Annotated in this window: 99 protein-coding genes and 9 pseudogenes (2 of these 108 running past the window's edge); 37 read left to right on the forward strand and 71 right to left on the reverse strand. The window is 41.5% G+C overall.

Going from position 1 to position 115,343, the window contains the following annotated elements; all coding sequences use genetic code 11:
- Positions 1 to 1,023: the 5' portion of a bifunctional metallophosphatase/5'-nucleotidase gene (locus BN1546_RS03325; RefSeq protein ID WP_090735951.1), read on the reverse strand. It extends 432 nt beyond the left edge of the window; 1,023 of the gene's 1,455 nt are visible here — the first part of the coding sequence; it begins with the start codon at positions 1,021 to 1,023; its stop codon lies off the left edge, out of view.
- A gap of 270 nt (positions 1,024 to 1,293) precedes the next feature.
- On the opposite strand from BN1546_RS03325, the gene BN1546_RS03330 reads away from it, so the two are divergent.
- Positions 1,294 to 2,358, forward strand: coding sequence for an HD-GYP domain-containing protein (locus BN1546_RS03330; protein ID WP_013370307.1), 1,065 nt, complete (start codon positions 1,294 to 1,296; stop codon positions 2,356 to 2,358).
- 169 nt (positions 2,359 to 2,527) lie between these two features.
- On the opposite strand, the gene BN1546_RS03335 is transcribed toward BN1546_RS03330, so the two are convergent.
- The gene (locus BN1546_RS03335) at positions 2,528 to 3,382 is read right to left on the reverse strand and encodes a manganese catalase family protein (protein WP_013370306.1); all 855 of its coding nucleotides are present in this window, start codon (positions 3,380 to 3,382) and stop codon (positions 2,528 to 2,530) included.
- Positions 3,383 to 3,607: 225 nt separating this feature from the next.
- On the opposite strand from BN1546_RS03335, the gene BN1546_RS03340 reads away from it, so the two are divergent.
- A complete protein-coding gene (locus BN1546_RS03340) occupies positions 3,608 to 4,447 on the forward strand; it encodes a manganese catalase (protein ID WP_013370305.1) in 840 nt (279 codons plus the stop codon).
- Between the two features lie 225 nt (positions 4,448 to 4,672).
- On the opposite strand, the gene BN1546_RS03345 is transcribed toward BN1546_RS03340, so the two are convergent.
- The 3 genes from BN1546_RS03345 to BN1546_RS03365 form a co-directional block, all read right to left on the reverse strand.
- The gene (locus BN1546_RS03345; protein WP_090735955.1) at positions 4,673 to 5,035 is read right to left on the reverse strand and encodes a YmaF family protein; all 363 of its coding nucleotides are present in this window, start codon (positions 5,033 to 5,035) and stop codon (positions 4,673 to 4,675) included.
- Positions 5,036 to 6,269: 1,234 nt separating this feature from the next.
- Entirely contained in the window at positions 6,270 to 6,830 is a 561-nt protein-coding gene (locus tag BN1546_RS03360; protein ID WP_255305260.1) for a hypothetical protein, read from the reverse strand.
- 784 nt (positions 6,831 to 7,614) lie between these two features.
- Positions 7,615 to 9,030: a helix-turn-helix domain-containing protein gene (locus tag BN1546_RS03365; protein ID WP_058829316.1), complete on the reverse strand. Its 1,416-nt coding sequence runs from the start codon at positions 9,028 to 9,030 to the stop codon at positions 7,615 to 7,617.
- 225 nt (positions 9,031 to 9,255) lie between these two features.
- Here BN1546_RS03365 and BN1546_RS27690 point away from each other — a divergent pair, with 225 nt between their 5' ends.
- Positions 9,256 to 10,071 (forward strand): hypothetical protein, encoded by an 816-nt coding sequence (locus BN1546_RS27690; RefSeq protein WP_253806466.1) that lies wholly within the window; start codon positions 9,256 to 9,258, stop codon positions 10,069 to 10,071.
- A gap of 103 nt (positions 10,072 to 10,174) precedes the next feature.
- Complete coding sequence (locus BN1546_RS27695; RefSeq protein WP_255305261.1) at positions 10,175 to 11,266, forward strand: hypothetical protein; 1,092 nt, start codon at positions 10,175 to 10,177, stop codon at positions 11,264 to 11,266.
- Between the two features lie 1,043 nt (positions 11,267 to 12,309).
- Here BN1546_RS27695 and BN1546_RS03380 read toward each other — a convergent pair.
- The 3 genes from BN1546_RS03380 to BN1546_RS27700 form a co-directional block, all read right to left on the reverse strand.
- On the reverse strand, positions 12,310 to 12,516 hold the full coding sequence (locus tag BN1546_RS03380; RefSeq protein WP_090735960.1) for a hypothetical protein: 207 nt from the start codon (positions 12,514 to 12,516) through the stop codon (positions 12,310 to 12,312).
- 441 nt (positions 12,517 to 12,957) lie between these two features.
- Complete coding sequence (locus BN1546_RS03385) at positions 12,958 to 14,166, reverse strand: MFS transporter (RefSeq protein ID WP_090735963.1); 1,209 nt, start codon at positions 14,164 to 14,166, stop codon at positions 12,958 to 12,960.
- Between the two features lie 216 nt (positions 14,167 to 14,382).
- Positions 14,383 to 15,093 carry a phage antirepressor KilAC domain-containing protein gene (locus BN1546_RS27700; protein WP_253806464.1) on the reverse strand — a complete coding sequence of 237 codons (711 nt, stop codon included), beginning with the start codon at positions 15,091 to 15,093 and terminating at the stop codon, positions 14,383 to 14,385.
- A gap of 231 nt (positions 15,094 to 15,324) precedes the next feature.
- On the opposite strand from BN1546_RS27700, the gene BN1546_RS03395 reads away from it, so the two are divergent.
- Both BN1546_RS03395 and BN1546_RS03405 read left to right on the forward strand, forming a co-directional pair.
- On the forward strand, positions 15,325 to 15,930 hold the full coding sequence (locus BN1546_RS03395; RefSeq protein ID WP_058829313.1) for a CPBP family intramembrane glutamic endopeptidase: 606 nt from the start codon (positions 15,325 to 15,327) through the stop codon (positions 15,928 to 15,930).
- A gap of 602 nt (positions 15,931 to 16,532) precedes the next feature.
- Positions 16,533 to 16,760, forward strand: a pseudogene (locus BN1546_RS03405) (tyrosine-type recombinase/integrase); the annotation flags it as partial.
- Positions 16,761 to 16,799: 39 nt separating this feature from the next.
- Here the strand turns inward: BN1546_RS03405 and sufB are convergent.
- The 6 genes from sufB to BN1546_RS03435 all read right to left on the reverse strand — a co-directional run bounded on the left by sufB (position 16,800) and on the right by BN1546_RS03435 (position 22,826).
- On the reverse strand, positions 16,800 to 18,197 hold the full coding sequence (sufB, locus tag BN1546_RS03410; protein ID WP_016819590.1) for a Fe-S cluster assembly protein SufB: 1,398 nt from the start codon (positions 18,195 to 18,197) through the stop codon (positions 16,800 to 16,802).
- Positions 18,198 to 18,227: 30 nt separating this feature from the next.
- Entirely contained in the window at positions 18,228 to 18,650 is a 423-nt protein-coding gene (sufU, locus tag BN1546_RS03415; protein WP_013370293.1) for a Fe-S cluster assembly sulfur transfer protein SufU, read from the reverse strand.
- The gene (locus BN1546_RS03420; RefSeq protein ID WP_040101735.1) at positions 18,640 to 19,863 is read right to left on the reverse strand and encodes a cysteine desulfurase; all 1,224 of its coding nucleotides are present in this window, start codon (positions 19,861 to 19,863) and stop codon (positions 18,640 to 18,642) included. The genes sufU and BN1546_RS03420 overlap by 11 nt, the downstream gene beginning before the upstream one ends.
- A complete protein-coding gene (gene sufD, locus BN1546_RS03425) occupies positions 19,860 to 21,164 on the reverse strand; it encodes a Fe-S cluster assembly protein SufD (RefSeq protein ID WP_013370291.1) in 1,305 nt (434 codons plus the stop codon). Before sufD ends, BN1546_RS03420 begins: the two co-directional genes overlap by 4 nt.
- Positions 21,165 to 21,187: 23 nt before the next feature.
- Positions 21,188 to 21,970, reverse strand: a complete 783-nt coding sequence (gene sufC, locus BN1546_RS03430; protein WP_013370290.1) for a Fe-S cluster assembly ATPase SufC — start codon at positions 21,968 to 21,970, stop codon at positions 21,188 to 21,190.
- A 385-nt stretch (positions 21,971 to 22,355) separates the two neighbouring features.
- Entirely contained in the window at positions 22,356 to 22,826 is a 471-nt protein-coding gene (locus BN1546_RS03435; protein WP_013309551.1) for a Dps family protein, read from the reverse strand.
- Positions 22,827 to 23,134: 308 nt separating this feature from the next.
- Between BN1546_RS03435 and mtnK the strand changes: the two genes are divergently transcribed.
- Complete coding sequence (gene mtnK, locus BN1546_RS03440; protein WP_090735966.1) at positions 23,135 to 24,367, forward strand: S-methyl-5-thioribose kinase; 1,233 nt, start codon at positions 23,135 to 23,137, stop codon at positions 24,365 to 24,367.
- Positions 24,364 to 25,473 (forward strand): S-methyl-5-thioribose-1-phosphate isomerase, encoded by a 1,110-nt coding sequence (mtnA, locus tag BN1546_RS03445; RefSeq protein WP_090735969.1) that lies wholly within the window; start codon positions 24,364 to 24,366, stop codon positions 25,471 to 25,473. The genes mtnK and mtnA overlap by 4 nt, the downstream gene beginning before the upstream one ends.
- Positions 25,474 to 25,614: 141 nt before the next feature.
- On the opposite strand, the gene BN1546_RS03450 is transcribed toward mtnA, so the two are convergent.
- The 7 genes and pseudogenes from BN1546_RS03450 to BN1546_RS27705 form a co-directional block, all read right to left on the reverse strand.
- The gene (locus BN1546_RS03450; RefSeq protein ID WP_017425931.1) at positions 25,615 to 25,917 is read right to left on the reverse strand and encodes a YunC family protein; all 303 of its coding nucleotides are present in this window, start codon (positions 25,915 to 25,917) and stop codon (positions 25,615 to 25,617) included.
- 667 nt (positions 25,918 to 26,584) lie between these two features.
- On the reverse strand, positions 26,585 to 26,824 hold the full coding sequence (locus BN1546_RS03460) for a DUF3850 domain-containing protein (RefSeq protein WP_058829309.1): 240 nt from the start codon (positions 26,822 to 26,824) through the stop codon (positions 26,585 to 26,587).
- 16 nt (positions 26,825 to 26,840) lie between these two features.
- Entirely contained in the window at positions 26,841 to 27,212 is a 372-nt protein-coding gene (locus tag BN1546_RS03465) for a hypothetical protein (RefSeq protein WP_058829308.1), read from the reverse strand.
- A 475-nt stretch (positions 27,213 to 27,687) separates the two neighbouring features.
- Complete coding sequence (locus tag BN1546_RS03470) at positions 27,688 to 28,098, reverse strand: hypothetical protein (RefSeq protein WP_141651581.1); 411 nt, start codon at positions 28,096 to 28,098, stop codon at positions 27,688 to 27,690.
- Positions 28,099 to 28,374: 276 nt separating this feature from the next.
- A pseudogene (locus BN1546_RS27210) lies at positions 28,375 to 28,494 on the reverse strand (DUF1805 domain-containing protein); the annotation flags it as partial.
- A 196-nt stretch (positions 28,495 to 28,690) separates the two neighbouring features.
- Positions 28,691 to 29,238 (reverse strand): annotated as a pseudogene (locus tag BN1546_RS03480) (RNA 2'-phosphotransferase).
- Between the two features lie 305 nt (positions 29,239 to 29,543).
- A pseudogene (locus BN1546_RS27705) lies at positions 29,544 to 29,785 on the reverse strand (hypothetical protein).
- A 373-nt stretch (positions 29,786 to 30,158) separates the two neighbouring features.
- On the opposite strand from BN1546_RS27705, the gene BN1546_RS03495 reads away from it, so the two are divergent.
- From BN1546_RS03495 to BN1546_RS03505, 3 genes are all read left to right on the forward strand, one after another.
- Positions 30,159 to 31,631 (forward strand): amidase family protein, encoded by a 1,473-nt coding sequence (locus BN1546_RS03495; protein WP_058829305.1) that lies wholly within the window; start codon positions 30,159 to 30,161, stop codon positions 31,629 to 31,631.
- 1,038 nt (positions 31,632 to 32,669) lie between these two features.
- Positions 32,670 to 33,806, forward strand: a complete 1,137-nt coding sequence (locus BN1546_RS03500; RefSeq protein WP_255305262.1) for an amidase domain-containing protein — start codon at positions 32,670 to 32,672, stop codon at positions 33,804 to 33,806.
- A complete protein-coding gene (locus tag BN1546_RS03505) occupies positions 33,799 to 34,182 on the forward strand; it encodes a hypothetical protein (RefSeq protein WP_058829304.1) in 384 nt (127 codons plus the stop codon). The genes BN1546_RS03500 and BN1546_RS03505 overlap by 8 nt, the downstream gene beginning before the upstream one ends.
- 303 nt (positions 34,183 to 34,485) lie before the next feature.
- On the opposite strand, the pseudogene BN1546_RS27215 reads toward BN1546_RS03505, so the two are convergent.
- From BN1546_RS27215 to BN1546_RS03545, 7 genes and pseudogenes are all read right to left on the reverse strand, one after another.
- Positions 34,486 to 34,605 (reverse strand): annotated as a pseudogene (locus tag BN1546_RS27215) (DUF1805 domain-containing protein); the annotation flags it as partial.
- Between the two features lie 330 nt (positions 34,606 to 34,935).
- Complete coding sequence (locus BN1546_RS03510; RefSeq protein WP_058829303.1) at positions 34,936 to 35,715, reverse strand: RNA ligase family protein; 780 nt, start codon at positions 35,713 to 35,715, stop codon at positions 34,936 to 34,938.
- A gap of 50 nt (positions 35,716 to 35,765) precedes the next feature.
- On the reverse strand, positions 35,766 to 36,299 hold the full coding sequence (locus BN1546_RS03515) for a 3'-5' exonuclease (RefSeq protein ID WP_058829302.1): 534 nt from the start codon (positions 36,297 to 36,299) through the stop codon (positions 35,766 to 35,768).
- Positions 36,300 to 36,365: 66 nt separating this feature from the next.
- The gene (locus BN1546_RS03520) at positions 36,366 to 36,677 is read right to left on the reverse strand and encodes a hypothetical protein (RefSeq protein ID WP_013370248.1); all 312 of its coding nucleotides are present in this window, start codon (positions 36,675 to 36,677) and stop codon (positions 36,366 to 36,368) included.
- 82 nt (positions 36,678 to 36,759) lie between these two features.
- Positions 36,760 to 38,811 carry a YfaP family protein gene (locus BN1546_RS03525; RefSeq protein WP_058829301.1) on the reverse strand — a complete coding sequence of 684 codons (2,052 nt, stop codon included), beginning with the start codon at positions 38,809 to 38,811 and terminating at the stop codon, positions 36,760 to 36,762.
- A 1,954-nt stretch (positions 38,812 to 40,765) separates the two neighbouring features.
- Positions 40,766 to 41,047, reverse strand: a complete 282-nt coding sequence (locus BN1546_RS03540) for a hypothetical protein (RefSeq protein WP_253806490.1) — start codon at positions 41,045 to 41,047, stop codon at positions 40,766 to 40,768.
- 26 nt (positions 41,048 to 41,073) lie between these two features.
- A pseudogene (locus BN1546_RS03545) lies at positions 41,074 to 42,333 on the reverse strand (WXG100 family type VII secretion target).
- Positions 42,334 to 42,931: 598 nt separating this feature from the next.
- Here BN1546_RS03545 and BN1546_RS03550 point away from each other — a divergent pair.
- Positions 42,932 to 43,291 (forward strand): hypothetical protein, encoded by a 360-nt coding sequence (locus BN1546_RS03550; RefSeq protein WP_090735973.1) that lies wholly within the window; start codon positions 42,932 to 42,934, stop codon positions 43,289 to 43,291.
- Between the two features lie 361 nt (positions 43,292 to 43,652).
- Here the strand turns inward: BN1546_RS03550 and BN1546_RS03560 are convergent, their stop codons facing one another.
- Together BN1546_RS03560 and BN1546_RS03565 are read right to left on the reverse strand one after the other, a co-directional pair.
- Complete coding sequence (locus BN1546_RS03560) at positions 43,653 to 44,291, reverse strand: restriction endonuclease (protein WP_013370214.1); 639 nt, start codon at positions 44,289 to 44,291, stop codon at positions 43,653 to 43,655.
- A gap of 158 nt (positions 44,292 to 44,449) precedes the next feature.
- The gene (locus BN1546_RS03565; RefSeq protein ID WP_090735978.1) at positions 44,450 to 44,995 is read right to left on the reverse strand and encodes a hypothetical protein; all 546 of its coding nucleotides are present in this window, start codon (positions 44,993 to 44,995) and stop codon (positions 44,450 to 44,452) included.
- Between the two features lie 128 nt (positions 44,996 to 45,123).
- Here BN1546_RS03565 and BN1546_RS03570 point away from each other — a divergent pair, with 128 nt between their 5' ends.
- Positions 45,124 to 45,447: a DUF3139 domain-containing protein gene (locus BN1546_RS03570; protein WP_090735981.1), complete on the forward strand. Its 324-nt coding sequence runs from the start codon at positions 45,124 to 45,126 to the stop codon at positions 45,445 to 45,447.
- A 54-nt stretch (positions 45,448 to 45,501) separates the two neighbouring features.
- On the opposite strand, the gene BN1546_RS03575 is transcribed toward BN1546_RS03570, so the two are convergent.
- From BN1546_RS03575 to BN1546_RS03585, 3 genes are all read right to left on the reverse strand, one after another.
- Positions 45,502 to 45,831, reverse strand: coding sequence for a hypothetical protein (locus BN1546_RS03575; protein WP_090735984.1), 330 nt, complete (start codon positions 45,829 to 45,831; stop codon positions 45,502 to 45,504).
- Between the two features lie 239 nt (positions 45,832 to 46,070).
- Complete coding sequence (locus BN1546_RS03580; RefSeq protein WP_090735986.1) at positions 46,071 to 46,313, reverse strand: DUF1871 family protein; 243 nt, start codon at positions 46,311 to 46,313, stop codon at positions 46,071 to 46,073.
- A 217-nt stretch (positions 46,314 to 46,530) separates the two neighbouring features.
- The gene (locus tag BN1546_RS03585; RefSeq protein ID WP_090735989.1) at positions 46,531 to 47,004 is read right to left on the reverse strand and encodes a copper amine oxidase N-terminal domain-containing protein; all 474 of its coding nucleotides are present in this window, start codon (positions 47,002 to 47,004) and stop codon (positions 46,531 to 46,533) included.
- Between the two features lie 218 nt (positions 47,005 to 47,222).
- Here BN1546_RS03585 and BN1546_RS03590 point away from each other — a divergent pair, with 218 nt between their 5' ends.
- Both BN1546_RS03590 and BN1546_RS03595 read left to right on the forward strand, forming a co-directional pair.
- Complete coding sequence (locus BN1546_RS03590; protein ID WP_090735991.1) at positions 47,223 to 49,499, forward strand: preprotein translocase subunit SecA; 2,277 nt, start codon at positions 47,223 to 47,225, stop codon at positions 49,497 to 49,499.
- A 669-nt stretch (positions 49,500 to 50,168) separates the two neighbouring features.
- Positions 50,169 to 51,413 carry a hypothetical protein gene (locus BN1546_RS03595; RefSeq protein ID WP_090735994.1) on the forward strand — a complete coding sequence of 415 codons (1,245 nt, stop codon included), beginning with the start codon at positions 50,169 to 50,171 and terminating at the stop codon, positions 51,411 to 51,413.
- Between the two features lie 144 nt (positions 51,414 to 51,557).
- On the opposite strand, the gene BN1546_RS03600 is transcribed toward BN1546_RS03595, so the two are convergent.
- The 5 genes and pseudogenes from BN1546_RS03600 to BN1546_RS03635 all read right to left on the reverse strand — a co-directional run bounded on the left by BN1546_RS03600 (position 51,558) and on the right by BN1546_RS03635 (position 55,180).
- The gene (locus tag BN1546_RS03600; protein WP_025676434.1) at positions 51,558 to 51,806 is read right to left on the reverse strand and encodes a CPCC family cysteine-rich protein; all 249 of its coding nucleotides are present in this window, start codon (positions 51,804 to 51,806) and stop codon (positions 51,558 to 51,560) included.
- Between the two features lie 1,040 nt (positions 51,807 to 52,846).
- Positions 52,847 to 52,966, reverse strand: a pseudogene (locus tag BN1546_RS27710) (DUF1805 domain-containing protein); the annotation flags it as partial.
- A gap of 195 nt (positions 52,967 to 53,161) precedes the next feature.
- Positions 53,162 to 53,638, reverse strand: a complete 477-nt coding sequence (locus tag BN1546_RS03620) for an RNA 2'-phosphotransferase (RefSeq protein WP_090736001.1) — start codon at positions 53,636 to 53,638, stop codon at positions 53,162 to 53,164.
- Between the two features lie 432 nt (positions 53,639 to 54,070).
- Positions 54,071 to 54,262 carry a hypothetical protein gene (locus BN1546_RS03630; protein WP_090736006.1) on the reverse strand — a complete coding sequence of 64 codons (192 nt, stop codon included), beginning with the start codon at positions 54,260 to 54,262 and terminating at the stop codon, positions 54,071 to 54,073.
- 138 nt (positions 54,263 to 54,400) lie between these two features.
- Positions 54,401 to 55,180 (reverse strand): hypothetical protein, encoded by a 780-nt coding sequence (locus BN1546_RS03635; RefSeq protein ID WP_255305263.1) that lies wholly within the window; start codon positions 55,178 to 55,180, stop codon positions 54,401 to 54,403.
- Between the two features lie 2,099 nt (positions 55,181 to 57,279).
- Between BN1546_RS03635 and BN1546_RS03650 the strand changes: the two genes are divergently transcribed.
- Positions 57,280 to 57,567: a hypothetical protein gene (locus BN1546_RS03650; RefSeq protein WP_090736012.1), complete on the forward strand. Its 288-nt coding sequence runs from the start codon at positions 57,280 to 57,282 to the stop codon at positions 57,565 to 57,567.
- 92 nt (positions 57,568 to 57,659) lie between these two features.
- On the opposite strand, the gene BN1546_RS03655 is transcribed toward BN1546_RS03650, so the two are convergent.
- The 10 genes and pseudogenes from BN1546_RS03655 to BN1546_RS03700 all read right to left on the reverse strand — a co-directional run bounded on the left by BN1546_RS03655 (position 57,660) and on the right by BN1546_RS03700 (position 68,416).
- Positions 57,660 to 58,064: a hypothetical protein gene (locus BN1546_RS03655; RefSeq protein ID WP_090736015.1), complete on the reverse strand. Its 405-nt coding sequence runs from the start codon at positions 58,062 to 58,064 to the stop codon at positions 57,660 to 57,662.
- A gap of 160 nt (positions 58,065 to 58,224) precedes the next feature.
- Entirely contained in the window at positions 58,225 to 59,595 is a 1,371-nt protein-coding gene (locus BN1546_RS03660) for a helix-turn-helix domain-containing protein (protein ID WP_090736018.1), read from the reverse strand.
- 449 nt (positions 59,596 to 60,044) lie between these two features.
- A complete protein-coding gene (locus BN1546_RS03665) occupies positions 60,045 to 61,376 on the reverse strand; it encodes a helix-turn-helix domain-containing protein (RefSeq protein ID WP_090739123.1) in 1,332 nt (443 codons plus the stop codon).
- Positions 61,377 to 61,599: 223 nt separating this feature from the next.
- Positions 61,600 to 62,055 carry a GNAT family N-acetyltransferase gene (locus tag BN1546_RS03670; RefSeq protein ID WP_025676429.1) on the reverse strand — a complete coding sequence of 152 codons (456 nt, stop codon included), beginning with the start codon at positions 62,053 to 62,055 and terminating at the stop codon, positions 61,600 to 61,602.
- Between the two features lie 96 nt (positions 62,056 to 62,151).
- On the reverse strand, positions 62,152 to 62,826 hold the full coding sequence (locus BN1546_RS03675; RefSeq protein ID WP_090736020.1) for a VOC family protein: 675 nt from the start codon (positions 62,824 to 62,826) through the stop codon (positions 62,152 to 62,154).
- Positions 62,827 to 62,914: 88 nt separating this feature from the next.
- Positions 62,915 to 63,439, reverse strand: a complete 525-nt coding sequence (locus tag BN1546_RS03680; protein WP_058829290.1) for a hypothetical protein — start codon at positions 63,437 to 63,439, stop codon at positions 62,915 to 62,917.
- A gap of 234 nt (positions 63,440 to 63,673) precedes the next feature.
- Positions 63,674 to 64,848, reverse strand: a pseudogene (locus tag BN1546_RS03685) (MFS transporter).
- 76 nt (positions 64,849 to 64,924) lie between these two features.
- A complete protein-coding gene (locus tag BN1546_RS03690; RefSeq protein ID WP_014599587.1) occupies positions 64,925 to 65,236 on the reverse strand; it encodes an ArsR/SmtB family transcription factor in 312 nt (103 codons plus the stop codon).
- A gap of 139 nt (positions 65,237 to 65,375) precedes the next feature.
- Complete coding sequence (locus tag BN1546_RS03695) at positions 65,376 to 67,424, reverse strand: iron ABC transporter permease (RefSeq protein WP_058829288.1); 2,049 nt, start codon at positions 67,422 to 67,424, stop codon at positions 65,376 to 65,378.
- Positions 67,421 to 68,416: an ABC transporter substrate-binding protein gene (locus BN1546_RS03700; RefSeq protein WP_013370192.1), complete on the reverse strand. Its 996-nt coding sequence runs from the start codon at positions 68,414 to 68,416 to the stop codon at positions 67,421 to 67,423. The genes BN1546_RS03695 and BN1546_RS03700 overlap by 4 nt, the downstream gene beginning before the upstream one ends.
- A gap of 172 nt (positions 68,417 to 68,588) precedes the next feature.
- Between BN1546_RS03700 and infC the strand changes: the two genes are divergently transcribed.
- The 3 genes from infC (at position 68,589) to BN1546_RS03715 (ending at position 71,019) form a co-directional block, all read left to right on the forward strand.
- Entirely contained in the window at positions 68,589 to 69,104 is a 516-nt protein-coding gene (gene infC, locus BN1546_RS03705) for a translation initiation factor IF-3 (protein WP_025676424.1), read from the forward strand.
- A gap of 156 nt (positions 69,105 to 69,260) precedes the next feature.
- Positions 69,261 to 70,031 (forward strand): ANT(4')-I family aminoglycoside nucleotidyltransferase, encoded by a 771-nt coding sequence (locus BN1546_RS03710; protein WP_058829285.1) that lies wholly within the window; start codon positions 69,261 to 69,263, stop codon positions 70,029 to 70,031.
- Between the two features lie 439 nt (positions 70,032 to 70,470).
- Positions 70,471 to 71,019 carry a hypothetical protein gene (locus BN1546_RS03715; protein WP_058829284.1) on the forward strand — a complete coding sequence of 183 codons (549 nt, stop codon included), beginning with the start codon at positions 70,471 to 70,473 and terminating at the stop codon, positions 71,017 to 71,019.
- Between the two features lie 105 nt (positions 71,020 to 71,124).
- Here the strand turns inward: BN1546_RS03715 and BN1546_RS03720 are convergent, their stop codons facing one another.
- Positions 71,125 to 71,508 (reverse strand): DUF423 domain-containing protein, encoded by a 384-nt coding sequence (locus BN1546_RS03720; protein ID WP_040101759.1) that lies wholly within the window; start codon positions 71,506 to 71,508, stop codon positions 71,125 to 71,127.
- 218 nt (positions 71,509 to 71,726) lie between these two features.
- On the opposite strand from BN1546_RS03720, the gene BN1546_RS03725 reads away from it, so the two are divergent.
- From BN1546_RS03725 to BN1546_RS03735, 3 genes are all read left to right on the forward strand, one after another.
- Positions 71,727 to 72,200 carry a hypothetical protein gene (locus tag BN1546_RS03725; protein WP_025676418.1) on the forward strand — a complete coding sequence of 158 codons (474 nt, stop codon included), beginning with the start codon at positions 71,727 to 71,729 and terminating at the stop codon, positions 72,198 to 72,200.
- A 33-nt stretch (positions 72,201 to 72,233) separates the two neighbouring features.
- On the forward strand, positions 72,234 to 73,085 hold the full coding sequence (locus BN1546_RS03730) for a DegV family protein (protein WP_090736023.1): 852 nt from the start codon (positions 72,234 to 72,236) through the stop codon (positions 73,083 to 73,085).
- A gap of 155 nt (positions 73,086 to 73,240) precedes the next feature.
- On the forward strand, positions 73,241 to 74,866 hold the full coding sequence (locus BN1546_RS03735; RefSeq protein ID WP_090736025.1) for an S-layer homology domain-containing protein: 1,626 nt from the start codon (positions 73,241 to 73,243) through the stop codon (positions 74,864 to 74,866).
- Between the two features lie 70 nt (positions 74,867 to 74,936).
- Here the strand turns inward: BN1546_RS03735 and BN1546_RS03740 are convergent, their stop codons facing one another.
- A complete protein-coding gene (locus BN1546_RS03740; protein WP_090736029.1) occupies positions 74,937 to 76,526 on the reverse strand; it encodes an amidohydrolase in 1,590 nt (529 codons plus the stop codon).
- Positions 76,527 to 76,573: 47 nt separating this feature from the next.
- On the reverse strand, positions 76,574 to 77,272 hold the full coding sequence (locus tag BN1546_RS03745; protein ID WP_040101762.1) for a 4'-phosphopantetheinyl transferase family protein: 699 nt from the start codon (positions 77,270 to 77,272) through the stop codon (positions 76,574 to 76,576).
- Between the two features lie 226 nt (positions 77,273 to 77,498).
- Here BN1546_RS03745 and BN1546_RS03750 point away from each other — a divergent pair, with 226 nt between their 5' ends.
- The gene (locus BN1546_RS03750; protein ID WP_090736032.1) at positions 77,499 to 78,965 is read left to right on the forward strand and encodes an RICIN domain-containing protein; all 1,467 of its coding nucleotides are present in this window, start codon (positions 77,499 to 77,501) and stop codon (positions 78,963 to 78,965) included.
- 108 nt (positions 78,966 to 79,073) lie between these two features.
- On the opposite strand, the gene BN1546_RS03755 is transcribed toward BN1546_RS03750, so the two are convergent.
- The gene (locus BN1546_RS03755; protein WP_014599583.1) at positions 79,074 to 79,589 is read right to left on the reverse strand and encodes an acyl-CoA thioesterase; all 516 of its coding nucleotides are present in this window, start codon (positions 79,587 to 79,589) and stop codon (positions 79,074 to 79,076) included.
- A gap of 99 nt (positions 79,590 to 79,688) precedes the next feature.
- On the reverse strand, positions 79,689 to 80,237 hold the full coding sequence (locus tag BN1546_RS03760; protein WP_040101764.1) for a helix-turn-helix domain-containing protein: 549 nt from the start codon (positions 80,235 to 80,237) through the stop codon (positions 79,689 to 79,691).
- Positions 80,238 to 80,516: 279 nt separating this feature from the next.
- Between BN1546_RS03760 and BN1546_RS03765 the strand changes: the two genes are divergently transcribed.
- From BN1546_RS03765 to BN1546_RS03775, 3 genes are all read left to right on the forward strand, one after another.
- On the forward strand, positions 80,517 to 81,755 hold the full coding sequence (locus BN1546_RS03765; protein WP_040101765.1) for an MFS transporter: 1,239 nt from the start codon (positions 80,517 to 80,519) through the stop codon (positions 81,753 to 81,755).
- Positions 81,756 to 82,100: 345 nt separating this feature from the next.
- Entirely contained in the window at positions 82,101 to 82,832 is a 732-nt protein-coding gene (locus tag BN1546_RS03770; protein ID WP_090736034.1) for an AzlC family ABC transporter permease, read from the forward strand.
- Positions 82,822 to 83,151, forward strand: coding sequence for an AzlD domain-containing protein (locus BN1546_RS03775; protein ID WP_025676409.1), 330 nt, complete (start codon positions 82,822 to 82,824; stop codon positions 83,149 to 83,151). The genes BN1546_RS03770 and BN1546_RS03775 overlap by 11 nt, the downstream gene beginning before the upstream one ends.
- A 38-nt stretch (positions 83,152 to 83,189) precedes the next feature.
- Here the strand turns inward: BN1546_RS03775 and BN1546_RS03780 are convergent, their stop codons facing one another.
- The 5 genes from BN1546_RS03780 to BN1546_RS03800 form a co-directional block, all read right to left on the reverse strand.
- Positions 83,190 to 84,971: an ABC transporter ATP-binding protein gene (locus BN1546_RS03780; protein ID WP_225683739.1), complete on the reverse strand. Its 1,782-nt coding sequence runs from the start codon at positions 84,969 to 84,971 to the stop codon at positions 83,190 to 83,192.
- Between the two features lie 106 nt (positions 84,972 to 85,077).
- Positions 85,078 to 88,332, reverse strand: a complete 3,255-nt coding sequence (locus BN1546_RS03785; RefSeq protein WP_090736037.1) for a lantibiotic dehydratase — start codon at positions 88,330 to 88,332, stop codon at positions 85,078 to 85,080.
- Positions 88,307 to 88,984, reverse strand: a complete 678-nt coding sequence (locus BN1546_RS03790) for a winged helix-turn-helix domain-containing protein (RefSeq protein ID WP_013370170.1) — start codon at positions 88,982 to 88,984, stop codon at positions 88,307 to 88,309. Before BN1546_RS03790 ends, BN1546_RS03785 begins: the two co-directional genes overlap by 26 nt.
- Positions 88,985 to 89,040: 56 nt before the next feature.
- Positions 89,041 to 90,303, reverse strand: coding sequence for a lanthionine synthetase C family protein (locus BN1546_RS03795; protein ID WP_013370169.1), 1,263 nt, complete (start codon positions 90,301 to 90,303; stop codon positions 89,041 to 89,043).
- A 77-nt stretch (positions 90,304 to 90,380) separates the two neighbouring features.
- Positions 90,381 to 90,533 (reverse strand): FDLD family class I lanthipeptide, encoded by a 153-nt coding sequence (locus tag BN1546_RS03800; protein WP_016820476.1) that lies wholly within the window; start codon positions 90,531 to 90,533, stop codon positions 90,381 to 90,383.
- A 197-nt stretch (positions 90,534 to 90,730) separates the two neighbouring features.
- On the opposite strand from BN1546_RS03800, the gene BN1546_RS03805 reads away from it, so the two are divergent.
- Entirely contained in the window at positions 90,731 to 92,092 is a 1,362-nt protein-coding gene (locus BN1546_RS03805) for a lanthionine synthetase C family protein (RefSeq protein ID WP_013370167.1), read from the forward strand.
- A gap of 170 nt (positions 92,093 to 92,262) precedes the next feature.
- On the opposite strand, the gene BN1546_RS03810 is transcribed toward BN1546_RS03805, so the two are convergent.
- The 6 genes from BN1546_RS03810 to BN1546_RS03835 form a co-directional block, all read right to left on the reverse strand.
- On the reverse strand, positions 92,263 to 92,415 hold the full coding sequence (locus BN1546_RS03810; RefSeq protein ID WP_025676407.1) for an FDLD family class I lanthipeptide: 153 nt from the start codon (positions 92,413 to 92,415) through the stop codon (positions 92,263 to 92,265).
- 198 nt (positions 92,416 to 92,613) lie between these two features.
- Positions 92,614 to 93,348, reverse strand: coding sequence for an ABC transporter permease (locus BN1546_RS03815; protein WP_090736039.1), 735 nt, complete (start codon positions 93,346 to 93,348; stop codon positions 92,614 to 92,616).
- Positions 93,349 to 93,362: 14 nt separating this feature from the next.
- Positions 93,363 to 94,070, reverse strand: coding sequence for an ABC transporter permease (locus BN1546_RS03820; protein ID WP_025676406.1), 708 nt, complete (start codon positions 94,068 to 94,070; stop codon positions 93,363 to 93,365).
- A complete protein-coding gene (locus BN1546_RS03825) occupies positions 94,067 to 94,990 on the reverse strand; it encodes an ABC transporter ATP-binding protein (protein WP_013370163.1) in 924 nt (307 codons plus the stop codon). The genes BN1546_RS03820 and BN1546_RS03825 overlap by 4 nt, the downstream gene beginning before the upstream one ends.
- Before the next feature lie 142 nt (positions 94,991 to 95,132).
- Positions 95,133 to 96,032, reverse strand: coding sequence for a sensor histidine kinase (locus BN1546_RS03830; RefSeq protein WP_228392891.1), 900 nt, complete (start codon positions 96,030 to 96,032; stop codon positions 95,133 to 95,135).
- A 167-nt stretch (positions 96,033 to 96,199) separates the two neighbouring features.
- Positions 96,200 to 96,919, reverse strand: coding sequence for a response regulator transcription factor (locus BN1546_RS03835; protein WP_014599581.1), 720 nt, complete (start codon positions 96,917 to 96,919; stop codon positions 96,200 to 96,202).
- A gap of 163 nt (positions 96,920 to 97,082) precedes the next feature.
- Here BN1546_RS03835 and yhbH point away from each other — a divergent pair, with 163 nt between their 5' ends.
- Together yhbH and BN1546_RS03845 are read left to right on the forward strand one after the other, a co-directional pair.
- Positions 97,083 to 98,249, forward strand: a complete 1,167-nt coding sequence (gene yhbH / locus BN1546_RS03840; RefSeq protein WP_013370159.1) for a sporulation protein YhbH — start codon at positions 97,083 to 97,085, stop codon at positions 98,247 to 98,249.
- Complete coding sequence (locus BN1546_RS03845; protein WP_025676405.1) at positions 98,246 to 99,688, forward strand: SpoVR family protein; 1,443 nt, start codon at positions 98,246 to 98,248, stop codon at positions 99,686 to 99,688. Before yhbH ends, BN1546_RS03845 begins: the two co-directional genes overlap by 4 nt.
- A gap of 67 nt (positions 99,689 to 99,755) precedes the next feature.
- Here BN1546_RS03845 and BN1546_RS03850 read toward each other — a convergent pair whose 3' ends face one another.
- The 4 genes and pseudogenes from BN1546_RS03850 to BN1546_RS27015 form a co-directional block, all read right to left on the reverse strand.
- On the reverse strand, positions 99,756 to 100,940 hold the full coding sequence (locus BN1546_RS03850; protein WP_058829272.1) for a hypothetical protein: 1,185 nt from the start codon (positions 100,938 to 100,940) through the stop codon (positions 99,756 to 99,758).
- Positions 100,941 to 101,064: 124 nt separating this feature from the next.
- Positions 101,065 to 102,648, reverse strand: coding sequence for a sensor histidine kinase (locus tag BN1546_RS03855; RefSeq protein ID WP_090736042.1), 1,584 nt, complete (start codon positions 102,646 to 102,648; stop codon positions 101,065 to 101,067).
- Positions 102,645 to 103,331, reverse strand: coding sequence for a response regulator transcription factor (locus tag BN1546_RS03860; RefSeq protein WP_013370155.1), 687 nt, complete (start codon positions 103,329 to 103,331; stop codon positions 102,645 to 102,647). The genes BN1546_RS03855 and BN1546_RS03860 overlap by 4 nt, the downstream gene beginning before the upstream one ends.
- A gap of 92 nt (positions 103,332 to 103,423) precedes the next feature.
- A pseudogene (locus BN1546_RS27015) lies at positions 103,424 to 103,552 on the reverse strand (protein aroM); the annotation flags it as partial.
- Between the two features lie 395 nt (positions 103,553 to 103,947).
- Between BN1546_RS27015 and BN1546_RS03870 the strand changes: the two are divergent.
- The 7 genes from BN1546_RS03870 (at position 103,948) to BN1546_RS03900 (ending at position 110,534) form a co-directional block, all read left to right on the forward strand.
- Positions 103,948 to 104,649 carry a response regulator transcription factor gene (locus BN1546_RS03870; RefSeq protein WP_013370153.1) on the forward strand — a complete coding sequence of 234 codons (702 nt, stop codon included), beginning with the start codon at positions 103,948 to 103,950 and terminating at the stop codon, positions 104,647 to 104,649.
- Positions 104,646 to 106,007: a sensor histidine kinase gene (locus tag BN1546_RS03875; RefSeq protein WP_090736044.1), complete on the forward strand. Its 1,362-nt coding sequence runs from the start codon at positions 104,646 to 104,648 to the stop codon at positions 106,005 to 106,007. Before BN1546_RS03870 ends, BN1546_RS03875 begins: the two co-directional genes overlap by 4 nt.
- A gap of 22 nt (positions 106,008 to 106,029) precedes the next feature.
- Positions 106,030 to 106,623 carry a PepSY domain-containing protein gene (locus BN1546_RS03880; RefSeq protein WP_090736047.1) on the forward strand — a complete coding sequence of 198 codons (594 nt, stop codon included), beginning with the start codon at positions 106,030 to 106,032 and terminating at the stop codon, positions 106,621 to 106,623.
- A 115-nt stretch (positions 106,624 to 106,738) separates the two neighbouring features.
- Positions 106,739 to 107,290, forward strand: coding sequence for a PepSY domain-containing protein (locus BN1546_RS03885; protein WP_090736050.1), 552 nt, complete (start codon positions 106,739 to 106,741; stop codon positions 107,288 to 107,290).
- Positions 107,291 to 107,498: 208 nt separating this feature from the next.
- Positions 107,499 to 108,509 (forward strand): aminoglycoside phosphotransferase family protein, encoded by a 1,011-nt coding sequence (locus BN1546_RS03890; RefSeq protein WP_090736052.1) that lies wholly within the window; start codon positions 107,499 to 107,501, stop codon positions 108,507 to 108,509.
- Positions 108,510 to 108,527: 18 nt separating this feature from the next.
- Entirely contained in the window at positions 108,528 to 109,424 is an 897-nt protein-coding gene (locus tag BN1546_RS03895; protein WP_040101772.1) for a phosphotransferase, read from the forward strand.
- Positions 109,425 to 109,667: 243 nt separating this feature from the next.
- Positions 109,668 to 110,534 (forward strand): arylamine N-acetyltransferase family protein, encoded by an 867-nt coding sequence (locus BN1546_RS03900; RefSeq protein WP_025676396.1) that lies wholly within the window; start codon positions 109,668 to 109,670, stop codon positions 110,532 to 110,534.
- A 197-nt stretch (positions 110,535 to 110,731) separates the two neighbouring features.
- Here BN1546_RS03900 and BN1546_RS03905 read toward each other — a convergent pair whose 3' ends face one another.
- Together BN1546_RS03905 and BN1546_RS03910 are read right to left on the reverse strand one after the other, a co-directional pair.
- On the reverse strand, positions 110,732 to 111,754 hold the full coding sequence (locus tag BN1546_RS03905) for a globin-coupled sensor protein (protein WP_090736055.1): 1,023 nt from the start codon (positions 111,752 to 111,754) through the stop codon (positions 110,732 to 110,734).
- Positions 111,755 to 112,003: 249 nt separating this feature from the next.
- Positions 112,004 to 113,899, reverse strand: a complete 1,896-nt coding sequence (locus tag BN1546_RS03910; protein ID WP_013370145.1) for a PrkA family serine protein kinase — start codon at positions 113,897 to 113,899, stop codon at positions 112,004 to 112,006.
- A gap of 282 nt (positions 113,900 to 114,181) precedes the next feature.
- Between BN1546_RS03910 and BN1546_RS03915 the strand changes: the two genes are divergently transcribed.
- The gene (locus BN1546_RS03915) at positions 114,182 to 115,015 is read left to right on the forward strand and encodes a DUF2161 domain-containing phosphodiesterase (RefSeq protein WP_090736057.1); all 834 of its coding nucleotides are present in this window, start codon (positions 114,182 to 114,184) and stop codon (positions 115,013 to 115,015) included.
- A 20-nt stretch (positions 115,016 to 115,035) separates the two neighbouring features.
- Here the strand turns inward: BN1546_RS03915 and BN1546_RS03920 are convergent, their stop codons facing one another.
- On the reverse strand, positions 115,036 to 115,343 hold the 3' portion of the coding sequence (locus BN1546_RS03920; RefSeq protein ID WP_013370142.1) for an aminotransferase-like domain-containing protein. It continues 946 nt past the right edge of the window; only the last 308 of its 1,254 coding nucleotides appear in the window; its start codon lies off the right edge, out of view; it ends in the stop codon at positions 115,036 to 115,038.

The raw sequence follows: 115,343 nt of genomic DNA on the forward strand, positions 1-115,343 counted from the left end.
TGGGCATAAGGAATGCAGTATTCCTTTGCTAATATCTCCTTGAGGCAATGGACCAAGCAGTTGACCTGCATTGACGAGGGCAATTTCGGTTCCTGTAAAATGGGACACCGATTGTGCCAGCAAATTCCCGAAAGGGGACTCCTCATTATAGGCGATCTCCAATTCCCGATCTGTTACTGCTACCGTGCTCTCCATGGCGCGTTCTGCTTGTCTGCGATGCAACACAATGGCCGATGCCACTTTTTCGTCTAGCAGCGTCTGATCCACAGGAACTACGCCGCCTGAGGTAACTCGAAACGGTTCAAGACTATGGTTACGGGTTAGTGTCACTTCACCGAGCAACGTTCCGAACTTCCCGGCCCCACATAGAACGGTGTTCCCGATCTGAAGCGGTTCCTCCAGCACATGGTGGGTGTGACCACCAAGGATAACGTCAATCTCAGGAAACTGGGACGCTAATTTCTCATCAGAGGGTAAACCCAGGTGAGACATCACGACCACCACATCCACCTGCTTTCTGAGTGACGCGATCTGCTTCCCCAGCACCTCAAACGGATCGAGCACATCCCAGCCCAACAATTGATAAAACTCTGTAAAAGGAGCCGTCACACCTAGTAAACCGATCTTGATTCCTGCTTTGTTTAGAATAACAGATTCCTTCATCCACAAAGGAATCCTCCCCGTAGCACGCTCTGTCAGATTGCCACATACAACTGGACAATGAATGCCCGCATATGCCTGTTCAATCATATCCGAGGTAAAAGTCAGTCCCTCATTATTACCGATCGTAATTGCATCGTATCCTGTCAGATTAATCACATCCACATTTGCCCCACCGAGCGTTCCTTCCGTTTCGGGGGCCATCCGATCCATGTGGTCTCCTATGTCCAGCACAAGAAGCGCATCCCCTGATGCAGCTTTTCGTTCATTAATCATCGCGGCTATCGAAGGCATACTGCCAAAATGACTATGGATATCATTGGTATGCAAAATGGTCAACGTTTGCCGAGTCGTCATCTCCATAACCGCCCTCCTCTATATTTTATATATCGACTTTGGAGCTTCTAATGTTTAAGCATACCATGTTATTTAGCAATATGGTACATATGAGGTGGACATAGATAGTGAAAATCATTGACATTGTCTTCTATATGTAACTCAGAGGAGACGGGTCCTTGGGACCTATTTTACAGCTTGGAATAATAGTAAATTAGTCGTTGTCATCCCATATAATTCTTGATATATTAAGTTTGTTTCGTATTTTCGACAAATTTACGACAAGGAGGTTAGCACATGAGAGTTCACGTTACCGATGCCAAGCCGGGAGATCGCCTCAAATCCGATACATACAATGGGCACGGTGTACCTGTCTTGATTCAGGGCACCGAGCTTCAGCATGACGATATTTCCAAGCTCATTATGCATGGTGTCGATTATATTGACATTGATGCTGGTTCTACGAGCATTCCGGTTGGCTTTGCCCCCGATGTTCCTGCTTCCCCCGAGTCCCTCAAACGAGCCGTTCCCCTTATGGAGCAAACGATCAGTGGCTTTGAAAGCATGTTCCTCGAAGCTTCCTCAACTGGAAAATTTGATGAACATCGAGTTGATGAGCTGTTCGCCCCTCTTGTTTCAGAGCTGGCTCGTCAAAAAGATGTCGTATCTCTGCTGTTAATTATGGAACGGGGAGATCACTATACCTATAACCATTCTCTCCAAGTAGGTATACTGTCATATTACATTGCCACTTGGCTTGGATATACAGAGGAAGAGGCATATGCCGCGGGCAAAGCTGGATATTTACACGATATAGGCAAGTCCATGATACCGGATGAAATTTTAAATAAACCGGATAAACTAACACCTGAAGAATTTCATGAGATGAAGAAACATTCTCTGTATGGCTATGATATTATTCGCAATTCAACCAGCGATGATATTTCAGCAATTGTCGCCTTGCAGCATCACGAACGCGAAGACGGAAGTGGATACCCCCACGGACTGTTCAAGGAAGAGATTCATCCTTTTGCCAGCATAACAGCTGTTGCCGACGTATACAGCGCGATGATTTCCAACCGTGTGTATCAGACAAAACAGGAGTTGCTCACCGTATTACGCGAGCTGCACAGTATGAGTTTTGGACATCTGAATCCAGAAACTACCCAAGTGTTCATCAGACATATGCTTCCGAATTTTATTAATAAGCAGGTTCTATTGACTACAGGCCAGACAGGAACTATTATTCTGAACAATCCTGTGGATTACTTCAGACCCTTAGTAAGAATTAACGATAATGAATATATAGATTTGTCAAAGGAACGCCATGTATACATTGACGAAATTTATCTGGAATCCTGATCTGCCACTGCCACCCGGCGTTACTTTGTTTGTACGGAATGTTTTACCGAAGCACAGGCTACACGAATAAAAAGAGACTGTCCTTTAATCCGTAGGTTTTTCCTACAAAGGACAGCCTCTTTTTGTATTACAAACATTAGCCCAATTACTCTGTATTGCTTGTTTAATCCTAGGAGTTAAGATCTTGTAGGCCTGGGCTATGTTCATTAGGCAATTCAGGCATATACGGAAGAGGAAAGCCTTCTGGAGGGTCAATGACACTCAAATCTCCACCGTTTCTGCTTGGCGTTTGCCCATTGAATATTTCTCCAATACGGGTAGAATCCAATCGAAAATTAAACTGTGCATTGTGAAAGCCCATTTCAACATACTTCCGACATTCTGGATACTTGTTAATATCGTAGTTTGGAACCGGGAACAATTTGCCCCAATCTACTCCAAGTGTCTCTAACGCTTTGGCAAACGCATTTTGATGAGCATTATCTCGTACAATCAAAAAAGCTAATGTTTCCCGGAATGTTTTGTTCGAGCTCATTTCGTAAATTCGGGATTTTTGCAGAACCCCTGTAGATTCGAGTACGAGATTATCAAGCAAATCACTAATCAGATTGCCGTGGGAATAGACATAACTGCCTAACCAAGGGTTACCACTTGCATCAACGGGTAAGGAACTTTGAGCTCCCATAATAAAATGATGAGGATTGGCATGTTTTATCGCTTCATCCAAAGGAGCATGATCAATTCCAGCATCGCCGGCTTGGTCTTCGCCTGAGCCAGTCAGAAGTTGATTTATGGTATGTTGGACCAGTTCAACATGACTAAGCTCCTCTAGGAAAACTCCTCGTATCAAATCCCTATACTGCACAGCATTACCACGAAAATTATTACTTTGAAAGAAAAACTGCATCATCGTACGCATTTCTCCAAATCGACCACCCAATACCTCCTGAATCACTTTTGCAGCAGCTGGGTCGGGTTTATCGGGCACTATTAAGTTAATCAAATCTTCTTTATAAAAATACAATACCAAAACCCCCTCAGAGCTTTTATTTTGAAGTAAAACATATGCTACCCATTTTTATCATTTTTATACAAGACAAAGAAACAGAAAGGTTATTATTATGCAGGCTCCTATCAGTCTAGTATTAGGGATATTTGTTGTTAAGCAGCTCCTCGTTTTGTTGCGCATTGAATGGGTTAATATAGCTTGGATTCACTAAACTGCTTTTAACCTATAGGAGGACTAATTATGTTTAGACATCAAAAAGAGTTGCAGTTCGAAGTGAAAGTAGAGCGACCTGACCCTCTATTTGCCCGACAGGTACAAGAAGTTTTGGGAGGCCAATTCGGAGAAATGACCGTGATGATGCAATATTTGTTTCAAGGGTTCAACTGTCGCGGTGATGAAAAATATAAAGATATGTTAATGGATATTGGAACAGAAGAAATAGGGCATGTGGAGATGCTGTGTGCTTTAATTAGTCAATTACTTGATGGGGCTAAACCAGAAGATCAGGAGCAAGCTGCCAAAGACCCTGTTACAGCTGCCATTATGGGGGGAATTAACCCGCAACACCTGCTCGTCAGTGGTCTGGGCGGATTACCTACTAATTCAAATGGAGTTCCATGGAACGGTTCTTACATTGTTGCGAGTGGTAATCTTTTGGCAGATATGCGGTCCAACCTGCATGCAGAGAGTCAAGGTCGATTGCAGGTAGCAAGACTATATCATATGACCCAAGATGAAAGCGTTAGGGCTACATTGCGGAAAATGCTAGCACGCGACCGCTATCATCAGTATCAATGGCTGGCGGCAATCCAAGAATTAGAAGAAAAAAATGGTGTTGTGGTACCGGCTTCCTTTCCTCCTGAAGCAGAGCAAGAATCTCAGCCTGAGGCATATGAGTTTTGGAACTTGTCTGAAGGCGAAGAATCTAGTGAAGGTCTGTGGGCAACAGGAAGTGCACCGGATGGAACCGGGAGCTATGTATACATCTCTAACCCCGTTGCCAAAGGCCAGATCTATAATGCCAAAATACCAGCAACCGAGTTACATCATGACTTAGACCATAAAACTTCAGATAAATAAACGTGTAACAGACGAGCCTTCCCAACATTAAAGATTGCTTATTGGTGACACTAACCATAAAATGAAACAAAATATATACTTAAAGTGCACATAAGACGGCTTATCATAAGGCACATCAAATCACAGCTGATCTAAACAAGAAGTATAGAATCAATGTAAGACCAAAAAGCTCTGCCGACCAATTATGGTTAGCAGAGCTTTTTGATTTAGTCAAACTACCGTTCATTAAACAAGAGGTGCCTCAATCAAAGTTGCGAAATTAAACTGGTGTACATGACCATCATTTAATGTAGTTTGGCCCGTAACAAAATGTACGTGTTTTCCATTTCCGACTGGAATAGCTGGTCCTGTTCTAATCCTTCTCAGATTGTGAAAATGGTTTACAAAATCAGTTTTCGTAAGATCAATTTCGTGGACATGACTTCTTCCAACTCGAATCGCTTGCCCAGTAACACCTGCAAAACGGTGATTATGTCGGTCTGCACCTTCTTCAGCCAGTTTGGTACTACCTTCAAATTCATGTACATGCCTCTGTGTCTGTTTAGTAGAGATTGTTTTCTTCTTTACTACAGGTTTATTCTTCTGCATCTGTTGGTTGCCTCCTTGTTTATGTCGCTCACAACATCCTATTAAGCAAACATACATAAGTGCCAGGCAACTATCTGCGGTCACAGAAAAAATAAAAGAAGACGAACTTAAAAAGTTCGCCTTCTACACTACCGCTCAATTGGGGGGGATTAATGTTATACGCACATCTAAATTAACAATTTTTCTTTAAACTTAATAGCTTTCGGTATCATGCGTGGTATCACATTTTACTGAAAGCTTAATTTTTTTCTACTATTATATATAGTGTTTTTTTGACAATTAACATTCATCATTTCTTTTCCCATCCAGTACCTCCTTTAAAACAAATATTAGACAGGCGCTCCATCCAGAACCAAAGTAGCTCGTTGACCTTTAGTCATTTCTATTATGTATTTAGCAAATTACTTTCCAAATTCACAGGAGCGGTTAAAACAACCTCCTTTCAATATTGATCACCTGACTCTAGAAATAAGCTGTTTTCATACTCCAGTAGCCATTATTGTTTTACTAAGAATGTCTCTAAGAAATTGCCTAAAAATCATTATCAAGTATTTTGTAACATCATCATTGGTCAGCAATTTTAAACTATGATCTTTCCAGATGATCTTGCACGTCTGTTCTTCCGTTGAAATTCTTACATATACGCCTGTCACGCTGTACACTTTCATATTTTTTATAATTATACTCATAACAAGCGACTCGTAATTTATCAGTAGAAGCAGATGTAATAAATTCAATATGCATCTATATATCACCTCGCCCTTTATAGCCGTTTTGTCGCACAATCCAGATTACACCACAAAAAGGCTCTAGGTAAGTTTGGAGGCTTTACTTTTATTTTTCCATTAATTCATTGAATATTTCTCTATCTTCGGAAGTAAAGTCGGAAATCCGTTTCTTTTTCACGTATGTGTTGGTACTTGAATCTAATTTAATAAAGCTATTTTCACCAACCACGTATACGATATTTTTTTTATCTTATATGACACAATATTATCAACAGCTTTTTCCGTTGGAGCAGCAAGATGATTATAAAGTATTAAACAGTTGTCCCGCCCCCCTCTCAAAATTTGAAAAGTCCCGTCACCAAAATATCCTACTGTATCTTTGCCTGATGGGTATTTATACTTCGTATTATCCCCCAAATTCACTAAAAAAATTATAGTAGTAGTTATAACTAGTAGAAAGAGCAAGAGCAAAATAAAGATATATCTACGCATCCGCAATTCACACCTCACTTCCAAGCTTTTCTTGTATCAGTTACTGTTACATAAGACGTATACTCATTTAGTGTTCCCCATGATTCCATCAAATTTGTTAGGTTTGCTGCAGCCCAACCAAGTTTGTTGTTCCCAGTAAACATTTGTCTAAAATTACACTCAAAATTATAGACATCAGAATACGTTGTAGTAATTTTCCATTGCCCGTTTACATATGTTCCATCTATTTTGTACTTCATTTTGTGAAAAGCATTATATAAATCTCTATCACTTTCTAATTGCTCAGATCCATTATAAGAAAAACTTTTAACTTTTTTAGCATTAGCTTTTTTGACTTCATCATTAACTATTGCGATGTGCTCTTTAGATTTTTTAACTTGCTGCGCCTCATATGACCACTCGTTAAAGTGTAAATTTCCTGGTTTGTAGTCAAGTGAATGTTGAAGTAAATTGGCTGTGATGTCCCCGTACTTCTTTCGAGCTATAGGAACAGCTACTAATGTAAAAGCTTTACGATCAGGATAATGTATTACAGTATCTGTTGAATTCTTTACCTTCTCTACCCTCGCACCCAAGTCTTTTCTAGTTCTACCATCGGATTTTCAAACGGAAAAGTATTATTTCCTGCATACACTAACATATTCTTACTGTATGCACCTTCCAATACTTTTTTCGAGGCATCAGACTCATCCTGTTCTCTTGTTTCCTTAGGTTCTACCTGAGGACTGTACTGAATTTTTCCCAATTGATCTTCTTTTTGTTTTAAAACAAGTTCAAACTCAATGATCTCTTTACTGGTATCAATCTGTTCTTGATACTCATCTACGTAAGCGTGTGTAAACGTAATATCTCAAATTGTGTTTTCATTTCTAACGATTTGGATATTACATTTGCGATAGTAATCTTCAGTATCAGGTTTATATTCTGTGCTTGCCCATGTATACAGCATGTTGGAATTATCCGCATTGTCTACAACTGAAGGAAGCGGATGAAGCGGAATTTTGCTTCGAATATGTAGCGAATGAACCAAGTTTGGAGACTTAGCTGAAAGTTTTATGGAACTATTATTATTATAAGTAAAGCCAATGATCTCACCTTTTACAAACTAGATTGGTTCACCACCGGATTTGGAAGCACCTCTCTTATTGCTCATGAATCTTACCTCACAATCCTCTTTATTGTTTGATTAAAACACAAATGACCCGTACGTGGGTCAATTTTTCCAAAGTGTCCATCTTACGGGTCACAGTTCAGTTAAGGTTAGCGGGGATTTGCTTTACTTACGTTTAAGCCCCTCCATGCTGTACTTGAGGCTCTATGCCATGCGAATGAATAGGTACAGTAACAATTAACAAAAAGCTAGCCGCGACGATCACCAGTGCCATTTTTTTTAACATTGTTCATCCACACCTTTTCAATAAGATTTAAAAATTTTTCTTTGGTTTCAAGACTCGCATGTTCTCGAAAATGTAAAAAAAGCCCCATACAATTTATGAAATAAGTCTCATTATTTAGTGTATGATAACTTACCATAGAATACATCAAATGTTTAAAACCATCATCGTAAGAATTTCGATGTAAATAATAATGGGCCAACTCATAACCACACCACGCAAAATAATCTGGTACCACTTGTTGAGTATATATATCACTTGATGAGTGTTGTGATAATGAAACAATGTCAGTTTCAAATCGTTTAATTATATCACTAACGTCGATATCATATCGGTTAGCCGTTATCATAATGTTCAGTAGTTGAATAATCCGATCTTCTTGGGTTGTATCCTTCGCTGCGTCGATGTATTCAATATATTCTTGCAGGACCTCTATATCTCCGGATAAAAGCTTATTGACAATAATATTAGCTTCTGCCCAGTGCCTAAACAAACCAATCCAGTGTTGGGTATCTTCGTCTGTCTCTTTAACCCAATCTAAATTAGCATAGGCGTATGTATATTGTAGAGCTTGGTGGTAATCGCCTTGGGCTTCGTAGACACCTGCACACAGCAGGTCAGCATAGGAAATGTATACAAACAATGGACGGTTTAGCTTATCAGTACATTCAGTATGTTCTCGACTCTTATGTTCGTGTTTCAAATTATATTGAATTTCCGCTTTAGCCCTCATTAATTTTGCTATTTCCTCTACCTTGTCCCATTTACGCAGAGATCTGTACACGTTAGCTAAATCCTTCAGCGCGTCAAGCTGTTCCATTTCATCAAGACGTTCCACAAAGGGTTCAAGTAGCGTTGCTGCTTCGAGATTACGGTTTTGATCCTCTCCAACTTGAATTCTGAATATACGATATTGGCAGACTGCCAAGCGTTCAGAATGTTGATATCTCTCCGCTTCAGCTACCCCCTCATAGAGCAGCAATGCAGCCGCATTTTTTCCCTGCGACAATAATCCTTCTGCAATTTCAAATAGCTTGGGTGAATACAGGAGATTGTCCATGATGGCTCCAACTACTCGACGGATCGCATCCAACCTGTCCAACTCCGCACAGCGAAACAAAAATGGCTCGATTCGCCTCATATTCGGGGGATGGTCGATGATGAAGTTTTCTATAAACAGATCGTAAAACTCACCCTCTGGTAAACCCATAGCCTCAGTGATTCGGTCTAGCTGGTTAACAGACATTGACTTGTTTCCTGTTACAATAGCACTTATTATGCCCCTATTCATGCCTGCAAGTTGTCCGAATTGCGCTAGGCTCAAACCTTTTTGTTGTATATATTTATCTAATTCTGCTCGAATCGTAGGTGTATGCTTCATATCATATCCACCTTCCACACAGAAATTCCAAAACTTTTTATTATTGCATTCTATTGTCGTCCATAATTCAACAGTTGTCAATAACCTTCCTTTTTTTCATTTAAAGCCTTTACCTGTCCACGAATCTATTAAATATATTCATATATTCCATAAAAAGGTTGACGATATTGATAGACCCGTTTATGCTATTTATTGATTCACAAATATTTCAAGGAGGCCTTTTGTTTGAAAGTAAAATTTCTACCACAAGCTTTTCTAGCTGCAACGTTACTCATTTCTTTGGTAGTCGCCAGCCCGGCAATCTCTCATGCTGAGAAAGGGGGGAAAATCCCTGACCAAATGTTAGCGGGTACAATCATCCAATATGATGAGAACAATAACATGGTTGTATTGGAAAAAGGAACTCCAGTACCTGAACAGCAAAAATCTAAAGCTGCTATTGCCCCACTTACTGCTGAACAACAAGTTGAGCTAGAAAAAGAAAAACAACAGGATAAAGAGATCGAAGAAGAAACCAAATCACTGCCGGTATATCATATCGATAACCCTGACCCTCAGCCTGGTTTAAAAGTTATTTATGACGGCGAAGGTTTTATCAAAGATATTATCTTGCCTGAACAAAAAGAAAATGCGATTACTACTTATAATGTTTCACTTCAAGCATTACCACGCGGTACACGCAAATCACCTGGGACTTATACATATGGAGCACATGATAATGAAATTAAAATTCGCGGAACATCTGATGGCTATGTTCGAGGCACAGGGAGAGGAACAAACTTCACAGACACGTATGGAGAAAATTCCAATAGACTTCAAAGAGGTGACTGTGCAACAAAAGGAGCCATTGATAATCCCGAGTTTGGGACAAAAATTCGGGTAAGGAATTATGATAATGATATCGTAGCTAATTTTTATAAAGCTGATAATGGGAGTCTTCCAGATGCAGTCATTGATATTTGGAAAACGGGTGTAGAGGATCTAGGTTTAGAATGGCATTCGTACGTCTCATTTTCAGCAAGATATTCCTATGATTTTTAATATCTTTGCACCAAAAAAGGATAGGATCTCGCGTCCTATCCTTTCCCTTTTCGTTATCATATTCAGTTTGATTCATCACTTATTTCAGAAAGGATGTCTCGTTTTGAGAACACGCCGCTACAAACCCTTTAGGTTCTTTATACTTTTCCTGCTCGTGCCAGCTTTGTTGTCATCCTGCTCCCCCTCTACTACCCCACCCGCAGAATCTGCTGTACCCCAAAAGACCCAATCAGGGGAAAAGACAGCTCTAGCCGGTCAGAGCCAATATCTATCCATGACTTATACAGAATATGTAAACGGGAAAAATGCAGATCAAGGCATGGTTATGCGTGTAATGACGTACGACTTGAGTAGTAAGAAAGTGACCAAGCTGGCCGACGTCCCCTATACCTCCCAGTACCCGCTTTCTGTGGTGTCCTTGCCTGATCACAAAATTTATTACTCTGCCGATGTTGGTGATAAGGGAGACCAGTTATTTTCGTATGACTTGAATACCCAAAAAAACGAACAGCTTACCGATAATTTGTTTGCCATCAATCGTATCGTACCAACTACTCCAGATGGCCCACTCGTTCTGGTTGCGGTCAAAAAAGGAGAACGTATACTTAAAACTATTTTCTACAATAAAACAACGCATGCCATGAAATTTATGCATGATGAAAACCAAGATAAAAACCATGATGAACAAACTTGGTCTATAACCTATAATCCAGCCAAAAAAGCAATTTACAGTTCACATTATTCAGCTAAGGAGCAAGATGAACAAAGAGAAATCTCAAACCGAACACAGACCATTATGGTCCCACCGGATAACAAGGTTACAGAAATCAATAGCATCACTAAGCAAGAGCGTTCTGTTATTACACTAAAAAATGAAGAAGTATCATCGATGTCCAGCAGTAATGATAAGCTGCTCCTCATAACCACTCGATTCATTAATGGTGGCAATCCAGAGTATAGTCTGATTGATATTGCAACAGGTAAGCGCACCAAAATAAAGTTGCCTATTTTATCCCGCCAATTTGTCTATATGTCCCCGGACGGCAAGGGAATCTATTATTTGGGTAGCGCCTCTGAGAAAAATGAGGAGGACGGACGAGGGGTATACTATTATGATTTCACATCGAAAATTCAAACCCCGATCTTTATACAGGAAGAGGGTTTTATCAATAACTTCATACTGCTGAATAAGTAATCGTTCGAATTGTCGCCATGCCAAAGAGCCGGAAAAGAAGATTCTCTCTCCGGCTTTCTTTATCTGATTCCAATCACTAAACCTATTGCCGAACCTCTCCCGCAGTCGCACCTTTGAGCTTCTCCTCTCTTATTAGCTTAGCCAGTAGAGTATTTAGTGTTTACTTTGAAATTGTATCCGATAATTAGCCTATTCCGTAGTAACAGTCGTTTGATCGGGTGTTTTTGGCGCAGTAATAGGGGTAGGAGCAGGACTTTTTGCACAAATCCTTAAAAACCAAGATAAGGGCAAAGGAATTACGATTAACTTGATGCGTACAGGATATTCCATCACAAGCAACTCTTAATTCCCATCTTTAACAGCCCCCCATCGGAGTACAAGATAGGCATAATGAGTAAAGGGAGCTGATATTATCTATAATTCATTCACTTCAATATTTTTCATTGTACTTGCTATAATAATTCAAATTACATTACGAAAGTTGGAGCCTCGGATAAGTAAAAGCACAATGTTGAAAGTGAGAATTGCAATAACAACAACAGTCCTGCTTATCGGAGTCGTATTGTATATAATTGACCCTCAGTGGTGGATCGTGATTGCTTTTGCAGTGTTTTTCTGTATACTGCTTGTTATGCTTTTTGTGAATTTTTTAAAAAGACGTAGTAAATCACATTGATTTATGATTTCCATACTCATCGACAAGAGCCTTCCTTTAATGGAGGGCTTTTATATTTCACACCAAATTTTTTGGTGTAAATCCCATATAAGCAATGACAAAAAGACTCCCCGCCGACCAATTAAGGTTAGCGGGGATTTACTATTTAATAATAAATTCAACTTTTGTTCCGTCCGGATATTTCCATAATTTTTTATCCATCCATCTTCCTGCTCCAGTATCGTCTTCGGGATTAATGTATTTTATATTGACTCCTTCTCTACTTTCTGCACATGTAGCAGAAGGCCATAGACTGCGATGAGTCCCTTGTTTGACTGGTACTTTTCCTATAATGCGATTTCTCTATTTTCAAACACTCTCTTTACATCTAATGTACACACATTGGTTGCCCATTATCAATCGCCTCTATAAAATGCTGTGCCGTCTCTGGATATTTCTCTGACGGAAACTCCACACGCACTCTTTCAGGCGGACCATATATTGTTGATGGCTGTGTAGATACGTTTTTTGGAACTGACGTTTTTAATTTTTCTGCTTGAATTGGTATAGGAGTTTTGTTGCTAGTTTGGTTCATACCCAATCTCCGGGCGAGGCTTTTAATGGACCTTCAAGCGTCAGAATAATTAACTCTTCATGAGTTTGGTAGGCTTCTACCACAACGGGCTTTTTTCTGAATTTATTCATACAATCTCACTTCTGCATTATATTATCATATGGAAAAGGAGCTTCATTTATATGGCATTATACAATATTTTCATCAGCCACGCTTGGAAATATACTGAACATTATGAGGATTATCAAGACCTAATTTTAAAAAAGATAGAAAATTTAAAGGGTTCTACATAATTAGATATGACTAATATGTAGAACCCTTTCTTCTTTTACTAAAGCACCCGTTAGTACAATAAGTTCAATAAAAAAGACCATCAAAAATGATGGTCCTACTTCACAAACTATTACACAGTCATTAAAAAACAAAGGACATTAAAGCTAATAAAATCCTTCAACTTTAATTTTATTGTTCCATAACATTTCTAACAAACAATTGCTTGTTTTTATGAGCAATTGTACTTACTATCGCAAGTAATAGCCCCGAAATAACGAATACAATTCTAATTCCTAACAAATCTGCTAATACTCCCATAACAAGAGAGCCAACGCCAAAAATCCCAGTTCCGATAGCACCTAACGAGGTATAAACAGTTGATAACTGTTCTTTTGACACACTAGTTTGTATAACCGTTTGTTGAGGAATTTTTTTAATTTGTCCAAAAAGCCCTACACAGAGCGATAAAAGTAAGGAAATCATTGGAATGCTGTTTATGCTAAATAATATTGTGAATAAGAAACTTGCAAATGAACCGACAAAAATAAAGGTTCCTATTTTCTTTTCAACAAAAGAAGAAAATTTAATACAAAAAGCACTTCCCAAAATCAGACCTAAAAAGTTAGCTCCATTGATAAATCCCCACCATTTTTCATCAACGTTCAAAGCCTCGTTGACAAACACATATAAAATAGCAGCTATCCAAACCGTTGCTGCAATTGTTTCCAAAAATTCTATCCAAGCAATCCTTCTTAATACTGGAGTGTTAGATAAAGTTTTCCAACCTTCTTTAATTTTTTCTAGTTTCCCTTTTTGCTCGGTTGTTTTATGGTTTACACTTTCTAAAAGGCAAAGTAATATGCTTGCAATTACAAATAAACATCCAACTAACCAAATAAGTTGTTGAGAACTCATAATAATTAGCAATGAACTTCCTACGAACCACATACCTGCTTGTATGGTCTGCGTAATTGTTTCTGCAATTCCATTAGCTTGAATTAGATATTCAGGTTTAACATAGTATGGAGTTAATGTCTGTCTTATTGGATTTGCACATCCGTCAAAAAAAGCAATCAATCCTATTATTAAAAAGATAAAATAATAATTAGCTGCTGTTAAACCAATTAACATAAACCCTAGAATAAAGAGTAAAATCGTCTTTACAATTTGTGACCCAGCAAGTAACCATTTAAGATTTAATTTCTCAACCAAAAGGGGAGTCAGCAGACTGGATATAAACATAGAAGAAGCAATCGTAAATGGAACAAACGATGCTGCAATTGCAGAACCTGTTAATACAAAAATTGTACTTATAACACCGACTATATATAATACATCGCCTATATTAGCGAGTGATTGACCCAAAAGTAATAAAGAAAAATTTTTATTCAATTTCATTATATATCCCCTATTATTTCATTCGAATTTGGCTTAATAGGGGTTTATTAGATTGGACTATTCATTAAATTTGACTCCTATCATATATGGGACAAATCTGGGGATATAGATTTATCACAAATTTTGTATCATCGATTAATATTTAAATGAATTATAGCATATTTTTTCACTCCCATAGTAATTATATTCATACACCATTTTTTCCTTACGATTCTTTTATTTATATTCAGTAAATTCTCCATAAAATATAAAAATCCTACTTCCGCTAAACTGCCCCGTTAGTTGAATAAGAACTTCTTGTTTGATTTCAACATAGCCGCAATCCGCATATCTGCTATACAACAACCATGTGTCATTCTGCCTGAATTGAATCTTTCGATTGCCTAAATCATGGTTAAGAGCAATGGCTGACTTAAATCCGAGTTCTTTGGCAATCTCTGTGGCAGTATAGGTTTTGTTAACATGCATTAGGATTGAATTTGTTCTTTCCGCCTGTACTTTGGCAGCACGTTCTTCCTTGAGCTGAGTCAGTAGTTCAATTCCAAAGTCAGGATTATTGAAGCTATTATCAATCACATTATCCGTAGCATATATTCCATGCTTCCTGATCGACGGCAGTATTTCATCAGCTACCTTAATCTGAAAGGCTTCTGCTATTTCATTTTTTGCTTTCATTGCTAAGCGATAAAAGATGTTTTCAGGAATAAATTCAGGCAGGCCAACTTTCCCAACTTCATCACTGTGCCCACTTGTGGGTACGCCAAAATCTTGCAGGTACCCTCTCACTCGCTCCCACCTTACAACTTTATTGCCACTGGCTGCTGAACGAACAAGCCCAAGACCACGGGAAACATCCTCTAAACTCAATTGTGTCGTTCCGTTTCCATCAATAAAACCTCGTACTCCGTGAATTGCATGTATATCCATACCTGTTCTCACCTTTCTTTGAACGCAAAATAAGCCCCTGAGTTATCAGAGGCTTTCATACTTATATCTTAAATTGGTTTTGTTACTATAACGCTGCGGATTTTAAAGGGAAACATTGTTCTATTTATCCCCAATAAACGCCAATCCAAGACCACTACAGATATTAGAGTTTCTAAACATTTTATGGTAACATCAAACTATCAGCTGAAATTTATTGGGGGAAACAAAAAAATGGCTAAAAGTAAACTTATTCTCTTTATATTGTTTTTTTATATAGGCTGGACAATTAAGGAGCTAACATTCCATCCAAAAATAACTGATTTGGAGCTTTATTTGATATCCTTCTTGATAAAAATGATTTTTTGGATTGGGCTAGTGGTCATTTATTTCGTATATATCGATCGAGTAAAGTTGCAACAAATCATTGACTACATAAAATTAAAACAAAATATCATCAAGGGAGTATTTACTGGCGGAATTATTGGATTATTATTGGTAGCAATCGAGGTTACTATCTTTAATGATTTTAGATTGGACTTAGGAATCAGATGGATCATTACACCGTTAACTGCATTTTCTGAGGAAGTAGTGTTCCGGGGATTCGTTATGAATAAACTAAGAGACCGTCGGGTAAAAGGATATAACTTTATACAAGCCATACTTTTTATGGGCATACACTTTCCAATAGGTATTATTTCAGGATATTCACTTTTTAACTATGTGACCATATTTCTCGTAGGATACATTCTTGGGTTTATATATAAAAAGACTTCTTCGATATGGGCTCCAACGATTGCACATAGTGTCTATAATATTCTTATTTATTTAAGGCAATAAATATACCTATTCCTTTTAGTGCGTCAATCCTTTATGTTTTTACCGATGATGTTATTGAACCTGGAGAAAATGAAGTTATAAAAGAATTGGCCTTATTATAAGAAGAAGTTAGCACGTTCGTTACGACTGAGAAGCTTAATGTTTGGGTTATACGTTTAAAACTCCCTATACAATATCCAACGGACTATTATTATGAATTTATATAGAGCTAACGTGAACAATAACTCAATAAACATGAACAGACGGTAGCCGATAAAGTGGCTGCCGTTTTCTCAACTAACAGGCTAAAATCTAAATTTAATCATTGACTATTTTAAAAGATGAAACCAGACCTATCTTGGAGCGATATACAGTTGAACTTATTAATAATCACTATTGCGAAATTTGCGTTCCGATTCAATAGACGTATTAAGGCATAGGATTGTTTCTGTTATTGAAGGCAGTCTAATACTAATTCCCTTTTATAAAAGTAAAAGCCCTCTGTTTAGAGGGCTTTTGTGTATACAGTATATAATTTGTTTGTTGCTGGATAACTACGGATTTTATTTAAGGGAAGCTATAGCTTTATTTATTTGTTCTAGTTCAGTCTTATATTTAGATATGGAACTCATGGATTTAGACATACTCACGCTGTACTCTTACTAGAATCTGGAGCTACTATTAAATTTGTATCGAAACGATTAGGTCATAAGACCATTAAAACCACAGCAGACACATACTTAGACATCACTGAAAAAATAAAAGAAGACGAACTTAAAAAGTTCGCCTCCTATACTAAAAGGAAATCCGAGTCGGCACAAAATCGGCACGTCCCAGGTTTAACAGCTTAATTACCGCTAGTACCTTGTCTCACCAAGGCTTACCGCATTTTAACCGATAGAACCTTCCATTTCGAACTTGATCAAACGGTTCATTTCTACCGCATATTCCATCGGCAGTTCTTTGGTGAACGGCTCGATAAAGCCCATAACGATCATCTGTGTAGCCTCTGCTTCGGTCAGACCACGGCTCATCAGATAGAACAGCTGATCTTCCGATACTTTGGACACCGTTGCTTCGTGCTCAAGCGTGATATCGTCATTCATGATCTCATTATAAGGAATAGTATCCGAAGTTGATTGATTATCCAAAATCAACGTATCGCACTTAATATTCGATTTTGCACCTTGAGCCTGACGGCCAAAGGAAGCTAATCCGCGGTATGTTACTTTACCACCGTGCTTACTGATCGATTTGGATACAATGGTGGATGTAGTATCTGGTGCCAAGTGGATCATTTTCGCACCTGCATCCTGATGCTGGCCTTTGCCTGCAACAGCGATGGACAAGACCATCCCTTTCGCTCCACGACCTTTCAATACAACGGCAGGATACTTCATTGTCAGTTTGGAACCGATGTTTCCATCGACCCATTCCATGGTTGCATTTTCTTCAGCAACCGCACGTTTGGTTACCAGGTTGTAAATGTTTGGTGCCCAGTTCTGAATCGTTGTGTAACGAACACGTGCGTTTTTCTTACAAATAATTTCCACCACAGCACTATGCAGCGAGTTCGTGCTGTAAATTGGAGCTGTACAGCCTTCTACATAATGCACAAAGCTGTCTTCGTCAGCAATAATGAGCGTACGCTCAAATTGCCCCATATTTTCCGAATTGATACGGAAGTAAGCCTGCAATGGAACTTCACATTTTACACCTTTAGGCACGTAGATAAAGCTACCGCCTGACCATACCGCACTGTTCAGGGCCGCAAACTTATTGTCCGCAGGAGGTACGACTGTGGCAAAATACTCTTTCAGAATCTCAGGATGCTCACGCAACGCCGTATCGGTATCCATGAAAATGACACCCTGCTCTTCCAGATCCTTTTGCATGCTGTGGTAGACAACCTCGGATTCATACTGCGCGGATACACCAGCCAGAAACTTTTGCTCCGCTTCAGGGATCCCTAATTTATCAAAGGTTTCCTTAATTTCTGTAGGAACCTCTTCCCACGTTTTCCCTTGTTTCTCGGAAGGTCTTACATAGTACTGGATATCATCGAAATCCAGCTCATCCATGTCTCCGCCCCATTTTGGCATTGGCATTTTTTCAAATTGCTTCAATGCTTTCAGACGGAACTCCAACATCCAATCCGGTTCACCCTTAATTTTGGAGATTTCTTTTACAATTTCCGGAGTGAGACCCTTACCTGTTTGGAAAATGGACTTGTGCTCGTCACGAAAGCCATACTTATACTCTTCCATTTCCGGTGCTTTCTTGGCCATGTTTCTCAAACCTCCTCTGTTCTATTTAAATTATTTATCTTCATCTATTCCTTTACGCAGCGCGTTCCAAGCCAAGGTCGCACATTTAATGCGGGCCGGGAACTTATTAACGCCTGACAAAGCTTCCAATTCTTCATAATCATCAAATTCGACGGCTTCGCCCTTCATCAAAGAGGAGAAGCGACTCGCCATATCCAAGGCCTGATCAATCGTTTTTCCTTTGACCGCTTCTGTCATCATCGAAGCCGAGGACATACTAATTGAGCAACCTTCGCCAGTAAAACGAGCATCCTCAACTAAGCCGTCTTTCGTTTTGAGTTGAAGGGATATCCGGTCACCACACGTAGGATTGTTCAAATCCACCGTAACAGCATCATCCTCAAAACGTCCGCGATTGCGCGGATTTTTATAATGATCCATAATCACGCGTCGGTACAAGTCGTCAAGTTGCATCGCCAAAATACTCCTTTGTTTGGATTAAGGCGCTGACCAGAGCGTCGATATCCTCTTCTGTGTTATAGAGGTAAAAGCTAGCACGTGCAGTTGCACTGGCTTTCAACCAGCGCATCAATGGCTGGCAGCAATGATGGCCTGCACGTATGGCCACCCCTTTACTGTCCAGTACAGTAGCTACATCATGCGGATGCACATCATCCAAGTTGAATGTTACAAGCCCGACATGACGTTCAGCAGGCCCGTAAATCGTCAAACCCTCCACTTCACGGAGACGTTTAAGTGCATAATTCGATAGACGGCTCTCATGCTGTGCAATGGCGTCCAGTCCAATGCTTTCCAGAAAATCAATGGCAGCTCCCAAGCCAACAGCCCCAGCGATAATCGGGGTGCCACCTTCGAATTTCCAAGGTAGCTCCTTCCATGTGGATTCATATAATCCCACATCGTCGATCATTTCACCGCCAAACTCAATGGGCTCCATGTTTTCCAGCAGAGCCTTCTTGCCGTAAAGTGCACCAATCCCTGTAGGAGCACACATTTTGTGACCAGAAAAAGCATAAAAGTCAGCATCTATGTCTTGCACGTCTACTTTCATATGTGGCGTGCTTTGTGCACCGTCGACAACGATGACTGCACCTTTGCGATGTGCAATAGCAGCAATTTCTTTGACCGGATTCACAACGCCAAGTACATTGGAGACATGCGCAATTGCTACAATTTTTGTGTTTTCTGTGACGGTTTTCTCCACGTCCGCAAGATCAACGCTACCGTCCTCTTGAAGCGGAATATATTTCAAAGTTGCACCAGTGGCTTTGGCAACCTGTTGCCACGGAATCAGGTTGCTGTGATGTTCCATCTGAGTGATGACAATTTCATCACCCTCCTTACAGTTAGCTCTACCGTACGAAGAAGCCACCAGATTCAGCGCGGTTGTTGTTCCGCGTGTAAAGATGATTTCCTGACTGCGTTTGGCATTCAGAAAACGGGCTACCTTCTCCCTCGCACCTTCATAAGCATCCGTAGCACGGCTACCCAAGGTATGAACACCACGGTGTACATTCGAATTATCAAATTCATAGTAGTGCTTGATCGCCTCGATGACCGCTAGCGGCTTTTGCGAAGTGGCCGCATTATCCAAATAAACCAGCGGATGACCGTTAATCTCCTGATGTAAAATCGGGAATTGTTCACGGATCAATGCAGTGTTCATTGGCCTAACTTCCTTTCAACAAGGCTTTGCAGCTGATGTTGAAGTCCTTCAAGCGGAATTTCAGATACGACAGGTGCCAGGAAGCCGTAAATAATCAATCGTTCAGCTTCTGCACGGCTAATTCCGCGGGACATCAAGTAATACACTTGCTCACGGTTAACCTGACCAACCGAGGCTGCGTGTCCTGCTGTTACATCGTCTTCATCAATCAGCAGGATCGGGTTAGCGTCACCACGTGCTTGCGGGCTGAGCATCAGAACACGTTCTGTTTGCTGACCGTCTGCTTTGGTAGCACCCTTTTCTATTTTCGTAATTCCGTTAATGATAGAAGATGCTTCTTCACGCATAACTGCGCGCGTAATCATCTGACTAGCGGAATTTTTACCAAAATGCTGTGCTTGTGTCGTATAGTTCAACTTTTGCGAACCAGAACCTACAGCAATAACCTTGGCATCTGAGTTGGAGCCATTGCCTTTGAGCACGGACATGGTATTGCTAGCTGTATTGCCGTTGTTCATTTCGCCTACAATCCATTCGATAGCAGCGTCATTTCCGAGCGTGGCACGACGAATGGAAATATCCGTTACTTGCTCTCCAAACTGATGCACTGTGGCATAACGTACTTTAGCGCCTGCATTCGCAACCACTTCTACCGCACCGTTATGAAGAACAGGTGCCGCCAAATCCGCAGATACATAGTTGTCTACGTACGTCACGGAACTATGGTTTTCAGCTATGAGCAACACATGCGGCGCAAACGTTGCAGTCGCATCATCCGTGAGGAACACAGCTTGAAGCGGAACGTTCAGCTCTACATTTTTAGGCACATAAGCAAATACTCCACCGTTCCAGAGTGCTGCATGTAGTGCAGATAATGAATTTTCTTCAGCTTTAATAACAGTATTCAGATGAGCTTTGACCAAATCAGCATGCTCTTTAACCGCCGTTTGCAAATCCGTGAAAATGACGCCTTGCGCCGCCAGTTCCTCGCTCAGCTTCACGTATACCGCACCGGAGTTGCGCTGGATGATCAGACCGCCCTCCTGTTGTTCTTTGACCAGATCAGCAATGGCTGCAGGAACCTGACCTACAGATGTAATGACCTCGCTCAGTTTATGTTGACCGTAATCGTTTAAATTCCAACGCTCGATTTTTGTTTTTTCAAATACCGGAAGCTCCAGTTGGCCTGCAAGCTCAAGTGCTTTTTGTCTGTCTTCGGCTAGCCAAGTTGGCTCGCCATTACGTTCGGACAGAACACGCAGTTGCTCGGAATCTACCGGAAGGATTGTTTGTGTTGTCATCAGTTTTCCTCCTCGCTTCCGGCTTACGCCTCTTGTCCTACAGTTTCATCAACGATACCCAGCTCTTCCTTGATCCAGTCGTAACCGTCCGCTTCCAGACGCTCTGCAAGCTCAGGACCACCGGATTTAACGATACGTCCTTGCATCATCACGTGTACATAATCTGGTTTAATGTAGTTCAACAGACGTTGGTAGTGAGTAATTACAAGGAAGCCACGGTCTTCAGAACGCATAGCGTTTACACCGTTAGCTACGATTCTCAAAGCATCGATATCCAGACCGGAGTCAATTTCGTCCAGAACGACAATTTTCGGATCAAGCATCATCATTTGCAGAATCTCATTCCGCTTTTTCTCACCACCGGAAAAACCTTCGTTCAGGTAACGGTGAGCAAACTCAGGATTCATTTCAAGCTCTTTCATTTTGCTTTCCATTTGGCGGATAAACTTAATCAGGGAAATCTCTTGTCCTTCTTCACGGCGTGCGTTAATTGCACTACGCAAAAAGTCGGAGTTTGTTACCCCTGCAATTTCACTTGGATACTGCATCGCCAGGAACAATCCTGCACGTGCACGCTCATCCACTTCCATATCCAGCACGTCTTCTCCATCCAAAGTTACTTTGCCATCTGTGACTTCATATTTAGGATGACCCATCAAAGCAGATGCGAGTGTACTTTTACCCGTTCCGTTAGGACCCATGATAGCGTGGATTTCTCCGCCCTTCATTTCGAGGTTAATACCCTTCAAAATTTCTTTACCTTCAATGGTCGCTTTGAGACCTTCAATCTTAAAGTTTGTAGCCATATTCGCAATACCCTCCAAAAAATGTAGTGTGGTGTCGAAATCAGAAAGTATATTTAAACAGGGGAGCCCCCTGATTTCAAGTAATATTTAAAAATTTATTTATAATCATTCTAAACTGATTCTCAATGATTCTCAAGTTATTTTATAATAAATATCTTTAAGGGTGCAACCAACAGACACACGTTATCCAACTTTCTTCATAAAATGTTCACCCTACCAAGCGCACAAATGACAAAATTCATCCTAGGAATGATTATGTAGTTATAGTTTAGTACAAAAACCATGGGATACATAATCTCTTTTTTAGCCATAAAAACGCTACTGACAGCATGACGTCAGTAGCGTTTTACATGTAAGGGTTATTTTAGAACGAAAGCTTGAGGAGTTAGCCCAAATAAGAGCGTAACATCCACATATGTTTCTCCAGATCCGCTTTATAACCGATTAGCAAATCTGCAGTAGGCTGGTCGGAATTACTTTCCGCCAGTTCGATACCTTCCTGAAACTCCTCACATACCGTCGCAAAATCCTCGATCAAAGTTTGTACCATCTTAGGAGCATCTTCATTGCCGGTTGCTTCCTGAATCGACGACAGCTCCAGGTATTCCTTTAATGTTGCGGAAGGAGAACCTTTCAAGGCGAGCAGACGCTCGGCAATCTCATCCATTTTCAATGTCACTTCATTGTATAATTCTTCGAATTTAACATGGAGTGTATAAAAACTGGAGCCTTTCACGTACCAGTGATAGTTATGAATTTTCACATATAACACATTGAGGTTAGCGACTTGACGGTTTAAAAGTTCCTCCACCGATTTGGTTTGCGTATTTTTCGAGTTACTTGTTGTTTTAGCCATCATAAATCCCTTCCTTTTTCATCAAATTGACTTTCAGAAGCGTTTACGTATCCATCACCGCCACTGCTGACGGTAAGACGCCAGCGGGCATTTGAGTATTACCTGCCGGACGTCTGTTTCATATTTACCCTTTCTATACAGAAACGAAACAAAAAGAAGAGTTCTCTCTCTTCCAATCCATCATAAAAAAAATGTACAAAAATTCAGTGATTTTCGTTATACTTTCTCTATCCTATCAAAATACTTGGTTTAATATTGTGATATTTTTTTCACCATTTACATGTGCACAATTTACGGAGGTGACCTCATTGTCCAAATATCATCCCTTAACGACCGAAGAAGCAATCGAATTCGTGAAGAACATCCCCGGATTTTTCAGTCAGGAAGCCCAGCTGGAATGCCGAGAAATCGGTGATGGCAACTTAAATCTGGTTTTTCATATTACAGATTCTAAATCTAACAAGAGTATCATTGCCAAGCAGGCACTTCCCTATGTAAAAATTGTGGGTGAATCCTGGCCGTTGTCGCTGGATCGTGCCCGTATTGAACGTGAGGCACTTCAGCAGGAACACCAGCTTTGCCCCGAATTGGTTCCTGCCGTACTGGGCTATGACGATGAGCTTGCGCTAACCGTGATGGAGGATCTTAGCTCACACACAATCATGCGCAAGGGACTAATAGAAGGTAACACATATCCCCTTTTTGCTAATCATATTGGGGAGTTTCTGGCACGCACGCTCTTTTTCACCTCAGATTTAGGCATGAATCAGCAGGATAAAAAAGAGCTGGTTAAACGCTTTATTAATCCTGAACTTTGTAAAATAACTGAGGATCTGATTTTGGATGAGCCCTACCGGTTTTCAGATAATAACAACTATGGTGTGTACATTGAAGACGAAGCAGAGGCACTCCGTACAGATCAGGTGCTTCACCTGGAAGTGGCTTTACTGCGAGAAAGGTTTATGACACGAACAGAAGCACTGCTACACGGCGACCTCCATACAGGCAGTATTTTTGTAACGGCTGAATCGACTAAAGTCATTGATCCTGAATTTGCCTTCTACGGACCCATGGGGTTTGATATCGGAGCAGTCATCGCCAATCTGCTGTTGAACTACGCAGCACAGCCCGGATGGACTTCTGGCGAGAAGGCCCTAAAGGAAAAACGTGACTGGCTCCTGGAGACTGCCATTCAAGTATGGGAGCAGTTTGAAAGCAGGTTCCGTACCCTATGGGACAAGCACGTCACCGATCATTTGGCACGAACGCCCGGATATCAGGACTTGTATCTCCAGAAAGTGCTGCAAGATATGATTGGTTTTGCAGGGTGCAAAGTGATCCGCCGGATCATCAGCCTGTCGCATGTGGCGGATATCGATACCATTGCCGATCCTAATATCAAGGAAGCTGCGGAACGTCTCTCGTTAGCGATCGGAAAAGCCTTGGTTCTGCGCAATCGCAAGCTTCATTCGATTCGGGAACTGGGGGATATTGTTCGGACAGCAACAGCGATCCAAACTAAAGGAGCATCACAAATATGAGTGAAAATAAAGAATGGACGCCCGCATCCTCCCGAGAAGCATCTGCGACCGGACAGCCTCTATCTTCGCTGGTGTGGAAGGGTAACCACTTGTCCATGCTGGATCAGCGTCTACTGCCCGAAACGATAGTCATGCTGGATTTATTCACGACCGAGGAAGTATGGGAGGGCATTCATGCCATGAAGGTACGGGGCGCCCCCGCCATCGGGATGGCTGCAGCCTACGGTGTTGTGCTGGGCGCTATCTCCTATCGCGGCAACGACGCTGCTGGATGGCTGGAGCATGTACACGCGGTGTGCGGACATTTGGCTACCTCACGGCCGACTGCCGTAAATCTGTTCTGGGCTCTGGGCCGCATGAAGAAGCGAGCCGGCGAACTTGTCACAGAGGCTGAGGTAAGTCAGATCGAAGACTGGAATGCAGGGCTGGAGCGTGAAGCTATAGCCATTCAGGCGGAGGATGAAGAAGTTTGTCGCCAAATCGGTATCCATGCATTACCTCTGTTCGAGGACGGGATGGGCGTACTCACTCATTGCAATGCAGGCGGCTTGGCAACAGCCAAATACGGAACAGCGCTCGCGCCTCTGTATTTAGCTCAGGAGAACGGTATCCACCTGAAAGTATTTGCTGACGAAACTCGCCCCGTATTACAGGGTGCGCGTCTGACCGCCTTTGAGCTTCAGCAGGCAGGCATAGATGTAACCCTGCTCTGTGACAATATGGCAGGCATGGTGATGTCCAAAGGATGGGTGCAGGCGGTCATTGTCGGCACAGACAGAGTCGCCGCTAATGGGGATGTGGCCAACAAAATCGGCACCTATAGCCTGGCAGTGCTGGCGAAGGCGCATGGTATACCTTTTTACGTTGCTTCGCCACTATCTACCATTGATTTACAGACCGCTACAGGCGCAGATATTCCGATTGAGGAACGTTCTGCAGAAGAAGTTACCGAGAGCTTTGGTAAAAGAACTGCCCCAGAAGGCATCAAAGTTTACAACCCGGCTTTCGACGTTACACCTCATAAGTACATTACCGCCATCATTACCGAAAAAGGAATTGTCCAAGCTCCCTTTAGCGAGAACCTCACCGCTTTGTTTGCCGATTAATTGTTCTTGCAGGTTATATAGTTGGTATATAATTCAAATGGTTTCACTCGTTAAAATGAAACTTTTCACAGAAAAAACCGGAGCCGTAGCGCCCGGTTTTTTAACTTTTTTGCTTTTATCCAACAACTATTACTAGTCTTCTTACACCAGTTTCAATAATGCTTCATAGCCTGGCATCCCTGGCTTAATTCCAAGTTGCTCAGCTTCCGTTGTCACAGACTCCATTGGTGCTTCCAACAGTTCCTTTAGCGTTTTTACCCCCACAGCTCGTGCGGCAAGAATTTTCCGATCCGCCAGCCGTTCATTGAGCAATCCAACATCCAGCGCACCACACATGATGTAACCACGGGAGTTAGAGATCGTCAATAGCGTTGTTTTAGGCAGTTTGACCTCGACTCCGATAAATGTATGCTCACCCACTTGAATGGGTTCCATGTGTATCATGGTTATTACATGCACCTCCTCTTTGTTCATCCCGGATATTTTATGCGGCATTTGCGGGTAAGTGTGGACGTCTGTGGATACCTGTAAAATATTTAGAAGCTTATTTATGTACAACAGAACAGGCAATAAAAAGACCAGATGGACCATTCCATCTAGCCTCTTCCTTAATTTGATTCTCTCGTATTTTTTATAATCGCACTATACGATTCCTCTGTGGTGATGACGCTAATTCCCTAAATTTAGAAATACGAAGTAGTAATGATATTTCTGAGAATTTAATATTCTCCAAATTACCTTCCTCCATCTCCCGTAAGCATGATGATCTTTTGATTAACGGTCCCAGCTCGCCAGTATGACATGTCACAGGTTGGTCTTATCTCCCCACAAGATACAGCTATACTGTTAGAGAGCTGCCGATTTTTCCATTCATGCCCATTGCACTCCTGCCTGTCTTGATCTCCAACTCCTATTCTGACTTGAAACTTAGGTTTCGGGTTTGTCAGTTGGTCGCCCTGCTTCTTTATTCTGCTTTGCATCCACCCTCTCAATTTTGTATTACAAAAACAAGATGTAAGGTTCTCAATCTTTAAAGATCCCTAAAGCAAAAAAACCATCCATAATAGACGGTTTTACTTAAAATATTATAATGAATAAAACACCAGCTCATTTAGTGCAGTATTTTAAAGCTAAATACAACATAATCTTTTTTTTGTTCATAATCTGTAATGTACTTTATTTGGCCTTTAACTTTTCTCCCAGTATACTCTTCTTTTAAGGGATCCCATTCGTTTAGCAATATTAAATCTCCAACATTGAAATTCCGGTCATTATATCTGATTTCGAATGTTTTTATTTCTTTTATTACTGAATCAAAGAACTCCTTATTGATTTTTAAATGATGTTCCATAGTATAAATAATCCTTTCAAAAATCAATAATCAAAAAATTAACAAGTTCTAAGATCGAGATACTTTCATCATATCTAAAAAGAGGAATTTGATAACTTTCAGAGAAAGCAGTTGCAGCTTTAATTTCACTCAGTTGAAATTCGATTAGTAATTCTAAAGAGTAATGTACACCATCTCTATTGAATAACCTTTCTTTTATGATCGAAGGATCTTGGGTAACTAAAACAATTCTTTTTAAGTTTGTTTCAAGAAAAGTCTCATCTGGTAAAGTTATAATAGATTGATTTTTGTCCAACAAGCAAAAATGTCCGTCTAATAACAAATACCGTTTTTCGGTATTTATTTCATTTAATTCTTTCTTCCACAGTGATTGAGAGGTCTTCTTCATTATTGATTAGGTCTATTACTTCCTTCGTACGCAAAATTTTGTGTAATGTTGATTTCATTATCTATACGAGCCCTCTGATCTCCTTTGCCTTTAATCTCTCCAATTGTTCAAGTTCTTTAGCCCATTCAAGGTGTTCGGATGTCCTAATTCACGACAACCAAAAAATCCAGTCACCGTCAATACAGGGCAACTGGATGGTAAAATTGATGTTTTATTTGTCTTTCTTTCTTTTTTCACACCATTAACATTGAAGTAGTATTTAGTAAGTTTTATGAAAACTACCAACCGTAGAGTTATACTTGGCAATATCAGATGGTAATACGAAACCGATTGATGTTTGATAAAGATTTGCAATGTCGTTCCCTGCTCCGAAATAATATGCCTGCCAAACAAATTTGGAACAATAACTATCAGCAACATTATTAAGTGTATGATTAAAAGTATAATTTTGCACCCTACCTATATTGTTCATTGCTCATCTGGCTGCGGAAAGACCACCCCCACCATATGCATGCATGACTGTAAATGTGTTACCTTTAGAAAACCGTGAAATATAAGAATCTAAACTCTCTGAAATACCGGGGCCGTATGGATGTACATGATAAATTCTATAATCAGTCCCTACAATTCCAACGTGACCAGCAAGGAAAGTAGAAAACGATTTAGGATTATAAATAATATCTCCTGCTTGAATAGTTATGTTAGTACGAGGATATTTCTCAGGAAGTTCAGCCGTTGGACTGATTATAGTTTTATCCTGTGAGTATGTAGATTGGGTGACAGAATTTGAATCATCGGTAATTGTTGAACTTGCATCCGCACTAGCAACGCCAGCAAATAGAAATGCAAAACAAATAATAAACAAAAATCCCAATGAATGTTTCAACTGCATTTACTTCAATATAGCCAAGCCCCCATTAAGGAGTAGATGATGGGACGTATAATTATAAACATAAAGAAAAGAAATAGAATGCACAGTCACATGCTTGTCCCCCTCAAAAAGGTCACAAATACGGTCACAAAATTCAGTCATTTATAAGATTTTAATAGAATGAATCAGTAAAGATCAGTAAATTGAAAACTGCTATGAAAGCTTTTCCCGCTTGACTTTACGGCTTAAACAGTGAAAAATTTTACTACCCTAAATTCGATACATCTTAGACGCACCACACATGATGTAACCACGGGAGTTGGAGATCGTCAACAGCGTTGTTTTAGGCAGTCTGACCTCGACTCCGATAAATGTATGCTCACCCACTTGAATGGGTTCCATGTGTATCATGGTTATTACATGCACCTCCTCTTTGTTCATCCGGGTTATTTTATGCGGCATTTGCAGGTGGGTGTGGACACCCGTGGATAAATTCAAAATTTTAGGAGGATGATGTATGTACAGCAAAATAGGCGATATCAAAAAGACCAGACGAATTTTTCCCATCTAGTCTCTATGATCATCGTTAATGTTCTAGCTCTGTGCTTTATTCACACTTCTTTAGGTACTGTGGCGGTACAAAGTCGGCAAGCCAAACACCATGGTTGGCTTTATAAAACTTCACTTGATTAGCTAATGCCTTTGCTGTGTCGACTTCGAGGATCACTAGTTCTCCACGTCTTTTGCCTGCTAAAATTGCAAACTCAAGCGATACAGACAGATGTACATACTTTCTCCCCATCGGCTTAATTCCTTCGGTGAAAATGTTATGGATTACCTTTGTGTTTGTACCGTGATAGAGAATCGTTGGTGGAGTAGCTTCCTCATAATTTAATCTGCCTGCACTGTGCCCATAATTAGCTCTTATGTACCCACTAACCATTTCATATCTTTGTTTTGGACAATGGCTTACTACTTGTTCGATATCCGACTCACTGACCTCAGACCATCTATTCTCTGATCTTATTCCTTGAATCGGGTTTGAACGTCACAAAAACCCTCATGGTCCAGCTCAAGACCAAACTGTTCTGGTGTATGCCTAAGAATCTTACTCATAAATTTACTGAGGCTCTCTTCTTGTTTTGATGTTAACATGATGTACTCCTTCTAATAAAATATTTGTTTATCTATATTGATCTGGAATTTTAGATATAGCTTTCCATCCTTTAAATAGTCCACCATGATTGAAAGTATTGAGCATTTCACCGAATTGAGGGATCACGAGTTGAAAGTTTCTTCGTTTAACTAACTGTGTAATTGAAGATTCTCCTTTTTAACATCGTCTCTTAATTCTAGGGTAGATGAGAATTTTCCTCTTTATCAGATGGATTGCTATGAAAAAAAGCCTACTCTCATTTTATTATCAAAGGAGCAAGCTTGGTTCATATTATTGAATTACTTTATGATTCAAATGTCATCTTATCGGGAAATATCCCCCCTTCTTTAACGAAGCAACGTGCCATCCTCTGTGCAGCCCTATCAAAATAAAATTTATTTGAATGGCTCGGATCTGGTAAAGGTTCAATTTCAGAGAATAACTTAGTCTCTTTGTTCAATTGAATTTCCCCATAATGTGTTCATTAGGGCCATATCTATAAATAACTACATTCTCATCTTCATGTTCTTTTAAAAAGTAAAACAAATGCTCCCATTATAAAATCTCCTCTACTCTATTTCCCATGGACGACCCGACCTTACCGCAGCTTTATGAGCAGTCTCATAGTCTGTTTTAAATATACCCTCAAATCTGGATTCAAACAATTCATGGTTAAGCAAATCCATATCTTTTTCTGTTTGTAATCCTTTTTTGTAATCTGTCCCATACTTGAGCTATTTCGTAATCAGAGTTATCACATATACCGTAGGCACTTCCATAGACCGACTATAAGCAGAATATGAAGCGATAATGGATATAGTAGGGAGTTCCAACATATGGTATTATAGAAGATAGTATGCAAAGCATAGATTTCATGTGATTTCTAATAGAAAAGTTCATCATTGGAAGGAGAAACTAAATGGAACCTAATTTTAAACTTAAGAATCTAAATGGTGAGGAAGTAACCATTTTTGAATTGCAAGAAGCAATGGGAAAAGGGGAGGTTACTTCTAGGGAACTTGTTATGTACTACATGTATCGTATTGCAACACACGACCAGAGTGGTCAAAATATAAATTCTATAATGGCAATCAACCCAGATGCGATTTTTATTGCAGAAGCCCTAGACAAAGAAAGAAAAACAAGAGGAATTAGAGGGTATTTACATGGTATACCTGTTTTGTTGAAAGAAAATATTGAAACAAAGGACAAAATGCGGACGAGTGCGGGAGCGTTGGCACTGGAAAACAACATTAGCGAAACGGATGCCTTTCTTGTAAAAAAACTTAGAGAAGCTGGAGCCATTATCCTTGGAAAAACAAACATGACTGAATTGGCAAACGGCGTATCCTCAAAAATGTGGGCAGGTTACAGTTCTAAAGGCGGACAAGTATTAAATCCATACGGTGACTTTTTCGTGGGTGGGTCAAGTACTGGTTCTGCTGTAGCTGTGGCGTCAAATTTTACAAGTGTTGCAGTTGGAACGGAAACTTCAGCATCAATTTTAAGTCCAGCTATTCAAAACTCGATTGTTGGTATAAAGCCTACAGTTGGGCTTATAAGTCGTACAGGTATAATACCTTATTCCTATTCTCAAGATACCGCTGGAGCAATGGCAAGGACAGTATCAGATGCGTCAATCTTACTTAGTGTACTTGCAGGTAAAGACGATAATGACCCTGCTACATGGAAAAATGATGATACGATTGACTATTCAACTTACTTAGACAAGAATGGCTTAGAAGGGGCGAAAATTGGGGTTTATAGAGATGTACCATTAGAGCAATTTCGTGACCCTGACGAATATGATAAAATATTATTTAATAATACTGTAGAGGAACTAACAAAAGCGGGAGCAATCGTCATTGAAGACATTGAAATGCCAGCCTTCGATAGGAAATGGAATTGGAACAAGTTGAATAACGAATTTAAGCATGGTCTTGATAACTATCTCCGAAACCTTCCACAAAGTATGCCTGTACATACATTTAGTGAATTGGTTGAGTGGAACGAAAAAAACTCCGAGAAGGCTTTGAAATATGGACAAGATTTACTGAAGAACCGTCAACATTTAGTGAATCCATTGAAGAATCCGAACTATATATTAGAGTCTTTAACTGATTTATATTATTCCCAGAATGAAGGCATAGATTATGCCATAGCGAAATACGGATTGGATGCAATTATGTTTCCATCATATGTGGGAGCAGAAATTTGTGCAAGGGCAGGGTATCCATCAGTAGCTGTTCCCGCTGGCTTTAAAGACAACGGCAGACCATTTGGAGTTACGTTTGCAGGAAAGGCATTTAGTGAACCTATGCTAATTCGTATAGCATTTGCATATGAACAACGAACGAAACATAGAAAAAAGCCGTTACTCAGTCATAAGTAAAAGAGAAGTTCCATGCAAAGAAACCACTCCATTGTAAGGAGTGGCTTTGTCTTTATATAGAGGTATATTTTGTGGTCAAATTGTACTTTTAGTTTAAATACACTACAGTACGGTGAACCGTATCATATATTCAAATATCATGGCTACGCCATACTGCTCGTTAGCTTAATACCAGCAGCCAGTCTACAACTTTGTTTTCTTGGTCTAAAACTTTATTGTCACCGGACATCAAGTTGTAGCGAAAACGTTACATTGAACAACTCTTTCCAGAAGACAGCGCAATTTTGCGCTCTCATTCGTGAATGAGTTTTCCGCGTTTTCGCGGAGGAGGAATCGTGTCACTTAGTGACATCTACACAGTAACGACATTACAAAATGATATTTCCTTGGGGGGACACTTGATGACACACATTTTGTTTGATATTCACACACACAGAAATGTAGGAAATCCCACCATTTAAACGTACTAAGCTTAACTTAGTAGTCTAATACTGATATTGTTTAAGTATTAGTAATGGCAACAATGCCCTAAGTTAAGTTTAGGACATCAATAAGGTTCCCCGAAATTTGCGTAGAAGCTTCCCAATATCAAGGTATCTATCAATCTGCACAAAAAAAGTGCATATTGAGATTGGATAAAAAAATCCAGTCACCGTCAATATGGGGGCAACTGGATGGTAAAATTGGTGTTTTACATGGGTTATATTGACTATATATACTCTCCTTATTAAATCAGACTCAAATACCTTAAACAAGTTGGACATTGCAAAAAATATCTGACTAAGCCTCATCCCCTCTTAATTTTCATTAATCGATTTCAACGATAGCAATTTTACCTACTTTAAATAAAAGTACCTACTCTTTTGTTTAGATTTCATCAATCTCATCTTTATTTACGAAATAGCGGATTTATCAAAAAATAAACAAATAGCCCCAAAAAGACAAAAAACGACATCGACTTTTGATTCGAATGGCATGTTCAAGTACTTTAGGATGTGTGCTAGTCTTTGATTATAAATATTACAAAGGGGTGCAATTATGTTAAAAATTATAAGAAAAATTGCTAGTCCGTTACTTGTTATTTCTTTTTTAACCACCTCATTCTTAACATCGCCTGCATCAGCAGACGGAGAAAAGGAATTGACGTCAAAAGCTAAACCAAATTCGTCCTTTTCTACATTGGTAGATAACATTGTGCAGGGAAAAACTACGCTAAAAATCAATACCCTTAAAGAAACAAATGTCACAAAAGACGAAGCCTTAAAACAATATGCTAAAGCTTTTGATATTGTAGAAAAGTATATTGTAGAAAAAAATATTAAAATCAATCAAGATCTCGACAACATTGAATATCAAAAATTTATAAAATCATTAGGGTCATCACTTGATGACTTTTCAGAGCCTGACAGACAAGAACTTGTGAAGTTAGTTAAATTTGTGGATTTATACGAAAACGCTGAGAAAAACAAGATTATTAATAACCTTAAATCAAAATTATATACAAAATCCATTAATGAGGATGGCTTAGCGGAACTGTTGGAACTTGTACCAGTATCCTTGTCAGATCCTTCAACAGTTGAGGCTCCTTCGACTGTTGAAGCCTCAGTTTATCAAGAAAAGGCAGACATAAAACCGTTAAGATATGCAAATGGATACAGTTCAGTTGAAGCAAGAGAATATGCTTACAAATGGTGGGATGACCGTAATCCAACTTACTCTGAGTACTACGCCGATTATTTTGGTTGTTCTGTAAGTAGAGCATGTTGGAATGACTGCACCAACTTTGTTTCACAGGCATTATATGCTGGTGGTATGCTGGAATGGGATGGTTTATATTTAACTGGTGATGATGCTTGGTACTTTAGAAATGGTCGCCTCTTTAAACCAACTCATAGCTGGGGAGGGGCACATAACTTCTATAATCACTGGAAGTATAGAGCTAAATTAGCATCTAGTACAAACGATATATCAATGGGAGACCCAGTAAATGCTGACTTTAATAATGATGGTGACATTGATCATACAGCTATTATAACTGAGTTTACGAATGGTCGTTTCTTTTTGACTCAGCATACAACAGATCGAAAAGACGCTCCCCTATCTACTTGGTATTCAAATGGGTACAAGGTTTATGCATGGAAAATGAGTACTGCAAAAAGAACCCCAAATGACTGAGGTGTTTATGCGCTTGATTTGTTTAGTATTATTAATAATCCTTGCATCATGTTCAAATGTAACAGATAGTTCGACCCAGGAGGTTAGTACTGAATATGAAAATGTTCAGGAACTTAATAATTTGCCTCTTCCCAGCACTGCCATCGAAGTCGATGGAAAATCTGCTAAATATTTTAAAATATATGAAGTTTCTCAACCTTTTGAAAATTTTAATGCTGCATATCAAAAAGAACTCAAAGATGAGGGATGGGAAATAACTGAAGTCGAAAGCAACAAAGTAATATCAGTAGAAAAAAACAATATTAAATACTTACTGATTATTACTAAAAGCTCTGACAATCAAACAACCAAGGTTACAGTTAGAAAAAATTCTTAAGACCCCACACGGGGTCTTTATTTATATTATGAATATGGAAGTCTCAAAGCCCCCGTAACTTTCACCTACGTTGGTTAACATTCTCCTTTGAGCAGACCTCACAGGAGTATGATGCATAGTCACATGCTTGTCCCCCTCCAAGAGGTCACAATTGCGGTCACAAAATTCAGTTATTTATAAGATTTTAATAGAATGAATCAGTACAGATCAGTAAATTGAAAACTGCTATGAAAGCTTGTCCCGCTTGACTTTAAGTCTTAAACAGCGAAAAAATTTACTATTCTAAATTCGGTACATCTTAGACGCACCACACATGATGTAACCACGGGAGTTAGAGATCGTCAATAGCGTTGTTTTAGGCAGTTTGACCTCGACTCCGATAAATGTATGCTCACCCACTTGAATGGGTTCCATGTGTATCATGGTTATTACATGCACCTCCTCTTTGTTCATCCGGGATATTTTATGCGGCATTTACGGGTAAGTGTGGACACTTGTGGATACATTCAAAATATTAAGAAGCTTATTTATGTACAGTAAAACAGGCGATATCAAAAAGACTAGACGAATCATTCCATCTAGTCTTTCCTTAATTTGTTTCTATCGTATTTTTTAAGAAGGTACGACCGCACTATCATTTGAACGATTGATATGCTCCTGGTTAATAAAGTCAATGGATTTAGATTTCAAATATCTTTCCTACTTAAATTACCAAAAAAAGACCGCCTAAGCGATCTTGGCCAAATTAATCTTTTATCTGGCTCTTAGGGTTCTTTCATAATCTTCAAATCTAACTTTTCGAATCATGCTTCTGTTTTCTGTTCGAACAATAATTCCTTCGGATTTACCGATTACATCAATACCTACCTTAGTAAATTCATACCTCTTCAAATACGTGTATACATCATCAATTGACTCAGGAAAAAGATCTGAACTTAAATGGTCTACGATAGGGCTAGCATCCAATTTAAAGCCATCAACCAATCTACGCTTCTCTGTCTCGTTGTAAAACGGCTGTCCTCCATTGTCTCTCCAAGATGCTATAGCAGATACATCCCTATCCATCAATCCATTAAACTGCTCCCATGTGAGGGAAAAAACATCGAATACTTGATAACCTTGTGTTTTATTCTGCGTATAGTTTTTAGATTTAGGAGTTTTTCCTCCATAAGATTCTTGATAGATAACAGTTAACGCAAGATCGTTTCGATTCTTAAAAATAGATCCTTTCAGCTTTTCTGCTAATGGCTTTAAAAATTCTGCAATATTACCGTAAGGGTTTGCTATTCTATCTCCTTTAGAAGTTAAAAGCTCCTCTCTGGAACCTATAAAATAATCCGCTTCTTCACCATCGTTGATGAATATCATTCTTGAGTTCTCACCATCTACTTTCTCATAACAATATAGCATCTCATCAGAAGGAAAGAATTTAGCTTGAGTAAGAGTATCTTTTAGCCGCCCTCTTTCGCCTATTTCATGATATGTAAGAATGCTAGGGTACTTCGTAATCGAATTAATTTTTTGTATATCCATGTTTGTCTCCTTTTATCCAACTAAAAAATCATTGTTATATGTGCGGTTAATTAAAGCTTCAAACGGTCAAATATCTTAACAAAAATCCTTGAGATATTCTTTGCATCATCAATTCCTCTATGATGAGTACCCTCCAATGGCAGATTAAGCATCTTTAAAGCTCTCTCCATACCAACTCCACGATCATTTCCAATCAGTTTTCCATGCTGATGTTTAATACTTATATGACTTCTAATCCATTCAGTTCTGATTTTATGTAACTCACAGTCCTTCTTCAGTTGACTCTTATCATAAAATCCCCAAGAACAAAGATAATAGGGTTCTTTACCAATCCATTCTTGAAACTTATAAATAGCTTGTGGAAAATATGTTGCCATATCAATATCTTGCTGCGAAATTGAAGTTAGACTCTTACAGAAGTCAGATAATTGTGGGTTCAATTTAGGTTTAATAAAAGTTTGAAATTCGCCTATAATCTCTAAATTTACATTTACTTTGACAGCACCAATTTCAATAATTTCATTCTGCCTTGTTCGATCATTCTCCCAGCAGGTAGCTTCTAAATCAAAGATTATGTAGTTCATTATTTATCCTTTCTCATGTCAAATCTTGTTTTACTCTCACCATAGTATAGCTAGGTTAGCCATCTTTCAAGCCAATGAGCCATTTGCAAGTATTTTATGCAAGACTTGATAAGCTCTGATTGTTATATTTACTTCGTCAGCGATAATGATGATGGAATCATAGAAATAAGAAGCGATAATTCGAATGGTAAATTCTATGTCGTTTTCATATAGGTATACCTGGTAAATCACTTTTTCTTTACTGTTGTGCTCATTAATCACTTGCGCATCCTTGAATTCCTCGCGAATAATATCAGGTATCAGAGTGACAGCCTTTTTCTTGAATTCAAAAAAAATTAATTTGTTCTTATGAAATTCTAGTGTCAACCCTTCTTTCATTACAAACGCCCTCCTCATGGACAGAAAAATTCATTTTGATTCTTCCTAAGCTTTTATATATTTCCAAGATAATTATTAAATACTAATCCCAACGATCAATCTTGATGAGTCGTGCGGAGTTGTCTGATGTTACTTTCACAATCAAATTCCACTCACTATCCTTAGAGTAACCCACACCACTAGCTGACGCTGCTTCAATTCCTTCGATTGGAGTGTTAGCGGTGTACGCTTCAAGCGTCTTTCTGATTTCACGAAGTTCTGGTTTCAGTGTTTCAACGAAGAATCCTCTGCCTTTACCCTCCGACAAATCTTTGCATCCATCCAACAAGAAGAAAATATGATGGCCTGTATGAGTAACTTTCTCTTCGCCCCACAAATTTGGAGAATTCGTAATTCCGTTTACCTTGACAAAACTATTAACTGAAACATTCCATGCATCGTCAGAAGAATATGAATTTGAGTTAACGATTTCCGGATGCTGGCCCTTAATATGTTTAAATATAAATACGTCTTGTTGATAGCCATCACCGCCAGCAACACCATGATAGGAATATATTTTTCCATTGACTTCAAGTTCTACCTTGAATGGTGTGCTTCCTTTTCCTCGTTCACAGTAATTATGAACATAGAATCTATATGTTCCATTTCTAGCTTCTCCTTCGCTCCATCTGATATTTTCTACTGGCGAGTACTCTCTATGACCTCCACCATTCATATCAATGTCTAGCCAACCATTACACCTGCTTAGCTTGTCTCCGTAGTAAATATGTTCACCGTTAGGGGTCACGCAATGCAAATCAAGATCCGTATATCCTTCCCAAATGAGTGAGCACCGGATTTCATTGTTCTCATATTGACCACCTGCACTCTCAATCCTACGTTTGATCTCTCCATCAATGCCTCCATGATAATACCAGCTAAATGCGTTATCCCATTGCAGAATGTTAGGTGCTGTATCATCAGAAGCCGTAACCAATGCCATAAATCTATTTGGATTGTCGATTTTCACTTCAATGCTTTCTGCTGATGGCATTACCGTTTTTCGGAATTTATCCCATGTCATAACCGCGCTTGGAAGGTCAACTCTGTTTGAAACAGTATTAGTTTTCTCTTTCGGCGTAATATTACCGAATATACCTCCAGCTTTAACAACACCCTTATTCACAAAAGAACCCTTACTCTTCCAAATGGTCTCAGGGACTTCTTCAATCGTTGCGTATCTTCGTTGTAGCGAATTAGCAATGCCAAGCTTCTGAACAATCTTCTCAGCTTGCTCAATGTTCCCTTGAGATGGAGCAACTTGCGCTCTCATATAATTGGAAGGACTCATTTTTTCAGCAAATCTACGACTTATAGAGTCAAATGAAAGGCCATTAACAATATCGTCAAGCAAAGTTCCGATCATGCTGCTTTTCACATGACAGAATCCAGATGGAGCGGTTGCAACAGCCATCCAAGTAATGTTGTCACGAATTTGACTGTTCTGAATGTTTTGATGTTTTGCGTGAAGAACTTGAAGAAATTTAGCTACACCAAGAATTTTGTCAGACCTATACAAAGATTCTGATTCCAAGAGAGTCACAGCTTGTTCTACAGCCTCCGGCGGATATTCCGTAAGTCCAGCAGTCAAAATTCTGAAATCCTCTTTCTTCTCTGCCAGTTCCTGTCCAGCAGTTTTCAGTCTAGATTGATAAACTTTTTCTGCTGGAAGCGTAACTGACATATGATCCCGTCCATTAGAGTGTGGCTGACCAAGATTCCTTTCGCTAGAAACAAACACCCCTGTAACTCTAGATTTAAGAACAATTTGCTTCATTGCATTGACAGAATTAATGAAAAACTCAGGAGTGTTGCTTTCATCCCACATAACAGAATAGATTTCACCATCTTCAGAAATAGAAACAAGCCCACCAAAACGATTCACGAAATTTCTACAACATTTACAAGTATAATGTTGTCTTGCTTCATGTGGTAAGCCCTCAAGAAATGCGTCAAATACTCCATCGGAATCAGTTGTGAAAAGCGGCTTGCTGCTAAAGGTTGTAAATCTTTCTTTGATTACCTCACTGAAATGTGGGTATTGATCATTGCTGTTGTCGTATTTGTCTTTGATATAATTGATATTGTTGTTCACTTTTTAACCTTCTCCTAATTGTATTATTATTTATGTAACATGATTGTAAAATCATCATTCTACTTCAAAAGTCTTCAGTATCTAGTTACCTGAAGCGATGAGTTTTTCAACCTTACGATCCTTTTAATCACTTACCTTATTCCTAGAATCGTCCCATGAGTCCAGACTCAGATAAGACTCTCCTTCAATGATATCTTTTACCTTACTATGCTGCTGTGACTTGAAAAGCTCTATCATTTCAATTAAATTATTACGATCCAACAACTTTACTCCACTAAAACTGGCTAACTGTTCACACAAGGATCCATAAATACCAAACCCGCTCCAAAATCTCTACTGTCTTGTATCTTATACGCATCACTATAGCCCAAGCACAGCTTCCACAAATAAAATTCAAAATCCTTGCCATCTTCCATACGGTTTATTTCCGTTAATACCGAGTTTGTAAGGGTTAATACCCTGCGTTATTTTATATCGCTTTTGAACTTTAGGCTTTTTAAGAAAATGTAACAGAGCCAAAGCAAGCAATATAGCAATGACACCAACAATCACAAATATAGATAACTCTGCTCCCCCTTGGCTATTCCAACTCTTTTCCACACTTGCTTATAATACAACACTCAGGGACAATTTCCCAATTATTTTTTAAATAACTATAGTAAATCGACAATAAATAACGCCTATTGCTAGATGCTTAGTTACATATCAAAGGGGTAAAATCACTCCTATCTGACTCCTATATACACAATCCTTCTAATTTCGCCTGCCTTTTTATTATATTTGCCTCACATAGACAACATGGCGAAGAGCCTAAATCATTTTATTAGGCTGATTTGTTGTAAATTTTTACTGAACGCCATTCATGTTTAGTAGATCACGAAGAAAAAGAATAAAATTCCTAATAATACAAAGTTTCTTTTCCTAATACTTTTGACAAACTGTCATAAGCCTTGATATGACGGGATTTCACGTATTGTTAATGTTAGACGCTGTGTACATTCTTAGCGTGACCTAGAGTTTCAAGGATTTTATCCATAGTCCTTTTTATTGATTTAAAACGATATAATTGACATAATATCAATAAACATCCTTTCCAAAGATTTTTAAGATCGCTATATTTATAGACTTTTCCTACATTACTTTGAATGGCTTCATAGTACAAGAATTCTACTTTTCCAAAATCATTATTGGAGGCTAACAAATGAGTAAATTTGAAAAAAATCTAATTAAGTATTTGTCTTACGGTTTTTTTGTAGGAATATACTATTCCTTTATTAAAGGGCCAACAACAACGAGTACTCCGATCAACGGTACGTTTGAATTTTATACGGTACCCACTTCTACTTTTATTTTCAGAACATTATCAACCTCGTTTCTACTAAGCCTCTTTGCTGGAGTGGTGTATACAATTACTTTTTTATGTATAAGAGGAAGTAAGTAGATTCTTTGAATAACTCCAAAGCAAAAGAAGCTGTCCAAATCGCAGCGGCTCCTTTTCTTAAGTGACAGTTCGAAGCAAATATTACGTCATTGGTAGCGCCACTTTAGCTTGCTCCAACAAAGGGGATAGTTATCGGAAAATACGGAATATCAATCTTTACGGTAATGATATTTGCAAGCGCTTGGATGCTTAGTAGTTATACTAAAAATCATACTCAAAGCGATAGGTAAAGCTCCCTTAGTTAGTACACAAGTTATTTTTAAGGACGAAACCAAGGCAAGGTATTTTTAAAGAGCAAGATAAAATTATTCAGTATAGCCACGCCCCCATTAAAGGAGTAGATGATGGGGCGTATAATTATTCTTTGAAGGATTATAACGGAAATACGTGGATACATTCAAAATATTAAAAAGCTTATTTATGTACAGCAAAACAGACGAAATCAAAAAGACTAGACGAATCATTCCATCTAGTCTCTTGATCATAAGTTAATGTTCTAGTTCTACGCTTTATTCAAACTTTTTTAAGTACTGTTACTTGTGTTCCCTTTTTTATATCTTCAATGTTTTCTGAATCCTTTACATTAATTCCAATTAGCGGATGGTTAGCAATGGAGAAAGAAATGCTTATATCCAATACGTCCAGTTCGCATTTCGTTCCATCTATCTTATCTACTTGTATTTTTGAACCTATCAAACCTTTCAAATTGGTATGATCCTGCTTATCTAAACCAAGATTTGTTCCAATTAAAATGATTCCTTTATTGGGTGTTTTAATAATATCGTCTAACTTCATAATCTCCAAAAGAGAACCTCTCCATTCTAACGTTCATGTATGAACAGTATATCTTTAACTTCCCTAATTTTGATACCTTCGTTTTTTAATCTAGTAATTCCATCTCTTAATAGCATGATTCTTTCTAATTGGGTCAAATCAGGAGCAAATCGTGCAGCTCTGATACTTGCTTGAGCTTCGTCAAGTGCAAAGTTCCTAGTTATAACGTTAAATTCATCATCCATAACCCGGAAGGATTTCCCTGCTAGTCCTGCTTCATAATGTCCGACAACTTCATGCGCTATTGTTCCATGACCAGTAATCCGGCTATTAGCTGCTAATTTACCTGTCGCATTAGAAGGTAATACATCATTATTTATATTGAGAATCGTATCAAATAATAATCCAGTAGGAGATGTGTCATTAGGCCCCGCTACACGGATATTTTCTTGTGGCATCCCTAATTTTTTTGCATACTGAGTTAAACCTTCAATTTGTGCTACAGTTAAAGGCACTTCATTACGCAGGCCATTAGTATCAATAATTTTTCTTGCATTGTCCGCCTCTTCTATTATTCGGGTAGTTCCATCTTTTAATGGAGTATATTTTATAGACCCTGATAACCCAATTTTAGGCTTAATAACTGAGCTAACTCCTCCAAACAATCCTGCTGTACCGATCATATTAGCACAGTGTTCCTTTGACCACGCATTGGTAGGATTAAATGCTCCCTAAATCATACCCGTTATTCCAAATGTACCGAAATTGAGCATGTCATTCCATGAATCGTTTTGTTTAGCTGCCCGTTCCATGTACCCTTGATACATTCCTTTTGGAATACCATACGACATATAATCTAAGAAGCTCCAAACCGAATCAAACTTTTTCTCATAGCGTACTGAATTAGCATCTACAAAATCCTGACCTAGTTCAGTTAAGCTATCTACCGATTTCTGGAATGCATTTCGTGTATCTGGAGCAGGAATAGCACATGAATTCGGTGGAGGCGGTAAACAACTTGTGTCAATATTACCTGCTTCCATTAGGTCCGCTAATCTGAATTTATCTGCATGATGACGTAACTCCCTCGCAATAGAATCCATCAGTGTAACAAAGTCGTTCATATTCTTCTGAGAGGTCTGGAAGGAATAGTAAAAGTGCTCTTTAGTCAGTCCTTCCCACAATTGTCCCATAGATGAAATTTGTTTTAATAAATTGCTATTCATTTGAGTTGCAGTTTGCTGTGCTAACTCAAACTGCTTGGAGACAGTCATAAGTTGCTCAGGTGTCACTTTAATAGTTGTCATAGTTTACCTCTAGTCATGAATTCGTTATGACATAGTAACACTATTCCGATTTATGGAAAATGAACTTAGTTCCTAATTGTTATATGAAGGATTAACCTTTCTACCTATGTCTAAAGGCTTAAATTCATCGTTTTTAATCCTCATCTTCAATCTTTAATCTGTAACTATCCATTTTGTTTTTTCTGACTGAACTAATCATTGATTTCCTTATCCGAATAATCACCCAGAAAGTTAAGAGATCATAGCTCAATCCCCAAACCCTTCCAGCGCCTCATTCACTAATCCTCTATATTGTGAGTCCAGATTAGTCTTCCGTCTTTATCAAGCAGCATCCCTAAAGGTTAAATCCTCTTGAATAGCACCCTTTAGTTCCCTTTTTTCAGAAACCAGACTACCATAAGAATAAAGATAATAACTTGATGTTTTTTGGAGGGTTGTGAATTGGTAGAAAAATTTGAAAAGACATTCGTTCAATTAGTCAATGCGAGCTATCTCCAGAAGAATGGCAAGCATGGTGGGAAGAAAATAAAGTTCAATTGGAAAAGCACTTATCCCGTGGCGTTTTTCTTAAACTCAAACCCATCAAGCACGACTTTCGATGGTTTCCTATCCTTTCCAGCCAAAAGAGAGCCGTCGAATATCTTTCGGCGAGAAACAAAATTCCGATCTATATCAACAACACTATGAAGCCGAATTCAAAGCTTTTTGTAAGATTCAAAAAGAGCAGGATAAAATTCAACTTGAACTTCTTAACAAAAAGATACCACAAGTATTCCAGACATATCCAAAGTTTGCAGCTTCGCTTAGAAACGTTTACAGTAGTTTGGATGTTTTAGATGGCGGTGCATCTTTACATAAAATTGAACAGGTAGAAGCATCATTAGGGTTTCAACTGCCGAGCGATGTAAAAAAGCATTTTGAAACAGCTGAAAATATTTCAATTGAAGGATACGTTTAGAATTGGAATCATTACGAAAAATAGATATAAAAGCGAAGCCCTATATCGTTTTGGGTGAATTTTGGAAAGAAGCTGACGTGGACTTACTGCTGATAAAGCCTGAACCAGCAGAGATCTGTAAGATCTATTATTACGCACACAAGAGTAACACAGTAAAAAAGCTTTGCTCAGGCATGAAGTCGTTAATTGAAAACAAGTTTTCCTACTATAACCGTCAATAGATAGTTATTCGCCTGCGACAAAAATGGAGCTCTTCCAAAAGTAGTTTTTCTTCGACCATTAGACAGTCTTTTGCGTGAAAAAAGTGAAAACCGGACTGGTAAGGGGGTATCCCTATCCGTTCCGGTCCTGTTTTCTTTCGTTACAACACAGTTTGTTTCTGGTATTTTTCAGTCTTACGATCCTTTTTTATCACTTTACTGTTATTCCTATAATCATCCCATGAATCCAGACTCAAGTAAGGCTCTGCTTCGATGATATCTTTTACTTTGCTGTGCTGTTGTTCTTTGAATAGCTCAATCATTCGAATTAAATCATTACGATCCAGCAGCTTCACTCCATTATAACTGGCTAACTGTTCACACGAGGGAGTATATTTACTTGAAGTAATCACAATAGATTTCTTAGCTCTATAAAATCGCATAGAACTGTACACTTCCTGAACTGCACTCAAACCTACAGGATTGCTTAATGCATACCGTTTTGCCTGAATGACATTGCGATATCCTTCTCTATCCGTAAATACCAAATCTGTTCCAAAATCTCTACTGTCCTGTGTTTTATACGCATCACTATAGCCTAAACACAAGAACAACCTGAACAGATACATTTCAAAATCCTTGCCATCTTCCATACGATCGATCTCATTTATTCCGATTTTGTAAGGGTCAATATCCTGCGTTACTTTATATCGCTCTTGGACTTTAGGCTTTTTAAGAAAACGTAATAGAGCCAAAGCAAGTAATACAGCAATGACACCAACAACTATAAATATGTACAACTCTGCTCCTCCTCAGCTATTCAACTCTTTTCCATACTTGCTTATAATACAACAAATAGGTACAATTTCCCGTAAAATTTAGATGAATATAGTGAATTAGAAACAAAAGTAAGTCTAAATAAAAAGGCAACAGGTAATACCTGCTGCCTTACTCCCTATTATTCAGCTTCCGTTAATGTTTTTAAAGCTTCAGTAAATGAATTGCCGATCGACATAATTTCTCCATTAACTTGCTTGCTAAATTGAGATTCCGTAAGTTTGTCTTTTCCTGCCGTGTGATTCTTAATGAATTTTATAAGGTCTGCTTTCTGTTTTGCAATATCCTTTAAAACTTGGTCACTTTCTCGCTTGTAATTTTTAATACTTTTACTTAGTTCAACCTTCGCCACACTGAGCTCCTTCTTTAATTTATCGCAATCAACCTTCGCTTGAGCTATTACCGTTTTACTAGACTTATTTTTCACTTCGTTTTTATATCGCGCAGTTGCTTGGTTTAATCTCTGAGTTAGCTCACGAACCTCTGCCCCTAGAACAGCATTAAGCTTTTTTTGTGCAGCTTTAATTTCTTTTACACGATCTTTATAATTCTCAAAGTATAATTTTTCGATTTCACTTGTTGACATTGCTTTTGTAGATGTTGCTGCCAATACTTGTGATGGAATTAAAACAACAATCATTAATAATAGTAGAATAGCTTTCTTCATATGTATCCCCTTGTCTGGTAATAGTACAATTATCATAAGGGAAATGAAGGGAATAGACAATATAATTAAAAAGCATTAGAAGAAAAACTGAATTGTTTCTATTCTTTCAATTAAAAAGGGAGATCGTTATGAAGAAATATGGAATAGCAATCTTTATAGCAACTCTATTTGCGAGCATTTGGATACTTAGTAGTTACACTAAAAGTTATACCCAAAACGAAGTATTCAGCTATCTTATAAAAGATCAAGCATACAAACCATCTGCAATTTATTCAGTTGAAACTCAAATAGCTAAAGCTCCCTTAATTAGTACACAAGTTATATTTAAGGACGAAATCGATGCAAGGTATTTTTATAAAAAGGAGCAAGGTAAAATTATTCAGTATAACCAAGCCCCTATTAAGGGAGTAGATGATGGTGCTTATATTTATAAACATCATGAAAACAAATAAAAACGAAAGATCATCCTCAATTCAGTGAAAAAACTCAATTGAGGATGGCCTAAGCTATTCATTTTCCCAGATAATAGAGCCATCTGAAGATGTAATCATGCTAGGGGGATCGTCATGGAGAGAAATTTCAACAAAGGAGCTTTTTCCTTTTTGCAACCATTTATATATACTTCCTTCATCGTTAATCGGCTTAGATACTATTTTTTTAACTTCAATAACTGCAGCATCATATTCAAGGAACCCATTATCATCTTCATTTAAACCATTGTTTGTTTCATAGATTGTGTCCCTAGTACCAATAATCTTTAATCCATTCCCCCAATGAATAGTTAATTCATCTTTTGGTACTGAAATAATAACTTTAATTAAAGAATCATATCCCATATACTCCTCCTTGGTTTAAGGCTCTTCTCGTCTTCAAATTCAATGGTAACGCTAGTGTTTTCGCTATAAATAAACCATTGTCCCAATTCCTTATTAACCTATCCAGGCACAACCATCTTATCATGGATGATATTGTTGTTTGCTGTATTCAAAAACTCGTGTCCTTTATTTGATTGACCAATTATGCAAAAATAAGCCTACTCCCATTTTATTGTTAAAGGAGCAAGCTCATAAATAAATTATTTTGTAATATTAATTATCTTCTCGGCAATTAACTGACAATCTTCAATGCTTTTGTCGAATTTCTTTTTAAAAGATTGAGCGAATACAGAATGAATCTGCTTTGCTAATTCTCCAGTAGAGTTTGTTTCCATGCTTTTTTCATGAATTTTACGTATTTCTGAATAATATTCATCTTCTAATAGAGGATATATTTCGACTGGGTTCCATTCATTAATCATTTGTACAATATCATCGTTCATTTCTATAGACTCCTATTCTCCAAATAACGATTTAGATAGTGCTTTATATTCATCATCATACTTACTCTTAGGAATAACTGTAACAAGTGTCCCCTCGTTAGCAACTACAGCAGCACCTTCTTTTGAAAAAAACAAATGCTTGACGATGAAAATATATTTAATCAATTAAATGAGGAAAAACCGCCGCATAAATAGGATAGTCTAGGTTCAAGAATTATTAATTAGAGGTTGTAATGTTCACATTTAATGTTTCACCTATTTTTTTGGTATCCACTTTAGCTCCTAACACTTCAGAAACGATTCTTAAAGGAACTTGAACACGAATTGTAGGAATCTGCGGTGCCGCCAGCATAATTTTCTTTTCAGCGTTGACATACGCAATCTTACTACCGATCGCCAATTTAATTACAGTTCCATTCTTTGATTCAATGGTGACTTGTTGTAAAGTTTTGTCCCAGTCTCTTACTCTCCCTCCTAGATTTTCAGAAACGAAGCGAAGAGGAACAAAAGCTGTATTTGTAGCATTTTCAATATAAGGAGGTGAATCTGAATTAGTTCCAAAATTAATAGGAACACCGTTTACCTGTACATTAATTGTGTAACTATAAGGATGTTTTGTTGCACTCGCTTGTACGCTTAATACAAGTGAAAAAATAAGAAATACGGAAACCGTAAAGATTCTTTTCATCATACATTCATCTCTCCCTTTTGTTAAAATTAACAATTTACTGAAAATATATCTTTCTGACCTCCAAGATGTACTTTTCCTGTTAATCATACATCGTTGCCTAATAATAAAAATGAAGCAAGGAAGTTTTTTATTCCAAACTTTGCTATTGTTACAGAGTTTGATTATACTTTAGCCACTAGTAGAATTGCGTGTTTCTACCGAGGAGGGATCAAATTCCAATGAATTTAGCCGTCAAGTTGATGCAAAAATTCAAAGACCGCGATACCCAGAATAAGCTGAAAGGCTATCGGGACAAAGCGGAGCTCATTAGGAAACGGAATTTGGAAGCATGGGACAATCAGCGGCTGAAAGCGGAATCTCTCCGGCTGAAAAAGGAAGCAAAATTGGGTACCCCTTTGGATGAGCTGCTTGTCGATGCTTATGCGTTAGTCTGCGAGGCAGCGAAGAGAAAGCTCGGATTAAAGCCTTATGATGTCCAGATCATGGCTGCCATCGCTCTGCACGATAGGTTTGTGATCGAGCAGCATACCGGCGAAGGAAAAACGCTCTCTGCTGTTATGCCTGCTTATCTAAATGCGCTGACCGGCGAAGGCGTTCATGTGCTCACTTTTAACGATTATTTGGCAAATCGGGATGCGGAGTGGATGGGTCCGATCTATCGTTTCCTCGGGTTAACGGTAAAATCGGTTCAAGCGGGCATGAGCTTATCCGTAAAACGAGAAGCGTACGCCGCGGATATAACCTATGTTACGGCCAAAGAAGCGGGATTCGATTATTTGCGCGACACGATTACACTAAGCGAAGCCGATACCGTGCATCGTCCTTTCCACTACGTTATCGTCGACGAAGCGGATTCACTGCTTCTCGACGAAGCTCGGGTGCCGCTAGTCATCGCTGGCGAGCCGGATTCTTCCGGCAACGACGTAATTCGTTTCGCAGATGTGACTAGGCAGCTTGAGCAAGATAAGTATTACGACTTCGACGAGTTCAAGCGGAACGTTTATTTGAATGAGGCGGGCGCTGCGAAAGCGGAGTCGCTGCTGGGATGCGGTAATTTGTACGAAAGCCATAATAGTCATTTGTTGTCGTCGTTAAATTGCGCGTTGCATGCGGAAACGTTATTGAAAAAAGATGTCGATTACATCGTCCGGGACGGTAAAATCGAGCTGATCGACGAATATACCGGCCGCGTGGCGGAGAATAGGCATTTGCCAGAAGGACTGCAAGCCGCGCTTGCAGCCAAAGAAGGGATGCACTCGAAAGTCGGCGGGAAAATTCTCGGAACGATCACCCTTCAACACTTCATTAGCCTGTATCCAAAAATTTGCGGAATGACGGCTACCGCGTACGCTTCCGCAATGGAATTCAAAGAGGTTTATGCGCTGCAGGTCGTGCAAATTCCACCGAACCGGCCAAACATACGGATCGACCAACCGCATCGAATTTATACCCATAAGGAAGCCAAGCTTAAGGCGCTTGTCCAAGAAATCTCGGCCGTCCATGCGATGGGACGGCCGATTCTCATTGGTACGTCAAGCGTGGAGGAGTCGGACATGCTGGCAGAGGCGCTAGCAGTTGCCGGCGTACCCTGCCATGTTCTGAATGCAAAAAACGATGCAGAAGAAGCCGAGGTCATTGCAAGAGCGGGAGAAATCGGCGCCGTGACGGTGTCTACGAATATGGCGGGACGCGGCGTCGACATTCGGCTCGGCGGTGGCAACCCTACGCAAGCAGAAGTTGTCGCCAAGCTGGGAGGGTTATACGTGATTGGTACGCATGTAAACGAAAGCGTGCGGATCGACGACCAACTGCGCGGGCGTTCTGGACGCCAAGGCGACCCTGGAGCTTCCGTATTTTTCGTAAGCTTAGAGGACGAGTTGTTACTTCGGTTCGGCATCGATAAAGCGATTCACGCCCACAGGCAGGATGAGGCTCTCGAAGACCCGGTGCTACGCAGCAAAATCGCGCATATTCAGCGCGTTATTATGGGCCAGAACTTCGATATCCACCAGGAACTAAACCGTTATTCGGATATGGTGGAGGAACAGCGACGTATTCTATACGAGGAGCGGCTCGCAATTTTGAAAGGAGAAACGCCGATGAGCCCTTCGGAGCAGCGGGTACGGCTTTATTATATTGACAAGTTCTGGGCTGACCATCTGGCATACATTTCTTACCTTCGCGAAGGCATCCACTTGGAGAGCCTTGCTAGCCGCAATCCGATCGACGAATTTCATGAGCAAATCATCCAAGCATACGAGCAAATTCGAGCTAAAATAAATAGCAAGTCAGCGAATATGCTTGTAAGGCTCGGAGGTTCGAATGATCCGGCGAAGTGGGAAGAGTTCGGTCTGAAGAGCCCTACTTCCACTCGGACTTATATAATCAACGATCAATACATCCAGAATATGCGCAGCTCATGGACCGCAATGACTGTATTTGCTTTTGGGATTCGCAAGATTTTGAGGCCGATATTCAAACTGGCAAAATTTTGATGCAGTTTAGCTTTTTTTGAGGATGATCGGGACGAATACGAGCGAACGCTCGATTCATCCTGCGCTGAAAAAGTTGACGCGAAGCATTGACTCCGTGTTGACTTTGGACGTCCGCTTAGATTTCTCAACTTTATAATCGGTATAAACATACCAATCACGGCCGCCAAAGCTATGGCGGCTTTTTTGCACTCATTTTGAGGAGGGATTGATATGCCAATGGCAACAAGCGTAGCCGCTATAAAGCAGGCATTCTCATTGAATGTAACCGCCATCGGATGTTGGGCTAATAGTCAAGCCTGATCTTGAGATTGATCCGTTATTCTACTCTTTTTCTCAGCAATAAGTAAACCTAGCAGTATATATCCTCTGCACAATAATCCAATTAAAAGCACTCCACCAGCAATAGAAAGGAGAATAACTAAAATATTAAGTATAAATAGAAATAACTCCAAAAAGACACCTCCAAAGTAAATTAGCCTTATATTTATCCTATAGTAAGAGTCGTGTCGAAGTATCATAAAGCTTGTCATAAAACAAATAAGAAAGCAGTTAATGAAAGAACTAAGTTATTCAAAAAAACTTATGGTCAGAATAAAAGACTTATATCTGTGCAACTTTTTTTCGTTTTTCTGGTATATATGATAAAAAATGAAATCAGGTGTTTATTCAATGAGACGAATTTTTGTTTCTCTACTTGTATCTTCCTGCCTTCTAATTTCTGGCCTGCTTCCAACGGCTCTGAGTTATGCGGAGAATTCAACTTCCAATCTTCCCGTTGTAGTAGAGGATGCGGCTGTGTTCTATCTGGTTCCGCACCAACTGACTGCCGAAATAAACAAATCTTCTTTATCGCTGGATTCCGTCTCCATAAAAACCGCTCCCCTGCTGAAGAAAAATAATCATTTATATTTCCCGTTCAAATGGCTGGAAACAGTTCACTTGGCAACCATCAAGTGGGATGCAAAGACAGGCAGCACGTGGGCGGAGTTTGACATTGAGAACTCGGTACCTTTTTCCTCATTTCGGTTGATGCCTAACCAATCAAAGATTTTCAGGTACGAAGACGGAACAATGACAGCGCTGGATGAGCCAATCCCTAAAACCTTTATGAAAAACGATCAATTGTATATTCCAGCGTCACTTCTGCCTAAAATGGGAATAAATTATACATGGAGTAATGGAGTCATGCACTGGGTCTGGAACGACAAAGTAGTTAAAGCGCTTCACCCAACTTATACAACGGATAAGGAAAAAATCACTTTTAGTGCATTAGTACAAAAAGAGTTCGGGCATGCTTATCTTATGGTAAATACAGGGCACGGTGGCATGACAAGTTCCATTGGAGGTAGCATTAGCACGTTTAAGGGAAAAGAAAAAAGCATTGGAAAGCCGATTATAATAAATGGGCAAACATTTCGGCGGATTGAATATTCAGTTGAGCTTCGTCCTGGTCCAAATCCATTAGAAATTCACACCAATGATAAAGGATCTGTTAAGATAATGGTCCATCGCAAAGTATTAAACCCGTCCTCCGTTCCTATTAGATACAACCATCCCGAGAACGAGCAGGATATCCGCTTTACCAAACCTACACAGGGATACCTCCGTGTACAGGCTGGAGATCCAATAGCAATTGCTGGAGTCGTGACAGCTACGTATCTGGAAAGCAATGAAGTTTCTTTTGGAGTGGCAGCATTCCAAAACGGTGATTTTGTTGAAGTTGAAAAAAAGACCGTTATTCCCCTCAAACAGGATAAATCCTTTAGCGGTTCTGTCGTTATTCAAAAACCTGGTACTTATTTGGTCAATATTCTAAGCCCAGATGTATTCGTGGGAGGTAGTTCACCGTACGGCTCTGTCAAATGGGCTGAGATAGCAGTCGAAGTATTGCCTAAAACCAAGAAAAAACCATAATTCTTCTCTTCCAGATCTAACACCAGCTAAATATGGACCAGTCTATTAAAGGGAACAGCAGCGGACACAAGACTTGATAAATAAAATCTTGTGTCCGCCCCTGTTGTCATTGACCTAACGTTTCTCGTTAGCGTAATGAGACTGTCACTTTTTCAAAAGTGGTTTCCAGTTCTCATTACGCTCATCGTTAATCGTTGGCTTACGATTAACACGTCCTTGTAAATAAGCTTTTTGATATTGCCTTAGCGATTCAATATTTGCCCCCCCTTCATAATCGGGATCGTGATATTGAACAACATCATCCTCCCAAAAACAAATATCACAAATGTCATAGGTACCTGGTGGTTCATAATCCAGTGTCTTATAACCACAGCATGGACATGCATATTTCATATATAGTGACCTCCACATAACAGATTTCAACTAGCGTTTCCTGTTAGCTTAACAAAGATTTTTTTTAAATACTAGGCTTTTCCTATACTAATTTGAATGGCTTCATAGTACAAGAATTCTACTTTTCCAAAAACATTATTGGAGGCTAACAAATGAGTAAATTTGAAAAAAATCTAATTAAGTATTTGTCTTACGGTTTTATTGTAGGAATATACTATTCCTTTATTAAAGGGCCAACAACAACGAGTACTCCGATCAACGGTATGTTTGAATTTTATACGGTACCCACTTCTACTTTTATTTTTAGAACATTACAACATCGTTTCTACTAAGCCTCTTTGCTGGAGTAGTGTATACAATTACTTTTTTGTGTATAAGAGGAAATAAGTAGATTCTTTGAATAACTCCAAAGCAAAAGAAGCTGTCCAAATCGCAACGGTTCCTTTTCTTAAGTAACGGTTCGAAGCAAATATTACGTCATTGGTAGCGCTACTTTAGCTTGCTCCAACAAAGAAGATAGTTATAAGAAAATATGGAATAGCAATTTTTATAGTAATGATATTCGCAAGCGTTTGGACGCTTAGTAGTTACACTAAAAGTGATACTCAAAACAAGGTATTCGATTATCTTGTAAAAATTCAAGGATACAAACCATCTAAAATTTATTCAGTTAAAACTCAAATAGGTAAAGCTACCTTAGTTAGTACACAAGTTATTTTTAAGGACGAAACCAATGCAAGGTATTTTAAAAGAGCAAGATAAAATTATTCAGCGTAGCTAAGCCCCCATTAAAGGAGTAGATGATGGGGCGTATAATTATTCTTTGAAGGATTATAACGGAAATGCAATGCACAGTCACATGCTTGTCCAACTCCAAGAGGTCACAAATGTGGTCACAAAATTCAGTCATTTATAAGATTTTAATAGAATGAATCAGTACAGATCAGTAAATTGAAAATTGCTATGAAAGCTTGTCCCGCTTGACTTTACGGCTTAACCAGCGAAAAATTTTACTACCCCAAAATTCGGTACATCTTAGACGCACCACACATGATGTAACCACGGGAGTTAGAGATCGTTAACAGCGTTGTTTTAGGCAGTTTGACCTCGACTCCGATAAATGTATGCTCACCCACTTGAATGGGTTCCATGTGTATCATGGTTATTACATGCACCTCCTCTTTATTCATCCGGGATATTTTATGCGGCATTTGCGGGTAAGTGTGGACACTCGTGGATACATTCAAAATATTAAAAATCTTATTTATGTACAGTAAAACAGGCGAAATCAAAAAGACTAGACGAATCATTCCATCTAGTCTCTTGATCATAAGTTAATGTTCTAGGTCTATGCTTTATTCAAACTTCTTTAAGTACTGTGACGGCACAAGGTCAGCAAGCCAAACACCATGGTTGGCTTTATAAAACTTTACTTGATTGACTAATGCCTTTTCTGTGTCTACATACTTTCTGCCCATTGGCTTAATTCCTTCAGTAAAAATGTTATGGATTACCTTTGTGTTTGTACCGTGATAGAGAATGGTTGGTGGAGTGACCTCCTTATAATCCAATCTGCCTGCACTGTGCCCATAATTAGCTCTTATGTACCCATTAACAATCTCATATCTTTGCTTTGAACAATGGTTTACTACTTGCTTGATATCCAACTCACTAACATCGGCCCATCTATTCTCTGATCTTATCCCTTGAATCAGGTCTTGAATGTCACAATAACCCTCATGGTCTAGCTCAAGACCAAACTGTTCTGGTGTATGCCTAAGAATCTTACTCATAAACTTACTGAGGCTCTCTTCTTGTTTTGGTGTTAACATTGTATACTCCTTTAATAAAATATTTGTCTATCTATAATAACCTATCCGATGATTCATAGCGCCTTGTGAAGTAAAGCCCCAAACCTCCGATAAGGAAAGATGTAGCTCCAATTAAAAAACCTCTTAGACTGTATCTGTTATAAGCCTCCAATATTTTTGCAAGTCCCAGCCCACAATGAAAATAACCGAAAATACCTCTTATCAAATCCATGATAAAAAATTTCCTATTCTTAAATCCCTCCTCTCTAATAGTTGTCCGATGAAAATAAAGATTTAGACTGGATTTGTTGGTCCTAAGCTGATTCTGAATTGCTAAATCGTCAGACTTGGAATAATAAGTTTTAGACTGACCCAAATATAAAACCAGCGGCAGTCAAGGACCTGAAAATAAAGTCCTAGACTGCCGCTGGTTTATTGAACTAACGTTCTCTGTTAGCGTAACAAGTGGTGCAAAATTATTTCATGCGATATATCTACAACCGTTTCGGTGCTGCCGATCGGCTTGCCGTTAGTAAGAAACACCGAGGCGATAAATTCTCCCTGAATCGTTAGGCTTCCAATCGCCTTAAATCGTTCTACCTCTATGGTTTTGCCGAAATAATCGGCTGGATCAACGTCTTCCATCAGTCCCCATTCGACCATATCTGGCGTACGGGTCAGCACTTTCCGATGCGACTGTCGAGAATCCTCTCTATCGCTGGATATTCCTCGAATCTTCGTTCGATGAAATGTTGAAAACCGCCCCGTAAAGGGGCGGTTTTCTTATGCTTGCATGAATGCTTCTAACGGCTCCAGAGTCGAGAACGTCTTCTTTGCGTCCTTCTTCCGTTGCTCATCATAGAGTTTGGTTAACTCTACGAATGATTCAGCTTTAATCTTCGTATAACTCGATTTGGTGTATCTGATTATGTACGTCTTTTGCCCTTCCTCTTCAACCCATTGGTAAACGACGTCATATTTTTCCCTCAGATTCTTCAAATGAAGTGCCTGGCGCAACACTGCATAGTGTTCTTCAATGGCTTCATCGCATTCCTCCATAATCTTCTCGTATGCGCAGCCAACTCGCATCAGAATCTCCAATGCCCGTTCATCGCCGTATCTCGCGAGAAATTCCTTCAACGAAACCAGCGCATATAGCGTTATTTGTTCCTTGTCATTCGGATCCCTGTATTCATAACAGCCTACAACCAAATTGCGGTCGGTCATTTCCTCCTTACTGAATTGCATCTTGAACAAATACTCGAGTGATTTCTGCTTCATAACGGTTTCCAGCATCTGTTCTTTATCAATCTTGATGCCCGTTGTCACCCACGGAAACGGTAGTTGACCGTTACTTTCACGCGATAAGCTACCCCTAATATTCAAAATCGGTAGACCTGTAGCAATTGCGTACGACCTGTTATATCCTTTGCCCGCGAATATTTCCTGTTCTTCTCGCATGTGTCCTACCCCTCCTTTTAGTACCAAGTTCCATTCGGCGCGAAGTGCCACCAGTTGTCTGCGAAGTGAATCTCCGCTCGATTCCAGCGAATTGCGATCCAAATTATCCTCCGCATTTTCCAGTAATTCCTTGGTTAAGCTATAGTTCTCCGTTCGTATTATGAGCTGTGACCTACGCTTACGGGCTTTGCCACTTCACTTCCGCTCTTCCAATCCCGCTCTGTCCATTGTCAGACAACACTTTTATTTCCATCTCTCCAGGCACTTCATGAATCTCCGTTACAATCGGTTCAGACGAACCGAGAATAAGATCCTATAGTAAACTATTGCATATCCATAAAACTACCACTTTTTTGTGTTGGTCTCCTATTAGTTCATCACCGCTGCTTTTCATGAACCCGCGAAGATACTTCTGGGATAAATTGTATCAAATGGAAACCATAAGTTCATCTAATGGTTGCGTTATCCTGCCCGTTGGCTAATGTCGACTGCCAGTCTACAACTTTATTTTTCACGGTCTAAGGCTTTGTTTTTCAGTCTAACACTTTATTTTCACAGAACAATAGTCTCATTAGACTATTTTGTTCTTCCCATAATTTTAAGAATGTATCATACTTCATAACATTCACGCACCTTCCGTATACTTTACCCATATCGCTAAGTTAGTAGCCTGATTGAAGACTCTCCTGTTTAAACCCGCCTCTTAATTCTTAGGTGCATGCAAATTATCTTCTTTATCAGATAAATTACTATGAAAAAAGCTTGCTCCCATTTTATTATTAAAGGAGCGAGCTTATAGATATTCATTAATCGTTGTGAATTATATTGATTTAGAATTTTTATAGCACCAGTTTGGATCATAGGGCAGAGATCTGAACTTCTGCATATCTTCCCAACTGTAGACCCAATCGTAATCAGGAATCCAAAAATAGTCAGTAGGATTTAGCTTGAGATATTCATATATAAATCGAAAAATCAGCTCTTCAACACCATAAACATCTTCAATACATCCTACTTGATACAAGGACAAGCTTGAATCTAATCCACTAATATCCTCATCATGCTCATAATTAATTTCGTAATTATAAATTCCATCAATATAGAATATAAACTGCTGGTTATTTTCAGCACCCAGTGGGTTATAAGATATATTTAGAGTTGTTGAAAAAAACTGTTCGTTCTTATATTTTTTATCATTGTCAAAATATAATCCAGCATCTGCATGAAAGGCAGCTACGATTGCATCTCCTAGTAATTTCTCAGGTGTATATTTTTTTCGTTCTATTAAAATAAAACTTATCAGTCTTAATTGTCATTTTCTCCAGTTGTCCTTCTTTAACTGCTTTGATTGAAGCCTTAACCTCAATTAATTCATTAGTTGTAACTACATCTAAAACACCTGCAAATTGGCCATCTTTCTTTAATATTTTTTGTCCAAAACCAGTGACTTCCCCTGCTTCTTGCTCCGTTCCGCATGCCCCTCATATATAGCTCGGAGAATACCCGCAGAACCAAAATCCAAAAGTTCACCTAACGAATTGTACTTCTTTCGATCCCTCTCCCTTGCTGCATCCCAGTACCCATTCCATATTTCAGTCAAGCTCTTTCCTGACTTATGTACTGCATTTTCTATAGCCAGTTCTACTTCTTCTGCATCGACCTGTGTAAATTCCTTGGATATGCGGTGATATGCGGATTAGCTCCTGCGCTACATTGTACAATCCTTCTACTTTTCATGCTTTCTGTATAAGAACTGATCAGCCACTTCCATCAATTTGTCAGGTGGAACTAAAATTCTCCCCATTCTACCACGCCCACTTTAATTTTGATGGAAATAATCTTATCAGAAGGGGTGATTTAGGGAAATCCATCTGCTATCCTGTTATTTCCTTTTAATCCATGTGACATTTGAACTGAAATAAACAGATTTATTATGTCTAAAGTAGTGTATAACGCTGTTAGATGATGCCTAAGTTAGTTTTAGTTGTTCTATCCATAGGCTAGTGATCAAGTATTGATTAATGTTGATTATATCATTATTACTTTTTCTTGATTAATAACAATATAATTGACATAATATCAATAAACATCCTTACTATATAATTCTAGGACGCTATATTTAAAGGCTTTTCCTATATAACTTTGAATGGCTTCATAGTACAAAATTCTCCTTTTCCATAAACATTATTGGAGGCTAGTAAATGAGTAAATTTGAAAAAAATCTAATTAAGTATTTGTCTTACGGTTTTTGTGTAGGAATTTATTATTCCTTTATCAAAGGGCCAACAACAATGAGTTCTTCAATCAACGGTATGTTTGAATTTTATACAGTACCCACTTCTACTTTTATTTTCAGAACTTTATCAATCTCGTTTATATTAAGCCTCATTGCTGGAGTGGTGTATACAATCGTTTTTTTATGTATAAAAGGAAATAAGTGGATTTCCCAGAATAATCCCAAAACAAAAGGAGCCAACCCATCGCAATAGCTCCTTTTCTTTATCGACCCTTTATTTAATTGACTAACTATGCAAAAAAGCCTGCTCCCATTTTATTATTAAAGGAGCAAGCTTATAAAATATTAATCATACTCAATGAACACATTGCCGTTTCCATTGACGGCTTTCTGTAACAATATAATTATATCGTTCTTAAGATCAGGAAATACAGGTAATATATTAGTCAAACTTTTCGCTTCTTCCTCGGTGAAATATTTAATATCAAATGAATCAAACAATTGTAGGGTCTCTCTAATATTTTCCACTTCCCATGGACTTTCCTCATACCAGCCTTCGTGGGCATAATATTCACTTAGTATATTACTTTGTGCAGATTCTAGTTGAACCAAACAATCCATTAATGTATCAAAGTATCCATTCCATATCTTCAATACATAGCTTTTATCTGAATTTGTATAAATCAATCTTATTTCTGGTTCTCCTTCAAATCCAGCATAGTAGGTATCATTTATTTTATCTGTCTTCATCCTCTTACTCCTTCTAATGGCTGTGATTTTGAACTTGAGAGCATTTTATTCTCAGACTGCCACGTGGTGACCCGTTGGTCTGTAATTCGAGCCATTCTCTCAATGCTCAATAGGAGGTGCCTCCACTGCTGCTAACATAAACTGGAATGGTGGGATCAGCTTACTCTTCCTCTTCGTTAACCGCTTTAATCAGATCTCCGTAGACTTCCTTCGTGTGAGCAGATGCATGTTCTTTAAAATGTGTAAACAATCTCATACATCTGATTGCTTGTATTCTATTATTAGATTCAGCAGACTTTTCCAAACAACTGAACAAAAATGTGAACCCATCTGAAAACTTCCCTTTACGCAAATGATAGATTGCCAATCCCCTTGATAAATGAATAAAACGTTCTGAACTGATTTGTTGAGTATATACGCCTACCTGATTTTGTTCATTCAAAAAAGATTGAATTTCTGTTTTAAACATTTCAAGGATGTGATCTACATTAATATTATATCGATTAGCCGCCTCAATTATATTATCTATTGCAGGGAGTATTTCATCTTTCTTTGAAGAGAAATAAGCAACATAATCAGGGATTACACCTAAGTCGCCTGACATAAGCCTATTTACATAAATATTAGCAGTTGCCCATTCTTTAAATTGGCTTTTCCATTTTAGGGTCGTTTCATCTTTCTCTTCTACCCAGCTTAAATCGGCATATCTCTGGATATGTTGGAGCGCTGCATCATAATCTTTATTAGCATCACAAACTTCAGCTCGTATTAAATGCGAAAATGCCCAGTAGACAAATGGAGGGTATAGCGGCTTCTTTGTATATTTATTATTTTCATGATGCTGTTGATCAATTTTGTATTGTATTTTTGCTTTATTTCCTAATACTTTGGCAAACGCATCCAATTTAGCCCATTTTCGTAGAGAACGATATGTATTCACCAACGCCCTTAATGCATCAAGTTGATCTACCTCATCTAACCGTTCAACGTAAGGCTCAAATTGAATGGCTGCATCATAGTTTTTCTCTTGATCGTCTCCAATACGAATCGTAAACAATCGATACTGGCAAACCGCCAAACGTTCTGAATACTGATACTTTTCCCCTTCTGCCACATTTTCATAAAGGAACGCTGCTGCTTCAGTATTACCCTTTTTAAAAGAATCCTCGGCTACTTCAAAAAGTGAAGGAAGATAAACAGGATTATCTAGCAACATACCTACAACTCTTCGCAAGCAATCAAGTCGTCCTAACTCCACGCAGCGGTACAAAAAAGGGCTGATTCTTCGCCAGTTGAGCGGTTCTTCCTCAATACATTCTTCAATATAACGTTCATAAAAATAATCCGGTGGTAAATCCATTCCCATAGTGATGCGATCTAGCTGGTGAACAGAAATAGACCGGTTGCCCGTCACAATGCCACTAACTGTACCTACATTCAAATCAATCATGTGACCAAACTCGGTCATGGTTAAGCTTTTCCGTATCAGATAGGTTTGTACTTCTGCTCTAATCGTAGGTGTGATCTCCATAGATAAACCACCCTTTCAACATAAACTCGACATATAATACATAATTAAACTATGTAATGAGAAACAGTTAGTAAAAATTACTTTATCCCATCATTGTCTTTTGGAACAAAGTCATATACCCTTCGTTGTTTACAACAGCACACATTACATTTTTGCACTTTTTACATATATTCCTCAAAAGAGGATTTCCTCATTTTGCTTATGTACAGCAAAACGCGCAATAAAAAGGCTAGACGGATCATTCCATCTAACCTGTTCCATTATCCATTTGGTTTAATATTCTGCCCCATTTAATTGCATTAAATATCAAGCATCTTTTTCCTGTTAGAAATAATTACATTTCGCCATGATATGTTGGTTGATAACTAGACTCTTGATCATGAAATTGTAAGGAAGCAGTCGCTATCGTTACTAACATGAAGCTGGTTGCTAAAAAGGCTAGAATTATTTTACATTTCATCTACATCCACCTCATTAATCAATTTTCTGTACGCTTTCTTAGTCTCAAGGGATGCATACTCTTGAAAAGACTCATACAGTCTCATACATTTAATTATATATGATTTATTATTGATTAATGTAGATTTTTCCAAACAACTTAATAAAAATTTAAAGCCATCAGAAAATCTTCCTTTAGTCAAAAAGTAGACTGATAATTCCTTAGAAAAATGTATAAAACGCTCTGTTATGAATCGTTGAGTATAAAAGCCTTCAATTTCTTGTTGTTCTAAATAAGATGAAATGTCCTCCTTGAATTGCCCTAAAATATCATCTACATCAAATTGGTATCGATTAGCCGCCTCGAAGATATTATCAAGTGCGGGAAGAACCTCATCTTTCCTTGAAGAAATATAAGCTACATACTCGGGAAGTACGCTCTCTTCGCCTGAAAGAAGCTTATTTACATAAGTATTTACTACCGCCCAATCCTCATATTTATTTTTCCATTTCAATGTTTCTTCATCTGTATCCAAAACCCAGCTTAAATCAGCATATTTTTTGATATGATGAAACGCACGTTCATAGTCTTTTCTTTCACCACAGACTTGTGTGCGAAGTAAATGAGAAAAAGCCCAATAAGCAAACAGAGGAAAGCTTGGTTTCTTTGCATTTTCTTTTTTGGAAGGATGCCGTTGTTGCTCCATGTTATATTGAATTTTTGCCTTGTCTCCCAAAGCTTTTGCGAATAATTCTACTTTGTCCCATTTTCGTAACGAACGGTATGTATTCGCCAGATCTTTTAAGGCATCTAACTGTTCTATCTCATCTAGTCGATCAACGTATATTTCAAATTGAACGGCTGCTTCATAGTTTTTCTCTTGATTATCTCCTTGCCTTGTATGGAACAAACGGTACTGACACATAGCCAGACGTTCTGAATATTGCTTTTTCTCACTTAGAGCCACATTCTCATATAGAATAGTTGCCGCTTCGTAAAGCCCTTCTCTAAAAAGTTCTTCGGCAAGCTCAAATAAAGATTCTGAATAGCCTAGTTTATCCATCAATAAATTAACCACATCATGAATGCAGTCCAATTTATTGAGTCTCGCACAATTATGTATGAAAGGACTCATCCGACGCCAGTTCGGATTAGCCTCTGCTAAATACTCAGACACATAGCGTTCATAGTAGTAACCAACGGGGTAGCCCATCGCTTGTGTAATTCGATCTAACTGATCCACTGAAAGTGTGCGGTTCCCATTAATAATACTGCTCATGGTGCCCGGATTCATTTCGGCTGCTCGAGCTAAATCACTTAGGATTAAATCATGATCTCTCATATGTTTTGCTATCTCTGTGAGTATCGTGGTTGTTGTGTTGTACAAAGTAACCACCCCTTATCAGGAACTTATTAGGATATCAACTCATTAAAAAAGGACTATTGCAATCCAATGATTGTATAGCCTTTCCGCAATTCATTGTACCATCTTTTGGCACAATATCATATACCTTTCAGAACCTTACTTAAGATACCTTTGAAGGGTTTGCAAAGAAAATTAAGCTCTATAAATCCTGAGACATACGAATCATATCTCTACACTGTATGCCATTCTCATAAATTTCTTCTAGATAGTTATGTCTGACAAAGAAATCTAGATCTACACCCACAATTCTGAAACCACATTTTTGGTAGAGAGCTAACTGTCCAATGCTAGAGTTTCCTGTACCAATTTCTAACGTTTTATAGCCTTGTGACCGGGCTGTTTCAATGGCATGAGTTACTAATTGTCTCCCAATCCCTTTACCATGCATGACTTCCGCTACTGCAATATTCACCACCTCAATTGTTTCGGGTCTTGTAGGTAAAAGAACATAGACTCCCACAATTTGATGCTCAATTTCTGCTACATAACACTGCCCTCTTTTCAAATATTCCTCAACAAGTTGGCGCGAAGGATCAGCTAGTAGCAAGAGCTCTAACGGACAATTTTCATTTGGTTTAAGCCATCTAATATTCATCTATTCTCTCCTGTATGTATTGTTATCCCCGAATTTTCCCACTTCTTGATTTATTCCAGAAATCCGGGAGTGGTGACGATGAGATAAAGCCTTGACTTAGGTTGATCTCAATTCATACAACCCCTTGTGAAGCGAAAGACGGGCAGAACATGTACCTTCAAACAAGACACTGATGCCGAACACGGCCGGAAGCCTATCATCAGGAAACCAGGGGCGTTGCTTGTCTGTGACAATAAAGGAACCTTCCACATCCCCTAGCGGTGCGAATTTCTGTCCAGCCCCTCCCCATGAATTAAGTTGGAACGTTTCAGTGATTATTTTGGATACCTCTGGAACATCATCAACTGGAAGACCAATCTCGCTTATACGAAGTAGGGAGTGGGGACCGAAAGCTTCAGTAACTGCATTATCGAGTGTATGGTGAGCAATGAATTCAATGAGGTTATGATCCGGATCATAGAAGTAAAACGCCGTGGCATTCCAGTTTTCGAAAAAAAACTCGTCTTCTTGGGATCTTGTAATCAATGTAATCCCCCGGTCGATGGCCCACTGTTTTGCTTCTATGAATTTATTTGTTGGGATCGTAAAGGCAATATGATAAAATTCATTTTCCATGTGGGAGGATTCCTGAAAAGCAAGCACCGATTCCCCTACTTGAAACGACAACCGCGAAGGGCCCTCCTCTACAACCTGCAAATCCAGGAGAGAGCCGTAAAAAGCTTTCATCGCTTCGAAGCTGCGTGTGTCCAAGAGCACTGCTTTTAATTTCATACGATCGTCCTCCCTCATAGATAAAAGATAACCTGTACATATCCAAATTAGCATATCGATTTAGGGCTGTATTGGATCATTATATTGGTTATTGACTATCTTTTAATTCGCTCAAAAGTTTGGCATTTACATCCAACGCCTTAAAACGAAGTAATATAGCCTGTTCATTCAGAACTTTACTTTTTGCCATTTCGAGATAAAGCTTGGGTTGATCCCGAAATGCCCTTGCATTCCCAATCGAGTATGCTTTCTTGAGATATTCATGAGCTAATACAGGCTTGCTCTGCAGAAGAAGCGTTTCCGCCATTTGAATGTAAGGCCCTGCATGTATAATCCGGTACCCCGCACTTTCCAAATCTAAAATTTCCTCATTTAAAAGCTCTACTGATCGCTGCATATGGCTGTTATAATTGAGAATTTGAACATACTGATGCAAAGTTACACTTGTAATGCCCCATGTATGCTTAGGTTCGGGGATGAGGTCCCAAGCCTTCTGTGCCTTTTCCTCGGCCAAGCTGCTATCTAACGGGAGTGTAAGAGCTGCTTCCTCTCCAAGAGCCCAAATCGTTTCTTCCAATTGAGCTTCCAGATCGTGATACATTCGAATATCCATCAGATTCCTCCCCATAGATAATATAAATTCTAACACTTAGAGATGTCTACTCCTTCATTACGATCAACGAAAGCGCTTAATCAAGGATATCACTCCCCAGATGAGCAACGCCAAGATCCCACTGACGATTACAAAGGTCATTAAGATCGAAGTCCATACGAAATGCAATCAACATCACCCCATGCATCATTTTATGGTCATCTTGTAAAGTATCTTCTAATGTCTCTCCATATTTTAATGCACGTTCACTTCCGTTGCATTTGAATTGAACAATTTTATTTTTATAATCATAGATAAGAATGCCAGCAGCGCAAATATCATTCCGCTCCAGATGAGCTGGTGTATTCCCAGATGAGAGATAAACCATCCGCCTATAGCAGATCCTATCGTAATACCCAGATTAGAAAATGAGACAAACAGGCTGTTACCGAACTCTGGAGCTTCTTTCGCTTCAGTGGTTAACCATGTTTGGCTAGTAATAAGCCCTCCTGAATGCACAGCTCCCCAAATGAGCACAACTACAATCATCGGTAGGAAAGATGTACCCAGAGCATAAGTGAATACGTAAACGACCATATATAGCAACGGGAACATGATGACGGTCTTGATCAGATTTTTATGTAATAACCCTCCAAATAAAAAGTTCCCAAAAATCATAACGATTCCAAAGACCATCAGCATCATGCTGATCCATGATCCGTTCATAAGAGTTAATTCTCCAAGATATTCAGCAAAGTAGCTATACACTGAAAACATAGCCGCAAAGATAAAAATAACAGACACAATATTGAACCATAATTGAGGCTTGCGTAATATACCAAGCTGTTTGCCATAAGACATCTTTTGCTGGACAGGTAGAGAAGGAAGCCATATGAGAATTCCTACAAATGCAATCATGCTTACGACAGCTCCAAACCAGAAAGCAGCTTCTAACGCTATCTTCTCAGCAAGATAAGAAGTCAAGGGCACACCAAAAGCAAATCCTACTGTAATCCCGGCGAAAACCTTGGTGACGGCTTTACTGCTCTTTTCAGGGGGACAAGATGAGATGCGGTCACGAGGGCAACTGAAAAAAAGACAGGGTGAAATATAGCAGGGAGAACACGAAAAATGAGCATGACCTCAAAATGAGTAGTATAGGCATAGACAATATTTGAAATAACAAAACTGAATACAGCTATTAATAGAATAACTTTACGATTCATGCCAGAAACGAGTAAGGTCAAAAACGGACCTGAGATAGCAACAACTAAAGAAAATATACTGACGAGCCAACCAGCCTGGGAAGCTGATACATTGAATTTTTGAGTGACTTGGGGAAGAACACCTATAATCCCCATTTCCGTTGTAATAATGCCGAACACGCCCAAAGCTAGAATGATAATAAGTAACGGGTTAACCTTTTTCATATTAAGTATAAGCCTCCAATCAATTATATATATATAGATTTGTAGATATGTTATGTGAAAAAAAACTCCTTTCTGTTTATAGTTCTTTTTGGATGTACTCGGCAAATTCCTGTATTGTTTTTTCATTCCGACGATAATACGTCCACTTTCCTACTCGCTCAGACTCTAACAAACCGGATTTTTGCATCGTTAATAAATAACTTGAAATTACAGACTGTGCCAGTCCCGATTTGGCCTGAATATCTCCCACGCATACACCAATTTGAAAATTAAGCCCCTGCTTTAAATAAGCCTGTTCATCAAAATAATCTTCCGGTTTTTTTAACCACTGCATAATTAGACGACGAGTCTCGTTGGACAAAGCTTTATAAATCAATGACGGTTCCATACATCACATTATATCTACTTTATTAGATTTGTAAATATTTAATTCAGATGATTACTCAGATGATTACATAATAAAATATAATAAAGGCTGCTTCCTCACGGAGAATCCGCTTGGAAACAGCCTGTTCGTGTCATCTCAACTACACAGATTTACTCTTATTCGAGCGGTACATCAAGTACAGAAAATACGGTGCACCGATCAATGCAATCAGCAATCCAGAAGGAATTTCGGTCGGTGCAAGCACGGTCCGTCCAATCGTATCCGCCAGCACCAGCATGACCGCTCCCAAGATGCTCGACAGAACAATGGAACGGCGTACATGGTGCCCGATCAACGTACGCACAATATGCGGAGCAATTAGCCCGATGAAGCCAATTGTACCCACACAGGCTACTGCTCCACCTGCCAGCAGCACACCCACTACCATCGCCAACAGCCGGGTGCGGCGCACCGGAAGTCCCAGACCCATGGCACTGCTATCGTCAAATACCAAAAGATCGAAACGGCGAGCCAGCCACCACGCTACTGGCAACAACACGAGCAGAAAGGCCAGAATGGTCGCCACCTGCCCCCAGTTTCGAGCGTAGGTACTACCAGTCAGCCAGATATAGCCTGTGCTACCCCAAAGTGAACCTTGGATGATCAACACCTGAATACCGGCTGATCCGATGGCAGATACGGCAATACCAAGCAGGATGACCACAGACGGATTGAGTTGCTTGTTCCACGATAAAAAGAAGATTACCGCTGCCGACACCGTCGCTCCGGCAATTGCCGCGATGGGCAACATATAGATAGGCAGCCCAGGCCACACGATAATCACTGCAAGCGCGCCGAAACCAGCCCCCGAAGAAACCCCGATGATTGAGGCATCCGCCAAAGGATTACGAACCGCTAGTTGGATCAAGACGCCGCTGACCGCAAGCGCGATACCAGCCCCGGCCGCCACCAATGTGCGTGGTATTCTAAATTGTAGCAAAGCCGAATTCGCGTTCTCCCCGCCAAACAGGCCAGACAGCAGATCCCCCACCGGAATGCGCATGCCTCCAAACATTAGACTGAATACCGTTAATATCACGGCACAGCAAGCAAATATTGTAACCAGTCTGCCAAACGGTAATTTCCGAGAGCGTACACCTATGTTCATTGAAGACTGTCCACCGATACCGGAAGGCAGCTTCATCTTCCACAAAATCAGCCAAATCAACCAAGGTGCCCCGATCAAGGCCATGACCGCTCCGGTTGGCAAATCCATACTTGATTTGTGAACCATTTTCGCCAACACGTCTGCGCCTATCAACAGCAGTGCCCCCCATAGGAAGGAACCGGGCAGTACCCAACGATGCATTTTCAGCCCGCTTAAGCGAACCAAATGCGGAGCCACCAAACCTACAAATCCGATGGGACCAATGACGCTGACTGTAATGGTCGATAGCAGAACCGCCAGCACAATTCCCACCGCCCGGGTTAAGCTAACCTTTTGTCCAAGGGATGTGGATGTGGACTCATCCAGATCCAGCACATCAAATTGCCTTGACAGCATAACAGCAATAATCGAGAGTCCTACTACCCAAGGCCAAGCGTAAGTCGTCCCACTCCAATCATTTTGCACCAGTGAACCGGAACCCCAGAGGAACAGCCCCTGTGTTTCAAATGAATAAAAGATATGCAACGCTCCGGTAAATGAACCAAGAACCATGGATACGATCAGGCCGGCAAGCGCCAACCGAATCGGTGTTCCTGCTCTTCCTCCGCCCATAAAATAAGCTAGCACCGCTGCCAACAGCCCGCCAGCGGCGGCAAATAGAAATGGCGCCTGGTGCAGCAAGCCAGGAAACATCACTGCACCAAGTACGACCACAAAGTAGGCACCAGCGTTTATCCCTAGGGTATCAGAAGCCGCCAGTGGATTTTTGGTGATGGCCTGAAGCAAAGCACCGGCAATAGCCAGCGCGCCGCCAGCCAGGATTCCAATAACCGTACGCGGCATCCGAAGATCCCACACCATGTTATGCTCAAGCGTATCCTGACGCTGGGTCAACGCCTCGATGACTGTATGCAGCGGGATCGAAGCCTCCCCATAACACAAGCTTACAAAAAAAAGCACGATGAGGACGAGCAAACCGCCCCCAAAGATGCTTCCTATACGCCAAGTCTTCGATAAACCCGTTGTGTCCGTTCGGGTCATTTCGTCAGAGCTCCGACTACTTGATCAACCAGTACTTTGGATGAGATTGGGCCACCGAATGTCCATGTTGTGCCGTCTAGCGGGTAGGTCCGTTTCTCTTTAACAAAGTTCAGTCCGTTCCATACCGTGTTGTTCTTCATCGCGGCGCCAAATATATCGTCCGTCTTTTGCGTAATGTAGATAAAATTACTGTCCTGTACAGCTGGAAGAGCTTCGATTCCAACGGTACTAAATCCGTACTTCTCAGTCTGGTCCGACTTCCAGTCATTCACCATACCGATTTTCGCAAGTGTTCCCACTACAACCGAATTTTCTTTAAACATTCGCAGACTGGCAGCATTTTGAGATGTAAAGGCTTGTGTCAGTGCATAGTGAAAGTCTGCTTTGCCCGCTTTTTCCAATGTAGCCTTTGCCTCTACATAGTGCTGGTCAAGTTCGCTTAAGACTTTATCAGCCTGTTCCGTTTTACCGGTAGCCACAGCAACTTGCTTGAAAATTTCAACCATACGATCGTAATCATAGCCGTTCCCCTTGTAAGGATCGAACTCTATCGTTGGTGCAATTCCCTTAAGCTGTGCATAGATCGCTGCATTGTTATCGGCGTTAGAGATAATAAGATCTGGCTTGAGCGCCGCAATCGCTTCGAGATTGGGTTCGCCCCGTGTGCCGATATCCGTTACGGTATCAGCCAGCTTCGCCTCCGGTGTTACCCACAGCTTGTAGTTTTCATTGTCCGCATTGCCGACCGGCTGTACGCCAAGGGCAATCAGATCTTCGGTAAACGTCCATTCGAGTACAACGACACGTTCCGCTGGCTTGTCCAGCTTGACTTCTCCATGGTCGTCCTTAACCGTAACTGGACCAGCCGCTGTAGATGTCTGCTCAGATCCTGCAGCACCTTCCGTCTTTGAGCTATCCCCAGCCGAACCGCAACCTGCCAATACAATCGCGAAAACTACAAATAACAATAGGCCATTCAACATCTTTTTCATTTCTCTCAATCACCCCTGTATGTATATGCATCGGAAAATGATAATCATTATCAGTAAAAGAGTATAGGGGTTAGTGATTTTTGTCAATAAGGATATATCGAAGTTCAATTGAATCGCACACAGGTTCCGTATATGATAACTTTATCATTGTTTTAAGGGAGGCTACATTGAAGTGGCAGTATTAATCAACGAGCAAATTAAAGCTGATGAGGTGGTGCTCACTGGACTCTCAGGGGAGAACCTCGGCGTTGTTTCCAAGTCAGAAGCCTTGGCTATGGCCCGATCCAAAGGAGTGGATCTGGTCTGCACCTCACTGATGAGTAGTCCACCACCGTGCAGTTTGGTTGCAAAAGGCAAAGGAAAAGCACTTGCGCAAAAAAAAGCCGCAGCAAGCAAAACAAACAACGGACGAGCCGCAGGAAACAGCGGCAAAGAAAAGGTCAAGGAGCTCCGCTTCACCGCTCACATTGAGGATCATGATTACGACACGAAGCTGCGTCAGGCGGACAAACAGCTTCGTTCTGGTAAGCCGGTACAGTTGGTCGTTAAGGCGTCAGGCGCAAAAGAAGCACCTGTCGCCAAAGCGGTGCTGGAGCGTCTACTGGGTGATCTGAAGGAAGTCGGCGTAAAGGAAACTGGAATCCAGACGGGCGGCAAGGGCTCACAGGTAAAATTAAACCCTCGCTGAATGGCGAATCGTTAGATTGGACAAGTCTCTTCGTCCGTATGAAAATCCCTTGGGAGGAATTGGAATGCATCGAAAAAATGTCCCTCGTTAAGCCCGTTCTCCTCCATCCATGTGTTAGTTTCAACTCACCCCAATAAATCGGAGGGAGAATCACTAATGAACATGAATGGACCTATTCACATTTCTCGAATTGAAAGATTTCAGACTTGCCACGAAATAGCTACTAGGTTGCATGAGGTATATAGAGACAAAATTTTGGCTATAGGGGTCTATGGATCTGTTGCCAAAGGTACGGACGGCCCTTTCTCAGATATTGAAATGTTTTGTGTATTAAGTGAATCCAACGCTCCTGTAGATTTTAGCCATGAATGGTCGGCGGGTCCCTGGAAAGCTGAGGTGAACGTCTGTAGTTCAGACATTCTTCTGAAAACCGCCTCTACTGTTGAGGGCGACTGGCCGTTAACACATGGACCCTTCTTTTCCCCACTTCGTCTGTATGATCCTGAAGACTTTTTTTCTATATTAAAGGAAGCTGCCGAATCCCCAACAAAGGAAGATTTCAGGCATGCCATCAACGAAGTGCTTGTAGGTGAAATGTATGAGTTTATTGGAAAGCTTAGAAATGTCAGTATAAATGGCCCTCGTACTTACTTGCCGTACTTGATCATGCAGTTTGCCCAATATGGGGCTATGTTAGTTGGGTTACACAATCAGAAGCTTTTCTCAACGGGCTCAATGGTTCTACCGGAAGCACTGGAACTGCCGAGTCGTCCACAAGGATTTGATCATCTGGTTAAGATGGTCATGTCCGGTGACTTAGCGGAATCCACAAAGATCATTTCAGCCTGTGAAAATTTCTGGAGTGGTCTTGTGAGCTGGGCAGTCGAACATGACTATCATATGAACTCACAACGAATCCCATTTTAATCGGAAATTAAAGTCCGTTTTAATTTCGCTTACTATAAAACCCTATTTTCGCTATGCCAAATCTCCCTTTCGTTAAGGGGGATTTTCATTATTTCTTCTGAGCGGATGAGATCCTTTTTACAGACATGTTACGTTATATTTTTTTGTAAAATATTTTAAATTTAAATTACTTGATTTCATTCCTCACCTCGCTTATTCTCGGTATATGCATACTTTGGCTCTAATAATCTTCTCATATACAACCCTTGTTCATGTACACATGCCAGAATGAATATTTCCTGTGTTTTCAGAGAAAATGTAACGCATAGGTCTTTATATAGAGCTAATTTTTATTAATATCCAATAACAGGGCCCTAGGCCCTATGACAGATTACATTTTAATGATATATTGATAGATACTACAAAAGACTAATTACCCAGGGCTTGGGCTGGAGGATGTATGAAAAAGGAATCAAATCAAGACGAAACCAGTTATTTATTTAATGTTGATGTATTAGTTAAAGGTCGTTCGAACGTAGAGGCCCTTCAGTTCCTGCTTAATCTCTTGAGCCAAAACGAACAAATTGCGGATAGTCGGATTCAATCTGGTATCGAACTTGGCAATTTAATTGAAGCTGCATTATATCTAAAAAAACAGTCGGCTGTTAATAGCCCATCTGATGCAGCCGCTACGCTTGCGGAAAGATTCTCCAAAAAGAAATCAGCCGCAATTCCGAACAAGACACCCGTTGTTCAAGAGATCAAACAATCCCACGTACAGCCAAAGCCTGCAATACAACAAGACCTTAGTACGTACGAATGGATCAAACGCTATATACATGATAATACGCTTGTACGGTTAATTGTGAACCGCTATGGAGGACAGCGCAGCATTCCTTGCCGCATACTCAACCTGGACCATGATAATAACCTGCTGAGTGTGTATCATGTCGATGAGAAGCAAGTATACTCCTTTAAAATGAATGAGATCGACGAAATCACATCATAAGTGTAACATCTCACTAAAACAACAAAGCATGAAAAAAGAGAATCGGTGGAAAAGCATTGCGTCTTTCCTGCCGATTCTCTTTTTTAGTATGGACCGATAAGTTTTCTAAGCCTCTTTCTTTAGACCAGCAGCAGCCCATGCCAGGAATATCCATCCTGCAATAAAACATACGCCCCCTAATGGGGTGATCGCACCCAGCACACGGATTCCGGTTAAACTTAGCACATACAGACTGCCGGAAAACAAAATGATACCCGTGAACAACAGCCGCGCGGCCCATCTTAAGCGGGTCGAAGGGCCCCATTGTCCGGCAGCCAACGCAATGATCAGCAAACCGACAGCGTGAATCATATGGTATTTCACACCGGTTTCATATATCGCCAATGCATCCGCGTCGATCCGTGCTTTTACAATATGCGCTCCGAAGGCTCCAATGGCTACCGCCAACATCATCATTATAGATCCTACCATTATCCATCTTCGTTGCATGTTTTTTTACTCCTTTTCACTGTTCCTTTTACCCGAATGTTCTTCTTATTTTATCGGAACAGCATGAAGTTTACCAGCCAGTGTGTGTAAACAAACCACATACGAAATTCGATGATTAAGCCCTGTCTATTGGAGGGTAATATGTAAAGTGGCTTGCTTTTTTGTTTATTTTGTGGAAAATTAGTACCTGTTCGGACTATGTTCAAGGAGTTGAAAAAATGAGTTACCAAGATCCTAATTTGCAAAAGCCTGCTGCGTCTGAGGAGCACCCTGTTTTTTCAGAAGCTCCTGTGTTTCAGCCTCCGGTCAAGCTCAAGCATTCCGGTCCCGGAATTGCCTCTTTTATTATGTCGCTCGTCAGTCTGATCGGATATATTATCTTGGCTATTATGGTCATTAATCTGATGGCTCATTTCAGCCAATACCAAACAATGAACCCGGAAGTCGCTTTACAGCAAACCGGAACGATGCTGATTCCCTTTATTTTTTTAGCCAGCCTGCTTCTCAATTGTAGCGGACTTGTGGTCGGGATCATCGGCATTGCGTTAAAAAACCGCAAAAAAACCTTTGCTATTACTGGATTAATCATTAATGCACTCATTATTGTAGGTTTTATTGCACTACTTGCCATCGGTCTTTCGATTCCGAATAGCACAGCGGATATTTATCCTTCCTCTGTGCAGTCTTTATGATTTTTCTGCATTCTCACAGAGAGGATTTAATGTATGAACAAAATTAAAATTTTTGCAGACAGTACCAGTGATGTTCCTGTCCACTGGCGTCAACAGTACGAGATTAGCATTGTACCATTGTATACAGTATTTGGTGATGAAGCATTGCAAGATGGGGTGAACATTCACCCGGAACAATTATTTCAGCGTGTCAGCCGCGAGGGACGCTTACCTCGTACCGCCGCACCTTCTCCGGCAGATTTTATTCAAGCCTTTACGCCCTACATAGAACAAGGAGATGACATTTTATATATCAGTCTGTCCTCCGAGCTATCATCGACATACCAGAATGCGCTGCTCGCTGCCTCCGAATTTCCAGAAGGTCGCATTACGGTTTTTGATTCCCTAAATTTGTCGTGCGGCTTTGGCCTGCTTGTGATGAAAGCTGCTCGCGCAGCAGCTAACGGTAGTACGATAGAGCAGATTGTAGACATGTTGACGGCAACCAGACCGCTAATCGACACGGAATTTGTGATTGATACACTCGAATACCTATATAAAGGCGGAAGATGCTCAGGCATGCAAAACCTGATCGGCAGTCTGCTCAAAATTCGTCCGGTAATCAAAGTGATTGATGGAAAAATGACGCCCGCCTACAAGGTTCGCGGCAAACGTGAAAAAGCACTGGAACAAATGCTGCAAAATGCCCTGAACCATCGGGATTTGATGGATAACGATATGATTATTGTCGTGCACGCTTTGGCTGAGGAAGATGCGCTGATGCTGCAAGCACGTCTGAAAGAGGAAACAAACGCACAAGAGGTACTGCTAACAACAGCAGGCTGTGTTATATCCAGTCATTGTGGTCCACAAACGATCGGTATTATGTATAGCAAAAAAGCATAGTTTATCCAATATCAAACCTGTTACCCATTGGTAGCGGGTTTTTTGGTATTTTTCCAGCAATTTAGCAATGAATAACTTTCCTCTTTTTGATAGTATTATTCGTCGAGTAACAATATATACACTTACAATCTATCATAAAAAGAAGGTTATTGGGGATGAGTTCCAAACGATCGCGTTGGCTAACCAGGTTTACTCTATCGGCAACTACAGCCATTACAATATTCACAACATTCACTTCATATTTAGCTGCCCCGGCAGCAGCATCCGGCGTAGCTTTTCGGGATATTGCACACAGCTACGCCTATCAGTCTATTATTTCCCTGCACACTAAAGGAGTTTTGAACGGTACACAACCTGGTTACTTTTCTCCTAAAAAGGCCGTTACCAGAGCTGAATGGGTTACCGCATTGGACCGTACACTCGGTCTAGAACCTGTACAAGCAGCTGTTTCCTCCTATCGGGATGTTCCCAAACAGGCGTGGTACTACGGTTGGATTGAGGCGGCTTCGCAGCTTGATATCGTACAGGGAGGATCTTCCGCTACATTTCAACCCAATAGTCCTATAACCCGACAAGAAGCAGCCTTAATGATTGCACGTCTCATCCGCTCTTCGGGCGGATCAGGCGGCACCACATCCTCTTTCACAGATCGTGACGAAATTGCAGATTGGGCTCTTGAAGGGGTAACCACCGTGAATCGTTACGGCTTTATGAAAGGTGAAAACAACTATTTTCGCCCGGCATCTTCTCTCACTCGTGAAGAAACAGCGGTATTATTGGAGCGGCTGCTAACGTATTCAGCACAGCATGCTCGCCAAGCTGCTTCCACTGCTTCTTCCATTCGATTAGGCTGGCAATATGACCAAACCGTTCAGCAGTTTGAAAATACGGTGCTTCAATCCAACATCAACACCCTGTCACCACGCTGGTTTTTTCTGAACGAAACAGGCAGTATCAGCGATTACACCAATTCTTCGCTGCTTACCTGGTCCAAACAGCATCAAAAAAAAATCTGGGCTATGGTAGGCAACCGCTCCAATCTGGCGCTAACGCACCAAATTCTGTCCAGTGAGGTTCTACGGGCTACAACCATAACTCAACTTGCCAATGCTGTGTCTGTACATGGTTTGGATGGACTTGTCATTGATTTTGAAAATGTAGATGGTCAGGATCGTGCCTACCTTACATTGTTCGTCCAACAATTAAAGGCTAAGTTGAAAAGTCAAAATGCGGTACTGGCGCTTTGTGTATCTCCTGATTACGGAACGGACTGGACTGCCGCTTTTGATTATCAAAAGCTTGGCGCTGCGGCAGACTATCTAATCCTGATGGGATATGACGAGCATTGGGGAGGGAGCTCGATCCCCGGCTCGGTGTCCTCACTGCCATGGCTGCGTGAAAGCGTGCGGCGCTTTGTACAAACCACCGATCCGGAGAAAGCGATTTTGGCATTGCCCTTATTTACACGGAATTGGACACTTAACACTAGCGGACAGTCAATCGCTTCCTCTGATATTTCATTAGACCAGCAAAATCAGCTAGTATCCCGTATCTCTTCCAAACCGATCTGGAACGAGGATATTCAGCAGTATACCGTATCATACAAAGATACTCAGCTTCATAAGCTATGGCTGGAAGAAGGGCGATCCTTTACTCGTAAGTACCGCTTGGGCCAGGATGAAGGATTTGCCGGCTTCGCCTACTGGTATTCAGGCGGCGCAAGCTCTGATCTGTGGTCCAGTGTGAAGAATGCGGACCGCTTTATACAGCGTGGCTTGTAAAAGTCAAAAGCCTTCAACCTCACGTAAAAAGTGAAGTTGAAGGCTTTTGCCATACATACGTATTATCAGCCTACGACCGATATGCAACTTGCCCGTTCACAACGGTCATCCGTACCTTAACATCCAGTAAAGCCTGGTGACTTTCCGATACATCGCGGTCAATAACGGTAAAATCAGCAGCTTTGCCTTCAGCGATTGTCCCTCTGTCAGCAGCTTCCCCAGCGGCTACTGCGCTTCCCATAGTAAACAGATGAATGGCTTCGTGAACATCCAACTTCTCAGCTGGAAGATAACCTTCATGCTTTTCTTCCGGCTTGGCGCGAGTCACTGCCGCATGTATACCCAGAAATGGGTTTAGCGGCTCGATCGGCGCATCACTGCCTCCAGCACACGAAATACCTGCTTGTAGCAGCTTTTTCCAGGCATATAAATACTCGGTCCGTTCTTTCCCTACCCGATCCAGCACCCAGGGAAAGTCACTGGCGACAAAACGAGGCTGGATGTCCGCAATCAGCGGCAACTTCGCCATTCTTTTGACCAAATCAGCCCTTAGCACTTGCCCATGAATCAGACGATCCGGCAACCCGCTTTCCTCCGTTAATCCATGAGCCTCCATCGCTGTCAAAATCATATGCGCCGCTTCATCTCCGATGGCATGTACAGCCACTGGAAAGCCTGCGGCTCTGGCTGCTGCCACCATCTGATTTAGCTCTGGCTGTGGTTGGATGGCCATTCCACACGTATGTGGAGCATCACTATAAGGTTCGGATAATAAAGCCGTTCTTCCACCAATAGCGCCATCAGCAAACATTTTAATCGCACCGATTTTGAACCACTCATTTCCGGTACCTGCACGCAGCTCCTGTACTTTCACTTCTTCCATAAATGGATGATAGATGAGCTGGTGTGTGCGAAATGCAAGACCTTCTTCTCTCAGCTCTCTGTAAATTCGCTGCATTGTCTCCACGCTGCCCAAAAAACGTAAATCCTCCGTATGCGCAGCAGTCAGCCCCAGCCGTAGCGCATCCAGACAAGCTCGCCGGATCGTATCCTTCTTCACCGAATAATCCGGCTCTGGCTGCACGCTTGTAAAGGCAAAGGATGCTTCCTCATAAATTAATCCATTTAATCGACCCTCTGCGTCCCGTCCATAGGCTCCTGAAGCCGGATCAGGGGTGTTCTCGTTAATACCTGCACGCCGAAACGCCTCTGAATTGGCCAAAAATGTATGAAAGCACGTACGGGTCAGATATACCGGGTGCTGATCTGTAATAGCATCTAGCTCAGCTATATTCGGAATTTCAACAGGAATAAACGCATTTTCGTTCCAATTAAGACCTAAAATCCACTCACCTGGCGGTGTTACAGCGACCCGCTTGCGCAGCATAGCCAGCATTTCGTCCTTGGAAGTAGCTGATGTTAAATCCAGCATAGCTAGCTTCATACCATGCATAGACAAATGCATATGGGCATCGGCTAAGCCCGGCAATACATTGGCTCCCTCCCAATCCACGGTTTCATACTCCTTACCAGATAACTGCAATTCAAGCTCCCGAGCATTTCCAATGGCCTGTATGCGGCCATGCTGTACAACGATGGAGTCTCCTTTGGTAGCCCAGTCCCCATATAACCTGCCGTGCTTGAACAAAACGAATGTCAACGCCACTCATCTCCTTTTTTCCAACTATACGCTTGATATGCTGCATATTACGCCAGGGTTGCTACTTCCAAACGTAGTGTATTTATATCTACCTGCTGTACCACCTGTGCAAAGTCATCATGAGCTGCACAGACAGCCATTTTATAATCTGGGTCTAGCTCATACTGCTTAAAATGACAATACTCCGTAGTAAAGCCCTCTGTCGTGAAACCTATAGACGGTTGTGCTTCCAACTCGAATGAAAAAGACTTTAACGGCAGCGTTAGCCCCTGTCCTTCGGCCTTCACAAAACTTTCCTTAAGCGTCCAAAGATCGTAAAAATAGGATAAACGACTCTCTGCATCCTGATGCATTAATGCATCATACTCTGTGTCCGAAAAGCACACCCTGCCTACTTCAAAATCAATAGGACGGAGCTGTTCAATGTCAATACCAAGCGGATGATCATCGATAGCGCATACTACCCATTTTCCCGAATGGGAAACATTAAAATGAAATGCCGGCGCATTCAACAAGGAGGGCTTGCCAAAAGCATTGTATGTAAACTGAAGGCTGGCATTCGGTATTTTTAATTGTCGACAAGCCAACCATCTTAACAACACATCAGCGTATAACCCCCTCAAAGCGTCTTCCCGATGTAAAAAACGATCCAACTTGTGCTGTTTTGCCAGCGAAACCCGATTTACCAGTAATTCGTAATGATTCTCAGCCTCTGGCTTGCTCGTATCAATCGCGTATATTTCCATGGTCGCCTCCCGTATATCCTAATGAATATAATACGTTTGTAACACTCACCATTCGATTGAAGTCTGTCAAATTTGGATGACGCTTGCTATATACATGGTCAATATACTACTCTAGCACTTTCAATTCAATATGGATACAATTGGGATAAGCAGCTCTTCAAAGCTACTTCATAGAACCCACTAATGAAAGCGCTTTAAAATAACACATACAGAGGAGGACGAAACAATGAAATATGATTTTGCCCGCTTGCTGTGTATTATGCTCACTATTTTGCTTTCGTTAAGCATTTTTCAGATGTTCTCACCTAAGATTGCTTCAGCTGCTTCAGCGAATGTAGTAAATGGAATTCAGTTTAAAGATACAGATGGAAACGTGGTCCATGCCCATGGGGGCGGAATGATTAAAGTGGACGGTTATTATTATTGGTTTGGTGAAAATCGTAATCCGAATGGAACGTTCAAGGCGGTATCCGCTTATCGTTCCTCGGATTTAAAAAACTGGGAGTTTCGTAAAAACGTGCTGACCAGCAGCTCGGCCGTAGAGCTGAATGTATCGAATATTGAACGTCCGAAAGTGATTTATAATGAAAAAACGCGTAAATACGTATTATGGATGCACAAGGAAAACGGGATTAATTACAACGAAGCCCGAGTGGCGGTTGCCTCATCTGATACCGTAGACGGCGATTATACGTATCAGGGCAGCTTCCGTCCGCTGGATTATGATTCGCGCGATATGACTGTATACAACGATAACGGTACTGCATACCTGATATCGGCTACCCGTGTAAACGCGGATCTGAACATTTATCGCCTGACACCGGATTTTCTTCAAGTTGAATCGCTGGTGACTACACTCTGGCCAGGACAATATCGTGAAGCTCCGGCAATGTTCAAAAAAGGAGACGTCTACTTCCTGATTACATCCGGGGCAACTGGCTGGAATCCCAATCAGGCCAAGTATGCTACTGCGTCCAGCATTGAAGGAACCTGGAGCAATACGATGAACTTCGGGGACGGGACGACTTACGGTTCACAGTCGGCCTACGTCATTCCTGTTGAAGGTACGCAGACGACCTCATATCTGTATTTGGGCGACCGTTGGGCTGGGGCGTGGAGCGGTCCTGTGCAGGATTCGCAATATGTGTGGTTGCCACTGCGTTTTCCAACTGCAACTTCATTGGCCATGGATTGGTTCGACAGCATTAACGTTGATACCGCCAGTGGTGTGGTTGAGGGCGTAACTACGCCGATGGTCATCGACCCGGATGCTTATTATCAGCTGGTAAGTCGCAAGAGCAACAAGCCGCTAGGCATCATTGGCAATGCGACGATAGACGGAGCAGATCTAGAGCAGCGTGCGAATTCCGGAGCACCAAGCCAGCAATGGCAGCTTAAGGATGCAGGCGGCGGGTACTATAAAATTGTGAATCGGAACAGCGGGAAGCTGATTGGTGTTGAAAGCGGTGCTACAGCGGACGGCGCAGTGATCGAACAGTGGAATGATGGAGGCTGGTCCAGCCAGCATTGGCAGCTCGTATCCGTAACCGGGGGCTATTACAAGCTGAAAAATCGGGCAACTGGCAAGCTGATCGACATTTCCGAAGGCGCCACTGGCGATGGAGCCAAAGCCATTCAATGGGGCGATAATGGCGGGACGAATCAGAATTTCCGTGTAGTTAAAGTGGAATAGCTCGAATCCTTACCAAAAGGAGCCGTCATCCGAACAGATCTTAGTGATCGTAACGGAAAAACGGCTCCTTTTTACGCAAAAACGATAAGATGGGTGATGTCTAGTACACTACACTTCCCACGGAAAATCTGTCGTCAGAAAACTGGCCAGTTGCTTGCTTTCTTCCCTCCGCTGACGCCGTATGGCTGCGCGCGATGGAGCTGTCTGGTGTAATTGTATTTGCTCCTCTGTTTCCGGAATCACCTGTGGGACGGTCACTTTACGATTGTTCTCGTCCAATGCCACAAAGGTCAGGAAGGCGGTGGCTGCAATTTTGCGGTCGCCTGTCATTAATCCTTCGCGAATCACTTTTACGAATACCTCCATTGAGCTGCGGCCTGTCCAAGTTACGAACGCTTCCAGCGTGACAGAATCGCTCGGGTGGATAGGCAGCAAAAAATCCACCGAATCCGTCGAGGCCGTAACTGTGTTCGTACGGCACAGCTTGGCGGCAGCTATAGATGCGATATCGTCGATATACGACATCAATCGGCCTCCGAAGAGCGTGTTATGATTGTTGATATCATTGGGAAATACTCGGGACGTCTTAAAGCAGTAGGTTTCTCGGATGTACTTGCTTTCCATGGGTTCTTTCCTCTCTTTTCCTCGTTGCTCTCTTTTTATATCTCAGGATTTTGCAGAATCCTGTGTCGAAGTCTGTTGTAGACTATGTTAATCATCCCACTAATCCGCATAATAAATCAATACATAAAAATCGGCATCCTCATCCGAATCATTACGATAGGTATGAAAATCAGATCCTTGAAATTGTACGGCGTCCCCTGCACTCAGTTTGAGCTGTTGCCCCTGCATTTCAAAGTACATTTCCCCACGGATCATGAGAATCGTTTCCTCTCCCAGATGCTCTTCTGCCTTGTGTGTAAAGCCTGGCTTCAGACTTACCGTGAATACTTCGAACTTCTTTTCCGAGTGATACGGGAAGACAGGGTAAACAAAATAGTTACCGCCCTCATCAATAACTGGATGCAAATCTGCTCTCCGAATCTTCGTGATTTGCGGCGGGTCTTCTTTAAGAAAGGTCGAGAAGGATACGTGCAAGCCGTTCGCAATCTTCCAAAGCGTGGTTACCGTAGGATTGGATTTCCCCTTCTCAATTTGAGCCAACATCCCTTTGCTAACCCCTGTCAGTTCAGCCACCTTATCCAAACTAAGTCCTCTAGTCTTCCTGATTTGAGCCAAATTAGAACCAATAATATATTGCATTGAATCCACCGAATTATACCTCCTCATATCCAAAAGTCTATATATGAAGAATACACAAAAGTACCCGCTGTAGCTACAATTTACTCTATTATGGTCAGGTTCCTCGTTTACTTCAACATGCCAATTAAAACATTGACATTGAATATAAATGTCCTTAAACTTCACTTATTAAAATGTTTTTCAAAACTATTGTAATATCTTGAAAGGGGTTGCTATCCTATGTCTTTTCCGTCCCTGAACACCCAACAGGTGAGAAAATCAACGTTAACTATCTAGGAGGGACTAAATTTGAATCCGCAAACCCGCAAGTCCCGCCACATGTACACGATGCAGCTGGCGACAATTTTTATTGGCTTTATTGTATTTGGTATCTCGGAAAATATTAAAGGCCCTGCCATTCCACGCATTCAATTCGACTTCAATCTGGATGAACAGCAGCTCGGAACATTGTTGTCTCTAAACGCACTTGGGTATTTGATTGCCTGCTCGTTCACCGCCGTCCTTGTCCGTAAGTGGGGAATCAAGGCGGTCAGCATTATTTCCTTTGCTTCCATGATCATCTCGGGAGTGTTCATTTATCTGTCGCACACGTATCCATTCTTCGCCTCGTCCTACTTCTTGATGTATATCGGGAACGGCATGCTGGAGATTGCACTCGCAATTTTGGGGGCGAGGATTTTTGTAAAAAATACCGGCACGATGATGAATTTGTCCCACTTTTTCTATGGGCTTAGCTCAACAGTCGCCCCTTTGCTGGCGACGGGAGTCATGTCATTGACGGTATTTGGACATACGCTGGACTGGCGAGGGATGTATCTGGCTATGTTGTCGCTCTGTCTGCTGCCGATTGTGGCCGCACTGCTCAGCACCTTCCCGGGAGACGATCTGCAGCATGAGGAACGGACCTCACTCAAGACCCTAACCCGCGATCCGGCACTCTGGATGATGGTAATGATCCTGTCGTTTGGAGTAGTCTCCGAGCTCGCAGTTGGAGGCTGGCTAGTCAACTTTTTAGAGAAAGCGTATTCATGGAGTACAGTGAAGGCGTCCAGCATGCTCTCCGCGTTCTTTCTTACCTTCTCGTTGGGGCGCCTGTTGCTTGGTCCGCTCACAGACCGAATGGGGTTTGTGCTTTCGACGATTTTATTCTCCGCCTTCTCAGCGATATGTACGTTCGCAGCAATCGCGGGTGGGGAGAGACTGGCGTTTCTCTTTGCCGCATCGGGTGCAGGCATTGCAATGATCTATCCGACCGTGATGGCGTTCATTGCACGGAGATATCCTAAGGACAGTGATACAGCTATTACGTTCGTCGTCACGCTGATGGGCATAGGTAGTGTCATTGGCAACTATGTGATCGGCTGGGTAATCGAAGGAGTTAAGATAGTCTACGGCGCAACCACTGAGCTTGGCATACTGCGCGGGCTTCAGGCGGGATATGGAGTTATTGGCCTATGCGCAGCCATCTGCGCGGTCTCGGGAATTATTCTCTACGGATATCTGAAAAAACGGCAGGAGCTTATATAAGCCACCACTTTAGGGTTGTCCCATAAGTCATGAACTGACTGGGGCGCCCTTTTTTTACGAACTCCCCGTTCAGTCAAAACAGTCCTTGTATGAACACATCCGAGCTGCTTTGACTAATCATCAGCTTTTGTCCGTTTGCCATTTTGAAGGGCTCAAGGGCAATTCTCCTGTAGTCTACTTTATTAGACTGTTTCTGATTAGAAGAGTGTGGCCGAGAGTGTACAATAAGACTACGTGTTCGCTATAGGAGATATTCAATATAACATACAAACGTATAATATATTGATACTTTACAATTTCCGTTATATACTATTATAAAATTTATACACTGGGGGTAAGGTTGAAATGTCCATAGCTTCGGAGTTGAGTGGAACAAAGCGCGATTCACTCAGCTTTTTACAAGGGGTTAAAGATTGTATTCCTACACTGCTTGGTTATGTATGTATTGGATTCGCGGCAGGCATTGTGGGCGCTTCATCAGGGGTTAGCACCATGGAAATTGGTCTGATGTCAGCGCTTGTATACGCAGGTGCCTCCCAGTTTATTATGTGCTCGATGCTGGCTGCAGCCAGTCCTCCATCTGTCATTATTTTAACGACATTTATTGTGAACGCCCGCCACCTGCTGTTAAGTGCATCATTGGCTCCTTACTTTTCTAAATATTCACTGTGGAAAAACATAGGCATCGGTATCCTTTTAACGGATGAATCCTTTGGGGTAGCGTCGGATAAATTGGCTAAAGGCGGGCAGGTCAGTGACCGCTGGATGAACGGACTCAATATTACAGCTTATCTCGCTTGGATTGCTTCCTGTGTGGCTGGTGGAGTGCTCGGGAATTGGATTTCCCAGCCGGAAGCTTTTGGTCTGGACTTTGCCTTACCTGCAATGTTTCTGGCCCTACTCATTTCCCAGCTCCAAAGTGTCCAGACCTCCAAACTCAAGCATCGCCTGCTGCTTGTGCTATGTATGGCCGTTCTAATGTACCTTTTATCCTGGTGGGTGCCATCACATATCGCCGTCATTGTAGCGACCATGATCACCGCAACGATTGGAGTGTTAACCGACAATGAATATTAATCCCAATGTGCTATATATCATTATCGGTGCGATGATTGTCACAGCCATCCCAAGGATCATTCCCTTTGTCGTGCTGCAAAAACTGACGCTACCCAAGCCCGTGTTGCAGTGGCTGTCCTACATCCCCATTTGCATTTTCACGGCACTGGTCATGGAAAATCTGCTCGTACGAACCGAAATCTCGGTCACTCTTAATGGGCAAGTGCTTATAGCGGTCCTTCCTACGCTGGTGACCGCTTTGTGGAGTAAAAATTTGCTGGCTACTGTGCTTGTCGGTATTGTGAGTATGGCTGTAGTTCGACTTTTGTGGTTGGGATAGAAAATACCCTCCTAAAATAGGAGGGTATTTTCCTTTTCTTATGATCCACCTGTCGCCCTTACTAACGAAGGTGACAGCTTTTCTTCCTCAAGGTCACTTTCTCCTTGTGAAAGATACGAAGAAGCTTGTAGCCTGAACATTTCAGCATACACTCCGTCCATATCCATTAAGTGCTCATGGCTGCCCGCTTCCACAATTCTGCCCTCCTCCATTAAAATAATGGTATCCGCCATACGTGCGGAGGACAATCTGTGTGAAATAAATACTCCAATTCTCTCGTGAACAAGCTGACCAAATTTTTGAAAAACCTCCTTCTCCGCATGTGGGTCCAAAAAAGAACTCGGCTCATCCAACACATAGATATCGGCATTTCTCATAAAAGCCCTGGCTATTGCTATGCGCTGCCACTGCCCTCCGGATAGCTGTTGTCCATCTTCAAACCATTTTCCAAGCAGGGTGTTCAATTTATCGGGCAGACCAGCTACCAAATCTGTAATGCCTGCCTTATCAATAGCTGCCCATATGACCTCATCATTTTCTCTGGAAGCCACATGACCAAAGCCTATATTATCCCTAACAGACATCTCATAATGTACAAAATCCTGAAAAACGACGCCTATCTTTCCTCTAAAGCTGTCTTTATCCAATTCGTGTATAGAGTGTCCATTAATTCTGATTTCTCCTTCGAAATTAGAATACAGATGAGTGAGTAACTTCACAATCGTTGATTTACCCGATCCATTTCTCCCCACAATGGCCAGCTTCTCTCCTTGATGAAGAGTAAAGCTAACATTAGAAATGGCATTCTCCTCCGTGTTGGGATATTTAAACGATACATTACGAAATTCAATACTGTGTATAACGGACAAAGGCAAAGGTTGAACTGACTTTTGTATTTTTGCTTCCTCCGGCATATCCAAAAAGTCAAATAGCTGCTTAATATACAAATTATTTTGACACAGACTTAAAATTCCTTGTACAATGCTCTGCGATGTTGACTGGGTTAACGTGATCCCCTGAATTAAGCTCACCAGGTTCCCCACTAAAATTTGACCAACATAGGTGGCTTGTATGGCCATGAAAATAATAAATGCGCATGCACCCTGATTCACAATCTGAAATGCAAGAGAAGTATAGGATCTACGAACCGCTAGCACTTTATCCTCACGATAAAACCCTTCGAGTATCGTTTTATATCTTTTTCGCAGGTAATCTCCTAGTTGAAATATTTTCACTTCTTTAAAACTATTATCTCTTGTCACTAAAAACGACAAGTACCAGGATTCACGTTGTCTTCCTGCTCTTTGAAAGTGAACGTTAAATTCTCTTTGTCCAATACGTAAAAAAGAATAGAATGATAAGCATGGAATGAGAAAAATGAATAAGAATGCCCACCATCTCCACGCGATAAGAATAGCACCTGTTGAAAATAAAGTTACAACACTGCTTATAATAGCAAGAATCTGAGTAAATATTTCAAATGGTCTGTAATCTGCTTCTCCCTGAGCACGTTGAAGCATATTTTGCACATCTGCATCCTCAAATGACTGCAAAGACATCTTTTGTGCTTTTTCAATAATTTTAATATTTACCTGATTGGATAGCCGACTTTGGAACATTTTACGAAAAAAGCTTTCACCAATATTGATTAGGTCGTACACTAAATTAACACCTATTAGGACGCCAAAAGCTATAAAAGCAGGCTGAAAACGTCCTCCTGATGCTCCTGCCACAACACTGTTGATTAATTCTCTTGTTGCTAAAAGGATCGCCGCAGGAATGGCACCCTTCAATAAATTTGTAATGAGTATAGCAATCAAAAAGGAAGGATGAGTGTCCCAAAGCAGCCTGAATATACGAGGCCAAAATAAGAAGGTACGAAATATATTTTTATAGGATAAAGAAACCAGGTCACTGGTTTGTCCTTTAGACTGTGACATGGTGCACTCCTTTCCGATGCAACAGGTTGGCCGCTGTATGCTTTGCCAAAGCCATACATTTCATTTCCCGCTCCCTATTGACACCAAGCAGACGATTCAGGTGCATATGAATGATACTGCCTAAAATATCATTCGCATGATTCGTAAGCTCATGATTTTTTTCAGCCAGGGTTATCGCTTGAGCATACTGTTGAATCATGGCCTGTCTTTTTTTTACAAGTGCCAACAAAGCGACCTGTGCAGCTGGATCTGCTTGTCTAATCCATTCATAATCCGATTCTACAGCGTTAATCAATGCTTTTTTAACATCCCTGAACGCCTTCATATAAGGCTTGCTGTCAATTCTTTCGTCTAGCCAGTCCACTTGTTCCCGAATCGTTAAACCAAAGCTGCTTAAATAATGAATAATATTAATCACAGCTGCAATCTCTATGTCCAGATTGAAAGCTTTGGAACGAATTCCAGCCATATAGGCGATGACCCATCGGCTATCCACGTCAAAAACCTGTTCTGCCAGGTCCATAAGCATCTGTCCTCCATACCTCTCCAGCTCAGGAAGGTATGTATCCAGTACCATATGGGTGATAAGTCCTTCTTCACGCAGCTCAACTGCCCACTGATTTAATTGCGCCAAGCCAGCACTCCATAGTTGACTCGGCTCTCCTTGAAACCGCAGACGGATATGATGCTCGGGATCAACGTACCGCAAAAAATAAGATTTTTGACTCCAATCCTCAAATCCCGGGTTATTTTGGAGTTGACTTAAACTCAATCCAATCAGATCGTTTTCCCTTTCCTTGACTCCGTACAATTTAAGGTAAATCCACTCGCCCCCTGGAAGTATACCTCTATGAATGCTGGAAGAAGTGTGAGCAATGAAGTTTTGAGAATCTAAATGGTTTTGTGAACTAGGGATACTCGGTTTCACCTTTATTTTTTTCTTCTTGAGCGGAAACACAAATTCCCCCATATATCTCCCGGCGGTCCCATGTAACGGGGTATGGAATGGATCGCCCAAACACTCGGTAAGAAGCAATTCTTGTCCTTCCCGCATCTTGCTCACCTCACGGAGCAATTCTTTGACATGGAAGAGATTGCACAGGTCCAATAAAAGTCGGTTATCTCCCATCGTTAAATAAACATAGCGTGGCACATTCCACTGTTCTCTCCAAGTATGAAAAAGATACTCCCTTGCTTGAGGCTCAGTTAAATCTGAAATATTCAACGCAGTCTTGCCAAGCCTCCACTGTGCAGCACTAATAACGATTTTTTTATATACAAGTCTTGGCAAAAAAGGAGACTGCTCTAGTGGCCCCCAGTCAAAGTAGGACCATGTGCCGAGCTCTTTGTTGGTGATATCGGTCAAGAATCTGAATATATGCGGTGAAAGCTTGTAATTAAGCATATGGGTTTGCAGGGGAATAATTTCTTTACCCAAACGTCTGGACTTGACATAGAAACGGTCATGAGTTGCACCTATCAATAAATCATCCATGTGTAATGTCGTTTCCTCATCTTTAGAAGAGGTCGTTCCGGACACGATTTCATATCCCATTAAATTTTTGCTCAGTGATATATTTGATATTTTCCCCTGATCGGGCATAAAAACCATCTCTGACAATAACGCATCAGGATGAAAACACTGGTGATGATCATATATTTCAGAAAAATTTTGTACAAACTCATCACTAAACATATCCAGAAAACGTCCAAAAGTTTTACCTGCCCGATTAGAACCAGCGCTGGGCCCAAGTAAAAGCCTATAGTCTCCTGAATCGACTTTTTCAGGTGATTCGGCAAATATACTGTAGTATACCTCCATAGATTCCGGGGAAGTGTCATCATTATCGGAAATCGTCAGTTGCTCCAACTGCTCATCTGAAAGGACGATTTCTATGTCATGGTTGGCAATGGCATTCGAAAGCCATTGAAAGAGAACAGCATTGCGTTTAAATGCTTCCATGCCCATTGATTTTTTCTCATTGGTACGATACATCTTTGGTATACCAAGTCCCCAATCCTCATCAAACAGTTCATTGATAGGGACCTCCTGATACACGCCGTACTTTTCCAAAAAACGATTTAAATAATCGTCCAGCTCATCCGTTTTGGGGGATGAAAACAACCTGCACATGACTTCAGCTCCTAATGCAACATCATTGAGCACATGTCTTGGCAACGTTACTTCTTGAGCTAATTTGACATCGACCTGTACAGGTGTTTTTACAGGAATGATATCCAGCATTTTGCCACATAGTTCCCGGTAGGCCTTCTCTCCTTCTCCAATCGTGCACTGATTGTATTGACGTAATAAAATATCAATTTCGTGTAAAATGTCAGTCCAATGATCAGACATGTCCATTTTTTTAATTTTTTCAAATATGTAATGAAAAGGTGAATGATCCATCAGTGGAGGTCTAAGCTCGCTCAAAATAAACTCCTGCTCTACAAGCTGTTGCAAAAAATGAGCGATGATTTCCATAGTAGCGTCGGGGAATGCCTTCAATAGTAATTCTTTAAGCTCCATCACCTGAATCGGATGCTCTGCAGCTTCAAACGTCAGGCGAACGACGTCCGTAAGCCGAATGGAACTAAACATTTCGGCTGAATCATCGGCTTCTGCCGCTCCATGTTTAGGCCGAAATGGTAATTTGGCACGATCGCCCTTGATCATAACCGTTCGGTTTAAGAAAACCTTTAGTTGATCAAATATGACTGGGTCAGACTCCATCTTCCGGATCATCTTATATATCCATTCCATGTCGGGTCTGGCTCTCTTCAGATGCTGATGATAGGTACCTATGTCCAAATGGGTAGCATCCCTACAAATCCCTTGCCCCACCCCTGAAAATAATCCAAATGGGGTTGTTCGGGTAGTCATCCGAATAAAATAACGATAAAAGCTATTCAGCGTCTTCTCATACTTTTGTAACTCTCCTTTATCATCCGAAGCGTTGTCATCGTTTAAATAGTGTAGAAACTGCATAAGGGACGGAGAGGCCAATGAAATAGCTTCTCGAATAACAGCTTCCTGGGAAACCAGCTTTAGTCGACGAGTGATTTCCTCCAAAGAAAGAGGGCTATCTACATCTTGATCCGAAAACACCTTATAATATTGCTCTATCGGGAGTAATGGAGCTCTGATTAGAAAATAATCACATGCGCTGAACCATCGTTCATTCTTATCTCTCGGTTCTCTATGTAGGTTATGAGCATCAGTGTAATGCAGTTGTCTCTTCACAACTGGCCACCTCCAAGTTTTTAGGAAATATATTCAACCTGTAACCGATTCCATGGCATGTTACCAATATTTTCGGATGACTTGGATCATCTTCTATTTTCTCTCTTAATTTTCGGATATGCACATACACCGTATTAGATGTAGTATAAGCATCAACTCCCCATACTCTGTCTATAATGTGATCAATCGTGGATGCACACTCTTTCGCTGTAAGGAGATACATCAATAATCGAAATTCCATCATCGTCAGCATATACTCATGCCCTTGCTTCCAAATGACTTTTCCAGCAGGATCAAAAATAACGTTGGGAGATAGACTAATAGCCTCATGCTCTCGCTGGATTTGATATTCAGATGAAGCGATTGAAAACAACTGTTTCAGGAGATCCAATTGCCTCTGGTCATCACGATGATAGGACAGGAAGATAAATGGAACCGAACATTTTTCTTTGATAGTATGCCAGTAAGATAAATCCTCTAGCGTTAAATGATCTTGGTTCAAAGCGACACCGATGCACTGCTCATCAATCCACGGTAAAGCCTCATTAAGCGAATTATAAAAAATTATTTGGACGTTTTCCGGAGTACTTAACGCCTCAAAAAAGTGTCTAATTTTCCCAAAAGATGATATAGCGATAAATTTTTGTTTCATCTAACCCCCCCTAACTATAAAACCAATGCTTCAGGTAAAGAGTTAAGACAGTTCTTTTATGAAATCAGAAATAATTCACTCCATCTCCCTGAATATTTAGGCTCTTCCTTCCCTATTCCATAATCCAATAAGCTTAACGCAATCCCTGCTGCCCCTTGCAGTACTCCTATATTATGAACATGAATGCTCCCCTCTAAATCCTGGTAACCAAATGGGAGCTCTTCATCGTATAGATTCATTAACTTTAATGCTATTTGGTTGGCAAAGCCTAATGCAGCTTTATTACCAGTGAAGTAATAGAATCTATGAGCCATATGAAGCAAACCCGCCAATCCGTGACAGAAAGTGGGGGATAGCGCGTTTAAAAGCTCATCATCCAAGCAAAATACGGATTTCATAGCTTGTTCGGCTATCTTTTTCCATTCTTCATTGCTACACTCCATTCCTGCTCTGAGTAAAGTCCATGCTATTCCACAGGTTCCATGGCACCAGCCTTCAATTTCTCTCATTCCTTCTTTGTTATCTGTCTTGTTCATTGAAGTCGCTTGAGAGTTAACAGGCCAATACAAACCATATTGATCCTCCTGAATTTGAATAAGCAAAAAATCGGCTATATGTTCTATAGCCTCATGTAATCCTTTAACTCCAATCTTTTTTTGTAGGGCAGTGACAAGCAGTGCAAGGATTCCGGTGATGCCATGCGCCATACCTAGATGAATCGAAGTCGAACTTCTCCTTGATGCCGAATGTATATATTCAGGTATAAAGTGCGTTATAGTGTCTAATAGTTGATGGGACAGATTACACATCTTTTCGTCTTCAGGAATCTCTAATGTGTATCTGCCCATTCCGAGCAAGCCGTGGATAACGTCCATCTGCTTGCTAAACTCTGTAATTGTATTTATGACGGGTGACTTTACCCATTGAGTACGAATATAATCATTTATTTGATTTAACAGTTGTTGATAATTAGCTCTGTTATTTGAGGCAAGCAATACTCCATATGCTACACCTGTAGAACCATAGTACAGAGATATATCGGGCAGTAGTATTAAAGAATTGCGATGTAAATACAACAACTGTGTATGCACATGTTCTGACCAATTCTGATCAGGTTCCAGATAACCCCACTCGGCCAACAGCACGAATACACCTGGAACTCCATCAGCAAGCCAGCCGGGATTCCAAGGGGCCGTTCCACGCGAAGGTGAAAGGTTGTTTCTATGGTGAACTATTTTTTCTGTATATGATAGGTCTATCAGTTTTTGTGTAATATTTTTGCTGATCTCAACTGACCTTGCCTGCAAATCTCCAACCATAATTCCTCCCCCTATTTTTATAACCGGGAAAAGACACGGTTATAAAACCGTGCCTTTTGTACCATGTTTTCTCGTTATTAACACGTTTTGCAGAAGGAAAGGCTAACTTGGCAATTCAAAGTACCTGTTGCACAGGAAGGAGTACAGATAAGACCGCTAGCTGGTTGAACCTCTTTAGGAGCAACCTCATTTTTGGCTACTTGCAAGTCCAGATCAAATTGATTTTTCATTTTGCTACCTCCTTTTATTTTTTACAATTTTATTATAAGTTATACAATCTTAACTAGACTTTATAAATCTCTTACATCCATCTTAAATTTAGTGAATGCAATTAAGATAATTCCTCGTTACTTTTTAGAATTTTTAAGGACAACTCGCCAGCTTTGAGCAACAATATAATGAAGGAAAAAATGAAAGGGGCATTCGTATGAAAACGGGCCAGTTTGTTATGGAAGTATGCGATCAATTACAGGCAAAAGACTTCAGTACAACAATCGCCTTGCGCCTGAGTAATCCTGAATCAGTCTACAAAGCAGTCCACGCAGAGCAAAATATTTCACCCGAAACCAAATATCACCCATGGGGCGAGACTTCGCTTTCACACGGATATCCGGGTAATATTTTTTTACTATCTCAATGTCGTGCTTCAGACTCCACGTATGATTGGAATCAGGCTATCTACTTGAATATGAAGCACATTCAAGCTTCGCTTGCTAAAAGTGGTCTAAATGATGTCTCACTTTACAGCGGCTGGACCGGCATCGCTTCTTCCGTGAGAGAAGCCTCCAATCATGGCGAATACTATAGTCATTTTTTACAGCAAATACATGAATGGATGATTCCTCTGACAGAACAATGGCTGCAATTGAATACAGCACAATTAGCTCTGCACGAAGGGATGCCCCTGCAATCCTTTGATACGATTTCAGGAGCCACCGGGATTGGGAGATATATTGTGATGAACTCAACCGATCCTAGTTGTACTCCTCTTGTCGAGCCTATTCTTCAATTTCTAACCGATCTCACATATCCTATAAAAATCCACAACCGCTATGTTCCAGGCTGGTACTCTCCGCAAAAGTTTCAGTTTTTGGATCGAGATAAACGCAACTATCCTATGGGTAACTTCAATTGCGGAATGGCACACGGCATTCCCGGACCATTGGCCTTACTATCAGTAGCTTACAACTCTGGAATTGAAGTAAAAGGCCAATATCAAGCGATTGAAACGATTACGGAATGGCTGCTTAAGTATAAAAATGAGGATACATACGGCTACTACTGGCCTCATATTGTTCCTTTTGAGGCTGAAACAGGCTCTTTACAGTTTGATTTAAATCGAGCAAGAGAAGCCTGGTGTTACGGTACTCCTGGCGTTGCCTGTTCCTTATTTCTTGCCGGGAAGGCTCTTCATGATGAAGTACTGCAAAAAATGGCTGTGAAGGCCTGTATCGGTGCCATTTCCTATGAGGTAGCTAAGCGGGAAATGGACTCCTCTGCATTGTGTCATGGTCTTGCCGGGTTGCTTACGATCTCCTGGCGAATGTGGTGTCACAGTAAGGAACCAGCGTTTATCCCGCTTATTCAACAATTAACCAGTCAGCTGATAGATCGCTTTCAAGCCGATAGTCCACTTGGATATCTGGACCCCGAGCCAAGGGCAGACAGCTCTTTGGCCTGGCTGACAAAAGCAGGCCTGCTTGAAGGCGTCGCCGGGATTGCTTCTGCTTTATTAAGTGTTTCTCAGAACAAAGAGATGCCCTGGGATTACACTCTGATGTTATCTTAGCTAAAACCAGCCGCTATTTAGGACTATCCATTTTTATTTTTATATCAGAACCCTAAGGACGAACCCTTATATTGAAGACGCTATGCTATTAAAGCGAGTAGTAAAGGAAATTAAATTTATAACTAAAGGCACGGTTTTTGAACCGTGCCTTCATGGTCAAATTTTAGTTATCAACAAGGTCCACAATGTGAAATGCTAGTATAGCAGTTTAAAATAGATGTTAAACAAGTAGGAGTACAAATAATGCCGCTGTCTGCTTGAAGCTCTTTAGAAGCACTCTCACTTTTGGTCACTTGCAAATCCAGATCAAATTGATTTTTCATTACATCATCTCCTTTCTGTTTTTTTCATTTTAATCATAAGGTACTCACTCTTAAATGATCTTTACGGATATCTTATTTAATTCTTAAGCCATATTATTTTTCAAATACGACATACTTGAAGGCCTTGCAGAGATTACTGCTATTTTAATAAATGTTTCTGAGAACAAAGAGATGAATTACAGCCTCATGATATCCTAGCTACAACCAGTCCCTATTCACAAACATTTTTCTTCCACCATATAGATAGGCTAAAAACGTAAAAAGTACAATCAAACCAAGACTATAAGGCTCGACTCTGGGAGCATAGCTCGCTGTTTGTGGCAACATAATATAATAAGGAATCGTAAAGGGAAACCATGCTCCTATAGAAGAATGAAAGCCTGTCATAACAATATTAGGCACTACACAGCAAATAGCCATTCCTAGTGAAGCTCCGAAATTGCGGATTTTTACCGAAAGCATAAGCTGGAGGGCTGCCAATGGAAGAATTCCGAACCACCCTCCCCATCCGGTAGAAAGAACGAGAGTCCAAGGGATTTCTCCTGGAGCACCTGCTATATACCCACCTGCAAAATATCCTACTATGAATGTAAGCTGATCAAGAAACAGTATGAGAATGAGCAATATATATTTTGCATAATAGATTCGCTGACGGGGATACGGGCTGCTCAATAAAATCTTCCATCCTCCATCTCGATGTTCGTATGCACACAAAAGAGAAGCAATAATTCCACAATAAAGCGGATAAAAAAACATCGAGTGAAAATGCGCCGCATAGGTGTATAACATTAACCAGCTAGGCTCATAAAACTGCTTCAAATCGTTCAGTTCCAGGACTCCCATTAAAGAATTGATAACCGCATCCAATATAATGAGAATCCATACCATGACCCATTGAAGCTTCATCGCTTCCACGCGTAAAAGGGATCCCATGCAGATTCCCCTCTCTATTTGAATTCATGTTTTGTAAACTGTAGAGTACCGAGTCCTGTGAAGATGATCCCTGCACATAAAGCAATGACCACCCACATTACGTATTCCTTAATCAGAGGACTTGATAGTGCCGGATACGACCAAGGTAATAATTTAATCCAAAGAATACTTGTTCGTGCCAAAAACAAACTGGCAATAGAACCAAATATGCCAAACGCTAACGGAAATGCCTGATTAGTAAAAAGGGTAGACAACCAAAGTTGAATTGCAAGTACAGGCAGGGTAGCCAAGCTGGCATTAATCGGCTGCAGCAGCATAACTCGCCAAGGAATGGGCTCGTTTGTATACAACACCCAGATGAGACTCATCCCTGCTATCGTGATCAAGGCGGTGCCAAGCTGCAAAATCACGATCCACACTATTTTGGATACATAAATATAGCTTCTAGGAACAGGCATGGCCATCAACTGCTTCCATGTTTGAGTATCGTGCTCTGTACCTGCCATTATGCTTGCCAAAAGTGTACAACCAAGCAACATCACAAATGAGATGAACATAAACATAACGGCAAAACCAGCATAGACCCCGCCTGGCCCCTGGCGAAAGTAGAGATACCATTCCATGGCAGTCATTCCTGTAAGAACACAGCCCTGTATTAGAGGAAGCCACCAGCATATTTTTTTCAGCTTATATCCTTCCGCCTTGATAACTTGGAGTATCATAAGCTTCGCTCCTTACCAGTCAGCTCCAGGAATATTTCCTCCAATGTTTTTTTCTTCTCCCTTACCCGGTAGACGGGGTGATTGTGCTCCACCAACACTTTGATCATCTCCGATGACTGCTCACGGTCTACTATAGGAGTTATGACCTCTTTTTGCTCCATGGATTCAGCTCCGGCAATCCATCCATGCTGCATCAGGGCTCCAGCAGCCTGAACAGGATTTTGGGTTTCAATGAATAATTGAGGCTTGCTTTTGTCTGTAAGTTCTTTCATCGTTCCCTGGAAAATCATTTCCCCTTGATTAATAATCCCTACATAGGTTGCGATCTGTTCGATTTCACTTAATAGATGGCTCGAAACCAATACCGTCATTCCGTAAGCATCAGGCAGGCTCATAATTAACTCCCGAATTTCCTGAATACCGGACGGGTCCAAACCATTCGTCGGTTCATCAAGAATCAACAATTTGGGATCAGCAATCAACGCCATGGCAATTCCTAGCCTTTGTCTCATCCCCAAGGAGTATCCTTTTACCGGACGATACGCATCCTTGCTTAATCTCACCAAATCCAGCACTTTATGAATTTTTCGAGTCGGCAACCCACGCATCGTTGTAACGATTTCTAAATTTCGATATGCGGACAAATGGGCATAATAGGCAGGTGATTCAACCAAAGAACCCACATCTTTTAATATTTCCATGCGATGATCCTTGAGCTTTTTCCCAAAAATCTCAATATCCCCGGATGTGGATTTAATCAGCCCGAGTAGCATACGAATCGTGGTTGTTTTCCCCGCCCCGTTTGGTCCCAAAAATCCGTAAATTTGCTTCCCAGGTACCTGGAGATTTATTTGTTTGACAAATTCCCTTTTTCCAAAACGCCTGGTTAGCTGACGTGTACGTATTACATATTCAGACATTTCCTGCTCTCCTCTCGACTTTTAATGCTGAAGTTAGTTACATACAGTTTACTGAAAGAAAGTTAACATCAAGTAAACAGTTCCTAAACAACAGGCAAAAAAACGAGCGAACTCCTCAATGTGAGGGAGAGATGTTAAAGAGTTACATATTCAGTGGCAACGTAATTTCTATTCTGGTACCCTCTTGACTTCCCGGAAGAATATGAAGCGTTCCGTTATGGGCTTCAATAAAGCTTTTGGCAATAGGTATCCCATGCTCTTTGGAAGGTGTCATCTGTATAAATTCAGTTGGATTCATTCCTATTCCATCATCTTCGATAGAAATATGAAGCTTATCGCTCTCTTTGTTTACTTCCATTGAAACATGTGTACCTGGAGGATTATGAATGATTGCATTCATCAAAAAATTTTTCAACGCTCTACCTAATAATTTACTATCGAAGGGCACGACACATACTGCCTCCAATGACATAAAAGAAAATTCGTACTGCTCGGCCGAAGGATGGTTAGCGATATCTATGACCGTATTGCGGAGAAACTCCACAATGTCCTCCTTCTTTAACTGGATCGGCAAGGCACCCTCCTTGAGCTGCATAGAAGCATTCAAATCCTGAATCAACTGCTTCATTTCCGTCACTTTCTCACTGATAGCCATACTAAAGCTTCTTTTTTCTTCCTCGGACCAATCATACTCTTGAGCAGTCAGCATGGCTGCATATCCTTCAATATAAGATAAAGGTGTTTTGAGATCATGGCTTACACCTGCTACCCACTGCTGTTTTCGCTTTTCTATTTCCATTCTCTCTTCCTCATTGCTGCGCAATTGAGCAGATAAGATGTTCATTTGTTCAAAAACTTCTTTATACAATTGATACGGAGGCTTATAATTATTGCTCTGATTTTTTTTGCGCTCTGGCAGTTCTAGCTCACTTAGCGGCGCTTGGAATTCCCCTGTTGCTATATTTCCAATCCATTTAATTACATACACCAAGGGTTTGCCTATATACCATCCATAGACAGCTATGAACACAATGCTCTGCACGATTCCAAGTCCTATCCAGAAGAGATCAATATTCATATTATGAGATGTACCAAATGTACTTTTTATAAAAATATATATAACAGTGCAGATAAGAAAACAAAGAACATAGGCTAGTGCAAAACATAATGTTACTTTTATAAAACGAAAGGATATCTTGACCAGAGAGTTCATTCTTGCTCCCCCCTCTTGACTGATATCATTTTATAACCTAGCCCTCTTACATTAACTAAAAATTGCGGGTGCTTGGGATCAGGTTCTATTTTTTTTCGCAAACGAGAGATATGAATGACTACTGTCTTTTCATCACCAAGGAAGGTCTCGCTCCATATTGCTTCGTATAGCTGACGCACACTGAATATACGGTTAGGATGCTTACACAAAAATACCAGCAGTAGCCATTCACGTGCAGGACAATCGACCTCTTGGTCTTGCACATACAATGCACCTGATTCCAGCTCCAGACAAAAATATCCAAAATCTAAGGTTTGTAAAGCAGGCTTCATATCCGCTGTTGTCACATTTCGATACTTCATTCGAGCTTTCATACGTGCAACGACTTCCAACGGGTTAAACGGTTTGGTGATATAATCGTCCCCCCCAATACCAAATCCCATTAATTTGTCCAGATCTGTATCTCTTGCCGTCAAAAAAAGAATAGGAACTTCCGTGTATAGACGCATCTGACGACATACCTCAAATCCATCGTTATCAGGGAGCATAACATCAAGCACAATCACATCAATACGAGATTCCATCACGATTTGCAGCGCTTCTTGGCCCGTGGCTGCATGCTTAACATGAAGAAATCCTTCCTTTTTTAATACTTTTGTCAGCATATCTCGCAGTCCCTGTTCATCGTCTACGATAAGCACTGCAATTTCTTCCATAACCAAGGTTCTCCATTCTTTTTTTACATTTTTTACTTTCATTATAAAAGCAAACGGGCAGAATTTAAATCGAGTTCCATCACATATCGTACATCCCCGTGAATATACTTAATAACCAACAAGGCCAAACTGTGCCGTGTATCCACTTGGGGGGTGCCTAACAATGACGGAACCACGCCAGCCATATTCATTCGTCGTATCCCGCGAAGATTGGTCGCTGCATCGCAAAGGGTACCAGGACCAGCAACGCCATCAGCAGAAGGTCAAAGATGTCATTAAGCAAAATCTACCCGATCTGATTACGGAAGAAAATATTATAATGTCGGACGGTCAACAGATTATCAAAGTGCCCATTCGCAGTCTGGATGAATATCGCTTCATTTATAACTACCAAAAGCAAAAGCATGTAGGCCAAGGGGATGGCGACAGTCAGGTGGGAGATGTCATCGGACGTGATCCTGCTTCCCAAAAGCCAGGTAAAGGTGAGAAAGCAGGCGACCAACCGGGACACGATATTATGGAAACAGAAGTCAGCATAGAAGAACTCGAAGATATGCTGTTTGAGGAAATGGAATTGCCGCATTTGCAGCAAAAAGATAAGGATCAAATTGAGGTTGAATCTATCGTATTCAATGATATACGCAAAAAAGGCATGCAAGCGAACATTGACAAGAAACGAACGATTCTCGAAAATCTGCGCCGTAACGCGCGTGAGGGGAATCCGGGCATTCATCATATTAGTCCGGACGATCTTCGCTACAAAACATGGGAAGAGAAGACCATTCCCCAATCCAATGCGGTAATTATCGCTATGATGGACACCTCAGGCAGTATGGGATCTTTTGAAAAATATTGCGCCCGCAGCTTCTTTTTCTGGATGACCCGCTTTTTGCGTCGCCAATATGAAAAGGTGGAAATTGTTTTTCTTGCGCATCATACCGAAGCCAAGGAGGTTACGGAGGAAGAATTTTTTACTCGCGGTGAAAGTGGCGGCACAATCTGCTCTTCTGCCTATTTGAAAGCATTGGAGATTATCGACAAGCGCTATCCTCCTTCGACTTATAATATTTATCCCTTCCATTTCTCCGATGGCGATAACCTAAGCTCAGACAATGAACGGTGTGTGAAACTAATCGAGGAGCTTATGAAGCGCAGCAATATGTTCGGCTATGGAGAAGTGAACCAATATAATCGCAGCAGTACGCTGATGTCAGCCTACAAGAATATTAAAACGGATCAGTTTATGTACTATGTCATCAAGGAAAAAGGTGAGGTATACCAAGCCTTACGTACCTTTTTTCGCAAACGGGAAGGGGGGACGGTAGGATGAGCACCGATCAGAAAGAGCTTGAGTACGCGATATCAGAAATTATGGAGATTGCAGATGGATTCGGGCTCGACTACTACCCGATGCGGTATGAGATTTGTCCGGCGGATATTGTATACACATTCGGGGCGTATGGTATGCCCACGCGCTTCAGCCACTGGAGTTTCGGAAAAACATTTCACAAGATGAAAATGCAGTACGATTTTGGATTGAGTAAAATCTATGAGCTGGTCATTAACTCCAATCCCTGCTACGCTTTCCTGCTAGATGGAAATTCTTTGGTGCAAAATAAACTGATTGTCGCCCATGTACTGGCACACTGCGATTTTTTTAAACACAACGCCCGCTTCTCGGCCTCCAACCGCAATATGGTAGAGAGCATGTCTGCCACCGCAGAACGGATCAGCAGCTATGAAATGGAGTACGGCTCAAAGGCCGTGGAATCCTTCATTGACTCTGTACTGGCGATTCAGGAACATGTAGACCCACAGCTCATCAAACCAAGGCATCTGGATAAACAACGCTACATGGAACTCAAAATCAAGGAGCAAAAAGAACCTAAAAAACACCAGCGTCCCATCGGACCTTACGATGATCTGTGGTCACTGGACACAGTAAAGCAGCATGATTCAGCCGAGGCCGAGGGTATTAAGGTACGCCAGTTCCCACCGGAACCTGAAAAAGATATTGTCTGGTTTATTCAGGAATTTTCCGAGGTATTGGAGGACTGGCAGCGGGACATCATGACGATGCTGCGGGACGAAATGCTGTATTTCTGGCCCCAAATGGAGACCAAAATCATGAATGAAGGCTGGGCCTCCTATTGGCATCAACGGATTGTCAGAGAACTGGATTTGACTGGGGATGAAACCGTTGAATTTGCCATGCTGAACGCCTCCGTTGTGCAGCCTTCCAAGCAAAGCTTGAATCCATATTATTTGGGATTGAAAATATTTGAAGATATTGAAAAGCGATGGGATAACCCGACCCGCGAGGAGCAAGAGCGCCAAGGACGCAAACCGGGCGAAGGTCGAGCTAAAATGTTCGAGGTGCGAGAGTTTGATTCGGATACCTCCTTTATACGCAATTACATGACCAAGCAACTAACGGAGGATTTGGATCTGTACGTGTTTGAAAAACGGGGACCGGATTGGAAAATTACCGATAAATCCTGGGAAAACATACGGGACCAGCTTGTGTTCTCACGTGTAAATGGAGGCTCCCCTTATATCGTTGTTGAAGACGGAGATTATCTGCATACAGGCGAGTTAAAGCTCAAGCACCAGTATGAAGGCATTGAACTGGATTTAAAATATATGGAGCGTACGCTTCCGTATGTATATCAGCTATGGGGGCGCACCGTTCATTTGGAAACAATGATTGAAGGTAAGCTCGCCTTATTTTCATATGACGGTAAGAAACATCATCGCAAATTTGTATAGTGATACACAATCGAATAACCAGCCTAATTAAAAAAGGTGCATTCCGAAGAAGGAAATGCGCCTTTTTTTACTGCTTTTTCTTAAATTCGACGATGTAGCTCTGATTCAGTTGTTTTCCACCTTCCGAAATGTTCTGGTACATGGATAAAAACCGGGCGGAAGGGCTCCACACTGTTGGACTGTCATAGGACTGGATATCGGTCGTAACGGGAGTGGTTTTACCCGTGGATTGGTCAAACACATACAACCCTCTCATACCTTGCTGATCCTCATCATAAATGGAAAAAGCAAGCTTGGACCCGTCGCTGGACCAGCTTCCACGACTCATTAAAGTCCCTTGACCCACGATCCCTTTCTCTTTGCCTTGTTCATCCAAAATGATCATACGAGCAGGTTCGGATGTATTCCATTTCCGCTTTTCAATGGCAATAGATTTACCATCAAGCGACACGGCAAAAGACATGGCCCCCTCTGCAATGGTCACAGCTTGAGGATGATTGAGAGTGAACCGATTCAGCACCGGATACCCTTGTTTATCATTGCCTGTATAAAATATGGCGTTACCCACTTTTTCGACATGAGCAATTAATTCTGAGTGATTTGGATCTTGAAAACTCAATTCTTCAGCTTTGCCGTCCAGTCCAATCAGATGTATCTTACCGTCTGGTGTACCTGTAATGAGATGATCCCTATCGCCCCAGCTCACTTCGTTAGTCATGTCCAGCTGGCCAACCGATGTAACCTTGCCGCTGCTTAGCTCTAAGATATAGCCCTGAATATCATACTTGCTGCTGGTGCTGCCCTCCGTAAAAAAGACATGGCGCTGATCCGGAGAAACCACAGCAAGTAACTGTAGAGCCTTACGACCTGGTGTTAAAACTCGTTCCTTATTGGTCTTTACATTATGAATCCATAACTGATTCTGACGTTCCACAATCAGCTCTTCATCACTCAGCCATGACCTCGCGTAGACATCCCCCAGCCTGTCAATGGACTGTACCACCAGTTCGTCCGATACTTGCTGCCGAGCTGCCTCCATGTCAATCACAGTAAGCTTTTGCCCCGGTTTCATACCGGATGTTGGAATTGTCTCTCCTGCGCTTTTTATGCCGCAGCCGCCGAGCAATCCTCCAGCGATCAAGCCAGTCATGAGCAATCCTGTGACTTTGTGTCTGAAAAAGCGTGCATAGGGATGTTTGAGACGAGGAAAGCCGTTCTTTTGCCCGTGGCTGTCTAGGTTTTTCTTCATCATGTACAACGGCCTCCTTGTTAACGTTACCCCCAGCTTAATGCCTGAACATCTCGTGAATACATCGAATTGTTTCCAAATTGTAAATAAGACAACATTCCAGTTCTATAGCTATCGAGTGGTCCAACTACTGGAAGCCATCGTGAACCAACAGGGGTAGCCTGAGCGAAAATTCATTGCCACTTGCACCTGAATGACCATTGCCATTTTCCAACCCGGTTTCGTCTGAAGCTGTGAGCTGCAACTCTCCACCCATGCGCTCCGCCAGTCTGCGTGCCAGAGGCAGGCCAAGTCCCGTGCCACTGTCTTGACGAGAACGATCACGACTTAAGGTAGCAAACGGCTCAAAAATCATGTCCCATTTTTCCCGAGGAATCCATGGACCGGAATTGCGTATATACACTATCACGGTGTCCTTTTCCACTCGATTAGATAACGTAATCCAGCCTTCGTCCTGATTGTATTTTACTGCATTATCCAGCAAATTCAGCACAATATGCATCAGATGCTTAGGGTCTCCACACACCTTGGCTGGAATGGTATCCATCGAAAAATTCAGTCCACGCGCCGCAGCTTTCCCCCAGATTCGGCTACCTGCATCTTCGAGCAGCAAATGCAGCTCCACTTCCTCCGTATGTAATTCAAAATCATATTTGTCCAGCACAGATAGTCTCAGTGAATCCTCGACAAGCTCATACAACCGTTTGGTTTCCTTACCGATACTTTCTCTGGCTTCACGCACCAATTCGGGATCATCCCCATACATATCCAGCAAATCAGCGTAAGCCTGAATAGAGGTCAACGGAGTCTTCAGTTCATGGCTGATATTGCCAATAAAGGTCTTTTGCTGCTGCTCTAGCTCTCTCAAACGCCGAACCGCTTCTTCCAGCCGAAGCTTTTCATTTTCGAGCGCGGTAATACTTGCCCGGATCACATGACTCATCTGGAGCATCCCTTCATCCAGCCTTCCCAGCTCGTCCTGCCGTCGCAGCAATCTGGCTTCTGGATAGTGCCCTGCCGAGATCTGCTCAGAAGCGCGAGTCAGTCGTCCGATGTCCCTCGTCTGGCGGCTGACATAGCCTAAGCCAAGAATAAAGCTTAAGACCAGCACCGCACCTCCTGTCCATAAAAACAAGCGGGCAATGTCCTGGTAAAACTGCTGCTGTGCTTCTATTGAGCTATGAAGCTGTACCACTCCCAGCAAGCCGTCTGGACCTTGAAGCGGAGCTAGATAGGTCACTGAGCTACCTTCTGTAATATACGCAATTTCCCCTTGGAGCGCATAAGAAAGCGCCTGACTGATATCTGTTCTATAAGCCAGTGGTAGAGAATTCCCGACCTCATGTCCCCGGCCATCATATAAAATAACGCGCATATTACTGGACACACCGAGTTCCACGGCAAGCTGTGGCGCTTGCTTTTTCATGAAGTCTTCGGGTGATTGGCCAGCTCCCAACAGGTAAGACTGTTTGACGCGCATCTCCACGATTTCCGCCTGACGCTTTAAGCCGCGTTCCATTTGGTCTGTCTGATTGGCACGAATACCAGTAAGCACGAGCCAGCTCAGCACACCGACAGTAAACAGCAGTAAAGCCGCCAGGACCAGCGGAAATTTCCAGCGCAGGCTCAAGCCTGTACGCTTACGTTTGCGCTTCTGCGGGTCAGTGGACTGCAAGCTTTCTTGTGAATGGAGTGAATGATGTTCGTTCACGTCATTTTCTCCGCCTTATAGCCGATTCCATATACGGTCTGCAGCATCGACTGATGCGGTTCCAATTTTTTGCGCAAGCGCTGAATATGAATATCCACCGTCCGCGTTCCTCCCACATAATCAATGCCCCATACTTGTTCTAACAGATCGTCCCGTGTATACACCCTCCCAGTATGGGACACCAGCAGAGCCAGTACATCAAACTCCTTGGGGGTCAGATCCAATGCTTTTACTCCGAGTTCGGCCGTTCGGCTAGATGGACGCACTCGTAATGGACCCAGTATTACCTCCGTTCCTTCCGGCGCAGGTGCTCCTTCTCGTTCCAGTCTCCGTACTAATGCCTTAATACGTGCGAGCAGTTCTCTCAGGTCAAACGGCTTGCTCATAAAATCGTCTGCTCCCAGCTCCAGTCCAAGCACCTTATCGACGATATCATTTTTGGCGGTTAGCAGTAGAATACCAACGCCCTTCCGGCTTTCCAAACGGCGACACACCTCATATCCGCCCAGTTTGGGCATCATCACATCCAGTATGAGCACATCCGGGTGGAACAAACGCACTTTTTCCAATGCATCCTCTCCATCCACAGCAGTTTCCACCAAAAAACCTTCCCGCTTTAACGCATAGGCCAGTGCATTCCGAATACTCGCCTCATCGTCCGCTATCAGTATTCTTTTATCCATGTCCTTCCCTCCCTACCTCAAAAAACGTTCATGAACATATCATCGGTCATGCCAGGCATAGTTGCCAGGCGAGCTCCAGCCGCTGCCCCAAGTGCCTGCACCAGCTTGGCCCGTCCTTCTAATGCCCTTTCTACGATAGGGGCTACATCTGACCGAAGAAGGGATTGTCCAATCGTAATCATTCCAAGCTTATACATCTTGAATCTCTGCTTTCGCTTCATTTTATTTTACGCTCCTGATGACAAAGGGCAAGCCTGCCGCCTGCCCTTATCAGGTGTTTCCATAAGATAGGAGCTTAAATTGGAATGAGCAGGCTATTGGCGTTCCGAAAGTAGCTGAAGAAATCGCAGATTTCACCAATTGATGAATTTTAGTTTATGTTAATGCAACTTTTCTAGCATAACAATGTTCATTTCGGCCAAAACATGGATCTTTTTCTTGTGCTCACAGAATAAAAAAACAAACTTATAGCGCTATTATCATTTTTTAATGTCGATAAATATAACACACCATACTAATCTCTTTCTCTCCCAGCCCTGTGTTTTGAAGTGTCTTACCTGTCCGTATATGCTAAAATACTTCCGTATCGGCTATTCGCCTACAGGAGGGCATGATTATGAACCAATCCATTTTGATCGTAGAAGACGAAGAGAAGATTGCCCGACTTCTAGAGATCGAACTTGAATTTGAAGGCTATCAAGTAAGTAAAGAAAAGAACGGAATTGATGGGCTGGAGACCTATTGCAAAGGTAGTTGGGATCTAGTTTTACTGGATATTATGATTCCCGGTATCAATGGCATCGAACTCCTTCGGAGGATTCGTAAACATGATGCGAACGTTCCTGTCATTTTACTGACGGCTAAAAGTTCCATTGCGGATAAGGTCGAGGGACTCGATTTGGGAGCCAATGACTATGTTACCAAACCTTTTGTGATCGAAGAGCTGCTTGCACGTGTAAGGGCCGCGCTCAGGGTAGGTGCAACAAAAGACATGGCTTTACAAGTGGCAGATCAATGGCTTAGTGCCGGAGATTTACGTCTTCATGAAGGTACACGTGAAGTGCTTCGGGGAGAGCACAACATTGAGCTTACGCCGCGAGAGTTTGACTTGCTCGTTCATTTACTCCGACATCAGCGGCAGGTCCTTAGTCGTGAACAATTACTGGAAAATGTATGGGGCATTGATTATATCGGTGATACCAATGTCGTCGATGTGTATATTCGCTACGTACGCAATAAAATTGACCCCACGCGCCAGCTCCCTGAGCTGATTCATACAGTGCGCGGTATTGGTTATGTTCTGAAGGAATCGTTATGAAGCTGCAGAACAAAATCCATACGTACACCTCGTTATTATTCGGGATTTTACTTGTGGCTATTAATTTCTCAGTCTATTTTCTATTCAGCCAACTTTCAATAGACAGTCGAAAAAACCAGGTAGAGGCCGCAGCAGAGAACATGATTCATGGCATTCAACGTGCTCCAGTATCCATAGCCGCTGAGGATCTGCTACGAGCCTATGTGCCTCTGGACGGCATGCTTCGTCTGATGAGACCGGAAGGCGATTTTCTTGCCCCTATCACCTCTTCATCAGAGCAGTCTCTCAGCTTGATGAAGGGCGTTTTTAATGAAACACGGCAGGTTCGCATCATTACCCATGAAAGCAACCGTTATATTCTCGTTTCGGTCCCCATGATTTGGTCGAATGGAGAGGTTGTCAATCTTCAGGTGACCGAAAGTCTGCAACCGACGATGCAGACGCTCCAGGTACTCAAAATCGTACTTATTGCAGTCACAGGAATTGCTCTTATTCCTGTCGTCATATCGGGCAGACTGCTGGGCAGACTGATTACACATCCAATTACATCCATGATTAGCACGATGAAAGAGATTCAACGTAGCGGGAAATTCAAACGTCTTCCGCTCAATTCGTCATCACGTGACGAGCTAGTCGAAATGGGAGAAACGTTTAATGACATGATTGAATTGCTGGAGCGGAATTTCGTTCGCCAAGAACAATTCGTTTCGAATGCGTCCCATGAATTGAAAACCCCTCTAACCATTATTGAAAGTTATGCTAGTTTGCTTAAACGACGGGGATTGCAGAATCCCAATATTTTTGCCGAATCCGTTGAAGCAATCCATTCTGAGGCGATCCGAATGAAAGATATGGCAGAACAACTTCTTCTGTTGGCCAGAAACGAAGAACAATGGAATGTCGTGTTAGAACCTGTACGCTTGACCAAAGTAGGGACAGAACTGAAAGCTACATTTGAAAATGCTTTCGCCCGACAAATTCAACTGGATGTACAGACAGACTGCACTGCCTATACGGACGAGAATAAACTAAAACAACTTCTATTTATATTTTTGGATAATGCACGCAAATACAGTGACAAACCGATACACCTGATGATTGATATTGTGGGCGGTACGGCTCAACCTTGCATAAGAATCACAGATCAAGGAATTGGAATTCCTGAAGAAAAGTTATCTAAAGTTTTCGACCGCTTTTATCGTGTGGACGAAGCCAGAAGCCGCGAGGAAGGTGGGGCCGGGCTAGGCTTATCATTAGCTACAGGAATTGCTCAAGCTATTCAAGCACAAATTGGGCTAGAAAGCATAGAGGGAAGCGGAACAACTGCAACGATCATCCTCCCTGCTGTTCCAAAATAATAAGCCAAAGGAGGGAAAACCGATGAAAACGATCTATGCCTGGATGATTGGAGGTACGGTAGCGGCTGTATTGATCACCATTTGCCTTTTACAGTGGCCCTGGGCACGATCGTTAGCAGCTTCGCCTTTGGAAGAAAAAGCCGTGGTCCAATCTGTATTGCATCAGTATCCCGGCGAGGTGCTCGAATCCCAACGTTTGGATAATTTTTATGTGATCAAGCTAGAACGCGCCAAAGGGAAGTACGAAATAAAAGTCAACGCCTATGATGGTGTCATCCAATCCATAAAGCGGACACAGATGTATACAGATGCAAAGCAGGAACCCCAAGATCACACGCCCGGTTCCTCAGAGCCCAGTGACCAATCAAATCCAGTCCATAAAACTGACCCGGTTTCTCTTGTCATTACAGAGAATGAAGCAGCCAAGCTTGCTGCAAAAGCAGTGAATGGAACATCCGATGACATTGAACTGCACCGCAATGACAAAGGCCTCTATTATCTTGTTGAGGTTGAGGTACAAGATGGGCGTGAGGCAGTGGTGCAGATCAATGCAGTATCAGGCTCAATCGACTCTATCACTTGGGAAAAAGAAAAACAGGAGCACGACGAATCATGACGCCCTGATGATCATGCTTATGTCTTCTCATTGTTTTCTCATGATTCTATTATGTTCCTCTCATGTTCAAGGGTTAAGCTGTATTCAAGCATACAGCTCAAGGAGGAATTATGTAATGAAAAAAAACTATACATTAGGAATAATAGCAGCCACGGCTCTGCTTGGAGTTATGGCTACAGGTGTCTCGGCAAATGCCGTATGGGCTGCTAAGCCTACAGGACTAATTGGAGCGACTACTGCTGCCAATATTGCCAAAAAAGCTGTGGGAAATCATGCGCAAGTTGAGGATGTCGAACTGGAGCGCAAGAACGGAAAAGTCTACTATGAAGTGGATCTTCAGCAAGGAGATAGAGATTGGGATATAGAGGTTGATGCTTATACTGGGAAAACCATCCGTTCCCATTCCGAGCTTGATCATGACTCGAATGACGAGTCTTCCCTTTACAAACCCAACCACGTCACTCTAACTGAAAAGCAGGCTGGACAAATTGCACTTAAGCATGTGCCTGGGAGTACCCTTCTGTCTTCTAAATTAGATAAGGAAGATGGACAGTTCATCTATAAGGTCAAGGTACTCACCAACGAAGGAACTGTTGAGCTTGAAATCCATGCATCATCTGGAGCGATCGTGGATACAGACGAAGATGATGACAACAACGATAACTAATCACCCACCATTCATGACCAGACTTGCATAATACAGTGCTAATTAAAACGGAGCAGCGAACTTTCGCTGCTCCGTTTTTTTTTGACTAACGTGAACAGGAAAAGAACGAGAATAGCCCATAAAACTGCACCTATTATTTCCTCATGAATAGACTGATAACTAACAGAGGATTACCTTTTTCTTCAATTAAAAATCAAGTGAGGTTCTTATGGCGAAATCCTATACAAAAGCACAGATTCGCGAAATCACCCGTCGTTTCGGCCTGATTCCCTTAAAATCAAGCTTAGTCTCATCGCTGTACCGAAAAAATGCTGTGATCCAAGTAAAAACGAAAAAGGGAACTTATGCATTAAAGCCCTTTAGTCGTTCAAAGATGGCTCGTTCAAATACGATTCAACAGATGGAACGAGCTGCGAGCTATATAAGGCTTTTGAAAAAGAGAAAATATACCTACATGCCCACATGGCTCCCCACTCATTCCGGTAAGCTATGGACTTTGTATCAAGAGACGCCATTTTATGTAAGTCAGTGGATCAAAGGACGGGGACTGGAGACCGCTGAAGATTTCGAAAAACTGGGGTTGGCTCTTGCCACACTTCACGCTACATCCACCGGCTTGCATCGGATGGAGAAAGGAAAGTCCCCTCCGACCATTCAACAATTGCGGATATGGAAAAACCAAGATCGTCTTTTCCAAAAAAAAATGATAAAAATCAGCCGCCAGAATAAAGAGTACCGCAACTGGTACAACACTCATGGAAAGGACTGTAAACGTTTATCCAGACGTGCATGGAAGGATTTGCAGGACGCATCCATTATAAGACTGCTTCGGACGGAACGTCGGCACCCCTCCTTGATACACAGTGATATCACCACCCCGAATGTCATTATTTCAGATGACGGTCATCTTAAAATCATTGATTGGGATCGGGCTAAGATTGGCTCAGTCTATGCTGATTTGGCAAAGGCTCTTATGAATACAACTCAATTTAATCCTGAATTTGTGCAATCCTTGTTGAGGGGATACCAAAAACGCAAACCACTCAGCCGAACTGAGCGGAAGATTGTTACAGCTTTATATAAACTGCCACGAGAAGCTTGGCATGCTTCCCGACATCCAAATCGTTCAAGAGACCGCGAAATCCTAGACAACTGGGATCAGTCGTGGCCTCTTCGATTAAAAATCATCCATATTTTGCAGGAGTGGGCCCGTGTATAAAAGAAAGTGAGGAGCAAAATGTCGATTTTATCGAATGTTGAGCAAATGTACGGAATCAAAATTCAGCGTAGCCGTCAAATGAAGGACATTCACAAGATTGAAACTGCCAATACAACTTATTGCTTAAAACCCTATAAATTCCCGGAAGAAGAGATTCGTTTTATTACACGTGTCTTGTCCTACCTGGATGAACGCGGGTTTACACGTAGCCAAAAGGTCTATCCAACCGTACAGCAAACAGCCTACATGACCTATGAAGGCGTTTCGTATACATTAACCAATTGGGTTCATGGACCCAGGCCGGAATTTACAAAAAGAATAGACTTCAAAAAAGGAATTTCTACTTTAGCCAAATTCCACACCAGTGCCGTAGGCTTTCCTGTCACGGAAGCGCCGCCTTCCAGAATCCGTTATGAAGGCTTGAGCGATGAAATAGCTGAATATAAAAAACGCCTCAGTCCTTACAAAGGCACAGCACATCTCCTAGCTCTTTGTGAAGAAGTGTTATATCGTCTACAGCAACCCAAAGTTCGAGCAGCAATCCAGCAGGAGCAAAAAGCAGCTGCATTAATACACGGTGACTATAACTATCCCAATCTGGTCAAAGACAGGCAGCTCAAAATCCATTTGATCGACTTCGAAAATTGTTCCCTACATGTAAGGATGAAGGATCTCTCCCATCTTCTTCATCGGAATTGTCTATGGAACGCGACAAAGATGCTGCGCGCGATAGAATTTTATCAACGATATCGACCGTTGAGCACTCAGGATTTGCATCTGCTTCATACGCTATTGATCTCTCCCTATCATGTGGTCCGCAACCTTAGAATAGGCGGCTTCCGTTCTGCGAAGCGAGTCATTCCATCATTCGTGCATTTGAACAAATACCGACGTGAACTTAGATCACTGCTATAATCAGTTGGCATGGAACTAAGCAAAAAAACAGACCCGGTGATAAGGTCTGTTTTTTTGTGTTTTGACAACTAGCTAAGGAAAATCGGCATGTTACTAAACGAATCGATTTTCTGATTGTACCGGTACAACCAAAAATTTATAGCATTGTACACAGCACGCCCCCCTTTTACAATGATGCTAAGACTCAATGCTCATTTGTTTCGAGAAGAGAATTTGGCAAACTAACAATAGAGGTGACTGTACATGTACACCATGACAAAAGAAGAAATAAAAGCTTATTTGAACAGAATCGGAATTCCCGAAGTTCAGCCTCCTACCCTATCCTATTTAGTGGAGTTGCATAAGGCACATGTAAAACATCTTTCATGGCAAACGTTGGACATTTTTGCAAGAAAGCCGGCTGCCATTGGTTTTCAAGAATCTGTTCAACTCATTCTACATGGGAGAAGTGGTTATTGTTTTCATCTGAATGGTGCCTTTAGTGCGCTACTACATTCACTAGGGTACAAAGTTTCTCTGCATCATGCTGGGGTACAACCTTTAGGAGCTGAGCCTCGCATTAATTCATTTCATCTTGGATTAACAGTGAACTTGCTAAATGAGCAGCAAGAAGATGAAGTATGGATTGTAGATGTCGGACTGGGCGATATGCCATATGAGCCTCTTCCGCTCCTGATGGGGACTTATGAACAAACCCCACTTCGTTATAAAGTTATGGAATCTGAAGTTGTTACTAATGGTTGGCGTTTAGAACACGACCCGCTTGCTTCATTTGTTGGTGTTGATTTTGCCCCTACGGTTGTTCAGGATTTGGAAGAATTCAGGCCGAAACATCATTTCTATAGCCGCTCCGTGGAATCTCCATGGTTTAACCTGTTTCTAATTCGGCAAAGGCAAGCATTAGAAGCGAATGAACTCAGAGGATGTATTTGGAAGAAACGTGGGCTAAACGGTTTGGAAAAAATAGAGCTGGATAAGAAGTCGCAGTGGCTGGAAGTATTGGCAGATGTATTTGGTGAGCCGCTCGTTAACTACAGTCACCAGGAACGGGACGAGTTATGGAAAAGAGTACTTGCGGCTCATATGGAATGGAAAAAAATCTTTGACTGAAGCGTTACAATAGAGAAGCTTCCTCTAATTCCTTGTTTCAAAGATTCAGTCATTCTTTCATAGGAATATGCACTTCCTCTGTTGCCTCTGTTGCGTTGATTGGACTGCCACACAGGAAGAGCATCGCTTTGCCAGTATCCAGCCAGCTAAACGCCCGAAAACTTCCAGTTCTCCAGGATATACCGCTCAGCTACATCTCACACCTCCAGCATTTCCGGGGAATGCTGCAACATTTCCAATTCCTTCACCATGTTTTCAATCAGCTTTGTAAACGAAGCCAATTCTTCCGAGCTGGAGGCCTGTTGCCGGGCACTGGCTGTTGTGGTAGCGGTTTCGGACTGCACACTGTCAAGCATACGGGCAATATCCAGCACCTTGCGCTGAATTTGCTCCTGTGCTTGCTTTGAATTAGATGCCAGCTTTCGCACTTCCTGCGCCACCACTTGAAATCCACGCCCTGCTTCTTGCGCATGGGCTGCCTCAATCGCCGCATTCAGTCCCAGCAGATGAGTCTGATCGGACAATTCTCGAATGGTACTGCTCATCTGTTCAATATGCTTAATCTCGTCACTCAATTGCAATACCAGTTCCTCTGTATGTTCCTGCGAAGAAGCAGTATTGCAAGCACTCTCCGCGATATTATCGGTATTTTCCCTAAGTTCGGCAATCATCCCCGTCAAATTTTGTGCAATTCGGGACACCACAGTCAGCATCTGCGTTTGTTCATCGGCGAGCTCGTTAACTTGCTCCTTTTCCTTTTCCTGATAAGCTTCCAGCACAAGCTGAGAATCCAGATTGAACATTTTGGAAAGAGCGTGCACAATAGAATACCAGTCCTCAATCCCCGAACGCTTTAAAATGTCTACTGCAATATCCAGATAAGCAATGTACGTACCCAAATAATAATCGGAAGACAATCCGATCCGGGAATGTACCTGCCCCACAAAAAGGCGGTGTTCGATAAACTGATCATCTATTTTCCCATCTGCAAGAGAAAGCCAGTATTCACGTTGTGTTTGCTTTAGTCGCTCAATATTCGACCATTTAGAGATAATCGACACGAGATGCGGAACCTTTTCTACATGCTCATAAAAACGATCCACTACCTCATTTACAATAGATTGGAATAGCCCCTGATAATGATGTAATAAAGCCAAATCACCATCAGTAATACCAATATATTGTATCTGTTTTAATCTACTCTCAGCGACATGAATCATAAGTTCCTCCAAATAATAGTTTACATAGATTTTACATTACCATATTTATCGGCAACTTTTTAGAAAATGTTAAAAAAGCAGAAGATTGATTATGATTTTTTTCATATTAATTTCAGTGAATTTTATAAACACAACTCCCTAATAATACAAAAAAAGAACCCGCCAGCACCTCAAACGCTCTGTGCCTGCCGGATTCTCTTCACCATCCATTTCAATCCATAGCTTCATTACACAATTGTTTATTTCCCCTTACCGATTCAGGAGGCTACCTACATACCTCAATAAATCGTTGGCGCTGGCTCCAGTGTAGCCATGCTCCTCAATCAGTCGCTTAATCACCTCATTCATCCGTTTGAGCTGATTAGCATCAGGCGTTTTGGTCGAAGTTGTGATCTTCACAATATCCTTCAAATCGGCGAACAGCTTCTTTTCAATGGCTTCTCGCAGCCGATCATGATGATGATACTCAAACTTTCGCCCCTTGCGAGAATAGGCGGAAATACGGATTAATATTTCCTCACGGAATGCCTTTTTCGCATTTTCCGACACCCCGATTTGCTCCTCGATGGAGCGCATAAGCCGCTCATCCGGGTCGAGCTCCTCATCTGTGAGCGGATCGCGGATTTTCGCCCAATTGCAAAAAGCTTCGATGTTATCTAAATAGTTATCAAACAGCGTCTTGGCTGATTCTTCGAAAGAGTACACAAAGGCCTTTTGTACTTCTTTTTTCGCTAATTCATCATATTCCTTACGAGCCACGGAAATGAAATTCAGATAACGCTCCCGCTCTTCCTTGGTGATGGAAGCGTGTTGGTCTAAACCATCCTTAATGGCTCGTAAAATATCCAGAGCATTGATGGACTCCACATTTTGCTTAATCAGCGCACTGGAAATACGATTAATGACGTACCTTGGGTCTACGCCGGACATGCCTTCTTCCAGAAACTCATGTTGCATCTCCTTCAGATCGGCCTCCTTATAGCCTTCGACCTCCTCACCGTCATACATGCGCATCTTTTTAACCAAATCCATACCCTGCTTCTTGGTTTCTTTCAACCGGGTGAGCACAGAGAAAATGGCAGCCGTTCGCAGCGCATGAGGAGCGATGTGAATATGACGCATGTCACTTTGCTCAATGAGTTTGGCATAAATCTTTTCTTCCTCGGACACTTTCAGATTATAGGGAATGGGCATTACAATCATCCGCGATTGCAACGCCTCGTTCTTTTTATTCGCAATAAAGCTTTTATACTCCGATTCATTCGTGTGAGCTACGATCAATTCATCTGCACTGATGAGCGCAAACCGTCCGGCCTTGAAATTTCCCTCCTGGGTCAGAGACAATAAATTCCACAAAAATTTCTCATCGCATTTCAGCATTTCCTGAAATTCCATCAGTCCGCGATTCGCTTTATTCAGTTCTCCGTCAAATCGATAGGCGCGCGGATCAGATTCCGAACCATACTCCGTAATGGTGGAGAAGTCGATGCTGCCTGTCAAATCGGCAATATCTTGTGACTTTGGATCAGAAGGACTGAACGTACCTATGCCGATCCGGTTTTCTTCCGATATAAAGACCCGCTCCACACGCACCTTTTCGATGTCGCCATCAAATTCCGTACGCAATCTCATCTGGCAGGATGGGCACAGATTACCTTCAATGCGTACACCCAGTTCCTTTTCGAATTCGGGACGCAACTCATGAGGAATAAGATGAAGGGGATCTTCATGCATAGGGCAGCCCTCTATGGCATACACAGCTCCCTGATCTGTTCTTGAAAACTTCTCCAGCCCACGCTTTAGCAAGGTGACCAGTGTCGATTTCCCTCCGCTAACAGGTCCCATCAAAAGAAGGATACGCTTGCGGACATCGAGCCGCCTGGCTGAGGAATGGAAGTACTCCTCCACCAGCTTCTCCAGTGCACGATCCAGCCCAAAAATCTCCTGCTCAAAAAATTTATATCGCTTATGTCCCCCAACCTCTTCTACACCAAAAGATTCAATCATTTTGTAAACCCGTGCATGAGCGGTCATCGCCGGTGTCGGGTCTTTCTTGAGTATCTCGATATACTCTCTAAAAGTGCCGTTCCAGGCCAAGCGGTTGTTCTCCGCTCGGTACTCCGCAAGGCGGTCAAAAATATTCATGCTCGGTTCCTCCCATGACTGCGTAATGACTATCCTCCACTCTTGATGATTATGGCTACACTCGTCACGCCTTTCAGGATATGATGCGATCCTCTTAAAAAAAGTGTAATACATACCTATGCAGATTGATTTCAGAATTGACCTATTTTTTGTGACAGGTCTCTAGGCTTTTTCCAAAAACAAAGGGATTCACTATGTTAAAATAGACAACAACGACGCGGACCTGACGCATTATGGTACAATATAAGCTCGGAATAATAGGATAAAGGAGCGGGAGAATCCATGGCGGTTCGGCATGAGACGGAGCTGTACGCTCCAGTCAAAGCCTTTTTTGAAAATTTGGGATATGAAGTCAAAGGAGAAGTGCGTAACTGCGATTTGGTGGGAATCAAGCCAGGGCAGCAAACGCCACTGATTGTGGAGATAAAAAAGACGTTTAACCTGGCGTTAGTGCTGCAAGGTATGCAGCGCTTGAAGCTAAGCAGCAATGTATATGTAGCCGTAGAACGGAATCGTGCCAAAAAAGGGGCGGTGAATCAACGCTGGAATGAACTGATCGGACTGTGCCGCCAGTTGGGGCTTGGCTTGCTCACCGTCACGCATTTTAAAACAAAGCCTCCACTCGTTGAGGTGCTGTGTAAGCCCGTGGCATCTAGTGATGATGTTTACAAAACGACTGCCATTCGTCGCGGCTCGCGCAAGGAAAAGCTGCTGCGGGAATTCCACGCACGCAGCGGTGACCACAATGTCGGCGGTAGCACCCGGCGCAAGCTGGTCACTGCCTACCGGGAAAAAGCGCTGCGCGTAGCCGCTGCTTTGCAGGGCTTGGGAGAAGCCGCCCCGGCGCAGCTTGCCCGTACAGCAGCCGTCAGCGATGCTGCTGCCGTACTCCAGCGTAACTACTACGGCTGGTTTGAACGTGTAGCCCGCGGTCGCTATCGGCTGACTCCGTTCGGTGAAGCCGCCCTGAGCGAGTATGCGGAAGTGCTGCAGCAGCAGGGGATTGAAACTTCCGCTGGAATGGCGGCAGAGTTTAACGAGAGTAGCGAGCAATTGCAGATTGCGGACGCATCCGTCGGTTATTCCACCATTGTAGCGGAAGCAGAGGATGACTGACCCTCGGATATTTATTTTGACTAGCTTCGCGCAGTAAATTCTCCGATCGTCTCACCGATCAAATTCATGCCCATAAGCAGCTGTTCTCGGCCCGGGTGGCTAAAGTTAAGGCGAATATGGGACGCACCTTCATCGCCAACCGCACACAGCGCACCTGGCATAAAGGCTACGCCCTTGGGTAGCGCCGCTTTGAGCAGCAAGGCGCTGTCCAGCCCAGCGGGCAATTTCACCCACACGTACATCCCACCAGATGGAATATGATACGTCACATCTTTCCAAAACGGACGCTTGAGCAGCTCCAAGAGTAATTGGAGCCGAGTTGAATATT

This window comes from Paenibacillus sp. Mc5Re-14, assembly GCF_001049835.1.
GTDB classification, from domain to species: Bacteria; Bacillota; Bacilli; order Paenibacillales; family Paenibacillaceae; genus Paenibacillus; species Paenibacillus polymyxa_C.

Bases quoted from the DNA above. Each gene is read 5' to 3' on its own strand.
- BN1546_RS03330 (WP_013370307.1), top strand. From the start codon at position 1,294: ATGAGAGTTCACGTTACCGATGCCAAGCCGGGAGATCGCCTCAAATCC.
- BN1546_RS03340 (WP_013370305.1), top strand. From the start codon at position 3,608: ATGTTTAGACATCAAAAAGAGTTGCAGTTCGAAGTGAAAGTAGAGCGA.
- BN1546_RS03345 (WP_090735955.1), bottom strand. From the start codon at position 5,035: ATGCAGAAGAATAAACCTGTAGTAAAGAAGAAAACAATCTCTACTAAA.
- BN1546_RS03365 (WP_058829316.1), bottom strand. From the start codon at position 9,030: ATGAAGCATACACCTACGATTCGAGCAGAATTAGATAAATATATACAA.
- BN1546_RS03380 (WP_090735960.1), bottom strand. From the start codon at position 12,516: ATGAACCAAACTAGCAACAAAACTCCTATACCAATTCAAGCAGAAAAA.
- BN1546_RS03385 (WP_090735963.1), bottom strand. From the start codon at position 14,166: ATGAAATTGAATAAAAATTTTTCTTTATTACTTTTGGGTCAATCACTC.
- BN1546_RS27700 (WP_253806464.1), bottom strand. From the start codon at position 15,093: ATGGATATACATGCAATTCACGGAGTACGAGGTTTTATTGATGGAAAC.
- BN1546_RS03395 (WP_058829313.1), top strand. From the start codon at position 15,325: ATGGCTAAAAGTAAACTTATTCTCTTTATATTGTTTTTTTATATAGGC.
- sufB (WP_016819590.1), bottom strand. From the start codon at position 18,197: ATGGCCAAGAAAGCACCGGAAATGGAAGAGTATAAGTATGGCTTTCGT.
- sufU (WP_013370293.1), bottom strand. From the start codon at position 18,650: ATGCAACTTGACGACTTGTACCGACGCGTGATTATGGATCATTATAAA.
- BN1546_RS03420 (WP_040101735.1), bottom strand. From the start codon at position 19,863: ATGAACACTGCATTGATCCGTGAACAATTCCCGATTTTACATCAGGAG.
- sufD (WP_013370291.1), bottom strand. From the start codon at position 21,164: ATGACAACACAAACAATCCTTCCGGTAGATTCCGAGCAACTGCGTGTT.
- sufC (WP_013370290.1), bottom strand. From the start codon at position 21,970: ATGGCTACAAACTTTAAGATTGAAGGTCTCAAAGCGACCATTGAAGGT.
- BN1546_RS03435 (WP_013309551.1), bottom strand. From the start codon at position 22,826: ATGGCTAAAACAACAAGTAACTCGAAAAATACGCAAACCAAATCGGTG.
- mtnA (WP_090735969.1), top strand. From the start codon at position 24,364: ATGAGTGAAAATAAAGAATGGACGCCCGCATCCTCCCGAGAAGCATCT.
- BN1546_RS03450 (WP_017425931.1), bottom strand. From the start codon at position 25,917: ATGATACACATGGAACCCATTCAAGTGGGTGAGCATACATTTATCGGA.
- BN1546_RS03460 (WP_058829309.1), bottom strand. From the start codon at position 26,824: ATGGAACATCATTTAAAAATCAATAAGGAGTTCTTTGATTCAGTAATA.
- BN1546_RS03465 (WP_058829308.1), bottom strand. From the start codon at position 27,212: ATGAAGAAGACCTCTCAATCACTGTGGAAGAAAGAATTAAATGAAATA.
- BN1546_RS03495 (WP_058829305.1), top strand. From the start codon at position 30,159: ATGGAACCTAATTTTAAACTTAAGAATCTAAATGGTGAGGAAGTAACC.
- BN1546_RS03500 (WP_255305262.1), top strand. From the start codon at position 32,670: ATGTTAAAAATTATAAGAAAAATTGCTAGTCCGTTACTTGTTATTTCT.
- BN1546_RS03505 (WP_058829304.1), top strand. From the start codon at position 33,799: ATGACTGAGGTGTTTATGCGCTTGATTTGTTTAGTATTATTAATAATC.
- BN1546_RS03510 (WP_058829303.1), bottom strand. From the start codon at position 35,715: ATGGATATACAAAAAATTAATTCGATTACGAAGTACCCTAGCATTCTT.
- BN1546_RS03515 (WP_058829302.1), bottom strand. From the start codon at position 36,299: ATGAACTACATAATCTTTGATTTAGAAGCTACCTGCTGGGAGAATGAT.
- BN1546_RS03520 (WP_013370248.1), bottom strand. From the start codon at position 36,677: ATGAAAGAAGGGTTGACACTAGAATTTCATAAGAACAAATTAATTTTT.
- BN1546_RS03540 (WP_253806490.1), bottom strand. From the start codon at position 41,047: ATGAAGTTAGACGATATTATTAAAACACCCAATAAAGGAATCATTTTA.
- BN1546_RS03550 (WP_090735973.1), top strand. From the start codon at position 42,932: ATGGTTTCCTATCCTTTCCAGCCAAAAGAGAGCCGTCGAATATCTTTC.
- BN1546_RS03565 (WP_090735978.1), bottom strand. From the start codon at position 44,995: ATGAAGAAAGCTATTCTACTATTATTAATGATTGTTGTTTTAATTCCA.
- BN1546_RS03570 (WP_090735981.1), top strand. From the start codon at position 45,124: ATGAAGAAATATGGAATAGCAATCTTTATAGCAACTCTATTTGCGAGC.
- BN1546_RS03575 (WP_090735984.1), bottom strand. From the start codon at position 45,831: ATGGGATATGATTCTTTAATTAAAGTTATTATTTCAGTACCAAAAGAT.
- BN1546_RS03580 (WP_090735986.1), bottom strand. From the start codon at position 46,313: ATGAACGATGATATTGTACAAATGATTAATGAATGGAACCCAGTCGAA.
- BN1546_RS03585 (WP_090735989.1), bottom strand. From the start codon at position 47,004: ATGATGAAAAGAATCTTTACGGTTTCCGTATTTCTTATTTTTTCACTT.
- BN1546_RS03590 (WP_090735991.1), top strand. From the start codon at position 47,223: ATGAATTTAGCCGTCAAGTTGATGCAAAAATTCAAAGACCGCGATACC.
- BN1546_RS03595 (WP_090735994.1), top strand. From the start codon at position 50,169: ATGAGACGAATTTTTGTTTCTCTACTTGTATCTTCCTGCCTTCTAATT.
- BN1546_RS03600 (WP_025676434.1), bottom strand. From the start codon at position 51,806: ATGAAATATGCATGTCCATGCTGTGGTTATAAGACACTGGATTATGAA.
- BN1546_RS03620 (WP_090736001.1), bottom strand. From the start codon at position 53,638: ATGTTAACACCAAAACAAGAAGAGAGCCTCAGTAAGTTTATGAGTAAG.
- BN1546_RS03630 (WP_090736006.1), bottom strand. From the start codon at position 54,262: ATGGAAGACGTTGATCCAGCCGATTATTTCGGCAAAACCATAGAGGTA.
- BN1546_RS03650 (WP_090736012.1), top strand. From the start codon at position 57,280: ATGAGTAAATTTGAAAAAAATCTAATTAAGTATTTGTCTTACGGTTTT.
- BN1546_RS03655 (WP_090736015.1), bottom strand. From the start codon at position 58,064: ATGAAGACAGATAAAATAAATGATACCTACTATGCTGGATTTGAAGGA.
- BN1546_RS03660 (WP_090736018.1), bottom strand. From the start codon at position 59,595: ATGGAGATCACACCTACGATTAGAGCAGAAGTACAAACCTATCTGATA.
- BN1546_RS03665 (WP_090739123.1), bottom strand. From the start codon at position 61,376: ATGAGAGATCATGATTTAATCCTAAGTGATTTAGCTCGAGCAGCCGAA.
- BN1546_RS03670 (WP_025676429.1), bottom strand. From the start codon at position 62,055: ATGAATATTAGATGGCTTAAACCAAATGAAAATTGTCCGTTAGAGCTC.
- BN1546_RS03675 (WP_090736020.1), bottom strand. From the start codon at position 62,826: ATGAAATTAAAAGCAGTGCTCTTGGACACACGCAGCTTCGAAGCGATG.
- BN1546_RS03680 (WP_058829290.1), bottom strand. From the start codon at position 63,439: ATGGATATTCGAATGTATCACGATCTGGAAGCTCAATTGGAAGAAACG.
- BN1546_RS03690 (WP_014599587.1), bottom strand. From the start codon at position 65,236: ATGGAACCGTCATTGATTTATAAAGCTTTGTCCAACGAGACTCGTCGT.
- BN1546_RS03695 (WP_058829288.1), bottom strand. From the start codon at position 67,424: ATGACCCGAACGGACACAACGGGTTTATCGAAGACTTGGCGTATAGGA.
- BN1546_RS03700 (WP_013370192.1), bottom strand. From the start codon at position 68,416: ATGAAAAAGATGTTGAATGGCCTATTGTTATTTGTAGTTTTCGCGATT.
- BN1546_RS03710 (WP_058829285.1), top strand. From the start codon at position 69,261: ATGAACATGAATGGACCTATTCACATTTCTCGAATTGAAAGATTTCAG.
- BN1546_RS03715 (WP_058829284.1), top strand. From the start codon at position 70,471: ATGAAAAAGGAATCAAATCAAGACGAAACCAGTTATTTATTTAATGTT.
- BN1546_RS03720 (WP_040101759.1), bottom strand. From the start codon at position 71,508: ATGCAACGAAGATGGATAATGGTAGGATCTATAATGATGATGTTGGCG.
- BN1546_RS03725 (WP_025676418.1), top strand. From the start codon at position 71,727: ATGAGTTACCAAGATCCTAATTTGCAAAAGCCTGCTGCGTCTGAGGAG.
- BN1546_RS03730 (WP_090736023.1), top strand. From the start codon at position 72,234: ATGAACAAAATTAAAATTTTTGCAGACAGTACCAGTGATGTTCCTGTC.
- BN1546_RS03735 (WP_090736025.1), top strand. From the start codon at position 73,241: ATGAGTTCCAAACGATCGCGTTGGCTAACCAGGTTTACTCTATCGGCA.
- BN1546_RS03745 (WP_040101762.1), bottom strand. From the start codon at position 77,272: ATGGAAATATACGCGATTGATACGAGCAAGCCAGAGGCTGAGAATCAT.
- BN1546_RS03750 (WP_090736032.1), top strand. From the start codon at position 77,499: ATGAAATATGATTTTGCCCGCTTGCTGTGTATTATGCTCACTATTTTG.
- BN1546_RS03755 (WP_014599583.1), bottom strand. From the start codon at position 79,589: ATGGAAAGCAAGTACATCCGAGAAACCTACTGCTTTAAGACGTCCCGA.
- BN1546_RS03770 (WP_090736034.1), top strand. From the start codon at position 82,101: ATGTCCATAGCTTCGGAGTTGAGTGGAACAAAGCGCGATTCACTCAGC.
- BN1546_RS03775 (WP_025676409.1), top strand. From the start codon at position 82,822: ATGAATATTAATCCCAATGTGCTATATATCATTATCGGTGCGATGATT.
- BN1546_RS03790 (WP_013370170.1), bottom strand. From the start codon at position 88,984: ATGAAACAAAAATTTATCGCTATATCATCTTTTGGGAAAATTAGACAC.
- BN1546_RS03795 (WP_013370169.1), bottom strand. From the start codon at position 90,303: ATGGTTGGAGATTTGCAGGCAAGGTCAGTTGAGATCAGCAAAAATATT.
- BN1546_RS03800 (WP_016820476.1), bottom strand. From the start codon at position 90,533: ATGAAAAATCAATTTGATCTGGACTTGCAAGTAGCCAAAAATGAGGTT.
- BN1546_RS03805 (WP_013370167.1), top strand. From the start codon at position 90,731: ATGAAAACGGGCCAGTTTGTTATGGAAGTATGCGATCAATTACAGGCA.
- BN1546_RS03810 (WP_025676407.1), bottom strand. From the start codon at position 92,415: ATGAAAAATCAATTTGATCTGGATTTGCAAGTGACCAAAAGTGAGAGT.
- BN1546_RS03815 (WP_090736039.1), bottom strand. From the start codon at position 93,348: ATGGGATCCCTTTTACGCGTGGAAGCGATGAAGCTTCAATGGGTCATG.
- BN1546_RS03820 (WP_025676406.1), bottom strand. From the start codon at position 94,070: ATGATACTCCAAGTTATCAAGGCGGAAGGATATAAGCTGAAAAAAATA.
- BN1546_RS03825 (WP_013370163.1), bottom strand. From the start codon at position 94,990: ATGTCTGAATATGTAATACGTACACGTCAGCTAACCAGGCGTTTTGGA.
- BN1546_RS03835 (WP_014599581.1), bottom strand. From the start codon at position 96,919: ATGGAAGAAATTGCAGTGCTTATCGTAGACGATGAACAGGGACTGCGA.
- yhbH (WP_013370159.1), top strand. From the start codon at position 97,083: ATGACGGAACCACGCCAGCCATATTCATTCGTCGTATCCCGCGAAGAT.
- BN1546_RS03845 (WP_025676405.1), top strand. From the start codon at position 98,246: ATGAGCACCGATCAGAAAGAGCTTGAGTACGCGATATCAGAAATTATG.
- BN1546_RS03850 (WP_058829272.1), bottom strand. From the start codon at position 100,940: ATGATGAAGAAAAACCTAGACAGCCACGGGCAAAAGAACGGCTTTCCT.
- BN1546_RS03860 (WP_013370155.1), bottom strand. From the start codon at position 103,331: ATGGATAAAAGAATACTGATAGCGGACGATGAGGCGAGTATTCGGAAT.
- BN1546_RS03870 (WP_013370153.1), top strand. From the start codon at position 103,948: ATGAACCAATCCATTTTGATCGTAGAAGACGAAGAGAAGATTGCCCGA.
- BN1546_RS03875 (WP_090736044.1), top strand. From the start codon at position 104,646: ATGAAGCTGCAGAACAAAATCCATACGTACACCTCGTTATTATTCGGG.
- BN1546_RS03880 (WP_090736047.1), top strand. From the start codon at position 106,030: ATGAAAACGATCTATGCCTGGATGATTGGAGGTACGGTAGCGGCTGTA.
- BN1546_RS03885 (WP_090736050.1), top strand. From the start codon at position 106,739: ATGAAAAAAAACTATACATTAGGAATAATAGCAGCCACGGCTCTGCTT.
- BN1546_RS03890 (WP_090736052.1), top strand. From the start codon at position 107,499: ATGGCGAAATCCTATACAAAAGCACAGATTCGCGAAATCACCCGTCGT.
- BN1546_RS03895 (WP_040101772.1), top strand. From the start codon at position 108,528: ATGTCGATTTTATCGAATGTTGAGCAAATGTACGGAATCAAAATTCAG.
- BN1546_RS03900 (WP_025676396.1), top strand. From the start codon at position 109,668: ATGTACACCATGACAAAAGAAGAAATAAAAGCTTATTTGAACAGAATC.
- BN1546_RS03905 (WP_090736055.1), bottom strand. From the start codon at position 111,754: ATGATTCATGTCGCTGAGAGTAGATTAAAACAGATACAATATATTGGT.
- BN1546_RS03910 (WP_013370145.1), bottom strand. From the start codon at position 113,899: ATGAATATTTTTGACCGCCTTGCGGAGTACCGAGCGGAGAACAACCGC.
- BN1546_RS03915 (WP_090736057.1), top strand. From the start codon at position 114,182: ATGGCGGTTCGGCATGAGACGGAGCTGTACGCTCCAGTCAAAGCCTTT.